The 115,343-nt window shown below is 63.6% G+C and carries 95 protein-coding genes, 1 tRNA gene and 2 pseudogenes (2 of these 98 running past the window's edge); 55 read left to right on the forward strand and 43 right to left on the reverse strand.

Annotated elements, in window-relative coordinates:
- From HUK72_RS08080 to HUK72_RS08105, 6 genes are all read left to right on the forward strand, one after another.
- Positions 1-43 carry the end of a PAS domain-containing sensor histidine kinase gene (locus HUK72_RS08080; RefSeq protein WP_176596326.1) on the forward strand. 2,006 nt of this gene lie to the left of the window's left edge, so the window shows 43 of its 2,049 coding nt (coding positions 2,007-2,049); the start codon falls outside the window, past its left edge; the stop codon is at positions 41-43.
- Positions 44-446: 403 nt separating this feature from the next.
- Positions 447-2,249 carry an IlvD/Edd family dehydratase gene (locus tag HUK72_RS08085; protein ID WP_176596327.1) on the forward strand — a complete coding sequence of 601 codons (1,803 nt, stop codon included), beginning with the start codon at positions 447-449 and terminating at the stop codon, positions 2,247-2,249.
- Positions 2,250-2,275: 26 nt separating this feature from the next.
- The gene (locus HUK72_RS08090) at positions 2,276-3,853 is read left to right on the forward strand and encodes an aldehyde dehydrogenase (NADP(+)) (protein WP_176596328.1); all 1,578 of its coding nucleotides are present in this window, start codon (positions 2,276-2,278) and stop codon (positions 3,851-3,853) included.
- On the forward strand, positions 3,850-4,773 hold the full coding sequence (locus HUK72_RS08095; RefSeq protein ID WP_176596329.1) for a Gfo/Idh/MocA family protein: 924 nt from the start codon (positions 3,850-3,852) through the stop codon (positions 4,771-4,773). Before HUK72_RS08090 ends, HUK72_RS08095 begins: the two co-directional genes overlap by 4 nt.
- Positions 4,774-4,790: 17 nt before the next feature.
- Positions 4,791-5,546 carry a FadR/GntR family transcriptional regulator gene (locus tag HUK72_RS08100; RefSeq protein ID WP_176596330.1) on the forward strand — a complete coding sequence of 252 codons (756 nt, stop codon included), beginning with the start codon at positions 4,791-4,793 and terminating at the stop codon, positions 5,544-5,546.
- Positions 5,547-5,955: 409 nt separating this feature from the next.
- Positions 5,956-14,484 carry an Ig-like domain-containing protein gene (locus tag HUK72_RS08105; RefSeq protein WP_176596331.1) on the forward strand — a complete coding sequence of 2,843 codons (8,529 nt, stop codon included), beginning with the start codon at positions 5,956-5,958 and terminating at the stop codon, positions 14,482-14,484.
- Between the two features lie 45 nt (positions 14,485-14,529).
- On the opposite strand, the gene HUK72_RS08110 is transcribed toward HUK72_RS08105, so the two are convergent.
- On the reverse strand, positions 14,530-14,940 hold the full coding sequence (locus tag HUK72_RS08110) for a VOC family protein (protein ID WP_176596332.1): 411 nt from the start codon (positions 14,938-14,940) through the stop codon (positions 14,530-14,532).
- Entirely contained in the window at positions 14,937-15,545 is a 609-nt protein-coding gene (locus HUK72_RS08115) for a pyridoxamine 5'-phosphate oxidase family protein (protein ID WP_176596333.1), read from the reverse strand. The genes HUK72_RS08110 and HUK72_RS08115 overlap by 4 nt, the downstream gene beginning before the upstream one ends.
- Before the next feature lie 76 nt (positions 15,546-15,621).
- On the opposite strand from HUK72_RS08115, the gene HUK72_RS08120 reads away from it, so the two are divergent.
- The gene (locus HUK72_RS08120) at positions 15,622-16,515 is read left to right on the forward strand and encodes a LysR substrate-binding domain-containing protein (RefSeq protein WP_176596334.1); all 894 of its coding nucleotides are present in this window, start codon (positions 15,622-15,624) and stop codon (positions 16,513-16,515) included.
- Positions 16,516-16,545: 30 nt separating this feature from the next.
- Here HUK72_RS08120 and HUK72_RS08125 read toward each other — a convergent pair whose 3' ends face one another.
- The 3 genes from HUK72_RS08125 to HUK72_RS08135 all read right to left on the reverse strand — a co-directional run bounded on the left by HUK72_RS08125 (position 16,546) and on the right by HUK72_RS08135 (position 21,242).
- On the reverse strand, positions 16,546-17,997 hold the full coding sequence (locus HUK72_RS08125; RefSeq protein ID WP_176596335.1) for an NAD-dependent succinate-semialdehyde dehydrogenase: 1,452 nt from the start codon (positions 17,995-17,997) through the stop codon (positions 16,546-16,548).
- A 23-nt stretch (positions 17,998-18,020) separates the two neighbouring features.
- Positions 18,021-19,433, reverse strand: a complete 1,413-nt coding sequence (locus tag HUK72_RS08130; protein WP_218035927.1) for an aldehyde dehydrogenase family protein — start codon at positions 19,431-19,433, stop codon at positions 18,021-18,023.
- Positions 19,434-19,496: 63 nt separating this feature from the next.
- A complete protein-coding gene (locus HUK72_RS08135) occupies positions 19,497-21,242 on the reverse strand; it encodes an acetolactate synthase catalytic subunit (RefSeq protein WP_255325782.1) in 1,746 nt (581 codons plus the stop codon).
- A 302-nt stretch (positions 21,243-21,544) separates the two neighbouring features.
- Here HUK72_RS08135 and HUK72_RS08140 point away from each other — a divergent pair, with 302 nt between their 5' ends.
- From HUK72_RS08140 to HUK72_RS08155, 4 genes are all read left to right on the forward strand, one after another.
- Entirely contained in the window at positions 21,545-23,653 is a 2,109-nt protein-coding gene (locus HUK72_RS08140) for a TonB-dependent receptor (protein ID WP_176596338.1), read from the forward strand.
- A gap of 69 nt (positions 23,654-23,722) precedes the next feature.
- Complete coding sequence (locus HUK72_RS08145; RefSeq protein ID WP_176596339.1) at positions 23,723-24,298, forward strand: VOC family protein; 576 nt, start codon at positions 23,723-23,725, stop codon at positions 24,296-24,298.
- Between the two features lie 72 nt (positions 24,299-24,370).
- Positions 24,371-25,171 (forward strand): SDR family NAD(P)-dependent oxidoreductase, encoded by an 801-nt coding sequence (locus HUK72_RS08150; RefSeq protein ID WP_176596340.1) that lies wholly within the window; start codon positions 24,371-24,373, stop codon positions 25,169-25,171.
- Positions 25,172-25,175: 4 nt separating this feature from the next.
- Positions 25,176-26,441, forward strand: a complete 1,266-nt coding sequence (locus tag HUK72_RS08155; RefSeq protein WP_176596341.1) for an MFS transporter — start codon at positions 25,176-25,178, stop codon at positions 26,439-26,441.
- A 7-nt stretch (positions 26,442-26,448) separates the two neighbouring features.
- On the opposite strand, the gene HUK72_RS08160 is transcribed toward HUK72_RS08155, so the two are convergent.
- Positions 26,449-27,435, reverse strand: coding sequence for a phosphotriesterase (locus tag HUK72_RS08160; protein WP_176596342.1), 987 nt, complete (start codon positions 27,433-27,435; stop codon positions 26,449-26,451).
- A 407-nt stretch (positions 27,436-27,842) separates the two neighbouring features.
- Here HUK72_RS08160 and HUK72_RS08165 point away from each other — a divergent pair, with 407 nt between their 5' ends.
- On the forward strand, positions 27,843-30,221 hold the full coding sequence (locus HUK72_RS08165) for a TonB-dependent receptor (protein WP_176596343.1): 2,379 nt from the start codon (positions 27,843-27,845) through the stop codon (positions 30,219-30,221).
- 59 nt (positions 30,222-30,280) lie between these two features.
- Here HUK72_RS08165 and HUK72_RS08170 read toward each other — a convergent pair whose 3' ends face one another.
- Genes HUK72_RS08170 through HUK72_RS08180 form a run of 3 tightly spaced genes read right to left on the reverse strand, consistent with a single transcriptional unit; the run spans position 30,281 to position 33,018 of the window.
- Positions 30,281-31,120, reverse strand: coding sequence for an alpha/beta fold hydrolase (locus HUK72_RS08170; protein ID WP_176596344.1), 840 nt, complete (start codon positions 31,118-31,120; stop codon positions 30,281-30,283).
- A 2-nt stretch (positions 31,121-31,122) separates the two neighbouring features.
- Positions 31,123-32,025: an alpha/beta hydrolase gene (locus tag HUK72_RS08175; RefSeq protein WP_176596345.1), complete on the reverse strand. Its 903-nt coding sequence runs from the start codon at positions 32,023-32,025 to the stop codon at positions 31,123-31,125.
- Positions 32,026-32,043: 18 nt separating this feature from the next.
- The gene (locus HUK72_RS08180) at positions 32,044-33,018 is read right to left on the reverse strand and encodes an NAD(P)H-quinone oxidoreductase (protein ID WP_176596346.1); all 975 of its coding nucleotides are present in this window, start codon (positions 33,016-33,018) and stop codon (positions 32,044-32,046) included.
- 281 nt (positions 33,019-33,299) lie between these two features.
- On the opposite strand from HUK72_RS08180, the gene HUK72_RS08185 reads away from it, so the two are divergent.
- The 6 genes from HUK72_RS08185 (at position 33,300) to HUK72_RS08210 (ending at position 41,409) form a co-directional block, all read left to right on the forward strand.
- On the forward strand, positions 33,300-34,526 hold the full coding sequence (locus tag HUK72_RS08185; RefSeq protein ID WP_218035928.1) for a serine hydrolase: 1,227 nt from the start codon (positions 33,300-33,302) through the stop codon (positions 34,524-34,526).
- Positions 34,527-34,657: 131 nt separating this feature from the next.
- Positions 34,658-35,854, forward strand: coding sequence for a serine hydrolase (locus HUK72_RS08190; RefSeq protein ID WP_176596348.1), 1,197 nt, complete (start codon positions 34,658-34,660; stop codon positions 35,852-35,854).
- A gap of 10 nt (positions 35,855-35,864) precedes the next feature.
- Positions 35,865-36,452 (forward strand): PAS and helix-turn-helix domain-containing protein, encoded by a 588-nt coding sequence (locus tag HUK72_RS08195; protein ID WP_218035929.1) that lies wholly within the window; start codon positions 35,865-35,867, stop codon positions 36,450-36,452.
- Positions 36,453-36,586: 134 nt separating this feature from the next.
- A complete protein-coding gene (locus HUK72_RS08200) occupies positions 36,587-38,680 on the forward strand; it encodes a TonB-dependent receptor (protein WP_176596349.1) in 2,094 nt (697 codons plus the stop codon).
- Positions 38,681-38,692: 12 nt separating this feature from the next.
- Positions 38,693-39,865 (forward strand): acetyl-CoA acetyltransferase, encoded by a 1,173-nt coding sequence (locus tag HUK72_RS08205; protein WP_176596350.1) that lies wholly within the window; start codon positions 38,693-38,695, stop codon positions 39,863-39,865.
- A 2-nt stretch (positions 39,866-39,867) separates the two neighbouring features.
- Entirely contained in the window at positions 39,868-41,409 is a 1,542-nt protein-coding gene (locus HUK72_RS08210; protein WP_176596351.1) for a class I adenylate-forming enzyme family protein, read from the forward strand.
- A 23-nt stretch (positions 41,410-41,432) separates the two neighbouring features.
- Here the strand turns inward: HUK72_RS08210 and HUK72_RS08215 are convergent, their stop codons facing one another.
- Positions 41,433-41,900: an Lrp/AsnC family transcriptional regulator gene (locus tag HUK72_RS08215; protein ID WP_336950532.1), complete on the reverse strand. Its 468-nt coding sequence runs from the start codon at positions 41,898-41,900 to the stop codon at positions 41,433-41,435.
- 127 nt (positions 41,901-42,027) lie between these two features.
- On the opposite strand from HUK72_RS08215, the gene HUK72_RS08220 reads away from it, so the two are divergent.
- From HUK72_RS08220 to HUK72_RS08235, 4 genes are all read left to right on the forward strand, one after another.
- The gene (locus HUK72_RS08220; protein WP_176596353.1) at positions 42,028-44,370 is read left to right on the forward strand and encodes a transketolase; all 2,343 of its coding nucleotides are present in this window, start codon (positions 42,028-42,030) and stop codon (positions 44,368-44,370) included.
- A gap of 1 nt (position 44,371) precedes the next feature.
- Positions 44,372-45,631, forward strand: coding sequence for a pyruvate dehydrogenase complex dihydrolipoamide acetyltransferase (locus HUK72_RS08225; protein ID WP_176596354.1), 1,260 nt, complete (start codon positions 44,372-44,374; stop codon positions 45,629-45,631).
- Between the two features lie 30 nt (positions 45,632-45,661).
- On the forward strand, positions 45,662-47,413 hold the full coding sequence (gene ilvB, locus HUK72_RS08230) for a biosynthetic-type acetolactate synthase large subunit (RefSeq protein WP_176596355.1): 1,752 nt from the start codon (positions 45,662-45,664) through the stop codon (positions 47,411-47,413).
- A gap of 235 nt (positions 47,414-47,648) precedes the next feature.
- Positions 47,649-49,172: an amino acid permease gene (locus tag HUK72_RS08235; RefSeq protein WP_176596356.1), complete on the forward strand. Its 1,524-nt coding sequence runs from the start codon at positions 47,649-47,651 to the stop codon at positions 49,170-49,172.
- A gap of 4 nt (positions 49,173-49,176) precedes the next feature.
- On the opposite strand, the gene HUK72_RS08240 is transcribed toward HUK72_RS08235, so the two are convergent.
- From HUK72_RS08240 to HUK72_RS08255, 4 genes are all read right to left on the reverse strand, one after another.
- A complete protein-coding gene (locus HUK72_RS08240; protein WP_176596357.1) occupies positions 49,177-50,316 on the reverse strand; it encodes a carbohydrate porin in 1,140 nt (379 codons plus the stop codon).
- Entirely contained in the window at positions 50,313-50,909 is a 597-nt protein-coding gene (locus HUK72_RS08245) for an FMN-binding negative transcriptional regulator (protein ID WP_176596358.1), read from the reverse strand. Before HUK72_RS08245 ends, HUK72_RS08240 begins: the two co-directional genes overlap by 4 nt.
- Complete coding sequence (locus HUK72_RS08250) at positions 50,906-51,841, reverse strand: alpha/beta hydrolase (RefSeq protein WP_176596359.1); 936 nt, start codon at positions 51,839-51,841, stop codon at positions 50,906-50,908. Before HUK72_RS08250 ends, HUK72_RS08245 begins: the two co-directional genes overlap by 4 nt.
- 106 nt (positions 51,842-51,947) lie before the next feature.
- Positions 51,948-53,180: a PepSY domain-containing protein gene (locus HUK72_RS08255; RefSeq protein WP_218035930.1), complete on the reverse strand. Its 1,233-nt coding sequence runs from the start codon at positions 53,178-53,180 to the stop codon at positions 51,948-51,950.
- Positions 53,181-53,461: 281 nt separating this feature from the next.
- Between HUK72_RS08255 and HUK72_RS08260 the strand changes: the two genes are divergently transcribed.
- Positions 53,462-55,699: a TonB-dependent siderophore receptor gene (locus tag HUK72_RS08260; protein ID WP_176596361.1), complete on the forward strand. Its 2,238-nt coding sequence runs from the start codon at positions 53,462-53,464 to the stop codon at positions 55,697-55,699.
- Between the two features lie 200 nt (positions 55,700-55,899).
- Positions 55,900-59,256 carry an amidohydrolase family protein gene (locus HUK72_RS08265; RefSeq protein WP_218035931.1) on the forward strand — a complete coding sequence of 1,119 codons (3,357 nt, stop codon included), beginning with the start codon at positions 55,900-55,902 and terminating at the stop codon, positions 59,254-59,256.
- A 142-nt stretch (positions 59,257-59,398) separates the two neighbouring features.
- Here the strand turns inward: HUK72_RS08265 and HUK72_RS08270 are convergent, their stop codons facing one another.
- Positions 59,399-60,223 carry a helix-turn-helix domain-containing protein gene (locus tag HUK72_RS08270; RefSeq protein WP_176596363.1) on the reverse strand — a complete coding sequence of 275 codons (825 nt, stop codon included), beginning with the start codon at positions 60,221-60,223 and terminating at the stop codon, positions 59,399-59,401.
- A gap of 346 nt (positions 60,224-60,569) precedes the next feature.
- Here HUK72_RS08270 and HUK72_RS08275 point away from each other — a divergent pair, with 346 nt between their 5' ends.
- From HUK72_RS08275 to HUK72_RS08280, 3 genes and pseudogenes are all read left to right on the forward strand, one after another.
- Entirely contained in the window at positions 60,570-63,008 is a 2,439-nt protein-coding gene (locus HUK72_RS08275) for a TonB-dependent receptor (RefSeq protein WP_176596364.1), read from the forward strand.
- A gap of 180 nt (positions 63,009-63,188) precedes the next feature.
- Positions 63,189-63,449, forward strand: a pseudogene (locus HUK72_RS27615) (alcohol dehydrogenase catalytic domain-containing protein); the annotation flags it as partial.
- Between the two features lie 75 nt (positions 63,450-63,524).
- Positions 63,525-64,238, forward strand: a complete 714-nt coding sequence (locus tag HUK72_RS08280; RefSeq protein WP_369805984.1) for a zinc-binding dehydrogenase — start codon at positions 63,525-63,527, stop codon at positions 64,236-64,238.
- A gap of 149 nt (positions 64,239-64,387) precedes the next feature.
- On the opposite strand, the gene HUK72_RS08285 is transcribed toward HUK72_RS08280, so the two are convergent.
- The 3 genes from HUK72_RS08285 to HUK72_RS08295 form a co-directional block, all read right to left on the reverse strand.
- Positions 64,388-65,884, reverse strand: coding sequence for an aldehyde dehydrogenase (locus HUK72_RS08285; RefSeq protein ID WP_176596366.1), 1,497 nt, complete (start codon positions 65,882-65,884; stop codon positions 64,388-64,390).
- A 49-nt stretch (positions 65,885-65,933) separates the two neighbouring features.
- Positions 65,934-66,980: an amidohydrolase family protein gene (locus HUK72_RS08290; protein WP_218035932.1), complete on the reverse strand. Its 1,047-nt coding sequence runs from the start codon at positions 66,978-66,980 to the stop codon at positions 65,934-65,936.
- Positions 66,981-67,239: 259 nt separating this feature from the next.
- Complete coding sequence (locus HUK72_RS08295; protein ID WP_176596367.1) at positions 67,240-68,385, reverse strand: amidohydrolase family protein; 1,146 nt, start codon at positions 68,383-68,385, stop codon at positions 67,240-67,242.
- Positions 68,386-68,634: 249 nt separating this feature from the next.
- Between HUK72_RS08295 and HUK72_RS08300 the strand changes: the two genes are divergently transcribed.
- From HUK72_RS08300 to HUK72_RS08320, 5 genes are all read left to right on the forward strand, one after another.
- Positions 68,635-69,282, forward strand: coding sequence for an alpha/beta fold hydrolase (locus tag HUK72_RS08300; protein ID WP_176596368.1), 648 nt, complete (start codon positions 68,635-68,637; stop codon positions 69,280-69,282).
- A 61-nt stretch (positions 69,283-69,343) separates the two neighbouring features.
- On the forward strand, positions 69,344-70,975 hold the full coding sequence (locus tag HUK72_RS08305) for a transposase (RefSeq protein WP_176596369.1): 1,632 nt from the start codon (positions 69,344-69,346) through the stop codon (positions 70,973-70,975).
- Positions 70,976-71,160: 185 nt separating this feature from the next.
- The gene (locus tag HUK72_RS08310; protein ID WP_176596370.1) at positions 71,161-71,496 is read left to right on the forward strand and encodes an alpha/beta fold hydrolase; all 336 of its coding nucleotides are present in this window, start codon (positions 71,161-71,163) and stop codon (positions 71,494-71,496) included.
- A gap of 162 nt (positions 71,497-71,658) precedes the next feature.
- Positions 71,659-72,159, forward strand: a complete 501-nt coding sequence (locus tag HUK72_RS08315) for a flavin reductase family protein (RefSeq protein WP_176596371.1) — start codon at positions 71,659-71,661, stop codon at positions 72,157-72,159.
- 17 nt (positions 72,160-72,176) lie between these two features.
- Positions 72,177-73,088: a LysR substrate-binding domain-containing protein gene (locus tag HUK72_RS08320; RefSeq protein WP_176596372.1), complete on the forward strand. Its 912-nt coding sequence runs from the start codon at positions 72,177-72,179 to the stop codon at positions 73,086-73,088.
- Positions 73,089-73,111: 23 nt separating this feature from the next.
- Here the strand turns inward: HUK72_RS08320 and HUK72_RS08325 are convergent, their stop codons facing one another.
- Genes HUK72_RS08325 through HUK72_RS08340 form a run of 4 tightly spaced genes read right to left on the reverse strand, consistent with a single transcriptional unit; the run spans position 73,112 to position 75,977 of the window.
- Positions 73,112-74,044, reverse strand: a complete 933-nt coding sequence (locus tag HUK72_RS08325; RefSeq protein WP_176596373.1) for a 3-keto-5-aminohexanoate cleavage protein — start codon at positions 74,042-74,044, stop codon at positions 73,112-73,114.
- Between the two features lie 45 nt (positions 74,045-74,089).
- Entirely contained in the window at positions 74,090-74,959 is an 870-nt protein-coding gene (locus tag HUK72_RS08330; RefSeq protein WP_176596374.1) for a fumarylacetoacetate hydrolase family protein, read from the reverse strand.
- Between the two features lie 28 nt (positions 74,960-74,987).
- Positions 74,988-75,371, reverse strand: a complete 384-nt coding sequence (locus HUK72_RS08335; protein ID WP_255325784.1) for a nuclear transport factor 2 family protein — start codon at positions 75,369-75,371, stop codon at positions 74,988-74,990.
- Positions 75,372-75,389: 18 nt separating this feature from the next.
- Positions 75,390-75,977 (reverse strand): VOC family protein, encoded by a 588-nt coding sequence (locus HUK72_RS08340; RefSeq protein ID WP_218035933.1) that lies wholly within the window; start codon positions 75,975-75,977, stop codon positions 75,390-75,392.
- 257 nt (positions 75,978-76,234) lie between these two features.
- On the opposite strand from HUK72_RS08340, the gene HUK72_RS08345 reads away from it, so the two are divergent.
- The 10 genes and pseudogenes from HUK72_RS08345 to HUK72_RS08390 all read left to right on the forward strand — a co-directional run bounded on the left by HUK72_RS08345 (position 76,235) and on the right by HUK72_RS08390 (position 87,351).
- Complete coding sequence (locus HUK72_RS08345; protein ID WP_176596376.1) at positions 76,235-77,443, forward strand: MFS transporter; 1,209 nt, start codon at positions 76,235-76,237, stop codon at positions 77,441-77,443.
- 169 nt (positions 77,444-77,612) lie between these two features.
- On the forward strand, positions 77,613-78,035 hold the full coding sequence (locus tag HUK72_RS08350; RefSeq protein ID WP_176596377.1) for a hypothetical protein: 423 nt from the start codon (positions 77,613-77,615) through the stop codon (positions 78,033-78,035).
- A gap of 84 nt (positions 78,036-78,119) precedes the next feature.
- On the forward strand, positions 78,120-78,599 hold the full coding sequence (locus HUK72_RS08355; protein ID WP_255325785.1) for a nuclear transport factor 2 family protein: 480 nt from the start codon (positions 78,120-78,122) through the stop codon (positions 78,597-78,599).
- Positions 78,600-78,722: 123 nt separating this feature from the next.
- Positions 78,723-79,667, forward strand: coding sequence for an AraC family transcriptional regulator (locus HUK72_RS08360; RefSeq protein WP_176596379.1), 945 nt, complete (start codon positions 78,723-78,725; stop codon positions 79,665-79,667).
- 175 nt (positions 79,668-79,842) lie between these two features.
- Complete coding sequence (locus HUK72_RS08365; RefSeq protein ID WP_176596380.1) at positions 79,843-80,817, forward strand: AraC family transcriptional regulator; 975 nt, start codon at positions 79,843-79,845, stop codon at positions 80,815-80,817.
- A 145-nt stretch (positions 80,818-80,962) separates the two neighbouring features.
- The gene (locus tag HUK72_RS08370) at positions 80,963-81,871 is read left to right on the forward strand and encodes an SDR family oxidoreductase (RefSeq protein ID WP_176596381.1); all 909 of its coding nucleotides are present in this window, start codon (positions 80,963-80,965) and stop codon (positions 81,869-81,871) included.
- Positions 81,872-82,105: 234 nt separating this feature from the next.
- Positions 82,106-84,298 (forward strand): TonB-dependent receptor, encoded by a 2,193-nt coding sequence (locus tag HUK72_RS08375; RefSeq protein ID WP_176596382.1) that lies wholly within the window; start codon positions 82,106-82,108, stop codon positions 84,296-84,298.
- A gap of 186 nt (positions 84,299-84,484) precedes the next feature.
- Complete coding sequence (locus HUK72_RS08380; protein WP_176596383.1) at positions 84,485-85,873, forward strand: MFS transporter; 1,389 nt, start codon at positions 84,485-84,487, stop codon at positions 85,871-85,873.
- Between the two features lie 113 nt (positions 85,874-85,986).
- Positions 85,987-86,385, forward strand: a pseudogene (locus HUK72_RS08385) (efflux RND transporter permease subunit); the annotation flags it as partial.
- A gap of 96 nt (positions 86,386-86,481) precedes the next feature.
- A complete protein-coding gene (locus tag HUK72_RS08390) occupies positions 86,482-87,351 on the forward strand; it encodes a cyclopropane-fatty-acyl-phospholipid synthase family protein (protein WP_176597793.1) in 870 nt (289 codons plus the stop codon).
- Here HUK72_RS08390 and HUK72_RS08395 read toward each other — a convergent pair.
- From HUK72_RS08395 to HUK72_RS08415, 5 genes are all read right to left on the reverse strand, one after another.
- Positions 87,314-87,505, reverse strand: a complete 192-nt coding sequence (locus HUK72_RS08395; protein ID WP_176596384.1) for a DUF2147 domain-containing protein — start codon at positions 87,503-87,505, stop codon at positions 87,314-87,316. The two genes, HUK72_RS08390 and HUK72_RS08395, sit on opposite strands and share 38 nt — an antisense overlap.
- On the reverse strand, positions 87,502-87,921 hold the full coding sequence (gene tnpA / locus HUK72_RS08400) for an IS200/IS605 family transposase (RefSeq protein WP_176596385.1): 420 nt from the start codon (positions 87,919-87,921) through the stop codon (positions 87,502-87,504). Before tnpA ends, HUK72_RS08395 begins: the two co-directional genes overlap by 4 nt.
- A gap of 68 nt (positions 87,922-87,989) precedes the next feature.
- The gene (locus HUK72_RS08405; RefSeq protein ID WP_176596386.1) at positions 87,990-88,307 is read right to left on the reverse strand and encodes a DUF2147 domain-containing protein; all 318 of its coding nucleotides are present in this window, start codon (positions 88,305-88,307) and stop codon (positions 87,990-87,992) included.
- Positions 88,298-89,608, reverse strand: coding sequence for a hypothetical protein (locus tag HUK72_RS08410; RefSeq protein WP_218035934.1), 1,311 nt, complete (start codon positions 89,606-89,608; stop codon positions 88,298-88,300). The genes HUK72_RS08405 and HUK72_RS08410 overlap by 10 nt, the downstream gene beginning before the upstream one ends.
- 67 nt (positions 89,609-89,675) lie before the next feature.
- Positions 89,676-90,455: a TorF family putative porin gene (locus HUK72_RS08415; RefSeq protein ID WP_369805935.1), complete on the reverse strand. Its 780-nt coding sequence runs from the start codon at positions 90,453-90,455 to the stop codon at positions 89,676-89,678.
- A 238-nt stretch (positions 90,456-90,693) separates the two neighbouring features.
- On the opposite strand from HUK72_RS08415, the gene HUK72_RS08420 reads away from it, so the two are divergent.
- The 7 genes from HUK72_RS08420 to HUK72_RS08450 all read left to right on the forward strand — a co-directional run bounded on the left by HUK72_RS08420 (position 90,694) and on the right by HUK72_RS08450 (position 95,806).
- The gene (locus tag HUK72_RS08420; protein ID WP_176596389.1) at positions 90,694-91,098 is read left to right on the forward strand and encodes a cupredoxin domain-containing protein; all 405 of its coding nucleotides are present in this window, start codon (positions 90,694-90,696) and stop codon (positions 91,096-91,098) included.
- Positions 91,095-91,838 (forward strand): ferritin-like domain-containing protein, encoded by a 744-nt coding sequence (locus HUK72_RS08425; RefSeq protein WP_218035935.1) that lies wholly within the window; start codon positions 91,095-91,097, stop codon positions 91,836-91,838. Before HUK72_RS08420 ends, HUK72_RS08425 begins: the two co-directional genes overlap by 4 nt.
- On the forward strand, positions 91,838-93,598 hold the full coding sequence (locus HUK72_RS08430; RefSeq protein WP_176597795.1) for a carbamoyltransferase N-terminal domain-containing protein: 1,761 nt from the start codon (positions 91,838-91,840) through the stop codon (positions 93,596-93,598). The genes HUK72_RS08425 and HUK72_RS08430 overlap by 1 nt, the downstream gene beginning before the upstream one ends.
- Positions 93,595-93,807 (forward strand): DUF5989 family protein, encoded by a 213-nt coding sequence (locus HUK72_RS08435; RefSeq protein WP_176596390.1) that lies wholly within the window; start codon positions 93,595-93,597, stop codon positions 93,805-93,807. Before HUK72_RS08430 ends, HUK72_RS08435 begins: the two co-directional genes overlap by 4 nt.
- 1 nt (position 93,808) lies before the next feature.
- Positions 93,809-94,858, forward strand: a complete 1,050-nt coding sequence (locus HUK72_RS08440; RefSeq protein ID WP_176596391.1) for a class I SAM-dependent methyltransferase — start codon at positions 93,809-93,811, stop codon at positions 94,856-94,858.
- A 295-nt stretch (positions 94,859-95,153) separates the two neighbouring features.
- Positions 95,154-95,363 (forward strand): hypothetical protein, encoded by a 210-nt coding sequence (locus HUK72_RS08445; protein ID WP_176596392.1) that lies wholly within the window; start codon positions 95,154-95,156, stop codon positions 95,361-95,363.
- Positions 95,364-95,431: 68 nt separating this feature from the next.
- A complete protein-coding gene (locus HUK72_RS08450; RefSeq protein WP_176596393.1) occupies positions 95,432-95,806 on the forward strand; it encodes a hypothetical protein in 375 nt (124 codons plus the stop codon).
- A 690-nt stretch (positions 95,807-96,496) separates the two neighbouring features.
- Here HUK72_RS08450 and istB read toward each other — a convergent pair.
- Both istB and istA read right to left on the reverse strand, forming a co-directional pair.
- A complete protein-coding gene (gene istB / locus HUK72_RS08455) occupies positions 96,497-97,225 on the reverse strand; it encodes an IS21-like element helper ATPase IstB (RefSeq protein WP_176595381.1) in 729 nt (242 codons plus the stop codon).
- Complete coding sequence (gene istA, locus HUK72_RS08460) at positions 97,212-98,726, reverse strand: IS21 family transposase (protein WP_176597709.1); 1,515 nt, start codon at positions 98,724-98,726, stop codon at positions 97,212-97,214. Before istA ends, istB begins: the two co-directional genes overlap by 14 nt.
- A 341-nt stretch (positions 98,727-99,067) precedes the next feature.
- On the opposite strand from istA, the gene HUK72_RS08465 reads away from it, so the two are divergent.
- A complete protein-coding gene (locus HUK72_RS08465) occupies positions 99,068-99,463 on the forward strand; it encodes a hypothetical protein (protein WP_176596394.1) in 396 nt (131 codons plus the stop codon).
- Between the two features lie 399 nt (positions 99,464-99,862).
- Here HUK72_RS08465 and HUK72_RS08470 read toward each other — a convergent pair.
- From HUK72_RS08470 to HUK72_RS08490, 5 genes are all read right to left on the reverse strand, one after another.
- Positions 99,863-99,939: transfer RNA gene (locus HUK72_RS08470), tRNA-Arg, on the reverse strand.
- A gap of 34 nt (positions 99,940-99,973) precedes the next feature.
- On the reverse strand, positions 99,974-100,456 hold the full coding sequence (locus HUK72_RS08475; protein WP_176596395.1) for a DUF1178 family protein: 483 nt from the start codon (positions 100,454-100,456) through the stop codon (positions 99,974-99,976).
- Positions 100,453-101,283: a carbon-nitrogen hydrolase family protein gene (locus HUK72_RS08480; protein WP_176596396.1), complete on the reverse strand. Its 831-nt coding sequence runs from the start codon at positions 101,281-101,283 to the stop codon at positions 100,453-100,455. Before HUK72_RS08480 ends, HUK72_RS08475 begins: the two co-directional genes overlap by 4 nt.
- A 5-nt stretch (positions 101,284-101,288) precedes the next feature.
- The gene (grxC, locus tag HUK72_RS08485; protein ID WP_176596397.1) at positions 101,289-101,546 is read right to left on the reverse strand and encodes a glutaredoxin 3; all 258 of its coding nucleotides are present in this window, start codon (positions 101,544-101,546) and stop codon (positions 101,289-101,291) included.
- Positions 101,547-101,590: 44 nt separating this feature from the next.
- Positions 101,591-102,349 (reverse strand): ComF family protein, encoded by a 759-nt coding sequence (locus tag HUK72_RS08490; protein WP_176596398.1) that lies wholly within the window; start codon positions 102,347-102,349, stop codon positions 101,591-101,593.
- A gap of 41 nt (positions 102,350-102,390) precedes the next feature.
- Between HUK72_RS08490 and HUK72_RS08495 the strand changes: the two genes are divergently transcribed.
- Positions 102,391-103,239: a class I SAM-dependent methyltransferase gene (locus HUK72_RS08495; RefSeq protein ID WP_176596399.1), complete on the forward strand. Its 849-nt coding sequence runs from the start codon at positions 102,391-102,393 to the stop codon at positions 103,237-103,239.
- Between the two features lie 456 nt (positions 103,240-103,695).
- On the opposite strand, the gene HUK72_RS08500 is transcribed toward HUK72_RS08495, so the two are convergent.
- On the reverse strand, positions 103,696-104,664 hold the full coding sequence (locus HUK72_RS08500) for an acylglycerol kinase family protein (RefSeq protein ID WP_176596400.1): 969 nt from the start codon (positions 104,662-104,664) through the stop codon (positions 103,696-103,698).
- Positions 104,665-104,674: 10 nt separating this feature from the next.
- A complete protein-coding gene (locus HUK72_RS08505) occupies positions 104,675-105,169 on the reverse strand; it encodes a DUF2141 domain-containing protein (RefSeq protein WP_176596401.1) in 495 nt (164 codons plus the stop codon).
- A gap of 130 nt (positions 105,170-105,299) precedes the next feature.
- Between HUK72_RS08505 and lptF the strand changes: the two genes are divergently transcribed.
- Positions 105,300-106,520, forward strand: a complete 1,221-nt coding sequence (gene lptF / locus HUK72_RS08510) for an LPS export ABC transporter permease LptF (RefSeq protein ID WP_176596402.1) — start codon at positions 105,300-105,302, stop codon at positions 106,518-106,520.
- Between the two features lie 3 nt (positions 106,521-106,523).
- A complete protein-coding gene (gene lptG / locus HUK72_RS08515; protein WP_176596403.1) occupies positions 106,524-107,627 on the forward strand; it encodes an LPS export ABC transporter permease LptG in 1,104 nt (367 codons plus the stop codon).
- A gap of 138 nt (positions 107,628-107,765) precedes the next feature.
- On the opposite strand, the gene HUK72_RS08520 is transcribed toward lptG, so the two are convergent.
- A complete protein-coding gene (locus tag HUK72_RS08520) occupies positions 107,766-108,830 on the reverse strand; it encodes a fatty acid desaturase (RefSeq protein ID WP_176596404.1) in 1,065 nt (354 codons plus the stop codon).
- Positions 108,831-108,987: 157 nt separating this feature from the next.
- On the opposite strand from HUK72_RS08520, the gene HUK72_RS08525 reads away from it, so the two are divergent.
- Entirely contained in the window at positions 108,988-110,145 is a 1,158-nt protein-coding gene (locus HUK72_RS08525) for an N-acetyltransferase (protein ID WP_176596405.1), read from the forward strand.
- A 118-nt stretch (positions 110,146-110,263) separates the two neighbouring features.
- Here the strand turns inward: HUK72_RS08525 and HUK72_RS08530 are convergent, their stop codons facing one another.
- Positions 110,264-111,181 (reverse strand): diacylglycerol kinase family protein, encoded by a 918-nt coding sequence (locus HUK72_RS08530; RefSeq protein ID WP_176596406.1) that lies wholly within the window; start codon positions 111,179-111,181, stop codon positions 110,264-110,266.
- A gap of 67 nt (positions 111,182-111,248) precedes the next feature.
- Between HUK72_RS08530 and HUK72_RS08535 the strand changes: the two genes are divergently transcribed.
- Positions 111,249-112,130 (forward strand): metallophosphoesterase, encoded by an 882-nt coding sequence (locus tag HUK72_RS08535; RefSeq protein WP_176596407.1) that lies wholly within the window; start codon positions 111,249-111,251, stop codon positions 112,128-112,130.
- Between the two features lie 217 nt (positions 112,131-112,347).
- Here HUK72_RS08535 and xth read toward each other — a convergent pair whose 3' ends face one another.
- The 5 genes from xth to bcp all read right to left on the reverse strand — a co-directional run.
- Positions 112,348-113,118: an exodeoxyribonuclease III gene (xth, locus tag HUK72_RS08540; RefSeq protein ID WP_176596408.1), complete on the reverse strand. Its 771-nt coding sequence runs from the start codon at positions 113,116-113,118 to the stop codon at positions 112,348-112,350.
- 133 nt (positions 113,119-113,251) lie between these two features.
- Complete coding sequence (gene erpA / locus HUK72_RS08545) at positions 113,252-113,578, reverse strand: iron-sulfur cluster insertion protein ErpA (RefSeq protein ID WP_176596409.1); 327 nt, start codon at positions 113,576-113,578, stop codon at positions 113,252-113,254.
- Between the two features lie 79 nt (positions 113,579-113,657).
- A complete protein-coding gene (locus tag HUK72_RS08550) occupies positions 113,658-114,380 on the reverse strand; it encodes a M23 family metallopeptidase (protein WP_369805936.1) in 723 nt (240 codons plus the stop codon).
- Positions 114,381-114,489: 109 nt separating this feature from the next.
- The gene (locus HUK72_RS08555; protein ID WP_176596411.1) at positions 114,490-115,299 is read right to left on the reverse strand and encodes a ferritin-like domain-containing protein; all 810 of its coding nucleotides are present in this window, start codon (positions 115,297-115,299) and stop codon (positions 114,490-114,492) included.
- Positions 115,296-115,343 carry the 3' portion of a thioredoxin-dependent thiol peroxidase gene (gene bcp / locus HUK72_RS08560; protein WP_176596412.1) on the reverse strand. The gene runs 414 nt beyond the window's last position, so only the last 48 of its 462 coding nucleotides appear in the window; its start codon lies off the right edge, out of view; the stop codon is at positions 115,296-115,298. The genes HUK72_RS08555 and bcp overlap by 4 nt, the downstream gene beginning before the upstream one ends.

A 115,343-nucleotide genomic window follows, 5' to 3' on the forward strand; every position in this document is an offset into this window, starting at 1 on the left:
GCGGGACATGCTGGATCGCGCCAAGACGCGGCGGGTGGGGTGACAGACCGCTGGAGTTCAAGGTAGCCGCCAGTCGGGGGATGCCGCACGGCGGCGGCGATGGCACGGTGGGCAGGGCGGTATTTTGGCGCTAAGTTGCCATTAATTCTCCGTCACCCCGGGCTTGACCCGGGGTCCCGCTGCCTTTTCAGGCGCGCACTCAAGCAGAAAAGCGGGACCCCGGGTCAAGCCCGGGGTGACGGATTGGGGAATGTGGGGGAACCACGCAGCCCTGCTCGATGCGCAGAGCCGCACGCAGCAGTCGCTTCGATCACCGATGGCCATCAAATTCGTCGCCAACCACCAAGCCTCCTTGAATTTCTATTTGTCTGAGTATATCGGAGAGGCAAGCGCATCAATGTGCCCCCAATAGGATCAGCCCTTTTCTTCGACAGGATGCCCTTTCCATGAGCGATTCGCCCAAACCTGCTCCCAAGTTGCGCAGCCGCGCCTGGTTCGACAACCCCGACAATATCGACATGACCGCGCTCTATCTGGAGCGTTATCTGAATTTCGGACTGTCGCTGGAGGAATTGCGCAGCGGCAGGCCGATCATCGGCATCGCCCAGACCGGCAGCGACCTGTCGCCCTGCAACCGCCACCATATGGTGCTGGCGGAGCGCGTTCGCGAGGGCATTCGCGAAATGGGCGGGATCGCGCTGGAATTTCCGGTACATCCGATCCAGGAAACCGGCAAGCGGCCGACAGCGGGGCTGGACCGGAACCTCGCCTATCTGGGGCTGGTCGAGGCGATCTACGGCTATCCGCTGGACGGGGTGGTGCTGACCACGGGGTGCGACAAGACGACGCCCGCGCTGCTGATGGCGGCGGCTACCGTCAACATCCCGGCCATCGCTTTGTCGGTGGGGCCGATGCTGAACGGCTGGCACAAGGGCGAGCGCACCGGGTCGGGCACCATCGTATGGCATGCGCGGCAGTTGCTGGCGGCGGGCAAGATCGACGATGAGGGCTTCATCAAGCTGGTGGCGTCCTCCGCGCCGTCGACCGGCTATTGCAACACCATGGGCACGGCGACGACGATGAACTCGCTGGCCGAGGCGCTGGGCATGATGCTGCCCGGATCGGCGGCGATTCCGGCGCCCTATCGCGACCGGCAGGAGGTCGCCTATCGGACCGGCAGGCGGATCGTCGAGATGGTGGCGGAGGATCTGAAGCCCTCCGACATATTGACGCTGGATGCTTTCCATAATGCGATCGTGGTGAACTCCGCCATTGGCGGGTCGACCAATGCGCCGATCCATCTGGCGGCGATTGCGCGTCATGTCGGGGTCGAGCTGCCGCTCAAGGACTGGGAGACGGTGGGGCACAAGGTTCCCTTGCTGGTGAACCTCCAGCCTGCGGGCGAATATCTGGGCGAGGATTATTATCGCGCCGGGGGCGTGCCCGCCGTGGTGAGCCAGCTCATCGGGCAGGGGCTGATCCGCGAAGGCGCGATGACCGTCAACGGCAGGACGATAAGCGAGAATTGCCGGGGCGTGGAGATTGAGGATGAGAAGGTCATCCGTCCCTTCGGCCAGCCACTGAAGGAAGAAGCCGGATTCCTCGTCCTGTCGGGCAATCTGTTCGATGCGGCGGTGATGAAAACCAGCGTGATCTCCGAGGAGTTCCACCAGCGTTATCTGTCCAACCCCGACGATCCCAATGCTTTTGAAGGCCCTGCGGTCGTGTTCGACGGGCCGGAGGATTATCATGCGCGGATCGACGATCCGGCGGTCGGCATCACCCCCGACACGTTGATGTTCATGCGCGGCGCGGGGCCGATCGGCTATCCGGGCGCGGCGGAGGTAGTGAACATGCGGCCGCCCGCTTACCTCATCACCGAGGGCGTGTCCGCTCTGCCCTGCATTGGGGATGGGCGGCAGTCGGGAACTTCGGGCAGCCCCTCCATCCTCAACGCCTCGCCCGAGGCAGCGGCGATGGGCGGGCTGGCGCTGCTCCAGACCGGCGACCGGGTGCGGATGGACCTGAACAAAGGCGTGGTGAACGTGCTCATCTCCGACGAGGAACTGGAAGCGCGGCGGGCGAAGCTGGTGGCGGAGGGCGGGTTCCCATATCCCGCCTCGCAGACGCCGTGGCAGGAAATCCAGCGCTCCGTCGTCGGCCAGATGAATACAGGCGCGATCCTGGAGGGCGCGGAGAAATATCAGCGCATCGCCCAGACCATGGGCCTGCCCCGCGACAATCATTAAATTCCCCCTATCCCCGGAGATAAATCATGTTCAACGGAGCCATCCTTGTCGGCGCAAGCGAGCGCCAGGGCGGCGAGCCCTTCTTTGCCATCGACCCGTCGACCGGCGCGAAGGGCGAGGTCGCCTTCCACAACGCGTCGGCCGCCGATGTCGCGGACGCCTGCGCGCTGGCCGACGCGGCGTTCGAGAGCTTCTCGACGCTGACGCCCGACGCCCGCGCCACCTTTCTGGAGGCGGTGGCCGACCGGATCATGGCGATTGGCGACCTGCTGATCGCCACCGCCATGGCCGAGACCGGGTTGCCCCGTGGCCGTCTGGAGGGCGAGAGGGGCCGCACCGTCGGTCAGCTCCGCCTGTTCGCAGGCTATGTGCGGCAGGGCGACTGGCTGGACGCCACCATCGATCCCGCCCTGCCCGAACGCCAGCCCCTGCCGCGCAGCGACCTGCGCCGCGTCAACCAGGCGGTCGGTCCGGTCGCGGTGTTCGGCGCGTCCAACTTCCCCCTCGCCTTCTCGGTCGCGGGCGGCGACACGGCATCGGCCTTCGCCGCCGGTTGCCCTGTCGTCGTCAAGGGCCACCCCGCCCACCCCGGCACCGGCGAGCTGGTCGCCCGCGCCATCGCCGCCGCCGTCAAGGCATGCGACCTGCATGAAGGCGTGTTTTCCTACCTGCCCGGCACCACCAACGAACTGGGCAGCGCGCTGGTGGCCGATCCGCGCATCAAGGCGGTGGGCTTCACCGGATCGCGGGGCGGCGGGCTGGCGCTCATGAAGATCGCCGTGAACCGCGGCGAGCCGATCCCGGTCTATGCTGAAATGTCGAGCATCAATCCGGTCGTGCTGCTGCCGGGCGCGCTCGCGACCCGCGCCGAAGCGCTGGGCGCGGCGTTCGTCGGATCGCTGACGCTTTTCTCCGGCCAGTTCTGCACCAATCCCGGCATGGTGATCGCGCTGGACGGTTCCGATCTCGATCGTTTCGTGGCCTCCGCCGCCGAAGCCCTGTCGGCCAACGGCGCGCAGGTCATGCTGACGCCCGGCATCCACGCCGCCTATGAAAAGGGCGTCACGGCGCTGGCCGGCGCGGAGGGCGTCACCACCCTCGCCCGCGGCGCCGAAGCGGAAGGCGTGAACCGTGGCCAGCACGCCCTGTTCGCCGCCAGCGGCGAGCAGTTCCGGGCCAATCCAGCGCTGGCGCATGAGGTGTTCGGCTCCTCCTCCATCCTCGTCAAATGCGCGACCATCGAGGAAGTGGTCGCCACCATCGCCCAGATGGAGGGCCAGTTGACCGCCACGCTCCAGATGGACGAGAGCGACAATGGCAACGCCGCGAAGCTGCTGCCCACCCTGTCGCGCAAGGTCGGCCGCGTGCTCGCCAACGGTTGGCCGACCGGGGTCGAAGTGACCCATGCCATGGTCCATGGCGGCCCCTTCCCTTCAACCTCCGATGGGCGCACCACCTCGGTCGGGACGCTGGCGATGATGCGTTTCCTGCGGCCGGTCTGCTATCAGGATGTGGCCGACGCCGTGCTGCCGCCCGCGCTACAGGCCGCCAATCCCTGGAAGCTGACCCGCCGCGTCGAAGGCAGGCTGGAAGTCGCGGCATGACCATCAAGGCTGGCCTAGTCGGCCTGGGCAAGATCGCTCGCGACCAGCATCTGCCCGCGATCGCGAAGACCGAGGGTATAGAACTGGTCGCGGTCGCCAGCCGCAATGCGCAGGGCGAAGGGGTCAGCAATTATCCCGACCTGGGCGCCATGCTGGCGGGCGAGCCCGATCTGGACGCCGTGATCCTCTGCCAGCCGCCGCAGGTCCGCTATCAGGCGGCGCGGCAGGCGATATTGGCGGGCAAGCATGTCTTTCTGGAAAAGCCGCCGGGCGCCACCGTGTCGGAGGTGGAGGCGCTGATCGCGCTGGCGAAGGCGCGGAACCTCACCCTCTATGCAAGCTGGCACAGCCGCTATGCCGCCGCCGTCGCGCAGGCGAAGGACTGGATGGCGTCGCGCAGCATCGAGCGCATCTCGATCCAATGGCGGGAGGATGTCCGCCACTGGCATCCCGGCCAGCCGTGGATTTGGGAAGCGGGCGGTTTCGGCGTGTTCGACCCCGGCATCAACGCCCTGTCGATCCTGACGGAGATCGTGCCGGAGCCGGTGACTTTGCTGTCCGCCAGCCTGGAGGTGCCGCAGAACAAGGACGCGCCCATCGGCGCCGACCTCAAGATGGCGACCGCTTCGGGCGCGCCGGTGGAGGCCGTGTTCGACTGGCGCCAAACCGGGCCGCAGACCTGGGACATCGCGGTCGAGACCGCCAGCGGCAGCCTGCTGCTGTCGGAGGGCGGCAACATGCTGCGGCTGGACGGCGAAGTGCAGGTGAAGGCGCCGGACGAGGAATATCCGGCCATGTACCGGCGTTTCGTCGGGCTGGTGGCGGAAAGGGCCATCGACGCCGATGTCGCGCCGCTGCGATTGGTGGCGGACGCCTTCCTTTGTGGGCGGCATTGCCCTACGACGGCGTTCGAGGACTGATACGGGGAGCCGGGATTTTGGGGAGCGAGCGCAAGGACGGGACGGAACGCAAGTTCGTGGCGGAAGAAAGCTCGCTCCGCATCCATCAAGCCATTGCCCGGCAATTGGGCACCGCGATCCTGATGGGCACCCACAAGCCCGGCGACCTGTTCGAAGGGGAGATCGAGGCGTCGGAACGGCTCCACGTCTCCCGCACCGCCTATCGCGAGGCAGTGCGCATCCTGATCGCCAAGGGCATGCTGGAAAGCCGCCCCAAGGCCGGAACCCGCGTGCTGCCGCGCGCGCGCTGGAACGTGCTGGACCCGGAAATGCTCGCCTGGATGTTCGCGGGCGAGCCGGACCGGGATTTCATCCGCGACCTGTTCGAACTGCGCGGGGTGATCGAGCCGGCGGCGGCGGAGTTCGCGGCGCGACGGCGGACCGACGAGCAACTAGCCGTCATGACGCTGGCGCTGGAGGAGATGGAGAGCCATGGCCTCTCCACGCCGGAGGGGCGGGCGGCGGACCAGCGTTTCCACCATGCGGTGCTGGCCGCGACCCATAATGACGCGCTCGCCGCGCTGGCAAGCTCGGTCGGCGCGGCGGTGGGTTGGACCACGACCTTCAAGCATCGCAAGAAACTGCTGCCGCGCGACCCCTTGCCCGATCACAAGGCGGTCTATCAGGCGATCGCCAGCCGCGACACCGCGGCGGCGCGCAACAGCATGGTGGAACTGCTGCGGCTGGCGATGGCCGATATGGATATTGCGCTGGCGGAACCCGGCAGGAATTGAGGGTTCGCCCAATGGCTGCGCCAGGATCTGCCGCCAGCGGATAATCCGGCTTGCCAGCCTTTGCCGGGAACAGGGCGGCGGCATGCCTCTCGCCCCATTCCCTGGCTGCGCGAGCAAGTGGGCCATGCACCGCATCACACAAGTCCTGAGCGGCGATCCGCGCCACGTTTAAACTGGATCAACTTCCCTATATGGATAGAAATATTATGATATGCGTATAGCTATATATCTAATGATATAAAATGCCCCGTTTTGATACTGATGCTTTACTCCAACTGCATTGAAAATGACAAATTTCTACTTCATCTTCCCCTATGGCTTACCAAAGAAATATGTCGATTCGGGCATATTCTTAACGCGTTGGGTATGTGTCGGGCGCTGAGCCGCCCATATTCGGGGGGGCATTGTCATGGCAGGTGCAAGCGGTACGACCATTTTGAACGGCGGGACCGGCAGCGACAATCTCGTCGGCGGATCAGGCGACGACTTCCTGGATGGCGGCGCGGGGAACGACACGCTGAACGGCGGGTCCGGTAGCGACACGCTCGATGGCGGCGCCGGCATCGATCGCGTCCTGGGCGGATCGGGGGCCGACACCCTAATCTACAAGGCATTCGAAAATCAGTGGCTCAGCGGGTCCAGCTATTCCAGCGGCGCCGTTTCCGGCGGCACCTATATGGGCACCCCGAGCGGCACGAGCTATTCGGGCTACGACTATTATGACGGCGGATCGGGCTCGTCCAAGCTGGGCACGCAAAATGTCGCTGATGTGGACAAGCTGCAAATCTGGCTGAGCCCGACGCAACTTGCCGACGCGGCGATCCGCGCAGAGATCGACTATGTCCAGAATATCTGGATTCCCGCGCAGAAGAACGCCAATACCGGCCAGACCGGGCCTGCCATTTATCAGTTCAAGACGCTCAACCTGCAGATTTCCCAGGTCGAAACCATCGATATTCGGAACTTCAACGGAAGCACCGATATAATCGGCCCTAAGCTTATCTCCGTGACGATGAGCGACACGGCGCTGAAGATCGGGGACACGTCGACGGTGACGGTCACCTTCTCCGAAGCGGTGACCGGCTTCAACAATAGCGATGTGACGGCGGACAACGGAACGCTTTCGACCTTCACCAGCAGCCCGGACGGCAAGGTCTGGACGGCGACCTTCACGCCGACCGCGAATATCGAGGACAGCTCGAATGTCGTGACGGTGGGGTCGGGCTATACCGATCTTGCAGGCAACGCAGGCACCGGCGGGACGAGCGCCAATTATGCGATCGACACCAAGGCGCCGACCCTGTCGATCACCGATGACGAAGCGGCCGCCGTCGCCAACAATGCTGGCGGCGCAGTGGTGTTCACCTTCACCTTCAGCGAGGATGTAACCGGCTTTACCGCCGATGACATCACCATCAGCGGTGGCACCGCCGGAACGTTCACGGCGATCAATGGCCATAGCTATACGCTGTCGGTCATGCCGCACGCGAACAGCCAGGCGGGCACGATCGGCGTCTCCGTGGCCGACGGCGCCGCCACCGATCTTGCCGGCAACGCGGTCACCGGCGCCAGCGCCAGCCAGAATTACGACACGCTCAACCCCACCGTCGCGATCAGCTTTGCCGAGACGGCGCTGAGCGACGGCAATGGCGACACGCAGGTGAGCTTCGTCTTCAGCGAGGCGCCGCTCGGCTTCGTCCTGGGCGACATCAGCGCCAGCCATGGCAGCGTCAGCAATCTGGTGATGGACGACGCCACCCATTATCACGCCACCTTCACCGCCGATGACGGGTTCAGCGGCACCGGATCGGTGACGGTCGACGCCGCCAGGTTCACCGACGCCGCGCTCAACGCCAACGAAGCCGCGACCCCCGCCACCCTCGCCATCGACACGCTCAACCCGACCGTCACCAACGTGACGGTCAGCGACGCGCTGATCTCCGACAGCGACGCCGGGTCGAGCTTCACGGTGACGGTGACCTTCAGCGAGGCGATGGACCAGAGCATCGATCCGACGCTCAGCTTCTCGCCCGCCATGAGCGGCACGCTCACGCCCGGCTCCGGCACCTGGGTGGACGCGACCACCTATCAGGCGAGCTACACCGCCGCCGACGGCAATGTCGATCATGACAGCGTCACCATCGACGTCAGCGGCGCCAAGGACCTGGCCGGCAATCTGCAGGACGACTATGCCCCGCAGAGCGAGTTTGCGGTCGACACGCTCAACCCCACCGTCGCGATCAGCTTTGCCGAGACGGCGCTGAGCGACGGCAATGGCGACACGCAGGTGAGCTTCGTCTTCAGCGAGGCGCCGCTCGGCTTCGTCCTGGGCGACATCAGCGCCAGCCATGGCAGCGTCAGCAATCTGGTGATGGACGACGCCACCCATTATCACGCCACCTTCACCGCCGATGACGGGTTCAGCGGCACCGGATCGGTGACGGTCGACGCCGCCAGGTTCACCGACGCCGCGCTCAACGCCAACGAAGCGGCGACCCCCGCCACCCTCGCCATCGACACGCTCAACCCGACCGTCACCAACGTGACCGTCAGCGACGCGCTGATCTCCGACAGCGACGCCGGGTCGACCTTCACGGTGACGGTGACCTTCAGCGAGGCGATGGACCAGAGCATCGATCCGACGCTCAGCTTCTCGCCCGCCATGAGCGGCACGCTCACGCCCGGCTCCGGCACCTGGGTCGATGCGACCACCTATCAGGCGAGCTACACCGCCGCCGACGGCAATGTCGATCATGACAGCGTCACCATCGACGTCAGCGGCGCTAAGGACCTGGCCGGCAATCTGCAGGACGACTATGCCCCGCAGAGCGAGTTTGCGGTCGACACGCTCAACCCCACCGTCGCGATCAGCTTTGCCGAGACGGCGCTGAGCGACGGCAATGGCGACACGCAGGTCAGCTTCGTCTTCAGCGAGGCGCCGCTCGGCTTCGTCCTGGGCGACATCAGCGCCAGCCATGGCAGCGTCAGCAATCTGGTGATGGACGACGCCACCCATTATCACGCCACCTTCACCGCCGACGACGGGTTCAGCGGCACCGGATCGGTGACGGTCGACGCCGCCAAGTTCACCGACGCCGCGCTCAACGCCAACGAAGCCGCGACCCCCGCCACCCTCGCCATCGACACGCTCAACCCGACCGTCACCAACGTGACCGTCAGCGACGCGCTGATCTCCGACAGCGACGCCGGGTCGACCTTCACGGTGACGGTGACCTTCAGCGAGGCGATGGACCAGAGCATCGATCCGACGCTCAGCTTCTCGCCCGCCATGAGCGGCACGCTCACGCCCGGCTCCGGCACCTGGGTCGATGCGACCACCTATCAGGCGAGCTACACCGCCGCCGACGGCAATGTCGATCATGACAGCGTCACCATCGACGTCAGCGGCGCTAAGGACCTGGCCGGCAATCTGCAGGACGACTATGCCCCGCAGAGCGAGTTCGCGGTCGACACGCTCAACCCCACCGTCGCGATCAGCTTTGCCGAGACGGCGCTGAGCGACGGCAATGGCGACACGCAGGTGAGCTTCGTCTTCAGCGAGGCGCCGCTGGGCTTTGTCCTGGGCGACATCAGCGCCAGCCATGGCAGCGTCAGCAATCTGGTGATGGACGACGCCACCCATTATCACGCCACCTTCACCGCCGACGACGGGTTCAGCGGCACCGGATCGGTGACGGTCGACGCCGCCAAGTTCACCGACGCCGCGCTCAACGCCAACGAAGCCGCGACCCCCGCCACCCTCGCCATCGACACGCTCAACCCGACCGTCACCAACGTGACCGTCAGCGACGCGCTGATCTCCGACAGCGACGCCGGGTCGAGCTTCACGGTGACGGTGACCTTCAGCGAGGCGATGGACCAGAGCATCGATCCGACGCTCAGCTTCTCGCCCGCCATGAGCGGCACGCTCACGCCCGGCTCCGGCCTCTGGGTCGATGCCACTACCTATCAGGCGAGCTACACCGCCGCCGACGGCAATGTCGATCATGACAGCGTCACCATCGACGTCAGCGGCGCTAAGGACCTGGCCGGCAATCTGCAGGACGACTATGCCCCGCAGAGCGAGTTCGCGGTCGACACGCTCAACCCCACCGTCGCGATCAGCTTTGCCGAGACGGCGCTGAGCGACGGCAATGGCGACACGCAGGTGAGCTTCGTCTTCAGCGAGGCGCCGCTGGGCTTTGTCCTGGGCGACATCAGCGCCAGCCATGGCAGCGTCAGCAATCTGGTGATGGACGACGCCACCCATTATCACGCCACCTTCACCGCCGATGACGGGTTCAGCGGCACCGGATCGGTGACGGTCGACGCCGCCAGGTTCACCGACGCCGCGCTCAACGCCAACGAAGCCGCGACCCCCGCCACCCTCGCCATCGACACGCTCAACCCGACCGTCACCAACGTGACGGTCAGCGACGCGCTGATCTCCGACAGCGACGCCGGGTCGAGCTTCACGGTGACGGTGACCTTCAGCGAGGCGATGGACCAGAGCATCGATCCGACGCTCAGCTTCTCGCCCGCCATGAGCGGCACGCTCACGCCCGGCTCCGGCACCTGGGTCGATGCGACCACCTATCAGGCGAGCTACACCGCCGCCGACGGCAATGTCGATCATGACAGCGTCACCATCGACGTCAGCGGCGCTAAGGACCTGGCCGGCAATCTGCAGGACGACTATGCCCCGCAGAGCGAGTTCGCGGTCGACACGCTCAACCCCACCGTCGCGATCAGCTTTGCCGAGACGGCGCTGAGCGACGGCAATGGCGACACGCAGGTGAGCTTCGTCTTCAGCGAGGCGCCGCTGGGCTTTGTCCTGGGCGACATCAGCGCCAGCCATGGCAGCGTCAGCAATCTGGTGATGGACGACGCCACCCATTATCACGCCACCTTCACCGCCGATGACGGGTTCAGCGGCACCGGATCGGTGACGGTCGACGCCGCCAAGTTCACCGACGCCGCGCTCAACGCCAACGAAGCCGCGACCCCCGCCACCCTCGCCATCGACACGCTCAATCCGACCGTCACCAACGTGACCGTCAGCGACGCGCTGATCTCCGACAGCGACGCCGGGTCGACCTTCACGGTGACGGTGACCTTCAGCGAGGCGATGGACCAGAGCATCGATCCGACGCTCAGCTTCTCGCCCGCCATGAGCGGCACGCTCACGCCCGGCTCCGGCACCTGGGTCGATGCGACCACCTATCAGGCGAGCTACACCGCCGCCGACGGCAATGTCGATCATGACAGCGTCACCATCGACGTCAGCGGCGCTAAGGACCTGGCCGGCAATCTGCAGGACGACTATGCCCCGCAGAGCGAGTTTGCGGTCGACACGCTCAACCCCACCGTCGCGATCAGCTTTGCCGAGACGGCGCTGAGCGACGGCAATGGCGACACGCAGGTCAGCTTCGTCTTCAGCGAGGCGCCGCTCGGCTTCGTCCTGGGCGACATCAGCGCCAGCCATGGCAGCGTCAGCAATCTGGTGATGGACGACGCCACCCATTATCACGCCACCTTCACCGCCGATGACGGGTTCAGCGGCACCGGATCGGTGACGGTCGACGCCGCCAGGTTCACCGACGCCGCGCTCAACGCCAACGAAGCGGCGACCCCCGCCACCCTCGCCATCGACACGCTCAACCCGACCGTCACCAACGTGACCGTCAGCGACGCGCTGATCTCCGACAGCGACGCCGGGTCGACCTTCACGGTGACGGTGACCTTCAGCGAGGCGATGGACCAGAGCATCGATCCGACGCTCAGCTTCTCGCCCGCCATGAGCGGCACGCTCACGCCCGGCTCCGGCACCTGGGTCGATGCGACCACCTATCAGGCGAGCTACACCGCCGCCGACGGCAATGTCGATCATGACAGCGTCACCATCGACGTCAGCGGCGCTAAGGACCTGGCCGGCAATCTGCAGGACGACTATGCCCCGCAGAGCGAGTTTGCGGTCGACACGCTCAACCCCACCGTCGCGATCAGCTTTGCCGAGACGGCGCTGAGCGACGGCAATGGCGACACGCAGGTCAGCTTCGTCTTCAGCGAGGCGCCGCTCGGCTTCGTCCTGGGCGACATCAGCGCCAGCCATGGCAGCGTCAGCAATCTGGTGATGGACGACGCCACCCATTATCACGCCACCTTCACCGCCGACGACGGGTTCAGCGGCACCGGATCGGTGACGGTCGACGCCGCCAAGTTCACCGACGCCGCGCTCAACGCCAACGAAGCCGCGACCCCCGCCACCCTCGCCATCGACACGCTCAACCCGACCGTGGTGTCGGTAACGATGAGCGACGCGGCGCTGAAGATCGGGGACACGTCAACGGTGACGGTCACCTTCTCCGAAGCGGTGACCGGCTTCAACAATAGCGACGTGACGGCGGACAACGGAACGCTTTCGACCTTCACCAGCAGCCCGGACGGCAAGGTCTGGACGGCGACCTTCACGCCCACCGCGAATATCGAGGACAGCTCGAATGTCGTGACGGTAGGGTCGGGCTATACCGATCTGGCAGGCAACGCAGGCACCGGCGGGACGAGCGCCAATTATGCGATCGACACCAAGGCGCCGACCCTGTCGATCACCGATGACGAGGCGGCCGCCGTCGCCAACAATGCAGGCGGCGCGGTGGTGTTCACCTTCACCTTCAGCGAGAATGTGACGGGGTTCGCAGCCGGCGACATCACCGTCAGCGGTGGCACCGCCGGAACGTTCACGGCGATCAATGGGCAGAGCTATACGCTGTCGGTGACGCCGGACGCCAATGTTCAGGCAGGCACGATCACCGTCTCTGTGGCGAACGGCGTTGCGCTGGACAATGCGGGCAACCCGATCACCGGGTCGAGCGCCACGCAGAACTACGATACCAAGAACCCGACGGTAGCGGTCAACATCGTCGACGCGTCGCTGGACAATAACGATCCCACTTCTCAGGTGACCTTCACCTTCTCCGAAGCGCCCGTCGGATTTGGAGCCGGCGATATAAGCGCGGTCGGCGGGACGATCAGCAACTTCCAGTCGACGGCCGATCCGCTGGTCTATACCGCGACATACACCAAAAATGCGGGCTTCAACGGCACCGGCAGCGTGTCGGTGGGATCGGCGCTCTATACGGATGCGGCGCTCAATCCGGGCGCGACGGGATCGGACACGGTAGCGGTCAGCAGTGGAGACACGACTTCGCCAGGCATCGTTTCCATTACGGGCGTTCAGGGCAATGCCGGTCAAAACAGCAAATTGACCATCACCTTCAACGAAGCGATGAACACGTCCTTCTTCGACGCGTCGAAAATTCACCTGACGGCAGCCACCGGAACCGCCTCGCTCGTGACGGGAACCGGGGTCTGGTCCTCCGGCAACACGGTATTCACCGTAGACGTCGCCAAGACCAACGGGGCCAATAACGGCACATCCTATACGGCGACCATCGACGCAGGCGCGTTCAAGGACGTCGCGGGCAATCTGAGCAATGCGGGAGGGCCGCAGGGCGGCCTGAAACCGGCGGGCGTAGCGGGAGAGCCCATCAACCTTGGCCTATCCCTTCCGGCCGGACAGGCGGGCGAGGTTCTGGTCACCGTGACCAACATGCCCGACGATTGGAAGCTGGACGGCGGCACCCATAATGCCGACGGTAGCTGGACGGTGCTGACCGCCGATCCGCGCGCGCTTTCCGTCACCACGCCTGCCACCTTCGCGGGCGCCATAGTGCTGGATGTCGCGATGAGCTGGACGCAAGCGGACGGGTCTGTCGCGATCATGCACATCGCTGACAATATAGAGGCCTATGCCCCCGGCAACCCGATCTTCGCCTGGTCGGGCGACGACACGCTGACGGGATCGGCGCAAGCGGACATTTTCGTGTTCGCCCAGCCGATCGGCGCGGATCAGGTGCATGATTTCGACATCGGGGCCGACCGGGTCGATCTGATCGGCTATGCCGGGATCAGCGATTTTGCCGGCGTGCTCGCCCATCTGACCCAGGACGCGTCGGGCAATGCGCTGCTCACCCTGGCGGAAGGGCAGACGATCACGCTTCAGGGCGTGGCGGCGGACTCGCTGACGGCGGCGAACTTCCTGTTCGACGAAACGCCCGTGGTCCACAATCCGGGCGTCATGACGATCGGCAACGGGGCGATGCTTCCGCTGAGCGGCACAGTCGTCAACAGCGGCCTGATCAGCCTGGAATCGACGGGCGACGCCACATTGCTGCAGCTCATCCAATATGGCACGACGCTTCAGGGCGGCGGCCATGTGGTGCTGAGCGACGATGGCGGCAACATCATCAGCGGAACCGTGCCTTCCGTCACGCTGAACAATGTGGACAATATCCTGTCGGGCGCGGGCGCGATCGGCGCGGGCACGCTGACGCTCATCAACGGCGGGTCGATCATCGCGGACGGCGTCAATGCGCTCGTCATCGACACGGGCGCCAATGTCGTCAGCAATAGCGGCATCATCGCCGCTACGGGCAGCGGTGGCCTGATGGTGGCCAGCGCGATCGACAATGAAGGCGTGATCCAGCTCAGCTCCAGCCATGCGGTGCTGGCCGGGAACGTGACCGGCAGCGGCGACGTGCTGCTGTCGGGCACCGCGACCGTCGAATTTGGCGGCCATGTGTCTTCCGACATCGTGGTCGATGCGGGAGCGACCGGGCTGATCCTGTTCGACGACAGCATATCCTTCAGCGGCACCATCGCGGGGCTGGACAGCGACGATCGCATCGACCTGTCCGACCTGGCCTTCGACGCGGGGACCATGCTGAGCTATGCCGCCAACGAGGCCGGGACCGGCGGGGTGCTGACGGTCACCAACGGGACCGACGTCGCGCATCTGACGCTGATCGGCAGCTATCATGCCGAAGATTTCGGCCTGTGGTCCGACGGCCATTCGGGGACGCTGATCGGCTTCGGCTGATCAGGCCCCCACTCCCCGGCGGCGCTCAGGAGATGGTGCCGCCGTTCACGCAAAGGGCGTGGCGAACTCGATGCGGATTCCGCCCGGGATGAACACCAGGAAATGCCGCGTTGCCGAGCCGGGCCGGATCGGGCCGGGCGCGGCATCGACCACAACCTCCGGATGCGCGGTCACCCTTTGCCATGCGGCATCCAGCGCCGCGTCGTCGGCCACCGCCAGGGACAGATGGTGCAGGCCGACATTGGCGCGCCGATCGAAGGCCCGCGCCGTCAGCGGATCGGCGGCGCGCCACAAGGTCAGCAGGATGGTGCCGTCAGACACGAATATAGACGGATAATCCGGCACGCCGCCAACCTCATCAAAGCCCAGCACGCCGCAAAAGAAGGCCCGCGCCTGGTCAATGTCGGGGACGGTGAGGCCGATATGATGGACGCCGCGCGTCAGCTTGTCGGTCATGATGCAATTCCTTCCAGTTCGGTGACGCGGGCGCGCAGCAGGGCAAGCTCGTCCAGCAGGGGCTGGATGCCCTGCCTGAGTTCCGCTTCGGTGAAGCGCGGAGTGATATGTTGCGGGCAGTTCCAGTCGAACCCGATCACGTCGATCAGAAAGGCGCGCTCCGGTTCGGCGGCATAGCCCGGCACCATCAGCGCGGCGATGTCGGCGGGATCGTCGCTGCCATGGGCGCGACCGATCAGTTTGAGCCGCCGCCGGTTGGGATAGTCCATCAGGAACAGGGAAACGCGATCGTCGGCGGCCAGGTTCGCGGTCGACAGATATTGGCGATTGCCCCGATAATCGGCAAATCCGATCCGGTTTCCCGCGATCCGCCGCAAAAAGCCCTGGGGGCCGCCGCGATGCTGGACATAGGGCCAGCCGCCTTCGCTGACGCTGGCCATGTAGAAACTGTCGCGGGCGGCGATGAACGCGGTCTCCCGTTCGGTGAGGCTGTCCATCGGACCGGCGTCCGCCTCCATCCGCGCATAGGCGGCACGCGATCCGGCCGCCTGCTGCAAGGCGCGGGCGCCCGGCCCGAACAGGGTGTGAAGATAGGTTTGCACCATACGTTTGGAGGTAGCGCGTTTCGGTAGACATGATAATGAGGAGTCATTGATGTTCACTATTTCATTTTGGAGAATAATGGATCGGTTCGAGTCTCTGACCGCCTTCGTCGCGGTGGCCGACCGGCGCGGTTTCGCGGCGGCGGCACGCGCGTTGAAGGCGTCGCCGCCCGCCATCACGCGCGCGGTGGCGGCGCTGGAGCGGCATCTGGGCGTGACGCTGTTCCATCGATCCACCCGCGCGGTGTCGCTCACGGACGAAGGCGCCGCCTTTCTCGACCGGGCGCGGCGCATCCTGGCCGACCTGCGCGAAGCCGAGCAGATCGTGACGGGCGGGCGATCGGTGCCGCGCGGGCAGCTCTATGTGACGGCGCCCGTAATGTTCGGGCGATTGCATGTGCTGCCGGCGATCAACGCGCTGCTGGCCCAGCATGACGGGCTGAGCGCCCGCATGATGCTGGTGGATCGCAATGTCCGGATCGTGGAGGAAGGGATAGACGTGGCGGTGCGGATCGGCGCGCTTGCCGACAGCGCGCTGCGCGTGGTGGCGATCGGGTCGGTGCGGCAGACGATCGTGGCGAGCCCCGCCTATCTTGCGGCAAATGGCATCCCGTCCGCGCCCGCTGATCTGAAGGGTTTTCGCTGCATCGTCGGCAGCGGCGCGCGCGGCGGCAATATATGGACCTTCGGCATGAAGGGCGAGGAAACCGTCCAGGTCGTTCCCCGTATCGCCGTCAACACGACCGACGCAATGATCGCGGCGGCCGAGGCCGGGCAGGGCCTGGCCAATGTCCTGAGCTATCAGGTCGCGGAAGCGATCGTGGCGGGCCGGCTGACGCGGGTGCTGACGGAACATGCGCCGCCGCCGGTGCCGGTGAATCTGCTCTACGATGCCGGTCGCGCGGCGATGCCCGCAGTGCGGGCCTTCATCGAAGCGATGCGCGAGGGATCCCGCGCCGGGAAGTGGGATTGAGGATGCGCGGCGGATGCTGCGCGGCTTGCCCTAGCGCCCGATCCCGTCCAGGCCGAGACAGACATATTTCAGTTCCTGATAGTCCTCCAGCCCATGGCGCGACCCTTCGCGCCCCAGCCCGGACATCTTCACGCCGCCAAAGGGCGCGACTTCGGTCGAGATCAGGCCGGTGTTGACGCCGACCATGCCAGCCTCGATCGCCTCGGCCACGCGCCATGTCCGCGCCATGTCGCGCGCATAGAAATAGGCGGCAAGGCCGTATTCGCTTTCGTTGGCGAGGGCGACGACCTCCTCTTCGCTCGAAAAGCGGATGACCGGAGCGACCGGGCCAAAAGTTTCCTCCCGCGTGATCCGCATCGCCGGCGTGACGTCGCGCAGGACGGTGGGCGCGAAGAAGCGGCCACCCAGAGCATGCCGCGCACCCCCCGCGACGAGCGTGGCGCCATGCGCCAATGCGTCAGCGATATGCGCCTCCACCTTGACCAGCGCCCTTTCGTCGATCAGCGGCCCGATCGACACGCCTTCCTGCGTTCCCGGTCCGACCCGAAGTCCAGCGACCGCCCGCATCAGCCGGTCGACGAAATCCTCATAGATGCCGTCCTGCACATAGATGCGGTTGGCGCAGACGCATGTCTGCCCCGCATTGCGGAATTTGGAGAGGATGGCCCCCGCGACCGCCGCATCGACATCAGCGTCGTCAAACACGATGAAGGGTGCATTGCCGCCCAGTTCCAGGCTCAGTTTCTTGATGGTGGCCGCCGACTGGGCATAGAGCAGCGCCCCGATATGCGTCGATCCGGTGAAGCTGATCTTCCTGACGAGTGGATGTTCGGTCAGCGCGCCGCCAATCTCCGCCGCATCGCCCGTCACGACATTCAGGATTCCCGGCGGAAGCCCCGCCTCCTCGCCCAGCCGCGCCAAGGCCAGAGCTGTGAAGGGCGTCTGCGGGGCGGGCTTGAGCACAACGCCGCAACCCGCCGCCAGCGCCGGCGCGATCTTGCGAGTGACCATCGCCGCCGGGAAGTTCCATGGCGTAATCGCCGCGACGACGCCGACTGGTTGCCGCATGACCAGGATACGTTTGTCCGGCATGTGCGGCGGCACGATCTCCCCATAGCTTCGCCGCCCTTCCTCAGCGAACCAGCGCAGGAAAGAAGCGGCATAACCGATCTCGCCCAGCGCCTCCGCGCGCGGCTTGCCCTGCTCCGCGACCAATATGTCGGCCAGTTCCACGCTATTGGCTTGAACGAGATCGTGGAACCGGCCCAATATATCGGCCCGCGCCTGCGCCGTTAGGGCCGCCCAGTCCCGCATGGCGCGCTGCGCCGCCGCGACGGCTTGTCCGGTCTCCGCCCTCCCCATCATCGGGACGCGCCCGATGATCTTCGCCGTGGCTGGGTCGTCCACGTCCATCCACAGGCCATTGGTCCGCCATTCGCCGCCGATGAAGCAGGCCTCGCGTTTCAGGTCCAAAATCCGCATCCTGTTTCTCTTGGAGCCTGCCGTCAGGCGGCCTTGTTGATCGCGATCGCCTGGGGCGCGGTAAATTCCAGCAGTCCGGCAAGGCCATGTTCCGCGCCAAGGCCCGACTGCTTCCTGCCCGCGAACACGCGATCGGGCGACATGGTCTGGATTTCGTTGATCCAGACGGTGCCCGCCTCCAGACGCGGCGCCATTTTCCGCGCAAGGTCGATGTCCTTGGTCCAGACGGAAGCGGCAAGACCGAACGCGCCCGCATTGGCGCGGTCGATCACTTCATCGACATACTGGAATTTCAGCACCGGTACGACCGGGCCGAAAGGCTCCTCCACAACGATCCGGGCGTCGTCCGGCGGATTGTCGATGACCGTGACGGGTATGAAGAAGCCGGGACCATCCCACTCTCCCCCGCCCAGGGCAAAGCGATGTCCCCGGTCGTGCGAGTCCGCGATCAGCGCCTTGATCCTGTCATATTGCATGCGGTTCTGGACCGGCCCCAATTGCGTTGCGGGATCGCTTCCGCTGCCCATCCGGACGGTCCCGGCATAGCGGACGAACGTCGCCAGGAAGGCGTCATATATGTCCGCATGCACATAGATGCGCTTGGCCGCGACGCACAATTGGCCGCTATTCTGGAAAGCGCCCCAGAACAGCGCCTGCGCCGTCGTCTCCACATCCACATCGCACAGCACGATCGCCGCATCATTGCCGCCCAGTTCCAGCGTCAGCCGCTTGAGCGTGTCGGCCGCGCTGACCATGATCTTCTTGCCGGTCCCGGTCGACCCGGTGAAGGATATTTTCGCGACATCGGGATGGCTGGTGAGCGCCGGTCCAATGTCGTCCGCGCCGGATATGACATTCACCACGCCGGGCGGCAGGACGGACTGCAGCAACTCGCCCAGGCGCAGCGTCGTGAGCGGCGTGAAGGGCGACGGTTTGACCACGATCGTATTGCCGGCCAGCAGGGCGGGCAGGATCTTGAACGCAACGATCATCAACGGATAATTCCAGGCGGTGATCGCCGCGACGACGCCCAAAGGTACATGATGCACCTCGACCGTGCGTTCGGCCGTGTCCTCGATGATGTCGACGGGAATATCCATCCGCGCAAAGGCCGTGCACCAGTAAATCGAGCCGTCCAGTTCGCCCTCCGCATTGGCGCGCGGCTTGCCCTGCTCATGGATGAGAAGGCCGATCAGCTCCTCGCGATGCGCGGTCATGCAATCGGCTATCGCCCGGATGTGATCCTGCCGTTCGGTGAGGGAGAGCGCCACCCATGCCGGGAAAGCCGCCTTCGCCGCCGCCACCGCTTCGTCCACCTGATCGAGCGTCGCCCGCGGCGCCTGCGCGAACACGTCACCCGTTGCGGGGTTTGTGACGGGCAGCATGGCTGCGGCGGACACCGAGCGGCCACCGATCGTCATTGGAAATTGGCGCATATTGCCGAACATCCCTCTCTCATCCGCGCTTGTTATGGCTGGCCAGGCGCCAGCCCGGCGCGCTTATTTCAGGTTCATCTTCGCCTCATTGCCGTCCCACAGCTTGGACGGCGCATAGGCGTCGGGATCGACGATCACGTCGAGCACGGTGGTGACGTCCGCGTGGAGGGCAGCCTCCAGCGCGGGCTTGAGATCGGCGGGATCGACGATCACCACGCCCAGCGCGCCCGCAGCGCGCGAGACGGCGGCATGATCGACCGGGCAAAATGCGATCGCTGACGACGTCTTGCCGTAGAAGAGATTCTCCGCATGCCGCTGATAGCCGAGCAGGCCGTTGTTGAGGACGATGACGACCACGGGTATCTTCTCCCGCACGCTCGTCTCGATTTCCGACCAGACATGGGCGAACCCGCCGTCACCGACGATCGCCACGACGCGCGCACCGGGCGAGGCGAGCTTTGCCCCCATTCCGAGTGGCATGCCCCAGCCCAGCCCCGCCATGCCGCGCGGCAGCAGGAAGCGCTGCCCCGTGCGCTTGGCCGTCAGATAGCTGGAGACCCAGATCGAGGCGTAGCTGGCATCGGCCACCACGATGTCGTCGGGCGTCAGCAGCGCATCGAGTTCCGCGAGCATGCGCTGCGGCAGGATGGGCGTCTGATCGGACGCGAATATCGGGGCCATCACGGCCCTGTGCCGGGCGCGTCCCTCGGCAATCTGGCGCTTAAGCGCATCGGCGCCTTCGATCCGCAGCGAAAGATCGACCTCGCCCAGCGCTTCGGTCAGATCGTCCAGCGCGAGCCGGGCGTCACCGACAAGGCGGGTCGCCTCATAGGTGCGCCCGACCTCCATGCTGTCCACATCGATATGGATGTAGCTCGCGTCGGGCGCCGTCAGGCTCCATCCGTCGGTGCCATTCTCGTTGGTCCGCGACCCCACCAGCAGCACGACATCGGCGCCGGATATGATCGGCAGATGGAAATGCGCTGGCCCTTTCTCCCCCGTGACGTTCGCCGCGACGCCCAGCGACAGGGGATGATTCTCGTCGATCGCGCCCTTGCCCATGTTGGTCGTAGCCACCGGCAACTGGCCGCGCTCCGCCAGCCTCACCAGCGCCTGCGCAGCGCCGGAGAGATGCACGCCGCCCCCCGCAATGATCAACGGCGAGCGCGCTTCCGCCAGCAGCCTGGCCGCCTGGCGCACATTGCCCCGGTCGGGGCGTGCCCGGTCGAGCGGAAACAGGCCATTGTCACGTCGCCGGGCGAACCGCGACGGCTGCGCCGGCATGTCGAGCACGTCACGCGGCAACAGCAGCACAACCGGACCAGGACGGCCGGAATTGGCGGCCGTTATCGCCAGATCGACATAGTCTTCGGCCCGGGCGGGATCGTCGATCCGTCTCGTCCATTTGGAGACGCCCGCGAACAGGGCGAAATGGTCTATCTCCTGAAAGGCGTTGCGATCCCGCAGCGACGCCGGCACCTCCTGCACCAGCACCAGCATGGGAACGGACGCCGTCATCGCTTCCGACATGGGGGCGATCGCCAGCGTCGCGGCGGGGCCATTTTGCGCGACAAGGACGCTGATCCGGTTGGTGATCCGCGAAAAGCCGTCGGCCATCACGCCGCCGGCATTTTCCGTCCGGTAGAATATCTGGCGCATGCCGGCCTCCTCGGCCGAAATGCTGAAGGAAATGGGATTGCTCTGGCCGAAAAACATTGTGATGCCGTGCCGCTTGAGCGACGCGGCTATGACGTCGGAAACCTTCATGTGGACCCTCTCTCCAGTGCGCGAGCAGGCAGTCCCCGGCAGGCGGCGGGCGCATGCGGCGAAATGATGGTCGCCGCTCGATGCGCGTCATTCCCGTACCGGGTCAGACCCCCAAGAAATCGCTTGATGTCCGCTCCCTATTCGGTGCGGGCGCTGGCTGCGTCCAATTCCTTTTGGCCAAGGGGCATCCCTGCGGGTCATGCCCCTCGCAAGGACGCCGCCTTCCCGCCAAGAGTCATTCCTGTCAGGAATAGCCCTACAGGAAGAGCGATTTGCCGTGGGATATGGAGGGGAGCAGTAAGGAAGCCACACAATGAAAACGGATTAGGACGAGGGGAAAGATGATGGCGAAGCGCAAAGCTGCGATCGGGCTGCTTTCGACGACATTCATGGCGGTGCTAACCGTGCCGGCCTATGGCCAGGAGGGCGATGCTGGCGCTCCCGCGCTTGGAGAGATCATCGTCACCGCGCAGAAACGCTCGGAATCCCTTCAGAATGTTCCGCTATCCGTGTCCGCCCTGGGCGGCCAGGCGCTCGAATCCAGCTCCGTCACCAGCGTCAACGACGCCCTTCGCTCGGTCCCCGGCGTGACCAGCTACAACTCCTTCCAGGGCGGCATGACGAAATTCGCGGTGCGCGGCGTCGCGTCCAATCCGTCGCTCTTCAACGGCAGCAGCGTCGTTGGCTATTATCTCGATGAGATTCCGTTCGCCTTCGCCCGCTTCCCGGTATCGCCCGACGCCAACGCCTATGACATGGAACGGGTGGAGGTCCTGCGCGGGCCCCAGGGCACTCTTTACGGCGCCAATGCGCTCAACGGCGTCGTGCGCGTGCTGACCCATGACGCCGACCTGGACGATGTCCAGATCAAGGCCCGCGCCACGGGATCGACGACCCGAAACGGCGGCGAGAGCTTCCGCGGCGACGCGGCCGTGAACATCCCGCTGATACCCGGCAAGCTCGCGCTGCGCGCCGTCCTGGGTTATGCCGACACGGCCGGCTGGATCGACCTGCCCGTTGCCGGCATCCAGGATGTAAACGACGGCAAGACCAAGAATCTGCGTTTGAAACTGAACGCCGAACCGACCGACAATCTCAAGGTGGAGGGTCTTGTCTGGCTCAACCGCAACGAGATCGGCTCTTCGAACAATTCACGCGACGACCGGACCTGGCTCGCCCGCTTCCGGCAGCCCGCCAATACCAATTTCGACGCCTATGGCCTCACGCTTTCCTATGATTTTCCGACCTTTTCGATCCTGAGCGCAACGAGCCACATCAAGTTCCACAATGCGAGCCTGATCGATGCCCCCGTCGGCGGCGCAAGGCACTGGACCGAGCTGGGCGCGAGATTGTGGTCGCAGGAGCTGCGCGCTGTCTCGACGGGTGAAGGCCCATGGGGATGGTCGGTCGGCGCCATTTATCGCGACGCGCAGGACAATCAGCGGCAGCGTTTCGACACGCTGAATTCCGGTCTCTGGCTCGATTTCGACTATGGCTCCAAATCTTATGCGCTGTTCGGTGAGATCAGCCGGAAGTTCCTGGACGACCGGCTGACCGTCACGGGCGGTCTGCGCTATTACAAGGACAAGACCAGCTATCACGAAAATGCCTATTGGAACACCAATCCGCTGCTGCCCGATCGTCGTGAAGCCTTCGATGCCGTCACCCCACGGGCCGTCATTTCCTTCCGCCCGAACACGAACCTTTCGCTCTATACCAGCTATTCTCAAGGGTTCCGAAGCGGCTTCAGCCAGAACGGCCTTGTGCTCAGGATCACCGACGCGGCGCAATCCGTTCGCCCCGACCGCCTGCACAATTACGAAGTCGGCGCCAAGGGCAAGCTGCTCGATGGTCTGCTGGAATTCGACGCCTCGCTCTATTATATCGACTGGAAGGACACGGTTCAGGTCCTCAATGTCATCGTCAACACCCCGGTCGGCGTGTTCGGGGTCAATCAGGCGATCAATTCCAGCTCCGCCAGCGGCCTGGGCGCCGATCTGGCGGTGACCCTGCGCCCGGCGCGCGGCTTCAACATCGGCGGCACCGTCAGTTGGAACAATCTGGAGTTCGACCGGGACGTCTATTCGGGGACGGCCGTCCTCTTCCGCAAGGGAACGCGGCTGCCCGAGTCCGCGAAGCTGACAGCCACCGGCCAGATCGGCTATAATTTCGACATATCGGACGATTACAACGCCAGCTTCTCGGCGGCGGTGACGCATAGCTCCAGCATCTACAATACGGCCGGCTTCACCCTGTTGCAGGGCGACAACATCACCAAGCTCGACCTGGAGATGAAGCTGAAGTCCAAAAACGGCTGGAGCGTCTCCCTGTTCGCGGACAATATCACCGACGAAGATGGGCGCATCCGCCGCGTCGGCCCGCAGCCGGTCAATGACTATGCGGACAGGCTCCGCCCGAGGACCGTCGGCCTGCAGTTCGAATTCGAGATGTGACCGGACCGGATGAGGGCGCCGCGCCATGGCGCCTGCGTCCGGTCCCGTCCTCCCCAAGGAAGGAATAGCATGCCCCCAGCGCCGATGGGCCATCCCCAGATCAATTCCGACTTCATCCAGATATGCTTCGTCGTGGAGGATCTGGAGGCCGCCATGGCCGATTACTCCCGGATCTTCGGCGCCGGACCATGGTTCCTCTATGAGGAGCCCTCCCCCGAACTGGATCGTACCCTGTATCGCGGCAAGCCGACGGTGATGGGCACCAGGGTTGCGCTGGGCTATGCCGGCGACATGATGTTCGAACTTGCCTGCCCGCGCCCAGGCATGCCATCCATCTTCCAGGAGGTCGCGCAACGGGACGGCTATGGCCTGCATCATTTCGGCCTGGCTGTCGGAGACTTTGACGATGTCGCGGCCACTCTTGAGGCTGCGGGCCTTGAAAGCCTGCATTTCGGCGTGACCGCGCGCGGCGCGCGATGCGTGATGGTGAGGCGGGACGGCGCGCCGCATGCGATCGAGGAATTTATCGAGATGATCCCGGCCAGTCGCGCCTTCTACGCCTTCATGAAGAAATGCGCGGCGGAGTGGGACGGCGTCTCGCTGGTCTATGACGGACCGGCGCCAAGCGACGTCATCCTCAAATGAGCAGCCCCATGCGGCGCGCATGATCGACAGATACCGGGCGAGCGCCCGACGCGGAGAAGGACGAGAATGACAATGACCTCTCACCCATTGGCGGGGCAGAACGCGATCGTGACGGGCGCGGCGCGTGGCCTTGGTCGTGCCTATGCGCTTCGCCTGGCCCGGCTTGGCGCCGATGTCGCGATCCTCGACGCGAACCTGCGCTCGTTCGAGGATTTCGAGCAGGAACGATCGGCCATGACCGCCGAGTCCACCATGGCGGAAGTCGAGGCGCTGGGTCGCAGAAGCATCGGCATAGAGGTCGATGTCACGCGATCCGAGGACGTCACGGCGGCGATCGACAAGGTCGCGGCGACCCTTGGCAGCGTGGACATCATCGTCTGCAATGCTGGCGGCGGCATGGGCAGCCTTGCGGAAACGGGCGGCAGCGTCCTTCAGGACGATGTGCTGGACGCGGTGATCAAGCGCAATCTCTATGGCACCATGTATTGCTGCCGCGCCGCCGCGACCCACATGAAGAAACAGGGTTCCGGCCGGATCGTCACCAAATCCAGCCTAGGGGCGAAGCGCCCCGAACTTGATGGCGGCTATGCCCATTATGGCGCGGCGAAGGGCGGGATCGAAGCCTATACACGCTATCTGGCGCAGGAGCTTGGCCCCTACGGCATCACGGTCAACTGCATCGCGCCCGGTGTCATCCGGACTGGCAGGACAGCCCCCATCCACGACTCGCTCGGCAGCGAAGCGGTCAACAAAATCTCGCTGCGCCGCTTCGGCACGCCGGAGGATTGCGCCGGTGTCGTCGAATTCCTCGTGACGGACCTGGGCGCCTATGTGTCCGGGGCGACCATTCCGGTCGATGGCGGCTTCTTCTAGGCCGATGGCGGGACGCGCACGCGAGATGATGGCCGGCGACGGCGTCAAGGCCACCGGCCCCACATCGCTGGAGGAGATGCGCGCCCATTGGCGCATCATCGTCGGCGTCATCCTGGGATTGAGCGCGGGCGTCACCTCCACCCTCGGATATAGCCATGGCCCATTGATCGCGCCGTTGGAGGCTGAATTCGGATGGTCGCGCGCCCATCTGTCGCTGGGCATCACGGCATTCGGCTTTGCCCTGCTGTTCACCGGTTCGCGATGGGGGGCGTTGGCCGATAGATTTGGCGCGCGCAAAGTCACGGTCATCTCGCTTCTGCTGTACGCCATCTGCCTGTTCGCCACGCCCTTCCTGATCCGCGTCCTGCCCTTCTGGTTGGTCTATTTCATGAGCAGCATCCTGGGCGGCGGCGCATCCGCCGTCACATTGACCAAGCCGATCAATGACCATTTTTCGCGTGCGCGTGGCCTGGCGATCGGCATGGCTTTCGCCGGCATCGGCCTCGGGGCCTTCTGGGTGCCGCTGGCCACGATGTGGCTTATCGACACTGGCGGGTGGAGGTTGGCGTATAACGGCATGGCGGCGATGGCGCTGCTCGCAGCGCCGATCCTCTGGTATCTGCTCGCCCAAAGAGCGCCCGCCGCTGCATCGACGACGCGGAAAGACATCGACGCCGTCACGCCGGGCCTTACTCTTCATCAAGCCGTCCGGACGGCGGACTTCTGGGTCTTGATCGCGCTCGGCACGGCACTGACGCTGGGCATCGTCGGGATGACGACGCATCTCGTGCCCCTGATGCGCGGAGCCGGCGCCTCTCCCCAATATGCGGTTGGCATCGCGTCGATCCTGGGGCTTTCCTCCATGGCGGCGCGGCTTCTGGTCGGCGCCGCGCTCGACAGGATTCATGGTCCCGCCATCGCCATCATCGTCCCGCTGGTCGCATCCGCGGGCGTCCTGCTGCTCATGACCGGCACGGCAATGGCGCCCTTGGCCGTACTGCTGATCGGACTCGCCTTCGGATCGGAGGTCGACATGGTCGCATACTTCACTTCGCGCTATTTCGGTCGCAGGGAGTTTGGCGCGATTTACGGCTGGATGTTCGGCACCTTCGCGATTGCTGGCGGCTGCGCGGCCTATATCTCCGGCGCGCTTTACGATCATTTTGGCGATTACAGGATCGCGATGATCGTCTGCGTGGCGCTGACGGCCATCGCGGCTCTGCTGGCCACCCGGCTTGGGCCTTATCGCTATGCGGCGGGCAATCACTGACACCTGCCTATACGCGGCGTCCAGCGGCCGTCCAGGCATCCTCGAAATAGCGGCGCGGGTTGCCGATGACGACCTCGTCCAACTGTTCGGGCGACACGCCCTGGCTGCGCAGCACCGGGAAAATATTCTCGAACAGGTGCGTGATCTTCCAATCCGGCATGGCTGCGCTCAGCTCCGCCGGGGTCATGGCGCCCACGCCGCCCTTCCAGCAATTGACCGTGTCGTGCGACACCATCACGCGCTCCCCATGGCCATGATCGAGCATCGCCTTGAGGTTGCGAATACGGATTTCGTCCGCAATCTCCAGCACGGCGCCGAAGCGATCGAAGCCGACATAGGCCCCGCGTTCGGCAAGCGATCGCTGGTAGGGCGGATCGTCCGTGCCGCAGCTATGACCGACGAGCAGGCTTGATGGCGCGACTCCTTCCCCGGTCACGATGTCGATCTGGTCGTGGCCGCATGTGCACCGTTCGGTATGGGACAGGATCGGCACGCCGGTGATCCGCGCAGCTCTGGCGGCGGCAGTGATGACCTTACGCTCATAGTCGGTGACGACGCCCTCGCCGGTCGCGATCTTGATGATGCCGCACCGGATGCCCGTTTCCCCGACGCCATCCTCTATCTCCTTCACATAGGCTTCGACGATCTGATCGACCGACAGGGCAGCGAAGGTGAAGGAAATGCCCATCGTCTCGGCATAGGCGCCCGTCGCGCAGATCAGGTTGATGCCGCTCCTCTGCGACACTTCGGCCATGAACTCGACGTCCCGCCCCAGGTCCATCGGACAGGGATCGACGACCGTCTTCACCCCATGCTGGTGCAGCCCCTGAAATGCATCGACGACACGCTCGATCGCTTCCTTGCGCTTGAAGGGCGGCTGCCGCGCATCCATGAACCAGCCGGGAAAGCCGACCAGCACATGCTCGTGGATCAATGTCTTGCCGAGTGCCTCCGTCGTGCTTCGGCCAGTCACCATGTTGATCGGGACGGACATGCGGTTCCTCCTTGCCTGGCGCCAAACCAACGACGCCGCCTTTCGCGACGAGTACGGGACCATAGCGGCGACCGTCGGGTCCAATTCCTTTTAGGGTGGAGGCTTGCCCCTCCATCATGGTCGTCCGCCCCCTCACGCGGCCATGACCCGCGGAAATATCCTGCAATGAAAAGTGATTGGACGGCGCGAGGCCGGCGGCGCATCTGCCGCATTCAAGAATAGAAACTGACCAGGCCAGTCAGACAAGGGAGGGGAAGGATCACCGACGTGATCCGGCCAATGGTCCGTGCTGCGCCATGTGATTTGACGGCACCGCGTTCCTTGCGGGCCGGACCCTGCACGGGACCGAACACCCCCTCCCCCACTGCCGATCACGCAACGCCAGTTCTGAACATGGGGAGGAAAATATGCCTGAAGCTACCGAATATCGACCTGCGAAGACCCGCCGGAGATCGGCGCGCCTTCATGCGACGCTGCTGACAGGCGCCGCGATGGCGCTGCCGACCGCCGCCATCGCACAGGGCCACGCCGCAAGTCCGGACGGGTTTGACGAGATCATCGTGACGGCCAACAAGCGCGAACAGTCGGCCAGCTCCGTCGGCATGAGCATCAACGCGGTGTCCGGCGAGGAACTGCGTGCCCTGAACGTCAACAGCGTCCAGGATCTGGTGAAGATCGAACCCAGCTTCGTCGTCGGGCAGAGCCTGCTCGGCACGCCGGTCTACACGATCCGCGGCGTGGGCTATAATGCTTCGACCACGGCCTCGCCGGATGCGGTCAGCGTCTATGTCGATGAGGTGCCGGTCGCCTTCAATGCCATGGCGAAAGGCGCGACGCTGGACCTGGAGCGGGCCGAAATACTCAAGGGGCCCCAAGGCACGCTCTTCGGACAGAATGCGACGGCGGGCGCGATCAACTATATCGCCGCGAAGCCGACGGACGCCTTGTCCTACGGGATCGAAGGCAGCTATGGCCGGTTCGGGGCGGCGAATTTCAACGCTTTCGTCAGCGGGCCATTAAGCGGCACGGTCAAGGCCCGGCTTTCGGCCACGACCAGCCAGGGCGGCGGCTGGCAATATTCGACGACTCGCGATGACAAGCTGGGCGACAAGGACTTCGCCGCGGTACGTCTCCTGCTCGACTGGCAACCGTCGGACAGCCTCAAGATCGCGCTCAACCTCAATGGCTGGTGGGACAATTCCGAAAATCAGGAACCCGCCTTCTACGCGCTCGCGCCCTCGGTTCCCGCCTTCCTCGATCGCATTCCCAACCTGCTGACCGAGCAGCCCTCCTCGCGCGATCCCCGCGCAGCCAACTGGCAGGCGGGGACGCATCCGGCCAATAATCAGGATTATTATCAGGCGGCGCTCCGCGCTGATTATTCCGTGTCGGACGCGACGACGATCACCTATCTCGCGACCTATCAGCATTTCACCCAGGATGACGTCCATGACCAGACCGGCGCGGATGTCATTTTCAACGCCCGCACCAATGCGCGAATCGAAGCGACGGCGCAGGAATTGCGCGCCACTGGCACGCTGTTCGACAAAAGGCTGCAATGGCTGGTGGGCGGCACCTATTCGACCGTGCGCGATCGCGAGGACCAGTTCGACCTCGTCACGCAATCCACCAACGCCTTCGTGCTCACCGGCCTCGTCCCCGAACCACTGAACCTGGTTTCGGAATCGATGACGCAGGACATCGATACCAGGGCGATCTTCGGCAATCTGGAATATCATGTCTCCGACAGGCTCAGCATCCATGGCGGCATCCGCTGGACCCGCTCGGAAAACGACCATAGCGGCTGCTCGCGGGCGCAGGACGACGTCTATGGGGCCGCTTTCACCGCCCTTCAGTCGGGCTTGAAGGGCGGGGTCGGCGTCGTCCCGATCAACAAGGGCGATTGCTTCACATTCGACAACAGCTTCACGCCCACGCTGGTCCGCGATGCGCTGAACGAGAGCAACATGTCCTGGCGGGCCGGGATCGACTTCACGCCGGTCGAGCGGACGCTGCTCTACCTGACCGTCAGCAAGGGCTATAAGGCGGGCAGCTTCCCCAATATCGGTGCGGCTACCATCACCACGCTGGCGCCTGCCGTCCAGGAATCAGTGCTGGCCTATGAAGCGGGCATCAAATCGCGCCTCTTCGACAACAGGGTCGATATTGAAGGCGCCCTGTTCCGCTACGACTATCGCGACAAGCAGCAGCAGTTGCGCGCGCCCGATCCACTCGGCGTCTTCGGCTTCCTGAACGCGACGCTCAACGTGCCCAAGGCCCGCATCACCGGCGCGGAGCTGTCGATCAAGGTTCGGCCCGCCGCCGGCCTCACCCTGAGCGGCGCGGCAACTTACATCGATTCCAAGGTGTCCGGGGATTTTCTGAGCGTCAACCAGTTCGAGAATATCCTGATCAACTTCAAGGGAGAGCCGCTCCCCAACACCCCCAGATGGTCGGCATCGCTTGGTGCCCGCTATGATTGGGACATCAGCGACCGCTGGCATGGCTTTATCGGCGCGGATGGCCGCTACCAATCGCGGACCCAATCCTATTTCGGCACCGCCAATGCGATCGCGCACGGCTATCCGTCGCAATATAATGCCAGCTACGCGCTGCTCAATCTGCGGGCGGGTGTGGAGACCGGGGACGGCCGTTGGCGGATCCAGCTCTTTGGCGACAATGTGACCAACAGCTATTACACGACGCAGGCTGTCCGCACCGATACGGTCGCGCGATTCACCGGCATGCCCGCGATCTGGGGCGTGAGCGTCGGCTATCGCTATTGAAAGACAGGAGGGGGGCCGGCATCCCGGCTCCCCTCCCTCCATGGTAACCGATCAAGGGATCAGGCGTTCGCCCCGGCGGCCTCGGCATGATCGACATGCGCGAAGAGAAGCGTGATCACCTGGTCGGGGACTTCCAATATGGGGCTATGCCCGCAAGCGCCCAGGCGAACGAGGGTCGCGTTCGGCATATGCGCGACGACCTCTTCCGACCAGCTTGGCGGACGCACGCGGTCCTCCATCCCGGACAGCACCAATGTCGGCGCGTCGATCGACGGCAGGGCGTGGAGCACGCCCGGCCGTTCCACCACGCCGATCATCGGCGCAAGCCCCGACACGCCTACCCGCTCCATAAATGCGCGCCAGTGCCGCAGCATGGGCTGTTTCGAGGGATCGGCAAGGGTCGTCCTGCCGAACAGCGCCTCCATCAGAAAGCCCGTCCGTTCGCCCGCAATGCCCAGCGTCCGGCTTTCCGCGATCCATTTTTCGGCCCAAAGCCGCTGATCTTCAGGCTCCGCCCGCGCCGATGAGCCCATCAGCGTCAGGCTGCGCGCCAGTTCGGGCCTGCGGAGCATGAGCTGGAAAGCCACGTCTCCGCCCATGGACTGCCCGATGAGATGGATGTCGCGCAGCGCCAGCGTGTCGCACACCGCCGCCACATCCCCCGCGCATGTCTCGATGGCGATCGCCCGTCCGGCCGGACGGCCGCTGCGCCCCTGCCCCCGGAAATCCGGCCGGACGACGCGGTAGCAGCCCTTGGCCTCGACCATCAAGCGATCGAACATGCTGTGATCGAACCAGAGCGAATGCAGGCACAGCAGGACCGGCAGCGACGGTTCGCCGCTGTCGGCCACGAAGATGGTCGTTCCGTTCAGGTCCATGATCGTCCCAAGACCGGCCATCGTCACACCCCTCCCTTCAACTGGCGCCGCATCCAGGCGCCTGCGCGGGCATTGGCGGCTGCGCCATCTTCTATCTCTTTGGCGAACCAGGGAAAGATATGGATCAGCCCTTGCCAGACATGCAGTTCCACTTCGCCGCCTGCCATGGCGAGACGATCCGCCAGCCGCGTGGCGTCGCTCAGCAACACCTCGTTGGCGCCAGCGTCGATCATGGTCGGGGGGAAGGCGTCGAAGGAGCCGAACAGCGGCGATGCGCGCGGGTCGGCCGGATCATGCGCGCCAAGATAGATGCGGGCCAGGTCCGAGAGCGCGGCACGGCTGAGCAGCGGATCGCTGGCCGCGCGGCTGTCATAGGATGCGCCCGATTGGGTCAGGTCGGCCCAGGGGCTCATGGCATAGATGCAGCCGGGACCGGCCTGGCCCCGCGCAAGGGCATCCTGCGCCACGGCAAAGACGATGCCCCCGCCAGCGGAATCCCCCGCCAGCGCGATCCTGCCAGGATCAAATCCCTGTTCGATCAGCGCCTGATAGGCGGCGCAGCTATCCTCGATCGCCGCCGGGAAGGGATGCTCGGGCGCCAGCCGGTAATCGGGCAGGAAGCCGATGATGCCAGCCGCTTCGCAAAGGGCGGCGGCATAGGCCGCATGGCCGATCAGACTGCCGCTGGAATAGCCCCCGGCATGGTAGAAGATGATGGCCGCATCCTCATCCGCATCGGCCGGTACGATCCGCAGGCTGGGCACACCGCCCAGATCGACGGGGCTGGTCACGCATCCCGACGGCAACGGCACGGAGCTTCCATAGTCGCGCTCGATAGTCCGGGTCTGCTCGACCGGCATGTTCACATTGGGATCGAACAGATCCAGCACCGGCCGCAACGCGGCCAGCTTGTCTCGTTTTTCCATGATATACTCGCTTTCCAGCTATCGGGTCGACAGGACCACTTTTCCGAACTGTTGCCCCTGCTCCAGCCAGAGATGCGCCTTGGACGCCTCTTCGAGAGCGAAGGTCCGGTCGATGGGGATGGCGACGCGCCCCTCCTCCACCCACGGCCAGACATGCTGCCGGATGGCCGCCGTCAGGCGCGCCTTCTCCTCAGCGGGCCGTGCGCGCAGGGTCGATGCGGTGATCGTCAGGCGCTTGAAGATGATGTCGAAAAGATCGACGGTCACGGTGCCGCCGCCAAGCGCCGCGATCTGCACCAGCCGGCCGTCCGGATTGAGCGCCGCGACGTTCCCGACGAAATAGTCGCCCCCGACCATGTCGAGCACGATGGCCACGCCGCCCTCGGCGCGGCAGCGTTCGGCAAAATCCTCCCGCGCGACGTCGATCGCGACGTCGGCCCCAATCGCGATGGCGCGCCGCGCCTTTTCGGCGCCGCGCACCGTCGTCAGCACGCGCGCGCCGGCGGCTTTCGCCATCTGAATGGCGGTCACGCCGATCCCGCTATTGCCGCCATGGATCAGCACCGCTTCGCCAGCGGCAAGCCGCCCGCGTTCGAACAAATTGGCATAGACCGTGAAGACTGTCTCCGGGAGGCCGGCGGCCGCCTCCAGCGCGAGGTGATCGGGGACCGGCAAGGCGTGCCGCGCATCGACCACGGCATATTCGGCATAGCCGCCGCCCGACAGCAATGCACAGACCCGGTCGCCCACACGCCATTGATCGACCCCGCCCCCCGGCGCCTCGACGACGCCGGCGACCTCCAGCCCCAGGATCGGGGATGCGCCGGGCGGCGGCGGATAATATCCCTCCCGCTGCGCGATGTCCGGCCGGTTCACCCCGGCTGCGGCCACCTTGATCAGCAATTCGCCGGATTTCGGCTCCGGCTTTTCGGCGTCCACGACCTGCAATGCCGATGCCGGCCCCTTCCCATCGGCTATATCGATCGCGCGCATGGTCCTGATCCGTCCTCTCCAAATCCCCTTCTCACGCTGCCTTCCCGCTCATCCTTGCGCATGACCGCGCAGACCGGGACAGGATGGGGAAAGGACCGGGGAATCCACGCCGCGAAGCTGAAGTCCCCCCTCCGCCAAGTCCAATCGCTTTTCAGGGCTGGGCATGAAGGCGGGGCATGGCGCATGGGACGATGACTTCCTCTCATCGAGCGTCCGGCAAAGGAATTGGACTGCCGATGGCGGGGCAGGCACCTCATTCATCACGTCCGCAAGGATGGACCATGGACAAAAGGTTCAACGTCGGCGTCGGAGAGAAGATGCGTCCCATGAATGACAGTCCCCCGGCCAAAGGCGGTTTCACGCTCGATTCCGACTGCCGTCTGGCTCCCGGCTTCGAAGCGGTGGGGGACGCGTTCACCGCGAATTTCGAGGATGGTCTCGATATTGGCGCCGCCTTTGTCGTGACGCTCGACGGAGCCGTCGTGATCGACCTGTGGGGCGGGCATATCGACCAGGCGCGGTCAGCGCCGGTCCGAAGCGATACGCTGTTCGCCATCTGGTCGGCCACCAAGGGCGCGACGGCCACCTGCATCGCCCTGCTCGTCGAGCGGGGCGCGCTGGACTATGAGGAACCTGTGGCAACCTATTGGCCAGCGTTCGCGGCGAACGGGAAGGGCCGGATCACGCTCGCCCAACTGCTGTCGCATCAGGCGGGTCTGTGCGGCGTCCGAACGCCGATCACGATGCAGCATTATTACCGCCATGACGGCCTCGCAGACTTGCTGGCCCAGGAAACGCCCTTTTTCGAACCCGGCACGGCCTGGGGTTATCACGCATTGTCGCTTGGCATATTGGCCGACGAACTCATCCGCAGGGTGGATGGCCGGACCGCTTCGCGCTTCTTCGCGGAGGAATTCGCGCAGCCGTTCGGCCTCGACATGTTCATGGGGCTGCCCGATGCCGCAAGGGCAAGGTTGGCGCAAACGATCGTCCCGGACGGCGATCGACAAATGTCCCTGCCATCCATCCCCAACGCCGCCGCCTTCGCCGCAGCGTTCCAGAACCCGTCCATCGACGCTGGCTATGCCAATGACCCCGCATGGCAGGCGGCCGGCATTCCGGCCGGCGGCATGACGGCCAATGCGCGCGGCCTCGCCCGGCTCTACGCCATTCTGGCCAATGACGGAAAACTGGACGGATCAGCGCCGCTTTCCCGCGCCACCATCGCCGCCGCGTCCCGTCAACGCATAGAGGGCGTGGATCAGGTCACGGGCAACAACCGCCGCCATGCCGCTGGCTTTCACCTCAACGAACAAGGCTGGATGGGACCAAATGACGACGCCTTCGGCCATGCCGGATGGGGCGGATCGATCGGTTTCGCAGACCCACGATCGCGGCTCAGCGTCGGCTACACCGTCAATCGCATGCGCGTCGCGGGGCCGGGCCGGATCGACGAGAGGATCGAGAGGCTCGTCGCCGCCGTCTATGCGGCGATAGCCCGGATGTAGCGGCGCCAGGTCATGACCACGGCTCATGCCCATTCCGCAAAAATCATTCGACGCAGGACATTTCCGTCATCATCGTTCCGCCGACAGCCAGCTTTACCGTCAGGCGGGCAAAGAGCAGAGAGATTTCATCCATGACTGACGATATTGCCTTGGCATCCCCAACGGGCATTTTTCTTGATCCGCACGTCTATATCGCACCGGGATTCGAACCCGTCGCGGACGCCTTCGCCGCCAATTTCGAAGCCGGGCTGGAAGTCGGCGCGGCGTTCGTTGTGACGTTGGAAGGCGAGATCGTGGTCAATCTGCGGGGCGGCCATGCCGACAAAGCCCGGACCGCGCCTGTTGGCGAGGATGCGCTTTTTGCGATATGGTCCGCCACGAAGGGGGCCACGGCCACTTGCATCGCCCTGCTCGTCGAACGCGGACAGCTTGACTATGAACAGCCGGTTGCGACCTGGTGGCCCGAATTTGCCCAGAATGGAAAGGCCGCGATCACGCTGGGCCAGATGATGGCGCATCAGGCGGGGATCTGCGGCGTCCGGACGCCGGTCACGATCGAGGATTATTATGGGCATGATCGCGTCGCCCAGTTGCTGGCGGCGGAGACGCCCTTCTTCGAGCCGGCAACCGCGCTGGGCTATCATGCACTGACGATCGGCGTGCTCGTCGACGAATTGATCCGCCGGGTCGATGGCCGTTCCGCATCCGACTATTTCCGCGAGGAGATCGCCCTTCCCCTGCGCCTCGACATGTTCATGGGATTGCCCGCCACGGAGCGGTCCAGGCTGGTCGAAACCATTCCGCCCAGCGGCGAAACGCAATATTCGCTGACCGTCATTCCCAATCAGGCGGCGTTCGACGCCGCCGTCCTCAACCCGCAACTGGTCGCATCTTGGGCCAATGATCCCGACTGGCAGACCGCCGGCATTCCCGCCGGTGGCATGATGGCGAGCGCGCCGGGCCTTGCGCGCCATTATGCCCTGCTCGCCAATGACGGGCGACTGGGGGATGTGGCGTTGCTTTCGCCCGCGACGATCAAAGCTGCCTCGCGGCAGCGCGCCGAGGGGATCGATCAGGTGACCGGACTCCAGCGCCGCCTGTCGGCCGGTTATCAGCTCAATATCAAGGGCCGGATGGGGCCGGACAAGGGCGCGTTCGGCCATGCCGGATGGGCGGGGCCGCTTGGCTTTGCCGATCCCGCGAACCGCGTCAGCATCGCCTATATGGCGAACAACATGCTGATCGACGATCCGGAGGGCATGGACCTTCGGCTCGCCCGGCTCATCCCCGCCACTTATGCTGCGCCGGCCCTCAACCGGCCGGCATGAACAGGCCGTCATGCACGCCTCCCCGGTCGATATGCGTGACGGCATCGATCCCGCTTTCGTGGCGTTCGAGTTCGCGCAGGACGGGCTCATCTATACCGAGCGGCGGATCATAAGGCGCGCCAATGCGGCGTTCGCCGCCATGTTCTCGCTCACGCCCGCAGCGGTGGAGGGACTGTCCCTTGACGCGATCTACCCCTCGCCCGAACGGGCAAGAGAGCGGGTCGCGGTCTGGCAATCGACCTTGCGGATCGGCCCCTATGGCGACGAGCGGCTGATGATGCGGCATGGCGGACAGCCATTCTGGTGCTGCGTCAGAGGCCGTTCCCTGACACCCGACGATCCTTTCGCACGGGGCGTTTTTTCCTTTTCCGACCTGTCCGCCCGATGGATGCTGCCCGATCTGTCGCCCCGCTCGCGGCAGGTCGCGCTGCTCCTGTGCGAAGGTCTGACGGCCAAGGAGATAGCCCGCGACCTCGGCCTGTCCTTCCGCACGGTTGAGGCGTGTCTGGCGCGATTGAAGAAGCAGCTCCGCGCCCGCAACGTGGTGCAACTGGTCAGCAAACTCTATGCTTCGGGCGTGGTTCTCCACGCCCATTGACCGCCCCCGCGCGGCAGGCGCAGCGTATTTCTACGGCATTGGCATCCCGCCTGCAGATCGTCATGACTGCATGATCGCAGCCGACCGGAAATGGGTCGCGCGGCGAAGATCATAAAATCGGCGGGAGGATGACTATGTCGCTCAAACAAGGGCTTCTTGCCTGTTCGGCTGTGATTGCAATCACTTCGGGCGGGTCAGTGCAGGCACAGGATAGCACTTCCTCGCCGCCGGAGATCATCGTGACGGCCCAGAAGCGATCGGAATCACTGCAGAATGTGCCCATCTCGATCACGGCGGTCGGTACGGCGTCGCTGGAGTCCGGCAGCGTCGACAGCGTGAACGACGCGCTACGTTCGGTTCCCGGCGTCGCCAGCTTCAACACCTTCCAGGGCGGCATGACGAAGTTCACCGTACGGGGCGTCACGTCCAACCCATCTCCCTTCAACGGCGCCGCCGTCGTCGGCTATTATCTGGATGAAATCCCCTTCGCCTTCGTGCGCTTCCCCTATTCGCCCGACACCAGCGCCTACGACCTGGAACGGGTAGAGGTACTGCGCGGCCCGCAAGGCACGCTCTATGGCGCCAGTGCGCTGAACGGCGTCGTCCGGGTCCTGACCAAGGATGCGGATCTGGACGACGTGCAGGTCAAGGCCAGGGTCAGCGCTTTCACGACCCGTGCCGGCGACGAGAGCTTCAAGGGCGATGCCGCGATCAACCTGCCAATCATTCCCGGCAAGCTCGCGCTGCGCGCCGTGCTGGGCTATGCCGACCTGGGCGGCTGGATCGATCTGCCCAATGGCGGCATCCGCGACGTCAACGACAGCAAGACCAAGACCCTGCGCCTCAAGCTCAATGCGGAGCCGGTCGACGGGCTGAAGATCGAGACGCTGGCCTGGTTCAGCCGCAACGAAAGCGGATCGTCCAACTCGTCCCGCGACGATCGCACCTGGCTGGCGCGCTTTCGCCAGCCCGCGACCGCCGATTTCGACGCCTATGGCCTCACGCTGTCCTACGACTTTCCGACCATGTCGGTGCTGAGCGCGACCAGCTATATCGACTTTTCCAACAGCCTGCTGCTGGACGCCCCAGTCGGCGGCGACCGTTTCTACCAGACGCTCGGGTCGAAATTATGGTCGGAGGAGCTGCGGCTGGTCTCGACAGGCGAGGGACCATGGCAATGGTCTTTGGGTGGCATCTATCGCGATGCGAAGGACATACGCGACCAGAGGTTCGACAAGACCTTCCCCCTGCCCCTCGATTTCCGCTTCGGCTCGCGGTCCTATGCCCTGTTTGGCGAGCTGTCGTGGCGGCTGCTGGACGACCGGCTGACGATCACCGGCGGCCTGCGCTACTTCAAGGACCGCCAGACCTATCACGAAAACGGCTTCTTCACGCCCGGCCCGCTATTGCCCGACCGTGTCGACACATTCGATGCCATCACGCCCCGCGCCGTGATCTCCTTCCGGCCCAACCGCGACATCTCGGTCTATGCAAGCTATTCGCAGGGTTTCCGCAGCGGCTTCAGCAATGACGGCTTCCCACTGCGCCAGTTCGCCGCCACGCCCGCGGTAAAGCCGGACCGCCTGCATAATTTCGAAGCAGGCGCCAAGGGCAGGTTGCTGAACGGGCTTCTGGACATCGACAGCGCCATCTATTTCATCAAATGGAAAGACACGATCCAGATACTGAACAATATCGTCGTCGGTCCGACCGGCACCTTCGGCGTGCAATCCGCCCTCAATGCCGGATCAGCGAGCGGCATGGGCATCGATCTTGGCGCAACGCTCCGACCCGTTGCAGGGTTGGACATCGGCGGCACGATCAGTTGGAACGACCTGAAGTTCGATCAATCCATCCCGTCCGGAACGGTGATCCTGTTCGACAAGGGCGACCGGATGCCGGAATCGCCCAAACTGACGGCAACGGCCCAGATCGGCTACGGCTTCGACGTCAGCGATGCCTATAGCGCCCGCTTTTCCGCCAATCTCAGCTATTTGTCGAAAAGCTACAGCCTGGGCAGCATCGACAAACATTATGGCGATGCGATCACCCAGCTCGACCTGAACCTGAAGCTGTCATCCCGCAACGGATGGAGCCTCTCCCTGTTCGCCAACAACCTGTTCGACGAGGACGGCCGTGTCCGCGTGAACACCCTGCAACCCGTGTCCGACTATGCCGACCGGCTGCGCCCGCGCAGCGTCGGCGCGCAGTTTGAAATCGAAATCTAGGAGTTGTCCCGCATGACCGCCGCCACCAGCGCCACGATCGTGGGATGGAGCCATACGCCCTTTGGCCGTTTCGACGCTCTCTCGATCGAGGATCTGATCCTCGACGCATCGCGCCGGGCGCTGGCCGATGCCGGGATCGGCGGGAAGGATGTCGATGCCGTCTGGCTCGGCCACTTCAATGCGGGCCTTGTCGATGACGGCTTCTGCGCCTCCATGGTGCTGGGGGCGGATGCCGATCTTCGCTTCAAGCCGGCAGTCCGATGCGAAAATGCCTGCGCGTCAGGATCGGCAGCCCTCTATGCTGCAATGGACGCGATCGACGCTGGACGCGTGCGCGTCGCATTGGTGGTCGGCGTCGAGAAGATGAGTGGACTGGACCGCGATGGCGTGACCGCCGCCCTTGGCCGGGCCGGCTATCGCCCTGAGGAAGCAAGCCTGTCCTTCCCCGGCATTTTCGCTGGCTTCGCCCGCGCCTATGGGGATCGCCACACCGATCCGGTCGAGGCCATGGCCCGGATCGCGGTCAAGAATCATGGCAATGCGATCGACAATCCGCTGGCCCAGATGCGCAAAGCGCTCAACCTCGATTTCTGCCTGCATCCATCGGATCGCAATCCCATGATAGCCGATCCGCTGAAGATGACGGATTGCTCGCTCGTTTCGGACGGCGCCGCAGCGATCGTGCTCGTGCATCGAGACCTTGCGCGGCAGTTCCGACGGGCTGTGGGGTTCCGGGGCTTCGCGCAGGTGAATGATTTGCTGCCCCTGTCGGCAAAGGACCCGATCGCCTTCGAGGGGCCCCGCAAGGCCTTCGACAAAGCCTATGCGCAGGCGGGCGTGACCGTCCGCGACCTCGACTTCGCAGAGGTGCATGACTGCTTCACGATCGCGGAACTGCTCACGGTCGAGGCGATGGGCCTGTGCGCGCCCGGCGAGGCGCCCGCCCTGATCCGGGATGGCATCACGGAAAAGGATGGCAGCTTGCCGATCAATCGGTCGGGCGGTCTCAAGGCCAAGGGGCATCCCATCGGCGCGACCGGCGTGTCGATGCACGTCATCGCCGCGCGCCAACTGACTGGCGAAGCGGGCGCGATGCAGATCGCCGGAAGCGAGTTGGGCGCCTGCTTCAACATGGGCGGCGCTGCCGTCGCGAACTATGTCTCGATCCTCGAACGAGTAATCTGACGATGAATGTAGCACTCTGGCTCCAACGCACGGCTCTTGCCACGCCCAAGGCTCCTGCCTTGTTTCGCGGCAAGGAGCAGGTTGCGGACTACAAGCAGTTGGCGGCGCGGTCCGCCGCCATCGCGCAGGGCCTTCGCGCGACCTATGGCATAGAGCCGGGCGACCGCGTGGGCATATTCATGGCCAACACTGTCGAATATCTGCCGCAACTCTTCGGCATTTGGTGGGCCGGTGCGGTCGCGGTGCCGATCAACGCCAAGCTGCATGCGGTCGAGGCCGCCTGGATCCTATCGAACGCCGGCGTGAAAGCCGCCTTCGTGGGTCATGACGGCATGATGGACGGATCATCGGCCAGCCCTGATGAGGCTGGCTTCCCACAAGTGGTTGCAGGCAGCGCGGAATATCGGGCGCTGCTCGATCATCCGGCGCTGGCCGATCCGGCCGATCGTTCCGACACGGATATGGCATGGCTCTTCTATACCTCCGGCACCACCGGGCGGCCCAAGGGCGTGATGCTGTCCCACGGCAACCTCATCGCGATGACACAGGCCTTCCTGCTTGATGTCGATCTGCCCAGGCGCGGATCGTTCAACTATTATGCCGCGCCGATGTCGCACGGCGCCGGCCTCTACTGTCTTGCCCATGTGCTGCGCGGAAACGGCCATGTTGTGCCGACATCCAAGGGCTTCAGTCCCGCCGAACTGCTGGCGCTGGCCGAGCATTTCGGGGACCTCTCCCTTTTCGCCGTGCCGACCATGGTCAAGCGGCTCACGGATCATGCCCGGCAATGCGGGGCAAATGGTGCGGGCCTCGGGACGATCGTCTATGGCGGCGGCCCGATGTACACGGCGGACATAGAGGCGGCGACGACGATTTTCGGACCCCGCTTCGTCCAGATCTACGGTCAGGGCGAAACACCGATGACGATCACGACATTGTCGCGGGCCACAATCGCGGATCGGACGCATGCCGACTGGCGCGACCGGCTCGCCTCGGTCGGCATGCCCTTCACCGCGACGGAAGTGCGCGTCACCGACCAGTCCGGCCAACCACTGCCCCCTGGCGAGACGGGCGAGATATTGGTGAGGGGCGCCACGGTCATGCAGGGCTATTGGGATATTCCCGAAGCCACGGACGCCGCGCTGCGCGACGGCTGGCTGTGGACCGGCGATATGGGAGCATTGTCGCAAGACGGCTATCTGACGCTCAAGGACCGATCGAAGGACGTGATCATATCGGGCGGCTCCAACATCTACCCGCGCGAGGTCGAGGAAGCCCTGCTGACGCATCCCGATGTGGAGGAAGCCTGCGTCATAGGTTATCCCGATCCGGAATGGGGAGAGGAAGTCCTTGCCTTCGTCGTGCCGCGGGCTGGAGCGGTTCTCGATGAAGCTATATTGGACGCGCATTGCCTCACGCGGATCGCGCGTTTCAAGCGCCCCAAACAGTATCGATTTGTCGCTGACTTGCCGAAAAGCGATTATGGCAAGATCCTGAAAACAGTGCTTCGCTCCCGATTGGAAACAGAAACGCCAAGCCGTTAGACTTGGATATGCCAAGTCTGGCGTCAGATCGGCAGCGCGGTCTTGTAGACCACGGGCCGCAGCGCGAAACTGGTTGTCAATTGCGAGACTCCTTCGATCCGGGTGAGCTTGTAGCGCAGGAAATTTTCGAAAGCCTTCAAATCCTCGACCACCAGCCGAAGCTGATAATCGGAATCTCCGCTCATCAGATAGCATTCCATGACTTCGGGAAATTGGGCGACCGCTTCTTCGAAGATGGTGAGATGGCGGTCATCCTGCTGGTCCAGTCGGATGCGCACGAACGCGGTCACGCCCAGTCCCAACTGGTCGGGGTCCACCAACGCCACATAGCGGGTGATGACGCCCTGCGCCTCCAACTGCTTCAATCGCCGCAGGCAGGGACTGGGCGACAGGCCGACCTTTTCGGACAGCTCCAAATTGGTCATCCGCCCGTCCGCCTGCAACTCCGCCAGCATCCGTCGGTCCAAATCGTCCAGCAGGGCATTTGGCACAATATACTCCATATCATCAAAGAACAGAAATTATATGCCAAGTTCATAGTGTCATGCGCATAAATTCGCAAGGACTCTCCCTGCCCCCTTGGCTTAGATTGGACTGACAGACCCTTTAGGAAGCCCCATGGCAGACATATTCTCTCAAGACCGGCAGTCCCTCGTCAACTCGCTGGAGCAACTCGACACGCGCTTGCGCTGGCTGTCGTCCTGGATGATCCACAACGCCAATCATATTCGTCCCAAAACCGATGCCATGAAAGTGGGCGGGCATCAGGCGAGTTGCGCGTCGATGACGGCGATCATGTCCGCCCTCTACTTCCACGCGCTGCGCCCGCAGGACAAGGTCGCCGTGAAGCCGCATGCCGGCCCGGTCCTGCACGCGATCCATTATCTGCTGGGGCAACAGTCGCTCGACAAGATGCAACGATTTCGTGGGCTTGGCGGCGTGCAGAGCTATCCCAGCCGTACGAAGGACGCGATCCCCGTCGACTTCTCCACCGGATCGGTCGGCCTGGGCGTCGCCGTCACCGCCTTCACCAGCCTGGTCCAAGACTATCTGATCGCCCATGGCCAGGTGAAGGAGGAAGATGCCGGCCGCATGATCGCGTTGATGGGCGACGCGGAACTGGATGAGGGCAATATCTACGAATGTCTGATCGAGGGATATAAGCATGATCTGCGCAATTGCTGGTGGATCGTCGACTATAACCGGCAGTCGCTGGACGCGACGACCGCCGATCGCATGTTCCGCCGTTTCGACGACATATTCGAAACCTGCGGCTGGCGCGTCGTCACGCTGAAATTCGGCAAGCTGCAACAGGCCGCGTTCAAGCGTCCGGGCGGCCAATCGATCGAACAGTGGATCGACAATTGTCCGAACGCGGACTATGCGGCGCTGACCTATCAGGGCGGCGCGGCCTGGCGCGACCGGCTGATGGCCGACATCGGGGACAAGCCCCATGTGAAGAAGCTGCTCGACAGCTATGACGACCCGGCGCTGGCCGCGCTGATGACCAATCTGGGCGGCCATTGCATCGAGTCGCTGGTCGAGGCGTTCGACGGCGCGAACGACAACAGGCCCACCCTGTTCATAGCCTATACCGTCAAGGGCTTCGGCCTGCCGCTGGCCGGCCACAAGGACAATCATTCCGGCATGATGAACCCGGCCCAGATGGAGCAGTTCCGCGCCAGCCTGGGCGTACCCGAGGGGCAGGAATGGGAGCGCTGGGGCGGTCTTGGCGACAATGCCGCGACGCAGTTGCAGGCGTTCGTGGACGCCAGCCCGATCGCGCGCAAGCTGGCCGAGCCGGTTGCCGAACCGGTTCCGGTGCCGGCCAGCCTGCGCGCGCCCGACGGCGCCGAGCAATCGACGCAAGCCGCCTTCGGCCGCATCCTGCTGGACCTCGCCAAATCGGGCGAGCCGCTGGCCGACCGCATCGTCACCACCGCGCCCGACGTCACCCAGACGACCAACCTGGGCGCCTTCGTCAACCAGCGCGGCCTGTTCCGCCGGCAGGAGCTGGCCGACGTCTTCCACAAGGCGAAGATTCCTTCGGCGCAGAAATGGTCGCAGCATGCGGCGGGCCAGCATATCGAGCTGGGCATTGCGGAGAACAACTTCTTCATCATGCTGACCTCGCTGGGTCTGGCCGCCCCGCATTTCGGCACGCGGCTGCTGCCTGTCGGCACGGTCTATGACCCGTTCATTTCGCGCGGGCTCGATGCGCTCAACTATGGCTGCTACCAGGACGCCCGCTTCCTGCTGGTCGGCACGCCGTCCGGCCTCACCCTGGCGGCGGAGGGCGGCGCGCACCAGTCGATCAACACGCCGCTGATCGCCATGGGCCAACCCAACCTCACCTATTTCGAACCGGCCTATGCCGACGAGGTGACGGCGATGATGGCCTTCGCCTTCGATCATATGCAGCAGCCCGACGGCAGCTCGGTCTATCTGCGCCTGTCGACTCGTTCCATCCCGCAAATCAAGCGCGAGGATGACGGCTGGAAGGCGGACGCGATCAAGGGCGGCTACTGGCTGCGCAAGCCGGCGCAGGGCGCGGAAGCGGCGATCGTCTTCACCGGCGTCGTCGCGCCCGAGGCGCTGGCGGCATGGGAAGAATTGTCGGAGGATATTCCGGGCCTGGGCCTGCTGAACGTCACCTCCCCCGACTTGCTGCATCGCGACTGGTCGGCGCGGCGCGCGGCGCGCTGGACCGATGATTCCCCCCAGCCCTGCCATGCCGAAACGCTGCTGTCCGCGCTGGCGCCGGGCGCGGGCCTGGTGACCGTGCTCGACGGCTCGCCCGGCGCCCTGTCCTGGCTGGGCGGGGTCAAGGGCATGCGGGTCAGCCCGCTCGGCACCGACCGTTTCGGCCAGACCGGCAACCTGCCCGACCTCTATCGCACCTATCGCCTGGACAGCGACGCCATCGTCGAAGCCGCTGCCGAACTTTTCATGGGAAACTGACATGACAATCGAACTGAAGATGCCGGCGCTCTCCCCGACGATGGAAAAGGGCACGCTGGCCAAGTGGCTGGTGGCCGAAGGGGACATGGTGAAGCCCGGCGACATGATCGCGGAGATCGAGACCGACAAGGCCACCATGGAATTCGAAGCGATCGACGGGGGCCGGGTCGCCAGTCTGGTGATAGCCGAGGGCACGGTCGACGTTCCGGTCGGCACCGTGATCGCCATGCTGGCCGAAGATGGCGAGGCAGCGTCCGAACCGGCCGTCGCAGCAGCGGCGCCCGTCGCCGTCCCTGCCGCCGCGCCGGCCGCTCCCGTCGCACCACAGCATGCGCCGGAGGTGACGGCGCCCCGCGCGCGCCTGTCCCCGGCCGACAAGGTCCGCGTCAGCCCGCTGGCCCAGCGCATCGCGGAAGCCAAGGGAATCGGCCTGACCGGCATCATCGGCACCGGACCCAATGGCCGGATCGTCCGCGCGGACCTGGGCATTGGCCCGCTCGTCGCGCCGCCCCCGGCCCCTGCAACGGCCCCTGCTGCTCCCATCGCCGTCATCGCCCCGCCGCCCGCCGGCGTGCCGGTCGTGACCGAAAAGCTCAGCTCCATGCGCAGGACGATCGCCCGGCGCCTGACCGAGAGCAAGCAAACGGTGCCACACTTCTACCTGACCGCGCGCTGCAATCTGGACCCGCTGCTCAAGCTGCGCGGCGAGCTGAATGCGGGCCTTGCGGCACGGGGCATCAAGCTCAGCGTCAACGACCTCCTCATCAAGGCGATGGCGATGGCGCTGATCGAGGTGCCCGACGCCAACGTCCAGTTCGGCGGCGAGGAACTGCACCGCTTTTCCCGCGTGGACATTTCCATGGCCGTCGCCATCGACGGCGGGCTCATCACGCCCATCATCAAGGACGCGGGCGCGCTGTCCGTGTCGGCCATCGCCACCGCCAGCAAGGCGCTGGCGGCAAAGGCCCGCGACGGCAAGCTGGCGCCGGAGGATTATCAGGGCGGCACCGCGTCCATCTCCAACCTCGGCATGTTCGGCATCGACGAGATGTTCCCGGTCATCAACCCGCCCCAGGCGCTGATCCTGGGCATCGGCGCGGGCGTCGAGCAGCCGTGGAAGGTCGACGGCCAGATCGGCCTGGCCACCATCATGGCGGCCACGGCCAGCTTCGACCATCGCGCCATCGACGGCGCGGTCGCGGCGCAATTCATGGCCGCGTTCCGCACCTTGGTCGAACAGCCGATGCTGATCGTCGGCTGATATACCATAGCGGCGGGATCGGGGACTATCATGAACGAGTTGACCGGCGCGCAGATCATCCTGCGGACATTGGCCGATCTGGGCGTCGATGTGATCTTCGGCTATCCGGGCGGCGCGGTGCTCCCCATCTATGACGAGCTGCTGCACCAACATGCCATCCGCCATGTGCTGGTCCGGCACGAAGCGGGCGCGGCGCATGCGGCCGAAGGATATGCCCGCGCAACGGGCAAGCCCGGCGTCGTGCTGGTGACGTCGGGGCCCGGCGTCACCAACATCGTGACGGGCCTTGCAGACGCGTTCATGGATTCGATCCCGCTGATCGCCATCAGCGGCCAGGTGCCGACCCATCTGATCGGTACCGACGCCTTCCAGGAGTGCGACACGGTCGGCATCACCCGCCACTGCACCAAGCATAATTATCTGGTGAAGACGACGGACCGGGTGGAGGCCGTGCTGCACGAGGCGCATGCGATCGCATCGACCGGACGCCCCGGCCCCGTCCTGATCGACATACCACGCGACGTACAGGTCCGCAGGGCGCCCTATCCTTCGCCGCAACCGCGTGTCGCGATACCTCCGTCCCGTCGGCCCGCAGTCGAAGGCGCCGCCGATGCCATCGCGCATGCCCTCGCGATGATTGCGGATGCGCAGCGGCCGATCCTCTACACCGGCGGCGGCGTCATCAATGCGGGACCGCAGGCAGCCGACGCGCTGCGCATCCTTGCCGAACGAACCGGCGCGCCGGTCACATCGACCTTGATGGGCCTTGGCGCCTTTCCCGCATCCTCCCCGCAATGGCTGGGCATGCTCGGCATGCACGGCACCTATGAAGCCAATTGGGCGATGCACGACGCGGATCTGATCGTCGCTATCGGGGCGCGTTTCGACGATCGCGTCACTGGCCGGATCGACGCGTTCGCGCCCCATGCGCGCAAGATCCACATCGACATCGACCGCAGTTCCATCGGCAAGAATGTGAAGGTGGACCTTGGCATCGTCGCAGATGCCGGGGCCGCACTGTCGGCTATCAACGACCTCTGGATGGCATCGGGCCGGCGCGGCCGAAACCTGGCGCCCTGGTGGCAGCAGATCGCGCAATGGCGTGCCGTCGATTGCCTGGCTTATGAGAATGCCTCCCCCGACATGGCGCCGCAGCTCGCCTTGTCCACGCTCTGGAGCGCCATCCGCGAGCGGTCCCCCATCATCACCACCGATGTCGGACAGCATCAGATGTGGGCGGCCCAGCATCTGGGGTTCGATCAGCCCAATAAATGGCTGACGAGCGGCGGCCTTGGCACCATGGGCTATGGCCTGCCCGCCGCCATCGGTGCGCAGGTCGGCTATCCCGATGCCCTTGTCGTCGGCATAACCGGCGACGCATCCTTCCAGATGAACATGCAAGAGATGGCGACGGCCGTTCAATATCGGCTACCGATCAAGATGTTCATGCTGAACAACCGCCATCTCGGCATGGTCCGGCAATTGCAGGATGTCGGCTATGGCGGTCGCTATGCGGAATCCTATTCGGAATCGCTGCCGGACTTTGCAATCATGGCAGAAGCCTATGGCTGGACCGGCTGGACCATCGATCGGGCGGAAGAACTTGGCGAAGGCATCGCAGCCATGCTGGCGACCCCAGGACCGGTGCTGGTGGATTGCAGGGTCGCAAAGCTCGACAATTGCTATCCCATGATCCCCGGCGGAGCGGCGCATACCGACATGCTGCTCGGCCGGCGCACCGACACATCGCAGGATTTCGTAATTGATGAGACCGCCGTGTGATGCCGTATCCGGGGCCTGACACCGGCCAATTCCGACCCCGATTCAATTCTGGCCCCGGATTGCCGTCCGCTATAGTGTCGGAAAATATGGTTCGTCCCCCTTCCCATAGCGCAACGCAGAGGCCTGCTTCAGCGCAAGAGGCCCGATCCCGACAGAATCATGTCCGTTTCCTCGGGCAGCGGTTAGACAAGCTTCTAGGCTGGCTGCGGCAACAGGTCAGGAAGGGACTTTTCGCATGATCGCCAAGCAGAGTGCCTATCTTGTTCGAAAGTCGCTGGATTCGGTTCGCGCGGATGCCGCCAATACGGGACTGCGCCGGACTTTGGGGCCTGTGCAACTGGTCCTGATCGGCATCGGGTGCATCATCGGAGCCGGGGTCTATGTGATGACCGGGACGGCGGCGGCCAATTATGCCGGCCCGGCGGTGGTCCTGTCCTTCGCCATTGCAGGCATGGCCTGCGCGCTGACGGGCCTATGCTATGCCGAGCTGAGTTCGGTCCTGCCGGTATCGGGCGCCTCCTATACCTATGCCTATACCGCGCTGGGGGAAGTCTTCGCCTGGGCGCTCGGATGGATGCTGATGCTGGAGTTCGGGCTTGCGGGCTCCGCATTGGCGGTCGGCTTTTCGGGCTATCTGCAAAGCCTGCTGGGCGATTTCGGCGTCCATCTGCCGGCGGCGATCGCAACGCCGTTCATTCGCGGCACGGTGACGCCGGGGGGCATGGATTTCACTTTCGGACCGTCGCTCAACCTGGTCGCGCTGGCGAGCCTGGTGGTCGTCTGCCTCATCCTCATCCGCGGCGTCGCGCATTCGGCGGCGGTCAACACGCTGCTCGTCATCATCAAGATGAGCGTGCTGATCGGCTTCGTGGCCGTGGGCCTCAGCCATGTCGATACGCATAACTGGACGCCGTTCATCCCCGCGAACGAGGGCGGGTTCCGCTATGGCGTGCCGGGCGTCATCCGCGCCGCGTCGATCCTGTTCTTCGCCTATCTGGGCTTCGAGTCCGTCGCCACCGCCGCGTCGGAGGCGCGCACGCCGCAGCTCGACATTCCGGTCGGCATATTGGGCGCGCTGATCGTCAGCACGCTGATCTACGCCGCCGTCGCGCTGGTGATGACCGGCCTCATCCCCTTCCGCGAACTGAACGTGCCCGATCCGATCGCGGTGGCCGTGTCGGCCATCGGCATCCCGGTGGTGGCGCTGATCATCAAGGTAGGGGCGCTGACCGGCCTGGGATCGGTGCTGCTGGTCAACAGCTATGGCCAATCGCGCATCTGCTTCGCCATGGCATGCGACGGCCTGCTGCCCAGGGGGTTCGCCGCCATCCATCCGCGCTTCGCGACGCCCGTGTTCGGGACGATCGCGGTCACGGGCATTTCCGGCATTGCCGCCGCGCTGCTGCCGATCACGCTGCTCGCTGATCTGGTCAGCATCGGCACCGCCTTCGTCTTCATCGTCGTCGCCATCAGCGTGATGTGGCTGCGCTCCAGCCATCCCGACCTGAACCGCCCCTTCCGCGTGCCGTTGGGAGGCATTTGGGTGAAGGGTTTCTGGATCGGCGTGATCCCGGCATTGGCGCTGCTCTTCTGCCTGCTGATGATGGGGCCGGTGCTGCTCGACATATTCGGCAAGGCGATTGACGGCGAATGGATTCCGATGGCGATCCTGGTCGGCTATATTCTGGTCGGCATCGCCATCTATTTGGGGTTCGGCCGCCACCATAGCCGCGCCCGCGCCGCATTGGCCGCCGCCTGACCGTTCAGAACAGCGTGAGGTGAACGCGCATCCCGGCGACGATCGCATCGCGCCGGGATGGATTCCAGCCGGGATGGACGACATATTGCACATCCGGCTGAAGCGATATGCGCGGATGGACGCGATGCGCATAGCTGAGTTCGATGGCGGTTTCGGCGCGGCGCAGACCCTCCGCCTGCCGCGCTGGATCGCCCAGCCGGGCATGCGCGAAGGCAAGGCCAATGCGGCGATCCTCCGTCCCGAAGGTCGCGCCACCGCCCAGATAAAGGCCAATCGGATTCACCGCATCCGACGCGACACCGATGCGCAACCAGCCGCCCAGTTCCGCCGCGCCCCGCCGCGCCAACGGGCCTTCGACGAGCGCATAGACGCCCTGACTTTTGCCGGTCCTGCCGGTCGCATCGATGCGGGGGAAGCGTGGCGTATAGCGCCAGGCCCCGATCTGCAATTCGCTGTCCCCGCCGATCGCGATGTCGACTTCACTTACCATGAGCAGGCCAGTCGTGCCGGGAAAACGCACAACCGTGCGTCCCGGATGATCGGGATCGCCCGCCACCGCGTCGAACAGGCCCAGGCGCCCGGTCCATCCCCGCCCTTGCCACTGCGCGGTCACGGCGCTGGCGCTGGTGGGGAAGATCGAAGGACCATTTAAACCGCTCTGCGAGACATCGGGCGCGATGCCATGCGAACTGTTGAGGAAGAAGGCCCCATAGCGCTGAACGTCGAAATCGACGTTGAGGTCGATCAGGCCAAGCTTAAGCGCCCCCTGCCCCGCATCACCGAAGGGCAAGGCGAGATAGGCCTCCATCGGCCGCAGCGCGGACACCGCGTCGATATTGCTGACGACCTGCGCGTCCCCGACCAGATCGTTGGAAAGCGAATGGCCATGGACATATTGCAGGTCAACATGCAGCCGGGCGCCAGCGACGCCAACGGCCGACGCATCGGCGTCGAAGATGACGCCCAGCTTCCCCATGACCCGCGCGCCGGTCTTGATCCCCCCGCGCAGATTGGCGAAAGCGTCGCTGAGATAATAGCCGTCCAGCTCGACCGGCGCTGGGCCATCCTCCTGAGCCGCTGCCGGCATCGGCGCAGCGCCGGCCATGACGCCCGCGCACAGCCCGGAGAGCAGGCCCCTCATCATGCGCGGTCCACGGCATCCTTCATCCAGGCGGCGATCGGATGATCGCCAAGGCCGGTCAGTATTTCACCGAACACCGCCGGTTTTTCGTCCTGCCCCAATTTGAAACGGGCAGAGACGCCGGTGATCGTGGCGCGGAAGCCGATGACCCGCCGCTTCAGGCTTTCATAGCGTGCGCCCATTTGCGCCACCGTCCAGGGATCGGCTTGGTCCCGCTCCATATGCGCGACGGTGCAGCGCAGCGCTTCATCGGTCAGCCCTTCATCCAGGGCCACGTCCGCCGTCAGCTTGGCGACCGCGAAATTCCAGGTCGGCGCCCAATCCTTGTCGGTCAGCCAGGCGGGGCTGATATAAGCATGCGGTCCATGGAACAGGAACAGCGCACTAGAATCGGCGCGCAAGGCCGCGACGGCAGGATGCGCCAGCGGCAGATGCCCCAGCAGCGAACGCAGCGTCCCGTCCGTATCCGATTCCAGCAGCACCGGCATGGGCGTCGCCAGTGCGGGATCGGCCAGCGGCATCACCCAGGCCAGTGGATAGCCGTCGATCAACCGCGCAAGATCGTCCGGATGGACCTGATCGAATGGACCGCTCATGCCAAACGCTCCTTCAGCCAGCCTGCGGCATCGTCCAGCGCCCGGCGCGCCAGCGGGGAAATGCGCATCGCCTCCAGGAAGCTGTGCGTCGCCCCGGCATAGGTTTCGGCCCGCACGGCGTTGCCCGCTTCGGCCAGACGGCGGGCCATCTCATGATTTTCATCCGCCAATATGTCGCACTCCGCGATGCACAGAAATGCCGGCGGCAGGCCGTGCAGATCGGCCAGCAACGGCCGGGCCAGCGGATCAGCCGTGTCGATCGGGCCGCCGAGATAATCGGACCAGAAATCCATCATCTCCGCCGTGGTCAGCATATAGGCGTCGCCGTCATAAAGCTCATGCGAGGCGCGCAACTGATTGTCGAAAGCGCCGTAATTAAGCAGCAGGGCCTTCACATCGTCCCGTCCCGCGTCCCGCAACCGCAGCGCGGTCGCGAGGCTGAGATTGGCACCCGCCGAATCGCCGCCGATCGCCACCCTTCCGGCGTCGAGCCCATGGGCCATGCCCTCCGCGCGCAGCCAGTCCAGCACCTGGCCGATGTCGTCGAGCGGCCGGGGAAAGTGGGTTTCGGGCGCCAGGCTATAATCGATGCCGACCACCGCGCAGCCGGCGCGCGCCGCATATTCGCGCATCAGCCGGTCATGCGTGTCGAGGCTGAACAGCACCCAGCCGCCGCCGTGCAGATAGACCAGCACGGGCAGGCGCTCATCGCCGGTCGGACGGTGGATGCGGATGGGAACCTCATCCCGGCCCACGCGCAAATCCTGCGTGCGCGCCATCAGCGGTCCGCCGGTCCGCCACGGCAGACGCACCTTTTCGGCTACGGCGCGGCGCATCGCGACATCGGCATAGCCGGAGGCCGACAGCGCGGCATAGGCCGCCGAGGTTTCGCGGTGGAAGGTCCGAATGTCGGGATCGACGTCGTCGACCATGTCCGTCTCCCTCTGGAATGTCACCTTGGCGCTCCCGCCCGGTTGGGTTGAACTGTCCATGCGGCATGGCCCAGGCCGGGGCGGCGCGCCTGCGCATGCGGGTCAATCACTGTTCGATCCGGGCACGCGCAGCTTGCGCCTGTGCTGCCCGGGCCTGGGCTTTCGCCATCGCGACGCGGGATGCGCGCTTCTTCCACCAGACATAGAAGCCAGTGACGCACATCTCCAATGTCGCCAGGCCCAGCAGGAATATGATGGCGATCGTCACATTGCCGGCCACCTTGCCACTGTGCACGGGATAGAGGATGCGCAGCATCACCAGACCGGCGCTGTCGTCATAGGGATTGACCTCATGCGCGAGCGCGCCGGTCCGGGCGTCGAAATAATAATAGACGGGGCCCAGCCGATGATAATTGGTGATGCCGTTATCGGTGAAGGTTACGCCGTAGAAATTCCAGTCCGGCCGATAGAGCGCGGTCGCCGGTCGCCAATCGAGCCCATCCTTCGCCGCCTGCACGCGGGCGAGGCGCAGCGCGTCCGTATAATGGAGCGTGGGCCGGGCGCCGTCGGGAAAGGGCGCGGGCTGATCGAAAAGCGGGCGTTTGAGCGGCGCGATCTTCGTCGCCATCGGCGCATAGGCTTCGTCGTAGAAGTTGAACGCCACGGAGGTCAGCGCCAGCAGCGTGATGCCGATCAACAGCCAGAGGCCGCTCGCCCGATGCAGATCGAGCATCAGCCGCCCAAACATGCTGCGGAAGCTGAAGCGCCACATGCGCTTCCAGTTGGCGAAGAAGGGCCGCTTGCGCGGAAAGGTAAGGTAGAAGCCGACGAAATTGCTGATGAGCCAGGCAAGCGCGACCACCCCCATCAGCCAGCGGCCCCAGTCGCCCGCCAGCAGCCGGTAATGGAGGTCGAGCAGACCGGCGGTGAATTGCCGCCGGTCCCATCCCGGCGCGGTCGACCGGCCGCCGATCGGGTCGCCGCTTTCCCGGTCCAGAAAAAGCTGATCCTGCTCCGGAGCCGGTTTGCCGGGCGCGGCGGCGACCGAGACCGGGATGTTCCGATCGGCTGGCACAATGACCGGCACGGATGTCAGTTGGAGCGCCGGATGGGTACGGGCGAAACGGTCGGCGGCGATCAGCGGATCGACCGGACGGGCCGCTGGAGCTGCACGCGCGAACAAGTCGGCGTTCAGCATCTCGTCGAGCGGCTGGTTGAAGCACAGCAGACAACCGGTCAGCGCGGCAAGGCCCAGGAAGAAAAGGGACGCCAGACCCAGATAGCGATGGATCTGGACCCACAATTGTCCCGCGACGGCCGGATTCTGCTTTGCCTTCATCACCATCGGAACCCCGGTTTGTGTCTGCCGGCATCTAAGCATGTGGAGCGGGCAATAACCTTGTGCGCCGGATCGCTTGCTGTCGCAAACGGGTCACAGTCACCGAAGCATTTATTTTCCCGACCGAAAATCAATCGAAAGAGGCGCAGAAACATTTTATGAAACACGTGTTGGCCGGAACGCAACATTATGTGGCCCAAATACCAAAGCGGCGAAACGCTTTGGGCGTACCGTAACAGAAACAAAAAAGTCAGGGACCAGCAACTTTAGGGGGATCAGAGATGAAATTCGGCACCCATGCATCTGGCAAGGCTCAGCGGACCGTTCGGAAGGCGCTGCTATGCGGCGCAGCCGTGGCGCTGCTCCCGGCCGTGGCCCTCGCCCAACAGCAAGCGGACAATGGCGCGACGCTCGGCACCAGCCGCACGACCATCGACGGGCAGGACGTCATCATCGTGACCGCCCGCAACTATGTGCCCGAAGGCAGCCAGACCGCGTCGAAGGCGGACATCCCACTGATCGAGACGCCGCAGTCCATCTCCGTCATCACCCGCGACCAGATCGACCTATTGAACTTCGTCGATGCGCAGCAGGCGGTGCGCTATACGTCCGGCGTATTCGGTGAAAGCTATGGCCCCGACCTGCGCTTCGACTTCCTGACCGTGCGTGGCTTCACGCCGAAGGAATATATGGACGGGCTGGCGACGCCCAACTCCACCTCCATCTCCAGCGTAGGCGTCGATCTCTACGCCTTCCAGTCGCTCGACGTGCTGAAGGGGCCAGCGTCGGTGCTGTACGGCTCCTCGCCTCCGGGCGGTCTCACCAACGAGACCAGCCGCCGCGCCAGCAACGAGTTCGGCGGTGAATTGGGCGTCAAATATGGCACGGACGATTATGCCCAGGTCGCGGGCACCGTCACCGGGCCGGTCAACGACATGCTCGATGTCCGCTTCACTGGCCTGTATCGCAATCGCGATGCAGAGCGTGATCTGGTGCATGCCGAGCGTGTGCTCGTCGCGCCGACCGCGACGCTGAAACTGGGATCGTCCACGAAGCTGACGCTGCTCGGTTACTATCAATATGATACGGTGCGGGGCGACACGAACGGCTTCCTGCCGGTCTATGGCACGCTGCTCGACAATCCGGTCGGCAAGGTGTCGCGCCACGTCAATCTGGGCGATCCGCATAATCTCTACAAGCGCCGCCAATGGGGCGCGGGCTGGGACTTCAGCCATGAATTCGGCAACGTCACCTTCCGGTCCAACACCAAATGGACCCGCTATCACGAGGATACGCCGACTGGCATCTATGGCAGCATCGGCGTCGTCGACAATAATTTCGACGGCACGCCTGACGATTATCGCACCGTGGGACAGTCGAACTTCACCTATAAGGAGAATGTACGCAGCTTCGCCACCGACAACCGGATCGACGCAAAGCTGACGACTGGCCCGATCGAACATAATCTGATTGCGGGCGTCGACTATCGCAACACCTTCAACGACTCCGCCTACACGTTCAACTACGGTATCGGCACGGTCGATCTGTTCGATCCGGTCTATACCGCCTACAGCGCCGCGACGCTGCGGCCCGGTTACGGCACGCGCTTCAATACGCAATGGCGCAAACAGACCGCCGTCTACGCGCAGGACCATGCCGCCATCGGCAATCTCTATCTGACGGTCAGCGGCCGGTACGACTGGGTGAAGATGAGCTATATGACGCCATTCTTACCGGCGGGCGTCGATACACCGATCACCAGGGAGAAACAGCATAAGTTCACCTGGCGCGCGGGCGCCAACTATGTAACCGACAGCGGCTTCGCGCCTTATGTAAGCTATGCCACCTCCTTCGAGCCGATCGTGGGTACGGACGTGTCCGGCGCAGCCTATAAACCGAGTGCGGGCAAGCAATGGGAAGGCGGTGTCAAATATGATGCGCGAGGTCTGGGTGAAGGCATCAAGCTGCTGATCACGGCGGCCGCGTTTAAGATCAACCAAACCAATGTCGTCAACTCCCAGGTGACGGTTTCGCCCGTAGCGGGCACCCAGTCCGGCGAGGTCGAGGTGAAAGGCGCAGAACTGGAGTTCGTGGCCCGTTTGCACGATCAGCTTTCGATCAACGGCGCCTATAGCTATACTGACAGCGAGGTGAAGAAGAGCAACACCGCGCTCGAGATCGGCGAGCCGTTGCCCGTCACCCCCAAGCACAAGGCTTCGCTGTTCGTCGATTACACGATCCAGAAGGGCGCGCTGGGCGGCCTGGGCTTCGGCTTTGGCGGTCGTTACACCAGCCGCAGCGCGGGCAGTTTGCCAGTGTCCTACGCTCCGATCGTCTATTATGGCGAGGCATCGACACTGTTCGACGCGATCATCCATTATGACCGGCCGGGCTGGCGCTTCGCCGTCAACGGCTCCAACATCTTCGACAAGGTGTATGTAGCGCGTTGTGCCAGCGCGGCGGGCTGTACCTATGGCGCCGGCCGTCAAGTGATCGGCACCGTGACCAAGACCTTCTAAAATGTGTGGGGGTTTGGCTTGGGGACGCGAATTGGGTGGTTCCCGGTCATCGCCTTACTGCGTCACCCCGGACTTGATCCGGGGTCTCGCTCTCTTTCTTCCGTCCGCGCTTGGCCAAAGGCAGCGGGACTCCGGGTCAAGCCCTGGGTGACGGCGAAGAGATGTCAGTTATTAGTCAAATCTCACAAGCCCTTAGGAAGATGGCAGGCATGCGCGGCAGGATCGTTGGAAACCGTCCTGCCGCGCAGGCTTTTGCCATAGCGCTCGTGCTGAGCGCCGCGCCCTTGGCGGCGCATGGCCCCGATGAGTTGGGTGAACCGCCCCTGCCCTTCCTATCCCCGACGCAAGGGCCGTCGGGCACCGGCCCTTCCGGCACAATGGCGCGTCCGCCAGCCAGGCCCGGCCAGACGCTGCCGCTCAAGGGCACGCGCAAGATCCGCTTCGACACGAAAGAACTGACCGCCGCGTCGATCGACCTGTCGCCGGACGGGCGGACGATCGTGCTGGACATGCTGGGCGACATCTATCTGCTCGACGCGCAGGGCGGGCAGGCGCGGCCGATCAGCCGGGGCATGGCCTATGACAGCCAGCCCGTCTTTTCGCCGGACGGGAAGCAGATATTGTTCCTGTCGGACCGGTCGGGCGCGGAAAATCTGTGGGTCATGGATGCCGATGGCGGGTATCCCCGGCAATTGAGCTTCTACGACGAAGATCCGATCTTCGTCTCGCCGGTCTGGGCGCCCGATGGCAGGACCGCCTATGTCAGCCGCTTCTGGCCCGACCGCAACGCCTATGAAAGCTGGCGCTTCACCACTGACGGGACGGACCGGTTCGGCACGGTGCTGCTGCCCAACTGGGCCGATCCGGCGCAGACCGGCGACAAGGTGAGCAGCCTGGGCCTGGCGCCGACCGCCGATGGCCATGCGCTCTATCATGCGACGCTCAAGGGTTCGCCCGATTTCGACACGCTGACAGAATGGCAGATCGCGCGCCGCGATCTGGCCACCGGCAAGGACGAGATCGTGGTGAAGGCGATCGGTGACATCCGCCTCGGCCCCGTACAGTCGAGCGCTTTCCGTCCCATCCTGTCCCATGACGGCCGCACGCTCGCCTACGCGCTGCGCCGGGTGGGCAAGACCTTCCTCCACATCCGCGACATCGACAGCGGCGTGGATCGCGAACTGATCGAAATCGACCATGACCAGCTTCAGGCCTCAGCCTGGAGCGACATGGTGCCGCGTTTCGCCTTCACGCCCGATGACAAGGCGCTGATCATGAATCTGGCCGGGGGGATCAGCCGGATCGACATCTCGACCGGCGCGGCACAGGCCATTCCCTTCTCCGCCTATGTCGACATCGACCTTGCACCGCTCACGCGCCGCCCGATCCGGCAGGAGAGCGGGCCGGTCCGGGCGCGGCTGATCCAGACGCCCGCCCTCTCCCCCGACGGCCATACGGTGGCCTTCTCCGCGCTCGGCCATGTCTATACTGCTCCGGTCGAGGGCAATGCCACACCGCAGCGGATCGACGCCGACGACACGCCGCAATTTCATCCAAGCTGGTCGCCAGACGGCAAGCGCCTGCTCTATGTGACATGGACGGCGCGGGACGGCGGCTTCGTCTGGGAAAAGCCGGTGGACGGCGGCCCGGCGCGGCGGCTGACCGATCGCCCGGCCTTCTATACCCATCCCGTCTTCACTCCGGACGGCGGATCAGTGCTGGTCGTCCGTTCGCCGCAGGCCGACCGGTTGAACAGCTATGTCGAATTCGGCCAGTTGCGCGCTGCCGATCTGGTCAAATTGTCAGCCAGCGCATCGCCGCAAGTCCTGCTGAGCGGCCGGATCGGCGGAACGCCGCATTTCGGGCCCAGGCCGGGCATCGTCCATGTCAATGAAGGCGACGGCGTGCATGCCATCGCGTGGAACGGCCCGGCCAGCGACAGCCTAATGGTGCAGGCAGTCGGGCCGAACTGGTATTTCGCGCAGGGGCCGGCGGCGGCCGACGATATGCGGGTCAGCCCGGACGGCCATTGGGCGCTCGCCCAGATCGCGCAGCAACTGCACCTCTTCGCCATGCCGGACAAGGCGGGGGAGAGCGTGAATCTGTCCGCGCCCGCCGTCCGCCATAGCCGCATGACCGATGTCGGCGCGGACTTTTTCGGCTGGTCTCAGGACGGACGCACCATCTGGTGGTCGGTCGGATCGACGCTGCACCGCCGGGCGCTGGCCGATGTGAGGCTGGAGCCCGCGGGCGCGCCGCCCGGCCCGGCAGATGTCGGAGGACAGGCCCGGCCGCTGGCCGTCGCGGTGCCGCGCGACACGCCTCGCGGCACGCTGCTGCTGCGGGGCGCGCGGGCGATCACCATGAAGGGGGATGAGGTCATCCCCGACGCCGACATATTGATCGTGGACGACCATATCCGCGCCATCGGCAGCCGGGGCAGCTTTCCCGTACCGGCCGATGCGACGATCCGGATGCTGGACGGCGCGACGGTCGTGCCCGGCTTCATCGACATTCACGATCATGTCGCGGACATCCGCCGCGACATATTGGACATGCATAATTGGGGACCGGCGGCGAACCTCGCCTATGGCGTGACGTTGAGCTTCGACCCCTCCTCGCTCAGCATCGACATGCTGGCCTATCAGGATCTGCTCGAGAGCGGGCAGATGATCGGCTCGCGGATCATGACGACGGGACCGGCGCTCTTCTCCTTCAACGATTTCCGTTCCAAGGCGGAGGTGAAGGCGGTGCTGTCGCGCTATCGCGACGATTATCGCCTCGGCAATATCAAGCAATATCGCACCGGCAATCGCCGCACCCGGCAATGGGTGGTGGAGGCGGCGCGGGAGCTGGGCCTCAACCCGACGACAGAGGGCGCGCTGTCGCACAAGCTGGACCTCACCCATATCATCGACGGCTATTCAGGCAATGAACACAGCATTCCGCCGGTCGAACTGCATGAGGATGTGCTGAAGCTCTTCGCGCAGAGCGGCACCAGCTACACGCTGACCTTGCAGATCACCCATGGCGGGACGCCGGCGCAAAATTATTTCATCGCCCGCGACGCGCCGCATGGCGACGCCAAATATGCCCGCTTCGCGCCGAACTGGTTCCGCGACCAGAAATTCTGGCAGCGCGAATGGCGCGATCCGGGCGAATATGTCTTCGCGGACGTTGCGAAGAGCGCCGCCCGCTTCGTCCGGTCGGGCGGGCTGCTGGGCGTCGGCGCCCATGGCGAGGTGCCGGGCCTTGGCACCCATTGGGAGATGCAGGCCTATGCGATGGGCGGCATGACGCCGATGGAGGTGCTGCGCGCCGCGACCATCGGCGGGGCGAAGGCGATCGGCCGGGACGCGGATTTCGGCAGTATCGAGCCGGGCAAATATGCCGACCTCGTGATCCTGGACCTCAACCCGCTGGACGACATCGCCAACACGCTGTCGATCCGGCAAGTGATGAAGAACGGGCGTCTCTACGACGGCAGTAATCTGGACGAAATCTGGCCACGCCAGCAGCCAATGGCGCCCTTCTGGTTCAGCAAACCCGCGCCTTAGAGCGCACCGTGCTCCCGCGAAGGCGGGAGCCCAGTTCAGACGATGCGGTGATCCACTAAGGGCGGGACTGGGCTCCTGCCTTCGCAGGAGCACGGTGCACTTAATGGCAACTAATGGCCATTCAACCAAATCTCCGCAAATCTTAGTCATCGATGACCGGCGGAAAGGCGATGCGCCCTCCGGCGCCCACCTCCCGCGCATGCCCCTGCGACTGGGCGAGATAAGCGCTGGGCGGCATGCCGAAGACGCGGTGGAACATCGCAGTGAAAGCGCTAGGGCTTTCATAGCCGACGTCGAAGGCCACCGTGGTGATCGGCTGGCCCGACGCAAGCCGCGACAGCGCCGCCATCAGGCGCACCTGCTGCCGCCAGACGGCCAGGCCAGCGCCCGTTTCCTGCCGGAACAGCCGGGTGAAGGTGCGCCGCCCCATCCCCGCCACGCTGGCCCAATCGTCAATATCCCGCTGGTCGGCCGGATCGTCCAGCAGCGCGCGGCAGACCCGGAGCAACCGCCGGTCCGCCGGCATCGACAATTCGCTCGGCGTGCTGGGCATGCGCTCTATCTCTTCCAGCAGCAGGCGGGCGATGCGCCCTTCCCGCCCCTCCAGATCATAGCCGGGCGGAAAATGGCCAACCTCAAAGATCAGTGCCTTCACCAGTTCGGACACTTCGAACACGCGGCAATGCTGCGGCTGCCGGTCGAGCAGCGGATCGATATAGAGTGTGTAGGAGGACACCGGCGCCCGGCAGAACACTTCATGCATCATGCCGGCGGGAATCCAGATGGCGCGATAGGGCGGCAGCATGAAGCTGGACGTTTCCGTCGTGACCGACATGACCCCGGCGGCCGAATAGGAGAGCTGGGACCGCGGGTGACTGTGCAACGGATCGATGAATCCCGAAGGATATTCGTCCGCAAAGCCCATGATGGGCCGCGTTTCGAGCGGATAATCCGCCGATTTCTTCATGACCGAACCATAGCCCGAATGCAGGTCAATCTCCCGCCACTGTCAAGCCGTAAACTGACGCCCTGCGCCTTGTGACGGATCGTTTATGGAACCGCGCTGTCGCTGGAGCCTGACGAAACGGCGCAGCGTGAACCCGATATGGCCGGAGCCGCCAGCCGGTTGGCCAGCCTGATCGATGCCGTCCTGGCATCGACAAAAGACGCTTGCTATCTTGCAACCAACGCGGCGTCCGCTAACCGGAAAATACGGGGTTCGACCGCCAAGATCATGGCGTGTCCACATGGACTGCGATCATTATCGTGTGAGATGATCCACGACAAAACAACAAGATTTGGGAGGGGATTATATGTCCGGATTTTCAAACGACCATATCGTGGCGAAGCTTCTGACTTCTTGCGCTCTGATCTGGACGCCGCAAATTGCCTGCGCTCAGGCGGCGGGCGACAACGAGACCACGGCAGTGGGCAATAGCAGCGGCCAAGCGATCAAGGCGCAGTCCGATGCGCGATCTGACATGATGAGCGATATTGTCGTCACCGCGAACAAGCGGAGCGAGAACATCAACCGCGTCGGATTGTCAGTCACCGCCCTGCCCGCCGAGGCGCTGGCGGAGCGCAAGATCGTATCGCTGGCCGACATCGCCCAAGCGGTTCCCGGCCTTACCTTCGCCCAGACCGCATTCGATACGCCGATACTGACGCTGCGCGGCGTCGGCTATAACAGTTCAGCGGTGGGCGCCTATCCTGCGGTGAGCGCCTATATCGACCAGGCGCCCCTGCCCTTTCCGGTACTGGCGAGCCACGCCGCCTATGATCTTGAGCGGGTGGAGGTGCTCAAGGGCCCGCAGGGCACCCTGTTTGGGGCAAATTCCACCGGCGGCGCGATCAACTTCATCGCGGCCAAGCCGACCTCGGCCTTCCAGGCTGGCGGCGATGTCAGCTACGGCAGGTTCAACCGCATCGACGGCAACGCCTTCATCTCCGGCCCGCTGGCTGAGGGGCTTTCCGCGCGCCTTGCGGTCACCGGCGCAACCAGTGACGGATGGCAGGTCAGCACCAGCCGGCCTGGCGATCACAATGCACGTTCCCGCTACATCGCCGCGCGCCTTTTAACGGACTGGACCGTTTCCGACCGCATCCGGATGACGCTGAACCTCAACGGCTGGATCGACTCCTCACAGCCGCTGGCTCCGCAATTCATCGGGCTTCAGCCCCAGGCGCCAGCCTTCACCAAACCCGTGGAGCTGGCTTATCCATTTTCGCTCCAGCGGTCCCGCGCCGCTGACTGGTCCACCGGCGCCTTCACGCCCCGCGGCAAGCGCGAAATGTTCCAGGCGGCGCTCAACGCCACGGTTGATCTGACGGACGCAGTGACTTTGACGGCGATCAGTTCATTCGCCACCTTCGATCAAAGGCTGCAAGTCGACAATGACGGCACGGCGCTGAGCCTGAGCGACTTCAATGAACGCGCTTCGGTAAATTCCTTCACCCAGGAACTGCGCCTGGCCAATGACGCCTCATCCTCATTCCGCTGGGTTGCGGGCGGCAACTATGAACACAGCCGCACATCTGACCTTTACACGGCGACCTTCTCCAATCAGTCGAACAGCAATCCCACGCTGAACGACATCTTCTCCTCAACCAACACCACCAGCCAGCGGATCAACAATTACGCGGTCTTCGGAAACGCGGAATATGATCTGAATCGGCTCGTGACGATCAAGGCGGGGGCGCGGTACACGAAGTCGGTCAATAAAGGCGTCCTTTGCAGCATCGACGCCGGCGATGGCCGGACAGCGGAGTTGTTCAACATCGTCGGTTCTGCGCTTGGCACAGTGGCATTCACGCCGATCGGATCGAGCGGCCCGGCCAAAGGGCGATGCTATTCGCTGACCAGCAATCTTGTACCAAAGGGCGCGCCGACGCTGAGCACCCTTTCCGAAGACAATATCTCCTGGCGCGTGGGCATTGACGTCAAGCCGTCATCCACCACGCTGATCTATGCCAATGTCTCGCGCGGCTACAAAGCCGGCAGTTTCCCCGTCACGCCGGCGACGTCCGACGTTCAAAATCGTCCCGTGACGCAGGAGTCCGTCCTGGCTTTCGAAGCGGGTTTGAAAGCGGATTTCCTTGACCGCGTCGCGCATGTGAACGCCGCCGCCTTCTACTACAACTACAAGAGCAAACAGCTTCTGGGCAAAGTGAACGACGCCATTTTCGGGCCGATCGACTCGCTGGTGAATGTCCCGAAGTCGCGGATTTATGGCGCCGAAGCGGACCTCATGATCCGGATCGGAGGGGGCCTGACCCTAAGCGGCTCCGTCACCTATCTGAATTCGCGGGTTCTCCAGTATAGCGGCCCCAGCGTATTCGGCGTCGCGACCGATTTCAAAGGCAACCCCCTGCCCTTCACGCCCACCTGGACCTATGGAGCCAATATCGATTACCGGCCGATGCTTTCCAACGGCGGCACGCCCTTCATCGGGATAAGCGTCCAGGGCCGTTCAGGACAAGATACCGCAATCGGCGGCAGCCAGCTTGCAGTGCCTCAAACCGTGGGGACTCGCCTCCTGCCGGGTCTCGTCCACCCCTTCACGATCAATCCCTATGCCACTGTCGATGCCAGAATGGGATATGAAGCGCCGAATGGTCGATGGAAAGTGACCTTGTTCGGGAAGAATATATTGAACAAATATTATTGGAATAACGTGCTGTATAATGAAGCCATCACGCGCTACCCCGGAGCGCCCGCCACCTACGGGATAACGCTGGGGTTCAAGATCTGACGATCGCGCCGGGGTCCGACATCAGGCGGCTGTTCCAGTTGAAGACACGACGTCAGACCAGGACGGACCCTATATTTCAACGATGATGCGTTATTTGCAGCATCCAGCGAGAGAATAAAGACTATGCCGGATTCCGCCAGACATGTCTGCGCCGCGGTCACCCGTTCCCTGGGTGGCCGCATGTCGTTCGAAGACTTCGAACTGGGTGAGACGCGTGGCGATGAGGTCTTGGTCAAGATAAGCTCTGCCGGAATCTGTCATACCGATATAAATTTCCATAGCGGACATTATGGGATCGATCTGCCGGTCGTGCTCGGACATGAGGGCGCGGGCATCGTCGAAGAGGTCGGCTCCCTGGTTCGCAATATCTCGGTCGGTGATCGGGTCATCCTCACCTTTGGAACCTGCGGCGATTGTTCTCCCTGCAGAACCGGTCACCAGGCCTATTGCACCAGTGTTCCCGAGCTGAACCTTGTCGGCAATCGGCTCGATGGAAGTTCCGCGTTCGGCAATGACGTGCGCAGTCACTTCTTCGGACAATCATCCTTTGCGACACGCGCCATCGTCCCCGCCGCGAACATCGTCAAGGTGCCGGATGATGCGCCGCTCGACCTGCTGGGGCCTTTGGGCTGCGGAGTTCAGACGGGCGCCGGCGCCATATTCAATTCGCTCAAGGTGTCCGCCGGCCAATCGCTGGCGATCTGGGGTGCTGGCGCGGTGGGGCTCAGCGCCCTCATGGCGGCCGTTGTCGTTGGCGCCTATCCGATTTTCATGGTGGACCGGAACAGCGAGCGGCTGAAGCTCGCGTCGGAACTGGGCGCCACCTTCACCTGCGATGCGACCAGCGAGGATGCCGTGGCGCAGATCAGAGCCGAGTGCGGCCTTGGCGCAAACTTTTCCATCGAGGCGGCCGGGTCGCCCGCAGCGCTGAAGCAGGCAGTCGCGGCGCTCGGCCCGCTTGGCGTCTGCGGCATGGTAGGCGGCGTCGGAGCCGGAACTGAAGCCAGCTTCGATTGGCAGCATGTCCAACTGCATGGCATAGCGCTGCGCGGCATCATCGAGGGCGACTCCACGCCTTCGGAAATGATCCCGATGCTCATCGAGCTGCATCGGCGCGGCCGCTTCCCGTTAGAGAAGATCGTCCGCTATTATGATTTCGTCGATATAGACACGGCATTTGCCGACGCGGCATCGGGCGCGGTCATCAAGCCCATTTTGCGGATGCCCTGATCCCGGATTCCCTCATGAGCGGGCGACGCCCGTTGCGAACGCCGACACAACCATATCAGGGCGAGATGTCCCGATAGGATCGTGCCGGCGGTGGTCCTTATCGGCTCGAACCGAAGCCGGGAGGGATGTATCCCCCCGGGCCGGGCGTTTTACCTGTAGGCCAATGGCGCGTCGTCCAGGAGCATGGTCTTCGTTTCGAGATAAGGGTGAAGCCCCTGGACACCGCCCTCACGACCAAGACCGGACTGCTTATATCCGCCAAAGCCGATGCTGAGGTCCATGCGCAGATTGTTATGGCCGACATTGCCGGCTCTCAGCCTGCCTCCCATATCGCGGGCCCGGTTGGCATCGGCGGTGAATATGGAGGCGTTGAGGCCGTAAATGCTGTCGTTGGCGATGTCGATCGCCTGCTCCTCGCTGTCCGCAGGAATAACGCTCAGCACCGGCCCGAAAATCTCCTCCTGCGCGATGGTTTGCCGGTTGTCGACATTCGAAAAGACCGTCGGTTCGATGAAATATCCGCGATCGAGATGCGCCGGACGGCCGCCGCCAGTCACCAGCGTGGCGCCCTCTTCCTTGCCCTTCGCGATATAGCGCTCCACCTGATCGCGCTGGCGCTCCATGGCGAGCGGTCCCATCTGCGTGGCGGGGTCGAAAGGATCACCCACGCGCACGGCGGAAAATGCCGCCGCCAGCGCATCCGCAAACTCGTCGTGCCGGCCACGCGGCACGACAATGCGCGTGAGGGAGGCGCAAACCTGCCCGGTCAGAAGGCATTCGGCATTGGCCAGTGTGCTCGCCGCCTGATCGAAATCCGCATCGTCGAGAATGATGGCGGCCGACTTGCCGCCAAGCTCCAGCGTCAGCCGAGCGATCCGCTCGCCGCAGATAGCGCCGATCTTGCGGCCTGCCGCGGTCGACCCGGTGAAGGCGATCTTGTCGATCCGCGGATCGCGCACGAGGCGTTCGGACACCTCCCGGTCGGCCGTGACGACGTTGATGACGCCCGCTGGCAGTCCAACCTGTTCCGCGATCTCTGCCATCAGATAGCCGGCGCCCGGCGCCTCGGGCGAAACCTTGATGACCATTGTGCAGCCAGCCAGCAAAGCTGGGGCAACCTTGAGGGAAATGAGGTCCAGCGGCGCGTTCCAGGGGATGATCGCGCCGACCACGCCCACGGGTTCATGGACCAGCAGGCCGAACCGGCCGCCCGGCGTGGGCGAAGGTTGGGGCGGGATCACCTGCTCGAAGGGAAACGTCTCCGCAAGATCGGCATAGAAGCGATAGAGCATCGCATTGGTCGGTATCCTGGCTTGAGCGACCCCATGGACCACCCCCGATTCACGCGGCCAGATCTGCGCATAATCGGCCGCCCGCGCTTCCAGCGCATCCGCGATGGCATAGAGATAGGCGGCGCGTTCGCGATGAGTCATGCGTTGCCAGGGGCCGCGGTCCAACGCTGTCCGCGCCGCATGGATCGCGAGCTCCATGTCTGCCGCCTGCGCTTCAGGCACGGAGAAATAGCGTTGCTCGGTGATCGAGTCGTAAACCGCAATGGTCGATCCGGAGCTGGGCTTGACCCAGTCACCGCCAATGAAGAAACAGTCATGTTTGTGAAGAGGAACGGCGGGAATTGTCAGGGACATTGAAAAGGATCCTTGGTTGGAGGCTGATGATTTCGTTCTGGAGTCGCCATCAGGCGCGCAGGCGCAGCAGCTTTTCGGCGTTGCCGTGAGCGATCGCTTCGCGTTCGGCCTCGGTTATCGGCAAGCCTTCAAGCCAGGCGCGCGCGCCAGTCAGCGTCATCCACGGATAATCCATCGAGAAGATGATCCGGTCGGCACCGACCACTTCCCGCAGGAACATCATATGCGCCGTGTTCAACATGCCGCTGGGCGTCACGAAGACCTGATCGCGATATGTCTGGAGAATGCTGCGGCTTAGGCCTGTCAGGGCGATGGGCAATGTCTCATCGAGGCGGTGGAGATAATAAGGCACCATCTCGCCCAGATGCCCGCTGATGATCTTCAGGCCGGGGAAGCGGTCGAGCACGCCGGAAACGATGAGGCGCACGACTTGCAGGCCAGCCTCATGGTGGAAGCCCCAGCTAAACATGGATAGCCGGTTCGTCACCTCATTCTCAAAGCCCGAAAAATAAAGCCTTTGCACGTCCCGCATCGGCGGGCCGGGATGCAGGTAGAGGGGAACCTGCAACGCCTCCAGCTTCTCCAGAATTGGCGCAAATCGCGGATGGTCGAGAAATGTGTCTACTGCCGGAAGCCCCGCAAGCATCGTCCCTGTCAGGCCGAGTTCGCCCGCACTGCGTTCGATCTCCGCGATGGCGTGCTCCGGCGATTGCCACGGGAGGAGCGAGAAACCCGCGAAGCGATCGGGATGCTGCGCGACGGCGGACGCCATACGATCATTTGCCGCGCGAATACCGGCAACCGCCGCCTCCACTGGAGCATATTGGCAGTAGATGGGGTAGGACAGAACCTGCATGTCGATGCCGAACTCGTCCATTTCCGGAATGCGCGCGGCCATGGGAGCAGCTTCGATCTCCTCGGCCCGCCGGGGCGCTTCGCATTGCGGCATGCCGTTCGCATGGGCTTCCGGATCGTCCTGGAACGTAATGCCGTAATCGGCCAGATAGGACGCTTGCCGGGCAAGCTCCGGCCATGCAGCCTCCTTCAAACCTTTGTCGGTTGCGTGCTCTTCGATGCAGATGATCTTCAAAGGCATGGGTGCGCCACTCCTGCTTGACGGCGCGGCCGTTCATCTCTGCGGACTTTCAATGTCCCAGCCAGACCGTCGCCGCTTGTTGTCATGATGAATTTGCTGTCGCCAGAAGGCCATGCTTCTAAGCATGTTATATTTTGGCCAGCGTCCAAAGCTTGCCCCCGGCCCGCCACGCCACGTTAAAAGGGCGCGCCTGTAAAGACAGGCGCGCCCCCACCTGGCAAGCGATATGCCGGCTTATAAACGCGAGGGACGTCAGCTATCAGAAGTTGAACAGCTTCTGCGCCGTCCGACCCAGCACCTTCGCGGCATTTTCTTCGCCCAAGGCGTCGATCACGTCCTGGATCGCCTTCCAGCCGTAACCGAGCGTACCCTCAGGATGAGGATAATCCGGCGTCCACATGACGCGGTCGACTCCGACACTGTCGATAATCTTCAACCCCAGCGGATCAGACATGAACGACACATAGCAGTGGTTCTGCCAATAGTGGCGCGGCGGATGCGCAAGCTTCCAATCCGAAATCCTAGCTTGGCTCGCATAGGCGATCTCAGCGTCATGCAGACAGGACGCGGCCCAGAGAATGCCCGCCTCCTGGAATGCCACCTGAAGACTGGGATGACGGTCGAATATGCCGCCGAAGATCAACTGCGACAGCGGCTTGCGAAGACCGGCGAAGTTCAGCATCGTGCTGATCGGATAACCGCCGCGGCCATCCGCGAAACTCTCACCGATGTGGAAGTTCACCGGCAGCCCAGCTTCCTCGATCGCCGCCCAGCATGGCTGCATATCGTCGTCCTGATACACAATCTCCTTGCCCTGAGGATTCTTCCCGGGGTTGTTGGGAAGCACGATCGACTTCAGTCCCAGTTGCTTAATATGCTGCACCGATTCGACGAATTTACCGACATCCCAGAAGGCCGGGAAACCAACACCAAAGAAACGGCCATTGGATTTAGCCTGAAGCTCGGCAACATATTCGTTATAAATCCTCAGCATCCACTCCCGGACCTCGAAGTCCGGGTAGAAAACCGCTGCGAAAAATCCGTTTGGAAACACCATCTCCTTCTCGATACCTTCGATATTGAGGTCGTGAAGGCGTGCATTCATGTCGAAACAGCCGGGAACAACATCGAAGGTAGCGAATATTTTCTCGTAGAATTCGGGCAGAAGCGATTTCCCGTTGAACCCGACATGCCAGGTTCCGTTGCTCTGCCACACGTGGGGCGCTCGATCCTTAAGATGCTCGGGGAACCGATCGATGAAGATGTCTTCCGACAGCGACCAGTGATTGTCGGGAGCGACAATGGTCATGCCCGCAGGCAGGCGCCGCGACTTGCGATCTTCGGGAGTCCGATCGCACGGAAACCCTATATCGATCACGTGCTTATAATCATATGCTTCAAGCATGGGAGTACCTCTCGCAGTTTATGCATAGCCATGACGCCGCGTCGACCCGCCGGGCGGAAAGCGACAACAAGGACATCTGCATCAAATTTATGAGCTGGACTGGTGGTGCGACAATGCGTGATCGTCCGTTTGTTTTCTTCGATCGTTCAAGGATCTCGACTTCTTGATGCCCAGCAGGCATCGATGCGAGATGGATGCGATCTTGGAAGAAATGATTGCGAAATTCATCAGTCATGCTGTCGGTGACATGTGACGGAAATCACCCCTCACCTGACGCCGCCGGGTCAGTGCAGGCGCGAAGGCCAGGCGTTGCCCCATATCAGGCGGCATCTGGCGCGTGAAACATTCGCCCTCTCAAGAGAAGCGACGGGTTCGCGATTTGGGAGTGCAAACATCCCTAAGGAAGTTCTTACGATGAGAAACGAGACACTTCGGATAGCATCCGGCGAGTATTTCATCTCCACTCAAGTGGTTGGAAATGGTCCGCTGATTGTCCTGATGCACGGATTTCCTGAACTCGCGCTTTCCTGGCGGCACCAGATAGGACCGTTGGCGAATGCGGGCTTCACTGTCGCCGTTCCGGACATGCGCGGCTATGGAGCATCCTCCAAACCGACGCACGTGAGCGCCTATGGTTTCGACTCGATCGCGGACGACATAGCGGCGATTGCCGACGCCTTGGGTCATGACCGCTGGGTTTCGATCGGCCACGACTGGGGGTCCATCATCTCCTGGCGGACGGCGCTGCGCTTTCCCGAACGCACGGCGGGTGTATTCGCATTGAGCGTCCCCTATCGGCCCGCACCCGATGAGCCGATGACGGATTTCACGTCGTCAGCGTCGGACTCATTCAGCTACATCCGCTATTTTCAAGAAGTTGGCGTCGCGGAGGCGTAAGCGGGGCAAATTTCCGTGCAGGGGTCTTTTCAAGCTTCACGGTTTGTGATTCACACTTTGGATGACTCCCGGTGGATCTGGCCCTGACGACGATGGCGGTTTTGCCGATTTACGCCGTGTGGTTGGTGCGCTGGCGGCGCAGGTGAAGTCGCTTCAGGATTCTCAGGACGAGCATGCTGCGGTAGTAGCACTGAAAGATGCCGAGATTGCGGCCCTGAAGGACGAGATCGCGCGGCTGAAAGGGCTGCCGCCGCGACCGAAGTTCAAGACGAAGCCATCGGGGATGGAGCAGGCAACATCGAAGCCGAAGAGCAAGAAAGGCCGTAAACGCGGCCGGGGATCGGTGCGTGACAAGCTGGCTGTAACGTCAGAAGTGAAGCTGAAGGCGGATGCGCCTGCCGGATCGAGGTTTCGCGGCTACGAAGACGTGCTGGTGCAGGATCTGAAGATCAGCGTCGAGGTGGTCCGCTATCGCCGGGAACGCTGGGAGGCGGCGACGGGCGAGCGGATATTGGCGCCTCTGCCGCCGGGCATCCTGGGTGGCTTTGGCTCCGAGCTTCGCCGCTTCATTGCCGCAGGTCACTTCCAGGGGCAGATGACGAGTGAACGGCTGACAGCCATCTTGAACGGAATGGGCCTGCAAATCTCCAAGCGGCAAGTTGTCCGTCTTCTGAGCAGGGGACTTGAAGCCCTGGTGGCTGAAGATCAGGCCGTTTTGCGCACAGGACTGGAGACCGCCCGGTGGATCAGCGTCGATGACACCAGCGCTCCCCATGCCCGGCGCAATGGCTATGTCACGCAACTGGGTGACCAGCGCTTTGCGGTGTTCCGGAGTGGCGTGTCCAAGTCCCGTGCCGCCTTTCTGGGTCTGCTCCAGGCCGGGCGCAGCGAGCATGTCGTCAATGACGTGGCAGTGGCCCGGATGCGCGAGATGAACATGGCGGCGGCCCAGATCGATGCCCTTGCAAGCCATGGTGACAAGCGCTTCGCTTGTGCCGAGGCCTGGGCTGCCCACCTTGCGGCGCTGGACTTCGACAAGCTCAACGTCCAGCCCGATCCGGTCAAGGTCGCTACCGAAAGTGCCCTGTGGGGTGCCATCAGCGAACAAGGCTTGCTGGGCGACACGGCGATCGTCTCCGATGGTGCCGGCCAGTTCCGGGTCGGAGACAATCATGCTCTGTGCTGGGTCCATTGCGAGCGGCTGGTGCACAAGCTCCAGCCCAGCTCGAAGAAAGATCGTGACGCCGTCGAGCTCAAACGCACCCTGATCTGGTGGCTTTATGCCGACCTCAAGGCATGGCAGCGCTATCCCGATCCCAAACGGGCCAGAGCCCTGCGGGTCCGCTTCGACCGTATCTTCACCAGGCGCACCGGTTACGTGATGCTCGACCGGCTGCTCACGCGCCTCCATCGCCAGAAGGCACAGTTGCTTCGCGTCCTCGAGCGCCCGGAAATCCCCCTGCACACCAATGGTTCGGAAAACGATATCCGCGCCTTCGTCACCAAGCGCAAAATCTCCGGCGGCACCGTCAGCCAGGCCGGAAGGATCGCCCGCGACACCATGATTGGCCTGCTCAAGACATGCGCCAAGCTGCGCATCTCTTTCTACCAATTCCTCGGCGACCGCTTCGCTGTCCCCGGCGCACCACACGTCCAATGGCTACCAGACCTCGTCCGGCACGCCCCAGCCTGAACGCCCGGGAATCTGCCCCGGTTACCGCGGAGGCCGAACTCGGACGCGATCCGCGCGCCGCGCTCAAACAGATGTTCTTCGTCGGTTCGGGCGATGCGCCGCAGGACGAATGGATCAAGCCGCGGCCAGCAGGGAGCGGTCTTTTGGAAGGTTGGGCTACGCCCCCAGAGGGTCCGCTCTCCTTCATGAGCGACGAGGTTCTTGATGAATATGGCCGCACGTTCAAGGAGGGCGGGTTCTTTGGGCCGGTGTCCTGGTATCGCAACATCGGCTCCGACTATTACGAGATGCACGCCTATCCCGATCAGCGGATTCATGTGCCATCGGCCTTCCTTTGCGGCGACAAGGAAGTGGCCCTCTCCATGTTTCCCGAAGGACTTGAAGTGCAGCGCCAGTTCGTGCCGGGACTTCGCGTCGAGAAAATCCTTCCGGGCGCCGGCCACTGGATTCAGCAGGAGCGGCCGTCAGAGGTCAACGAGGCGATCATCGCATTCCTGTCCGACATCCGGTCGCAGATATGATTGCAGCCGCCTCGGCTCGGTCGCCTAAGACGTGCTGCAAAGCTTAGCAAGCTGACGGCCGCACAACCTGCTCTCGCAGAAACGGCTAATGGCAAAGATTTGTTTCCGGCATGGGGCTGACGCCCTTTCCTCGGGCCATGAATATGATTTGGAGAAGCGCATATGCGAGCAGCCTTCGACGGAGCCGAGTTTCGACGGATTCTCGGCCACTATCCTACAGGCGTGTGCGCCATAACGGCCATGCTGGACGGCGAACCAGTCGGCATGACTGTGGGATCATTCACCTCCGTGTCGCTCGATCCGCCGCTTGTAGCGTTCTTTCCCGATCGCCAATCGGCCAGTTGGGCGCGGATCGAGCAGGTGGGCCATTTCTGCGTCAATATTCTCGGCGCAAATCAGCATGATATATGCCGCACGCTCGCGTCCCGGGCAGAAGACAAGTTCGAACGCATCGACTTCAGACTGTCCGATGCCGGCTTGCCTATCGTCGCGGGAGTGGTTGCCTGGATCGACTGCCAATTGGAAGCAGTCCACGGAGCCGGCGACCACTTCATTGCCGTCGGCAGGGTGCTGTCGCTGGACATTGAGAACGGGCTGGAACCGCTGCTCTTCTACAAGGGCGGCTATGGACAATTCACCCCCCTCTCGATCGCGGGACTTTAGGCAAGGAGCGGATAGCGATGAAACTGAGCAATATCAGGGACATTCTTGCAGTCGCGGAGGCAGGCAGCCTACGCGGCGGGAGCCGCAAGCTGGGCATCACCCAGCCGTCCATGAGCCGCAGCATTCGCGACACCGAGCACGAGCTGGGCGTGTCGCTCTTTCATCGGCATGGCCATGGCGTGACGCTCACGCGCATGGGACAGGTCTTCGTCCAGCACGCGACAGCCATCCAATCCGAAATCCGTCACATTTTCGAGGCGATTGAACAGGAAAAGGGCAGGGCCAATGGCGAGATAGCAGTCGCGATGTCGACTGCCGCGACAATCGCCCTGATGCCAACCATGCTGCGGGTCTTCCAAACGGAATATCCTAAGGTTCTGCTCAAATTCACCGAAAGCCTGCTCTTCGAACATGTCGAACAGAATCTGCTTTCCGGTGAAGTGGACTTCTTCGTCGGCCCTGTCCACAACTTCCCCGTGAAGACGCCGCTGGTGTTCGAAAAATTGTTCGACAACCGGTTCGACGTCATCGGTCGCCGCGGACATCCGCTCGCGGGCGCCCGTACGCTGCAGGAACTGCAGGGCGCCCGATGGATTCGCCCGCTATTTGCCGACCATCAACGGCGCCCCGAATTCGAAGCGCTTTTCAGCCAGGCGGGACTCCCGCTTCCGGAAGTTTCCGTCCACATGCATTCGGTGATGATGACCCTTCTTGCGGTGACCAGTTCCGATCTTCTCGCCCTCCTCCCGGTTCAATGGCTGGAATCGGCCTTTTGCCGCGATCAGGTCGTCGCATTCCCGCTCGCGGAAACCTTGAGAGCAGGGCCTGTATATATCGTCCGGCGCGGCGACCTGCCGCTGACGCCGCTGGCGGAACGATTATGCGATGTGACGCTCAAGGCGGGCTTGAACTACGCTCTTAAACATTGACCTGGGCCGTTTCCGTCCGTCGGTCAGATGGCAACATGTTCCCGCCCCTTCAATCCGAGCAGGTGGCGCGCTTCTGCTGGACTTGCGACTTCGAGACCCATTTCCGACACTATGCGGGTTGCCTTCTCGACCTGTTCGGCGTTCGATGCGGCGAGCTTGCCATGCTCGATGAACAGGCTGTCCTCCAAGCCCACGCGGACATTGCCGCCAAGCAAGGCGGCCTGCGTTATGAAGGGCATCTGTTTGCGGCCGGCGGCAAGGACGGACCACTGATAATTGCCGGCGCCAAACAACCGGTCGGAGGTCTGCTTCATGAACATGAGGTTCTCCAGATCAGCGCCGATCCCGCCCATGATGCCAAAGATATGCTGGATGAAGAATGGTGGCTTGACCAAGCCAATATCCACGAAATAGGCGAGATTGTAGAGATGCCCTACGTCATAGCATTCATGCTCGAATTTCGTCCCATGATCTTGGAGACTTTCGAGAATATAGCGGATATCACGAAACGTGTTCCGAAAGATGTAATCGTCAGAATTCCGGACGTACGACTCCTCCCAAGGATGCTTCCATTCGGAAATGCGCTTGGCTGCATTGAAAAAGGCGAAATTTATGCTGCCCATGTTGAGCGAGCACATCTCCGGCTTGAACCGCATTGCAGCCGCCAGCCGGTCTTCCACCGTCATCCTGCTGCTGCCGCCCGTCGTTATGTTGATGACGGCGTCTGTCTCCCCCTGGATTTGCTGGAGGAAGCGGGCGTAGAGCTCCGGATCGCCGGTCGGCTCGCCCGTCTCAGGAACGCGAGCATGGAGATGTATGACGGCTGCTCCAGCTCTCGCCGCAGCCACGGATTGCTCCGCGATGTCCTGCGGCGTGATTGGCAATGCATCGGACATTGTCGGCGTGTGCGCCGAACCGGTCACGGCACATGAAATGATAACTTTCTGTTTGCTCATCTTGCAATCAACTTCACTGAAAAGAACGGAGACTGACCGGCTTCGCTAGAGCGCTTCGTCGATGACGGGGTTTTCTATATGGCCTATCCCCGCGATTTCGACCCGCATGACGTCTCCCGCATTGAGAAATATCGGGGGCGTCAGCGCGGCGCCAACGCCGCTTGGCGTGCCCGTCGCCAATATGTCTCCCGGCTTGAGCGTCATGACGGTCGAAAGATAGGCGATCTGCTCATAGATGTTGTGGATCATGCTTCCGGTGTTGCCGGCCTGGCGCTGCACGCCGTTGACATACATTCGGATGTCGAGATCATGCGGATCGGCTATTTCATGATCCAGGACGAGCCAGGGGCCGATTGGCCCATGCGTATCGAAGGACTTGCCCAGCGTGTGCGTCGGGGTGCGCAATTGCCAGTCGCGCGCGGACACGTCATTGCAGACCATATAGCCTCCGATGACGGAACGCGCTTTCTCCACGGGCACATGCCGGCAGGTCCGGCCGATCACCACGGCAAGCTCGGCTTCATAGTCCATCTTCTCAGTGACCGCCGGCTTCACGACGTCGTCGAACGGGCCCGCGATGCAGGAGACCTGCTTGTTGAACCATAGCTGGAAGGGAGGCGTTTCCAGGCCAGCCTTCGACGCTTCCGCAGCGTGATCGCGATAGTTCATCCCGATGCCAAGAAACTTTTCCGGACGGGGAACCGGCGGCAGGAGGCGGACGTCCTTCAGAGGAAGCGATGCCAGCCGATCATCATCGACCGCCTTGAAAGCCGCGACCGCCGCATCACCCGCCTCGAGAAACTCGATGATCGCAGCCGGAAGATCCGGCGCCGCGATCGAAAGGTCGACTATGCGATCTCCAAAAAGCTTGCCAAGCCGCGCGCGGCCGTCCTGTACGAAGTTGACTAGAGGCACAGACTTTTCCTTTGATTATCATTTTGCATCACGCGATCGACAGGAATCCCATGTGGCAGGTATTCTGTTTCCAGCCATCGGCACCGCGCACCCAGCTTTGCGTGACGATTGCCGAGATTTCATTGATCTTGTCGATGCCCTTGACGGAGACTGACTGGCTGAGCGGGCCTGTCACGATGGCGACATCGCCGTAGACGCGGATGTCAATCTCACCGCGTTCGATCCGGTGAAATATATATTTGCTTCGCAGCCCTGCGATATAGGCGGCTTTTCCGTCTATTTGCCCGGTTCCGTGGATATGAACCAGGTCATCGGCCACGAGGCTTTCCACCATGTCCGCATCGCCCGCCACCAATGCCGATATACGCCTGTCTTCAAGGCGCGCGATTTCCTGCCGGACAGCATATTGCATCACCTTCCATTCTCCCGATCAGCTTCCGAAAATATAGTCCGTGCCCGGCGCGCGCGGGGCGATGCCCTGACGCTTCAACTCCACCTCCGGAACCCCATCGCGATAAAGTTGGACAAGACGGTCCGGATCGAACTGTATGCCCAGCGGGTTCTCGCGAAACGCATCGGTCTGGAAGAATCCGACAAGCTCTTCATGCGTGTCGAAATTGTCGGTTTGCGTCTCGATCTGATTGCCGTCCCTATCTCGATAATAGAGGGATGTCGTCGATCCGTGGTTGATGCACCAATAAGGCAGGATGCCGAGATTTTTGAGCCGGAGATAATTTGCAAGAAGGTCGCCTATCGAACCGAATGCAAATGCGACATGCTCAATTCCGGCCGCCTTTCGATCGAGATCGGCAATGCCATCGAATTGGGCGATGGCAACGCGATGATGCTCCTGATCATAAGTGAGGAATGTCACTCCGTCCGATCCAAATACTTCCCAAGAATTCAGGAACTGGAGATAGAAATTCTTCTGCTCTTCAAAGCGGGCAGTCTTCAGCACGAAGTGAACGAACGCGCTGGGCCGGACGTCCATATTATTAAGCGTAGTTTCGCGGGACATGCCTCGCCTCTCCCATCCAACGATATGCCATGCGCTTCTTGCGACTGGACAGACCAATCGGACAAGATGCGAACTTCGCCGGATCGATGCCTGCTGCGCATCGCTGAGACACTTTAGCCAACTACCGCCCGGCCGCGCGCGCCCTTAGCTTTGCTGACGGTTTCGGGGCCAAGCCCGACCAGATCAGCAGCGCTTCGCAAAGGCCCCTCGCCTGCGGCGGCAGCACCCTCATTCCACCTCATAGCGGATGCTCCCCGATGCCAGAAGAACAAGCCGTGGCGGGCGATCGGACAGCAAGACGCTGGACCCTGGTCGCGCTCGCCGCAGCCATCTTTGCAGGGGCCGCTTCCATGCGGATTCTGGACGCGCTGCTTCCCAACATCGCCTCATTCTATGGGGTCAGCGTCGGTTCGGCGGGTCTTGCGGTCACGGCCTATTCGGGCAGCTACAGCCTCTGCCAGATCATTTACGGCCCGCTGGGCGATCGGGCAGGTCCGTACAAGGTCGTTTTGCTGGCGGCATTGCTTTCCAGCATGGCGGCCGCGGGCTGCGCCATCGCGCCATCGATAAACTGGCTGGTGGCCCTGCGCCTCCTGGCCGGAGGCGTCGCGGCCGCGATCGGACCGTTGGCGCTCACCTGGGTCAGTCTTGCGACGCGGATCGAGCAGCGCCCCGTGGTTGTTGCGAACGTCACGGGCGCATCGATAATCGGCGCCACTACAGGGCAAGTCGCTGGCGGAGTCATTGGAGAGCTATTCTCCTGGCAAGCGAGTTTCCTGTTCATCGCGATGCTTTTTGCGGTCACCGCGCTTGCCCTGTGCTGGGCCATCGTCAATCGGCCGCACTTCGCCACGCTCGGCAGAAGGCGGTTCGCGGACGGCGGGGCCGACAGGCTGGCCTTCAAGCAATTGCTGGCACGCCGCGCGGTTCGCGTTACCCTTGCCGGCGTGGGCGTCGAAGGACTGGCCACTTACATGACCTTCACCTACGCATCCGCATTGCTGCATCAGCGATTCACGACGAGCGCGGCAATCGTCGGCCTGCTCATAGCCCTGTTCGGCATCGGCGGGGTGATTTTCGTCCTGGCCGCGCGTCCACTGACCGCGAAACTGTCCGAGGCAAATCGCGCCAGGCTGGGCGGATCGCTGATGGCAGGCGGCTTTCTGTTCTTCGGCATGGCCCGCTCGCCGCTTGCCGCAGGGGCAGCGCTGCTCATCTTGGGTTTCGGCTTCTTCATGTTCCACAACATCCTGCAGGTCATGGCCACGAAGATGGCGCCGGATGCCATGGGATCGGCCATCTCGCTCTTTGCAGCGACCTTCTTCCTGTCGCAAGCGGCAGGCGCCTTGATCGGCGGCTGGTTCTTCGATCGTCTTGGCGCCTGGGCGAGCTGCGGCATCTCGGCATGCGTGCTAACGGGTCTCGGCTTCGCCATGGCGCGACACAGCGGGGGCAATGCGGCATGACTTCGCGCTATGGATGGCGCCGGAGGCGATGGCACGATGCCAACCAGGCATCGATGCGCGAATTTGGCAGTCTTTTCGTTCTATCCCCCCGTCTTTATCCTCATGCCCATAACGCGGGAATCCGCATGCTCACCCCTTTGGGTGGCGACGGTCGGAGTGGAGAGCCATAATGGCAGATATGCGCAGATATGAGTTGCTGTCCGACGACTGGGTGGCCATGCAGGAACGAGAGGTCGTGGCGGCATTTGCACGGTCGGATTGGCCGGACGCGATCAGATTCTCCCTGGTTGAGCGTTTCGTTGGGGCCGCCCCGCTTCCGAACGGGCTCGTCGCGGGCTTTCGCGTCGATGTGGCGGGGTCCAAGGCCATCTATCGCCGGGGCGCGGCCGCTGACGAAACGGGCGACGTCACCGTCGACATGACGATCGACGCGCTCAACGAACTGGTTCATATGTCGAGCAACGACCCCGGTCACGCAGCCGCCGTCGAACGCTTCATCCAGTCGGGCGACATCATGCGCAAGGGGGAGTTTGAGCCTTTGGCGGCCGTTTCGAAGGACGTCCACCATCGGATTCATTTGCAGACCTTGTGAGCGCCCTAGCCGCAGGTTCGGCAGGGCGGGATCACCAGAGCAGCCGACCTCCCTGCCCGCGCAGCTATCAGGAGAACAAGAGTGATGCACGAAGACCTGCTTGATTTCGAAGCGATCCGTCTTCTCAAAGCGCAATATTGCCGCTTGTGCGACACGCGGCAGTGGGACGCATTATTCGAACTGTTTGCCGAGGATGCGATCTTCGGCACGCCGGAGAGCGCTCCCCGCGCCGAGAATGATGTCAGCAGAGCCTATAAGGTGGGCTATAGCTGCGGGCGCCAGGCGATCAGGGATATATTTGTCGGCATGGCGGACTCGATTGACGCGATGGTTCATATCGCGCACACCCCCGAATTGAAGATCACCTCCGCCGATACGGCCACCGGCATATGGCAGCTTGAGGATTTGTTCTGGTATAATTCGGGGCCGATCAAGCGCTTCCACGGCTATGGCCATTATCATGACGGCTATATCCGGGAGGGGGGCGTCTGGCGCTTCAAGGAAGTCAGCGTCACCAGGCTTCACATAGAGTCGGTTCCCTTCGACGCCTCGCCCCCGGAATGAAGGCGCAAGGCGGTCGCGGGAAGCCTCGCTCTGGGGGGCGACCAAAGGGCGGCACGTCATCATCGATGATTTTACTGCCCAACCGAAATGCTCCTGCGTTTCGCGTTGCGCTCGTGAGGTAGCGTGGACCCTTTGTCGGATGTCCTTGGCTTGCTGCGGCCGCGCAAGGAGATGCACGTTTCCGGGTTCGAAGCAGGCGGCGATTGGGCGCTGTCCTTCAAAGCGCACGACGGGATCAAATGCTACGCACTGTCCAAAGGGTCCTGCTGGCTTTCGGTGGACCACGAACCAGAGCCCATCCATCTTGAACAAGGTCAATGCTTTTTCACGACCCGGGGCTATCCGTTCGTCATGGCATCCAATCTGGACGTCCAGCCGACCGATGCGGCGGCCCTGTTCATCCAGGCGGAGCCCGACGGGCAAGTCTCCCTCTGCAACCGGCCTGATTTTTCGGCTGTCGGAGGGCATTTCGCCGTCGAGGCGGATCATGCCAAAGCCCTTCTCGAATGCCTGCCCCCGGTCGTCTGCATTCGCGACAGGTGCGGTTCTGCCGTTCTGACATGGTGCCTTGAACAGATGACGGTCGAATTAAGCACCAGTCGCCCGGGTTCGGGCCTTGTCGTCCAACATCTTGCACAGATGTTGCTGGTGCAGGCCTTTCGCCCCTTCATTTCCAAGAACGCAGCCGGCGGGCCAAGCTGGATAGCGGCATTGGCCGACCGCCAGGTCAGTGCGGCGATGCAGTTCATGCATGAGCGGCCAGCCTATCGCTGGTCCCTTGAGGAGCTGGCGGCGGCCGTGGGCATGTCGCGTACCAGCTTCGCGATCCGCTTCAAGGATAAGGCCGGGCTGTCGCCCATGGAATATCTCACGCGCTGGCGCATGCTTGTCGCCAGCAGCAAGATGCGGACGACCAATTTGCCGATCTCCGTCATCGCCCACGCGGTTGGCTATGAATCCGAAAGCGCGTTCAGCACGGCCTTCAAGCGCGAAATGGGCCGTTCCCCAAGGGAGTATGCGCGGGCTGGCGGCCCAGGCTCCTCCTGGCCTCTGTCCCGTTCCCCTTGAAGGCGATCGGACGCCCTTCGGACCCAGGTCTTTTTCATTCGTATGAAATTTCTTCGCCAGCGTCCAACAAGGGCGGCAAGGGCTGCTTTATGTCACTCATATGCAGAATTGGCGTTGCCGCCGGACTTTCAACGAATATACTCCTGTGGTAATTTGCTGAGCGTACGAGGTTGATATGGATCCGCTTTCGGATGTGCTGAGCCTTTTGAAGCCAAGGCGGGAACTGCATGCTTCGGGATTCGAGGCAGGCCCCGAATGGGCGCTGGCGTTCCCGGCTCACGAAGGGATCAAATGTTATGCGATCGCTTCTGGCCGGTGCTGGCTTACAGTCCAGGAGGAGAGCCAGCCGATCCTGTTGGAAGCGGGAGATTGTTTTTTCACGACGAGGGGATTGCCCTTCATCCTGGCGAGCGACCTGGCCCTTGTTCCCGAACAGGCGCTCGAGGTGTTCGCGGGCGCCAAGCAAGGCGGCTTCGTATCCTATCGCGGACGCGGAGCCTTTTCGCTGGCAGGTGGGCATTTCCGTCTGGAAAGCGATCATGCCGGCCTGCTGCTGGGCCTCTTGCCGTCGGTTGTTCGTGTCCGCGACGAGTCCGGCCGGGCGGTCCTGCGGTGGTGCCTCGATCAACTGATCGAGGAGATCCGGAGCCGCAGACCCGGAGTTGATCTGGTCGCGCAGCATCTTGCGCATATGATGCTGGTGCAGGCGCTGCGCCTGTTCGTGGCGGATGATCTGCGGGAAGGCGCCGGTTGGCTGTTCGCGCTCGCTGACCGGCAGATCGGTTTGGCGATTGAACTGATGCACGAACAACCGGCGCGGCGCTGGTCCCTGGAGGATCTGGCGGCGGCCGTCGGCATGTCGCGTTCCAGCTTTGCCGTCCGTTTCAAGGATAAGGTCAGGCTGTCACCGATGGACTATCTGACACGTTGGCGGATGCTGAAGGCCGGGGACGAACTGCGCACGACGGATCAGCTTGTCGCAACGATCGGCAGATCGCTTGGGTATGAATCGGAAAGTTCGTTCAGCACCGCGTTCAAGCGCGTCATGGGGTGCACCCCGCGCGACTATGCCCGCCGCGATGCCGACGCAAGCGTTCATCCTCAAGATCGCCTTGCCGGGGCGAACCATCTCCGGCTGGCGGCAGGCTGACAAGGTTTCGCAAACGCCTTGCTGGCGATCATTTCAAGGATCGCGGCGCTTGTTGAACTTTGGCGAAAGTAATTCGGACCGTGTAAGCTGTTGAAGGATCAGCGACGCCCCTACTCTCCCGGATGAATTGTTCAGGAGATCAGATATGCGCGTCTTTCTTACCGGAGCGACAGGCTTCATCGGCACAGCGATCACGCGCGAATTGCAGAGCGCAGGCCATCAGATTCTCGGCCTGGCGCGCAGCGAGGCTGCCGCCGCAACGCTGCGGCAGGCTGGCGTCGAACCGCATTTTAGCGATCTGCTGGACCATGACGCCCTGGCGTCCGGGGCTCGTGGAGCCGATGGCGTGATCCATACCGCTTATATCCATGACTTCTCGAACATCGCGGCACCCAGCGACATCGATGCAGCGGCGGTCTCTGTGATGGCGCAGGCGCTGAAGGGTTCAGGAAAGCCGCTCATCATCACCTCCGGCGTGACGGTCCTGCCACAAGGACGGCTGGGTTCGGAGGCAGATGCGCCCGATCCGGCTTCGGTGGCGAAGCACCGGCTGCCATCGGAGCGGCTGTGCCTGGAAGCCGTGGCGAACGGAGTAGGCGCCATGATCGTTCGCCCCGCGCCGTCCGTTCATGGATCAGGCGATCACGGCTTCATTCCCTTTCTGTACAGCATAGCGAAGCAACGAAGCTTCGCCGCCTATGTCGAAGATGGCGCAAACCGCTGGCCCGCGGTTCATGTCCTGGACGCCGCCAGACTCTATCGGCTAGCGCTGGAGAAAGGCGCCGCCGGGGCGATATATCATGCTGTAGCCGATCGAGCCGTGCCATTCCGCCACATTGCCGAGGTGATTGCGCGCCACCTCGGAGTCCAACTTGTCGCGTTGCGCCGCCAGGAAGCGGCAAGCTATTTTGGGGGCTTCGAAGGTTTCGCCGCGCTTGACCTGCCGACAAGCAGCGAGTGGACAAAGAAGGAGCTGGGTTGGACGCCAAGCCAGATCGACCTTCTCACCGACATCGGCAATCCCGGCTATTTCCGCCAGAGCGCGCTGCGTTAAATCGAAAGCGGGTCGCGCCCGCCAGTTCTTTGTTGGCGCATCAGTTTTTGCGATGGTTATCAATGACATCATATCCGATGCCGATTGGGCATCGATCTTACATGTTTGCTGTCTTGGGCCGCGCCTCAATCAAGCTAGCCTGGAGCAAATTCGTGAGGGGAGGAAATGATGTTTGAAACATCCAGCAGCAATATTTGCGTTCATTCGATGCGGAGCGCTTCGCCGCGACAGCTAATGTCCGGTGGAACGCTCGCAAAAATCATCGCGATCGCCTTGTTCGCGCCTTTTTCCGGTGCAGAAGCCTATGCGCAGACCGATGCGTCAGCCTCGATGCTGCAGGAGAGCGGAACCGCTTCCGCATCAGTAGGCGACATTGTCGTCACCGCGCAAAGACGCTCCGAGCGACTGCAGGACGTTCCCATCGCCGTCAACGCGGTGAGCGGCGACCGACTTGCGGCGGCAGGCATCAATGATCTTCAGGCGCTCAACACTTTGGTGCCTGGATTCAACTCCGTCAATTCGGTCGGGTCGTTCCGTCCTTCCATCCGCGGCATCGCGACGGGCAGCGATGTCGTCGAAAATGCCGTCTCCCTCTATATCGACGGCGTTTACATGCCAAATCAGCGCGAAGGTCTGCGCGAATTGGCTGATATTGAGCAGATCACGGTTCTCAAGGGACCGCAGGGCACTTTGTTTGGCCGAAACGCCACGGCGGGCGTGGTTCAGATCACCACGCAACGACCGCGCTTCAACATCGCGGGCCGGGCCAGCGCCGGTTACGACAATTACGGCACGTTCAGAGGAAAATTCTACGTGACCGGCCCGCTCTCCGACAAGGTCGCGGCGAGCGTCTCCACCAGCTATATTTCCCAGGGCGAAGGCTATGGCCGCAGCGTCACCGCCGGCTTTGACACCTATAAGCTGAAGCATGACCTGGCCCTTCGCGGCAAGCTTCTGTTTGCGCCGAGCGATCGCACCGACATCACATTGATCGGTGATTACCAATATCGGGAAGATTCCGGCACCAATTATCAGCCATATCCGGGCACCAGATTCTCCGTTCCCGGCTTTGGACCGACCAGCAGCCGCTATGACACCTATTCCAGCACCCCCGGATTCAACAAGTTCGATGGCGGCGGCGCCAGCATTGAAGTCGACCATGATCTGGACTTCGCCAAATTCATCTCCATCTCATCCTACAGGCACGGCATCAGCCGTTTCCGGTTCGATCTTCTGAACATCGAGTCCCCCGACATCCTCAGCAATGCCAGGGTGGTCAGCGAGAGCTACTCGCAAGAGGTTCAGCTCATCTCACCCAGTCGAGGGGACTTCCGCTGGGTCGCGGGCGTGTTCTATTTCCATAACAAGCTGGGATATGACCGCTTCATCAACAATTTCTCGGGCGCGTTCGCCGCGACGCCGACATCGACATCGGTTCAGAATACCTACGGCTACGAGACCGCAGAGTCGATCGCGCCCTTCGCGCAGGCGGACTATGAAATCCTGCCGTCCACCACCATTACACTTGGCGCCCGCTGGACTTACGAAAAGCGCTCGATCCGCGGAAATGACACGATCACGCGCGTCAACGGGGCCGTCGCGGTCAGCCCGGTCACCACGCCGGACACTCTTACGGTGAAGGAGCCGACATGGCGCGCCGCCATCAATTACAAGCCTTCCGACGATATGATGCTCTATGCATCCTACAGCCGCGGCTTTAAAAGCGGGGGCTTCAATATCGGGCGCCCGTTCGAGCCGGGGTATCTGCCCGAAAAGCTGGACGCGGGGGAAATTGGCCTGAAAACCGAACTGCTCGACCGGCGGCTGACCCTCAATCTTTCAGGTTTCTACTATGATTACAAGAATCTGCAGGTCGTCACCTTCGTCGGCCTGACGGCCCGGACGACGAACGGTGCGCAGTCGGAAATATATGGCCTGGACATGGATTTCCAGGCGAAGGTTTCCGATGCCCTCTCATTGAGCGGCGGCTTCGAACTCATGCACGCCAAGTTTACCGATTATAAAAATGCTTCCATCAGTTCCGCCCGCCCGACAGGTGGAAACTTGATTGTTCCCGGCGACGCCACCGGAAACCGCTTGCCGTTGGCCCAGAAATTTGTCGGAACTTTGGCGATTGACTATGATCAGCCGATCGGAAGCATCAACAGTCATTTCAATCTAACCGGTACCTACAATGGCGACTATTATTTCGAAGCCGACAATGTGCTCCGGCAGCCCTCTTATGTCATGCTGAATTCATCGCTCAGGCTGTCTGACAGTTCCGACAGGTTAAGCCTGACATTTGCGGTTTCGAACATTCTGAATGAGAAGATCATAGCTCGCGTGGCAACAAACTCGATTGGGTATCGCGCGAACTGGGGGAACCCGCCGCGCCTCTATTCGATCACGGCTGGCTTGAAGTTCTAGCATCCCGTGGGCGCCGGAATGCGCTGAGCATGGCTCATTCGCATTCCGGCACATCCGCCATTGCCCGGCGGTGACTGACGATCCATCAACACGATTTCAGTTGCTGAAGGATGCGGCATATCGAAAACATAGCCGCAAGCACCAAGGTCTTTTCCCCGCAACAGTTCAGACGTCTCCATGGATCATATGGCAGTCTTTAACCAGCCGGATTCCTATCCAATGCTCACCCAGGACATCGAAACGCTCACCGACACAGATCGGATGGTGCCATTGCAGTGGAAAATTCTGACGATCTGCCTGTTTGCATTGATGGTCGACGGGTTCGACGTGTATGTCATGGGCATTCTGACGCCCAGCATCGCAGCCGACCTGAATGTGCAGCCCAGTTCCCTGACATGGGCCTTTTTCGCTCAGCAAGCCGGATTAGCGGTCGGCGCATTCGCAATAGGTCCCCTGGCGGATCGGTACGGCCGGCGGAATTGCCTGGCATTATCGACGCTCGGCGTAGGAGCGTTCACCATCGCCGCCGGCTTTTCGGAAAGCGTCTTTGAATTGGCCGCCCTCCGATGCGTTGGCGGCTTGTTCATGAGCGGCCTCCTGCCCTCCGCCATAACACTCGCCACGGAATATGCGCCCAAACGACGACAGGCGGGCGTTGCATCCACCATGCTGGTCGGCTACACGCTGGGAATGACGTTGACGGCCGGGGCCGCATCGCTCCTCGTCAGTGGGTCCGACTGGCGGATGCTGTTCTGGCTTGGCGGTGGATTGGGGCTGGCGGCCAGCCTGCTGGTCACGATTTTCGCTCCTGAATCCCTCCAGTTCATGGTCCGCAAAAATCCACGCAATCCGGCAATTGGGCAAATAGTGAGCCAATTTCAGCGAACCTCGCCTTGTTCGCTCAAGGACATCCAGTGGACATTCGGATCATGTGCAGAGAGCCATGTGGCCAGCGCAGGCGACCTATTGATGACGGGGTATCGTAGACCCACTGTGATGCTTTGGTCGGCGCAATTTTCCACGATTGGGCTTTCAGCATTGTTCGCGTCCTGGGCATCGACATTCTTTCTCAACGGTCAGGGCGTAAGCGTGGCCAATTACGCGCGCGTTCAGGCTCTGGTCGCCCTGACCGCTATCGCTGGAACGCTTTTCATCGGCCCACTCATACAGAGGTTCGGGCCCGGGCGTGTCATGGTCCCGATTTTTCTCGGTTATGCCGCCTCGATCATTGCGGCCGGATTATTTCCATTCGGAAACTGGGCGAGCATGATAGCCTTGGCATTTCAGTACGGCTTCGCGGCCGCGGGGAGCGCGGGTCTCATCGTGATTGCCGTTCAACTATACCCGCCAGCGATGAGGGCAATGGGCATAGGATGGTGCTTCGGAATCGGGAGGGTCGGCGCGATCGTCGGGCCGGTACTCGGCGGCAGCCTTGTCGCATCCGATCTTTCCCTGCCGCAGATTTTCGCATTCATCGCCATCCTGCCTTTTCTTACCGCAATCATCTTGCTGGCGTTATCGCGGTCGCTTTCCATAGCCTCCCGCCAAAGCCGAAATATAGTCGGAGCAGCATGATGCTGCCCCCGGGTCTTGTGAGACATGCCGCCATGCCGTTGGACTGGAACGATCAGCGCAAGGTGTTTGGCTTCCGATGGGCGGTCGACCAAATCATGTGCTCGTGAGACGCGGGAGGTGCCTTGGCTGGCTCCCTATCTCGGAGCATTACCGGCTTCCTAGGCTTCGTGGACAAAGCGCAGCCTAGCAAGAAACGTCTAGAGGAATACCAAGCGCTTCCTCTCGCGGCAAGGACAGGCGCTCTTCTCCGCCTGCGGCCGGTGGTGATGACCGCGCTGGTCGCAAGCCTTGGCTTTGTCCTCATGGCCCTGGGAACCGGCGCAGGCGCGGAGGTGCAAAAGCCGCTCGCGACCGTGGTGATCGGCGGCCTAATCTCCGCGACGCTGCTGACCCTGTTCGTCCTTCCCACCTTCTACGCCCGCTACGGCCGGGAGACGATGATCGAAGAGGATGACGAAACCGCCGATCGGGAAGGCGCTGCGCAGGACGCGCAACCTCTGCCGCAACATTGACGGTTCGGGGGAGGCCGCCAGGGCGGCAGCCGGCGGATGACCAACCCGTTGCACCAACCTCTTGCGGAGCACGGCCCCCGCACCGAAATTAACGGCATGATCGTCGCGAGCATTCCATCGAACGCGGCCAGCGTCGCGCGTCATTATGACGAACTCGACCCCGCCTACCGGCGCATCTGGGGCGAGCATGTCCATCATGGCTATTGGCGGGAGGGTCATGAGAGTCCGGAGGAGGCGAGCGTCGCGCTGGTGGAACTGGTGGAGCAGCGACTTGCGCTAAAGCCGGGTCAACGCGTCTGCGACATTGGATGCGGATATGGCGCGACCGCGGCGGAACTGCTGAAACGCCATGATGTGGCCATCGTCGGGTTTACGCTGTCGGCGCGACAGCAGCGCATCGGCCAGGCCCGGGCGCCGGGCTTTGCCTGCCTGCGCCGCGACTGGCTGGACAATGGCCTGGCGACAGCCTCGTTCGAGCGCGCCTATGCGATCGAAAGCTCCGAACATATGGTCGACAAGGCGCTGTTCTTTGCCGAGGCGCGGCGCATCTTGCGCGACGATGGCCGGCTGGTTGTCTGCGCCTGGCTGGAAGGCGAGCATGTCCGGCCATGGGCGGTCAGGCATTTGCTGGAACCGATTTGTCGGGAGGGGCGCCTGCCCAGCATGGGCAGCCGGGAAGATTATGTCCGGCTGGCCCGCGACGCCGGATTTGTCCTGACCCACTATCAGGACATCAGCCGGCAGGTCCAGCGCACCTGGACCATCTGCCTTGTCCGTCTGGTCAAGGCCCTGATCCGCGATCCCGCCATCCGGCGGCTCGCGTTCGGCCGAGGGGTCGAGAGCCGCGATTTCCTGTTCAGCTTGCCGCGCCTCATCCTGGCGTTCCGCACCGGCGCCATGCGCTACGGCGTCTTCCAGTGGGACGCGGTCAGCCCACCCGCGTCCAACGCCGCGACTGACAGATGAAGAGGACGCAGCCAGTGACTTTGAGCGACCCGTCCGCATCGAGCTGAAGCGTCGAGCGATAGCTTTTGCCCGTCTGCGGGTCATAGGCGCGGCCGCCCCGCCAGACCTGGCCCGCGCGGCTGAATAACTGACCGGCTGACGCCGGTAGGATCATGCGGAGGGGCTGAAGCCATTTTTGTGGCCATGCTTGTCGAGATAACGCAGGATGGTGTCATCGGTGATGTTGCCGGATGTCGTCGAGAAGTAGCCCCGCTGCCAGAAGCGTTGGCCCCAGTAGCGCTTGCGGATATGCTCGAACTCCTGCTGGATCTTGCGCGATGACCTGCCCTTGGCGCGCCGCACGAAGTCGCTGACCGAGACGTGGGGCGGTATCTCGACGAACATGTGGACGTGGTCGCGAGACAATACGCCATGGACAATGGTCACGCCCATCTCGGCGCAGACCTGTCGGATGATCTCGCGCACCCGCAGGCGTACCTCACCATGGAGCACCTTGAACCGATATTTCGGCGCCCAGACCAGATGGTAGCGATGATGAAATGTTGTGTGACAACCGCTGCTGTAGCCCATAGCCTGTACCCTCGGAGAAAAATGAACTCTCGCCCTTCGGGCTGTTCATTTTTCTCCGAGGGTACAGGCTACTGGCCGAGTCTGTGGCTGAAGCCAGTATCCGACTGAAGTCGGAGGGGTTTCTCCCGATGGAGGACTCTAAAGCCCCAGAGCGTCGTCAGGCCTAAGATGGGGCGGTTCCTCAGGCGGCTGTCGGGATTGTTGACGTCGGTGCGCGGCACCGCCGGGTCGCGGTCCAATATCCTGGCGACGCGCCCGCACAGATACGGGCCGCAAGGCTCGATGCGGACCACCCCCTTATGATCGTCGGTCAGCCACAGGCCGGCAATGTCCGGCGAAGCGGCTGCGCCGGCCAGCAGGAGCAAGGATATGGGGATCAATCCCATGATAGCGCGCCAGGATGATGATAGGATGCGGAGCCGCCATGATAAAATAGCGGGCCGGAGGTGGAAAGGGCGTCATGGTCGACCCCGCCACCCGATTCCGGATAATAGCCGCGGCGCTGCTTCAGCCGCATCCAGATGGCGCGCGCCATGGCCGCATGAGCCCGCGCATCGGGATGGGCGTCCGGGAAAAGGCGCCAGGCGGGATCGAGCCGGACCGGAATATTGGGAATGCCCCCCTTATCGAGAACCGCGGCGCGCAGCGCACGTTGCTGGGGCGGTTCTGGCTGGAAGATGGGAACCAGCACCAGCGGCTCCGCACCGCGAGCGCGGGCCAACGCGACGCCTGCCCTAAGCAGTTGCCGGTCCGCGATCACCGCTTCTTCGATGGCGGCGGCGCTGTGATAGGGAAACAGGACGCGCTGCAGCCGCTTGAGATGCCATGTCCCTCGTCCCGGATGCCACTGTCCGGCGTGATCGATCCATGGGCGGTTTCTGTCCAGATCGCGGATCATCAGGCTCGGCCCAAAAAGGATGACGACAGCGACAGGGCGGCGGAATTTCGGCAGTTCGCGCTTCAGTTGAAGATAGGTCTGACTGGTCGAATATGCGGCGACGGCAAGATTGGCGCTCTGGATGCCGCTCCATGCCTCCACCTGCCCCGCCATGCTGCGGGACCAGTTCAGGCCCTTGCCGAACATGATCGATTCCCCCACGAAGAGGATCGACGGCGCGGCCCTGTCGACCGCTTGCCGTTGCGAGGGGACGCGATAGCCGTGGGCATCCAGGTCATAGACCGGCCGGGATGCAAAATCCCGATCGACAGCGTGTCGCATGGGGATATTGGTCCAGCCAAGCAGGGGGTCGTCCCGACGCAACGGCTCCCTCACCGGGCTCCATATCTGTCCCGTCGGCCGTCCGCCGACCAGGCGCAGCACCCCCTCGCTCGCCGGGAGGGCAAGCAAGATCCCTCCGCCTATGCAGCCCCATCGCCGGGCCATATCCGCCCACCCGGCCCTGTTGGCGATCCGGCCAATGCGGGGCAGCCGCAGCAAGAGCAGCCCGGCGAAGATGATCATCAACAGCCGTTCGACCTGCAGGATGGTCCGCATCCAACCGCGCGCGACAAGGATGTCGTCGAGCATGTGCCAGTCGGCCCATCGCTGGTCCATGATCGCCGCGCCATAAAGCAGCGCGATCGCGATCGCGGCGACGGCAACCTGCGCCACGTGAGCGCTCAGCCGCGCCGCTCGACCGGGAGCGATCCTTTCGGGACGAGCCGCCGGGGTTGCGGCATCGCTCATGTCACGGGGCAGCGGGGATGATTGGGATGCATGGCATGGCGTTGGTGCAGCATCGCGCCGCTTCGGTTCAAAGAGCGAGCAGGAGAGCAATCACCAGCGCGTCGCCGGTCCGGCGATAAGAGCCGTAGCGCCGCATATCCTGGGCATATCCATGCCAGGCGGCTTCCAAAGTGACGGCGCCGATGCGACGGCGCAGGCCCAGGCGCCAGTCCGTGGCGCTTCCCTGACCTTCCATCGCACCGCCTTCGCGCAAATAGATGAGGCGGCCTGCATGGACGAAGACCAGCGAGTTGCGGGTCAGGTCCAGATGGCCGTCCATCTCCATGTAGAGCGTCGGATGCCCCTTGCGGAAATAAGCGGGAGAGAGAAAGAGCCGGCCCGACAGGTTGCGGCCGATGATCCCGACATAGGCTTCCGTATAGCTGCCGCCGCCGGGAACGTCCGAATATTCGGTATAACCATTGTGGACCAGGCCAAGGTCGATCATCGTGCCTGACGACAGGCGGCGGGCGAAGCCGGCATATTGTTTGAACGCGAAAGGTCGAAGACCCGCGTCAGGGCTGGCCACGAGCGCGGCGGAGCCACCCAGATAGAAGCCGCCGGCGCCGTCATGCACCAGTTCCAGTTCCGCGACCGGGCGGTGGTCGCTGACTGGCCGTCCGCGCAGCCGCGCCTCGCTCGCAAGGCTGAGATTGCCGGCCAACTGAGCGGGCGCTGGTGACGTTGCGGCGATCAAGGCAAACAAGAGGGCAGCTTGGCAAAGACCCATCGCCGCCCTTCCTCGCCGGCGACGCGGGGCAGGAACCGTCGCGTCCCGCCGTCTTGCCCCGCATGCTGGCAAGCCCATCGTCTCCTCCTCCTGACATCACCAGCGCCGGTCGTCCCTGCCTATGACGATGCAGTGGCTCGATCAAGGCAATGAGGGTGTCCCCTGGGGGGCGGCGAGGCGAAGATCGTCCTCGGCACGCCAGCGCTCTTGCGCGGACAGGGTGTCAGCGAGTTCGACTTTTTTTTCGCTCGACCCATGAACCAAAGGGACGGAGAGCGTCACTCATCTCCATCCATCATGACGGAGGCGGCGGTACATGTCTCATCGACGATCGCTTGCGGTATTGGCCGCGCTCATCCTCTCCTCCTCGGCGGCGGCGCAAGGCGATCCGTGGAGCGCCGCGCGCCCGCTGACGATCAGCCTGTCGAGCTTCAAGTTCGAACCCTCTGGAATCATGCTGGAGCATGACGTCCCCTATCGCCTGCATCTCGTGAACAGTTCATCGGGCGGGCATGATTTCGCCGCTGCCGCCTTCTTCGCCGCCGCGCGCATCCGGCCGGAGGATGCGGCCAAGGTCAGGAACGGCCGCATCGGGCTGGCCGGCGGGGAAAGCGTCGACATCCAATTGATAGCGCCTTCATCGCCCGGAACCTACAAGCTGCGCTGCACCCATTTCATGCACGGCGCCTTCGGGATGACGGGGAGGATCGTCGTGCGGTGAGCGTGCTGAACAGCCATGGTTGGCGGATGCCGATCGACCGGATGGTCTGGGCAGACCCACGCCGTCGCGCGCGCAAGCTGCTGCAATTCGCGGAGGTCGAGGCGCAGGGCGCGCGCGACCTGTTCCGTGCCGCCGAGGTCACGGAAGATCCGATGCTGCGCCGCCGTTTCTTCGCCCATGCGAAGGACGAAGTGCGGCATGCCGGGCTGTTCCGCGCGCGCGGACTTGCCCTACGCCGGACTTTGGCTGATCCGGGGCCCGATCATGTTCTGGGCGATGGGCTTACTCCCGGCGAGCGCGGGTTCGACCGGCTGGAGGTGGAGAAGGAGGATGCGGCCGCGCTGCTCGCCTTCATCCACCTGTCGGAAAGGGCCGCCGCCCGCGTCTTTCACGGCTATGGCGCCGTGCTGGATCATGACCCGGAAACCCGCGCCGTGATCCAGCAGATCGCCCAGGATGAGGAAGGGCATATGCGCTATTCGCTTGGCGAACTCGCCCGCATGGCGCCCGATCGCGCTCGCCGGGCGCTGTGGGCGGCGCGATTGCGGCGGTTATGGCGGGCCTATCTCCGCTTCGCGATGATCCTCGCCGCCATGATGTCGCGCCTGATCCTGACCTTGCTCTATTTCCTGCTGCTCGCGCCCTTCGCCTGGGTCGCCAAGCGTGCTGAGCGGAAGGAGGCGCTCGGCTGGCATATTTGCGCGACACGGCGGGACGATGGCGGCGGAGGGCAATATTGATGAAGATCCTGGGCATCTCCGCTTTCTACCATGATGCCGCCGCCGCGTTGGTGATCGACGGCCTGCCGGTCGCCGCCGTGCAGCAGGAACGGCTGTCACGACGCAAGAATGACGCGGAATTTCCCCTGCAGGCGATCGAATGGTGTCTGGATCAGGCGGGTCTGGAGCCTGAGGCGTTGGACGCCGTCATCTTCTACGAGCGCCCGGCCCTCAAGTTCGACCGCGTGCTGATGACCCTGCTGCGCGGCTTCCCGCATAGCTGGCGCGCCTTTCCCAAGGCGATGAACAATATGCTGGGCGAGAAATTATGGGTTCGCGGCGTCATCGCGGCGCAACTCGGCATCAGTGCACGGCGCATCCATTTCACCGATCATCATCGCTCGCATGCCGCCGCCGCTTTCCTGACCGCGCCGACCGAGCGCGCCGCCATCCTGACTGCCGATGGCGTCGGGGAATGGGCGACGCTGACGGTCGGTCAGGGGAGCAAGAGCGCTGGCGGCGCGACCCGGATCGACCTGCTGCGCGAAGTGCGCTTTCCCCATTCGCTCGGCCTCTTCTATTCGGCCTTCACCGCCTATCTCGGCTTCCAGGTCAATGAGGGCGAATATAAGGTCATGGGCCTCGCCGCCTATGGCAGCTCGCGTCATGCCGACGACGTGCGGCGGATTTTGCGGCGGACGCCGGACGGCGCCTTCGCCCTCGATCTGGCGTTCTTCGACTATCATAGGGCGGTCGATTCCGCTTATTCGCGGGCCTTCATCGACCTGTTCGGCCCGCCGCGCGACCGGTTCGAGCCGATCGACCTTCAGACACCGCAAGGCCAGCATTATGCCGACGTCGCGGCAAGCGCCCAGCAGGTGCTGGAGGAGGTGATGGTGGAGATCGCCACGGCCCTGCGCAAAGAGACGGGCCTTGCCGACCTGTGCCTGGGCGGCGGGGTCGCGCTCAACGGCGTCGCCAATGCGCGCATCTTGCGCGAGGCGGGTTTCGAGCGGCTGTTCGTGCCCTCCGCGCCCGGTGACGCGGGCTGCGCGCTGGGCGCCGCGCTCTATGCCGATCGCGTGATCTTCGCCCAGCCGCATCGCAATTGCCCCGATCATCCCTTCTGGGGGCCAGCGGTCGATCCCGACGCTCTGGAGCGGATCGCGGCGGAGGATGACTTGCCCGTCACGCGTTCCGATGATGCAGAGCTGATCGGTGAGGTCATTGACGCCATAGCCCATGGCGCGATCGTCGGCTGGATGGAAGGGATGGCGGAATTCGGACCGCGCGCGCTGGGCCATCGCAGCATATTGGCCGATCCGGGCAGCGCCGCGATGCGCGACCGCCTGAACCGCGACATCAAGTTCCGCGAATCCTTCCGTCCCTTTGCCCCGGTTGTGCCGGCCGAACATGCCGACGCCTATTTCGCCCTCCCGCACGGCGGCATCCGGCTTGGCCGTTTCATGTCCGGGGTTTTTCCGGTTCGACCCGAATGGCGCGAACGGCTGCGCGCGGTCACTCATGTCGATGGCACCGCCCGCGTCCAGGTGCTGGAGCAGGCCATGGCGCCGCGCCTTCATGCGCTGCTGACCGCCTATGGCCGGCGGACGGGCATTCCGATCTTGCTCAACACATCGTTCAACCTGGCCGGCGACCCGATCGTCACCAGTGTGGCGGAAGGTTATTCGACCTTCCGCCGGGCAGGCATCGACCTTCTGGTGGCCGACAATCTTCTGGTCCGCCGACAGCGGGCGCAACGGGCGGAGAAGGTGGCATGATCCGGCGCAAGGGACGCCTGCGGCGTCAGTTCATCATCGTCGGCAATGCGGGCAGCACGATCGTCGATCTGATACGCGGTATGTGGCGGTCGCCCGGCGGCAGGCGCTGGATGATCCCGCTGGTGGTGTTCCTCTGTTCGGTGGGCGTGATCCTGACGCTGGCGTCCGGGGTGCAAGCGCTGGCGCCGTTCATCTATTCGATCTTCTAGGATGGACGCGCATTTCCTGACGCTGCTCGCCTGTCCCCGCTGCGGCGGCGATCTGGACGAGGGGCTGCAATGCGGGAATTGCGCAGCAGCCTATCGGGAGGCCGATGGGATAGCGCATCTGCGCCTGCCCGGCGACGCGCGCACGGAACGGGTGCGCAGCTTCTACGCGGAGGCTCCCTTCCCCGGCTATCCGCCGCGCGACAGCATCGACTGGCTGCGCGCGCGCGCCGAGCGCAGCCGGTTCGCGCAAATGCTCGATGCGGCGATCCCCTATGATGCGCGGATCGTGGAGATAGGGTGCGGCACAGGGCAGATGAGCCTCTATCTTGCCCGTGGCGAGCGAACCGTGATCGCGGCGGACCTGTGCCGCGCCTCGCTCGAACTGGGCGCGGCGGCGGCGCGGCGGTTGGGCATTGGGTCGGTCCGGTTCGTCGAAACCGATGTGCATCGTCCCGGCCTGCGCGCGGGGGCCTTCGACATCGTCTATTGTTCGGGCGTGCTGCATCACACGCCCGATCCGAAGGCCGCCTTTGCCCCTGTGGCGCGGCTGGCGCGGCCCGGCGGGCTGGTGATCCTTGGCCTCTACAATCGCTATGCGCGCCTGCCCCACCGAATAGGTCGGCTGGTCGCGCGGCTTTCCGGCGGGCGCTGGACGCCGGGCGACCGGGTGCTGGCGGAGCGTCGGACGCAAGCCGACCGCGAGCAGGCATGGCTGCGCGATCAATATCGTCATCCCGAGGAGCATCGGCATGGGCTAAGGGAGGTGCGGCGCTGGTTCACGGCGAACGGCATCGACTATATCCGCGCGGTGCCGAGCGCCCTGCTCGGGCAAGGCGAGGAGGACCAGGCGCTCACCGCCGTGGAAGAAGGCGGTTGGTGGCTCGAAGATATGTTCGCCCAATGGGGCTGGATGAATGTCCTGGCGGCGGAGGGCGGACTGTTCATTGCGGTCGGCCGCGCCAGGAAGCCGGACGTCAAGCGCACGACCGCGCCTTGTCCCGGAAGAGAGGCGCATCCCGTCCCGCCGTTGGTCAGCATAGGCATCCGATGAAAGGCCGCCGACACCGCTACAGAGTCAGAAGAGCGAGGGATAGCCGCTCAGGCCGACACTTTATGACGATGGCGGCTTCTCCGGCGGCAGCCTGGCGCGTCCCGCCCTCGCCCGCCTGCTGGCCCATGTGCGGAGCGGCAAGATCGCGCAATCTAAGAGCCAGGGACTTCTGGGTGGGCGGTCCCGTCCCTCTGGGCTATGATGTCATCAGCCGAAAGCTGGTGCCCAACGCAACCGAAGCAACGACCGCCGAGCTTATCTTCGCTATCTTGTTCTGCCCTCGGTCACTGCATTGATGGATGAGCTGAAGGCGGAAGGCATCATGCCGCCAACGAAAGAACGGCGCAGGGTGGCATTCCATAAAATCCGGCAAGAACTGCTTACTCCAAAATTTCTCGGCCTTGGGCGGCCGGTGGCACATCCGCATATCCTGCCGACACCCTTGGCATATCGTCTGGAAACACCATTGAAACGAGGTCGGCCGAAGAAAAAACGCACGCCCTGATTTTTCGCTTTAAACGTACATTTTTTTAGTACCACTGAACTGTCCTCCATCGAATCAAGGGGGACAATATGAGTTTGCGCCGTGGTGAACTGAACGAGATTCCGGGGCTGGGAGACAATCTGTCCGCCGTAGTCGACGTCCGGGTGGATGACCTTCAGGCACATCCCCGTCATCCATGGAAGATCGGCAAAGCGGACATCGACCGCGCAAAGCCAATAGTTGCGCGATACGACGACAGGGTGCTTCCGGTCCTGATCGATGACGAAAATCGCGTGATTTCCGGCGAGATATTCGTCGAAGCGGCTCGCCTTCAGAGACGCAAGATGATCCGGGCGATCAGACAGTCAGGCCTTTCCGGTGCCGAATCGCTGATGATGGGGACGGCTATCACCAAACTCCAGACGCTGGGTGGCTGGGACGCGCGGCGATGGAAGCAGCGCTGAGCGAATGGATGGCTCCCGCGTTGCAAGTACAAATTGATGCTTTGACGCTCGGTTGGTTGCAGTCATCTGTCCGGCTTGTTTTTACAGTCGGTAGAGACTGCTGGCCCTGATGGGGTTCGCGAGTTGGGTCCAATCAGCTTTGCAGGCTATTATGCCTTCGCCAGTCCTCGGGGTGTCCCAGCTCCCGGTCTAACCGGTATCGCCATCACATCGCATCGCGCTTACAACATCGTGAAGCTGATCTGCGTCAGCTAAGTCCTTTTGCCCGCTAATGCTGAGGCATGATGCGCTTGGTAGGTCTGACCGCGTGTCATGAGTGCCCATACGATGCGCGCCATCTTATTGGCCATAGCCACTGTCGCCACTCTGGCCGGCTTCCTCGCTAATAGCGCAAGAAGATGTGGATCTGCGGTCTGCGGCTTCGATTTGGCATATCGGACCAGTGCGGTCGCGCCGATCACAAGCAGCTTACGCTGTCAACCGGCGCGCAAAGTTGACCCCCTATCGGCGCCCAACATTGACCCCCTTTTTGTGAGTGCCGGCGGTTATCCCGGTAGTCCATAGGAGGGACCCGCGGACGCCGCCGCGCGCCGTCAGGAGCGCTGGCGGCGGCGTCCGCGGGAGGTGCCTGTGGACCCACCGGGGTAACCGCCGGGGATGGGGGTCCGGGGGAAGGGGTTTTTCCTCGTCTCAGCTTCGGTTTTTGAACCGCCAGCTATCGTTGCCGGTCTCGATAATGTCGCAGTGGTGGGTGACGCGGTCCAGCAGCGCCGTTGTCATTTTGGCATCCTGGAAGACGCTCGGCCATTCGCCGAAGGCGAGATTGGTGGTGATGATCACCGAGGTCTTTTCATAGAGTTTGCTGATCAGATGGAACAGCATCTGCCCTCCTGAACGGGCGAACGGCAGATACCCGAGTTCGTCCAGCACCACGACGTCCAGGCGGGCCATCTGGGCGGCCAGGTTGCCAGCCTTGGCCTGCCGGGTTTCCTCCTCCAGACGATTGACCAGGTCGACAGTATTGAAGAACCGTCCTCTCGACCCGGCACGAACCACGGCAGCGGCGATGGCAAGCGCGAGATGTGTCTTGCCGGTGCCGGTGCCACCAACCAGTACGATATTGCGCCTTTCCGGCAGGAATGAACCGGCATGGAGTGAACGCACCAGGCTTTCGTTGATCGGTGTATCGGCGAACACAAAGCCGTCGAGATCCTTGATGGCCGGCAGCCTGGCCGCAGTCATGCGGTATCGGATCGAAGCGGCTTCTCGATGCGCGCCTTCAGCGCGGAGCAGGTCGCCGAGCATCTCCATGGCGGTCCGGTCACGACGGACGCCGTTGGTAACGGCATCGTCGAACGCGGCGATCATGCCCTTTAGGCCCAGCCCCTTCAGGGCTGCCAACATCTCATGCCGCTGCATCGAGGCCTCGCACCATGTCATAACGCGCGCAGTCGGCGATGGGCGGATGCTTGAGCTTCAGATCGACCAGGACGCTGATGGCCTGGGTGGGCTGGGGTTCGCGTCGGCGCGACAGGATGTTGAGGATCACTTCGTCATTGGCCGTACCCGCCATCATAGCTTCGCGGACGGCAGCTTCGACCGCCTCCAGCCCATCTTCGGGCACTGCTGCCAGCACCCGGACGAAGCGCCGATCTGCGTCATCGCTTTTGCCCAGCTTGCGGCGCAGTTGGGCCAGGGCCGGCGGAAGATCCCAGTCCTGGAAGGGAGCGCCGTTGCGCAATGCTCCCGGCTTGCGGATCAGGACCGGCAGATAATGCCAAGGGTTGAACGCCGTCTGGTTGCGGCCGAACACGCGAGCATGCTCGGCAACCGCTTGGCCTGCACAACGGATGACGATCCTGTCGGCATAGGCGCGCAGTTGCACCGCCTCCCGGGCCGCACTCGCCATGACCGAGTATCGGTTGCGATCGAAGCTCACCAGGCAGGTTGCGCTCGCCACATGTTCGCTCTCGAAGAAGCCGTCAAAGGGCGTGGCCAATGACTGCAGCGAGGATCGTTCCATCTCCAGCGCCTGCGCAATGGTCATGTCTTCCAGATCTGGATGGGCATAACGCTCGGCCCACCGTCGGCACTCGGCCTCCAGCCAGGCGTTCAGCTCTTCGAGGCTGGCAAAGCGCAACCGGGGCTTGAACAGCCGCTCCCGGCTGGTCTGGACCTGGTTCTCGACCTGTCCCTTCTCCCAGCCTGCCGCCGGGCTGCAAGCCACAGGCTCGACGCCATAATGATCCGTCATGATCAGGAAGCGCCGGTTGAACACCCGCTCCTTGCCGGTGAACACGCTCGTCACCGCGGTCTTCATGTTGTCGTAAATGCCGCGCGTCGGCACCCCGCCAAAAAAGGCAAAGCCCCGGGCATGCGCGTCAAAGAGCATCTCCTGGGTCTCGCGCGGATAGGCCCGCACATACGGCGCCCGCGACCAGCACAACCGCATATGAGCTACCTTCACCCGCATCGGCTTGCCGGCGATCTCCACGTCCTCGTGGCTCCAGTCGAACTGATAGGCCTCACCCGGCCGGAACATGAGCGGGATGAACACCTTGCTCATATCGCCGCCGTCGGTCCGGCGTTCGCGCTTCCAGCGTGCCGCATAGCGCCGAACCGCATCGTAGGAGCCGGTGAAACCCTCACGCTCCAGAAGATCGTGTATCCGTGTCAGCCGTAGCCGATCACGCCGGGGCCGTTCCTCGTTCTGCACCAACAACTCGTCCAGCCGTTCGCGAAATGGCCCGGTCTGCGGTCGAGGCTGCTCCTTGCGTTCGTAGCTGAAATCCGCCTCCGGCGCACGGATCGCCTTGCGCACCGTGTTGCGCGACAACCGTAAATCACGCGCGATCTCTTTGATCGGCTTACCTTCCCTGTGCTCCCTGCGAATCTTGGCAATAGTCTCCACAATCAACATCCCCATCCTCGCCGCCTGGAAGTCCAAGCCGCGACGCCTCACACTCTGGAATGATGGGGGTCAATTTTAGACGCCGATCACCCCGCTAAGGGGGTCAATTTTGCACGCCGCTCCACATGCATAGGCGGCAGCTTGATTGAAAGCCGCTCGCAAATAGCCAAATAGTCAGAGCAACCGAACATAATCAGAAAGAGGCGCCTGCCACGCTCATGATATTGAGACGTCAGGCCGGCAACGAAGTTCCCGTATTTCTCTCCCCTGTTCCGGCATAAGGCTTAGAAACGGGGCCTATCAATGGCGTTCCCGACGGGCTGCCGCGCCCTTGGTGGCACCCAATAAGTGTGGAAAATCTTCATTCAAGGCTGCACATTCCATTCGACTTCCTTGATGGCATCCCCCTGCCACTCATCATCACCACGGCGCCTGATCAGCGTGGTCGCAATCTCAAGCTCGTGCTGAGGTCCAGCCAAGAGCAGAAGCCCAGCGTCAATCTCAAGTTGGTAGCTCTGCTCCGCAAAGCCGAAGCTGCTCGACAGCGGCTTTTCACCGAGTCATTCGGCATGAACGACCGCGCGGCAGAACGGATTGCACGATTGGCGTTTCTCGCTCCTGACATCATCACCGCCATTCTGGAAGGCCGCCAACCACCATCGCTGACGCCGCGGCGCCTCATGAAGCATGCGGCCATTCCACTGGACTGGAAGGATCAGCGCAAGGCGCTCGGGTTTGGTGAATAGGCCTCTCGCCGAAACCGTGTGCCACTCGAAGGGGCCCCGTAGACGCGGGGCCTTTTTTGTGGCGCTGGGGCCGAAAGGAGCGGCTCTGTGGCACCCGGTTGGTCAACGCCTCGGGATAATGGCGCGGAACTGCGCCATTTTGGAGTCCATGCACAGACCAGGCTCGGAAGACCTCGCAAAGCGAGAATGTGTGGTGCCTCGAACAAGATTCAAACTTTATGACAAAACTGCCCCAATATTCGTCATCCCATTATCAAACCTGATAACTAAAGAACAAAATGCCGGGCCGGACAGGGGCAACGCATGAAGATGGTCGTCACCGCACCCATCGGACGAAATTCAACGATCGATGAGGTGGTATGGAAAATTTCTCTTCTTTTCCAATAACTTAGCAATGTGTGGTGCACCCGACAGGATTCGAACCTGTGGCCCTCAGATTAGGAATCTGATGCTCTATCCTGCTGAGCTACGGGTGCCCGGTGACGGCTCTATTCCGCGAACGGGGCGCGGTCAATTCTTCGCTTCGGGCGGAACCACCGGAAAGGGCAAGGGCGCCACTTCCACGCCCTCCGCGATCAATGCTCGCGCCTCGCTGAGCGCGACTTCGCCGTGGATGCTGGCGCGATCCTGCTCGCCATAATGCATGGCGCGGGCCTGCTCGGCAAAATCCCGCCCGACCCAAGTGGAATCCTCCAGCGCCTTCTGCTGCGCCCTTGCCAGCGCCTGCACCAGCTCGCGCATCTTCGCCTCCTCGCCGGCCCCCATCGCAATCGAGGCGCCGTCGGAGGAAGCGGCGGCAGGCAGCACTTCCACGCGGCTGTTGCCCTTGGGCGCGACCGCCGGGGCCATCACCGCCTTGCCAACATGCGCGTCGCCGCACAGCGGGCAGCTCAGCAGGCCCCGCGCCTTCTGATCCTCATAATCGGCGCTGGAACCGAACCACGCCTCGAACACATGGCCTTGGGATTCGCATTTGAGGTCGAAAACGATCACGACACTGTCACATCCATGGGCAAGGATCGCCGGTTGGCGAGCGCGGGCACCCGCCCGCGCACGTCCTCTATGCGCGACAGGTCGATCTCCGCAAGAGCAAGACCCGCCTGCTCGCCCATCTCCAGGACAATGTCCCCCCATGGGTCAGCTATCAGGCTGTGCCCATAGGTGTCGCGGCCGTCGGCATGATGGCCGGTCTGGGCGGCGGCGATGACGAAGCAGCCCGCCTCGATCGCCCGCGCGCGCAGCAGGACATGCCAATGCGCCTTACCGGTCGGCACGGTGAAGGCGGCGGGCGTCAGCAGCACCGTGGCGCCCGCATTGGTGAGCGCCCGGTAGAGATCGGGAAAGCGCATGTCGTAGCAGACCGACAAGCCCATCCGCGCCCACGGGGTATCGACCGCGACGACCTGTTCGCCCGGCCCATAGACGGACGATTCGCGCCAGCTTTCGCCCGTCGCCAGATCGACGTCGAACAGGTGGATCTTGTCGTACCGGGCGCGGATTGCGCCGTTGCCGTCGATCATGAAGCTGCGATTGGCCCAGCGGCCGTCGGCGCGCTCATCCTTCAGCGGCAGGGAACCAAGATGGACCCACAGCCCCTGTTTCGCCGCGGCGTCGCGCACCGCCGCCAACACCGGATCGTCCGCCTCCGACCGCAGGGTCGCCGCCGCCCGCTGCCGGTCGCGGTCCAGATAGCCGGCCATTTCGGGGGTGAAGAGCATGTCCGCCCCCTCCCCCTTGGCGCGCGCGGCCATCTCCACGATCGCGGCGGCGTTGGCGGCGGGGTCGATCCCGCTGGTCATCTGGAAGATGGCGGCGCGCATCCTGCCTATGCTCCCAGCAATGCGTCGAGCTTGCCCTGGCGGTCCAGCGCCGCCATGTCGTCGCTGCCGCCGATATGCTGGCCGTCGATGAAGATTTGCGGCACCGTCGTCCCGCCATGGGCGCGGTCCAGCATCTCCTGGCGCTTGGGGCCGCCCATGGTAATGTCATATTCCTCGAACGCCACGCCCTTGCCGTCGAGCAGAGCCTTCGCCCGGGCGCAATAGCCGCACCAGGCCTTGGTATAGATTTCGACCTTCGCCATATTTCACTCCTTGATCGTCGAAATTGTGGTTCGGCGGCTATTTGTCAATCGGCGCTGTCCGGCAGCACCCGCGCCCAGCACAGCAGGTGAACGCTCGCCGCGCCGCCGCGTTTCAGCACGCGGGCGCATGCGGCGGCCGTCGCGCCGCTGGTGTGGACATCGTCGATCAGCAGCACGGCGCGGCCTTTGAGGTCATGGCCCGGCGCGAGCGCAAAGGCGCCGCGCACCGCCCTGGCCCGGAACTTCGGGCTCATGCCGCGCAGGGGCTGGGTGCGACGGGTGCGCAGCAGGGCGTGGTTGTCGACCGGCAAGCCCGTCAGCCGCGCCAGATGGCGGGCGATCAGGGCCGACTGGTTGAAGCCGCGCCACCAGAGTCGCCAGCGATGCAGCGGCACCGGCACGATGACCGCATCCTCCAGCGCCGGAACCTGCCGCGCCATCTGCTTCGCGATCAGCCGGGCGAGGCCGATGCGGCGGCCATATTTGAGCCGCAGCGCCACGGCGCGGGCGACATCGCCATAGGCCAGCACCGCCTGCGCGCTGTCGAAGGGCGGCGGATCGGCCAGGCAGGCGCCGCATTCGGCCCCGGCGCCCCGATCATAGTCGAACGGCACGCCGCAGCGGGCGCAGCAGGGCGCGCCCAGGAACCGCATTCCGCTCCAGCAACTGAGGCAGAAGGCGTCGTCCGCCTCCACAATCTCGCCGCAGCCGGGGCAGCGGGGCGGCAGGGCATAGTCGACCAGAGGGCGCAACAGGGTTTTGAGCAAAGGCGCGGTCTTGAGAAGCGGGGAAAGGGACATCATCTCCCTTGTTCCCGCTCCTCCGCCGTTGCACAAGGCCCGCCATGACCCATGCCGACATCTTCGACCGCGCCCTGCGCGCCAAAAGGCGCGACCGGATGATGGCGCGCTTTGCCGACCATGACTTCCTGTATCGGGCGATGTTGGACGAACTGCTCGACCGGCTGGGCGATGTGCAGCGGGATTTTCAGGAGGTCCTCGTCATCGGCTGTCCCGACGGCAGCGCCCGGGCGGCGCTGGAGGCGATGGGCAAGCGCGTCGTCTGCGCCGATCCCGGCTTTGCGGCGGCGAAGGCGCAGGGGGGCGTGCAGGTGGATGAGGACGCCCTGCCCTTTGCCGATGAAAGCTTCGATCTGGTGATCGCTTGCGGCACACTCGACAGCGTCAACGATCTGCCCGGCGCGCTGATCCTGATGCGGCGGCTGTTGCGGCCCGACGGGCTGATGCTGGCGGCCTTTACCGGCGCTGGTTCGCTGCCCCGGTTGCGGGCGGCGCTGATGGCGGGCGAAGGCGACCGGGCCGGGCAGCATGTCCATCCCCAGGTGGATGTGCGCTCGGCGGGCGATCTGCTGGCGCGGGCGGGCTTCACCATGCCGGTCGCGGATGGGGATGTGCTGACGGTGCGCTATGGCGATGTGCTGCGGCTGATGCATGATCTGCGGGGCATGGGCGCGGGCAATGCGCTGGTGTCGCGGGCGCCTGTGTTGCGGCGGGAGGCGCTGGTCGGCGCGGCCGGGCATTTCGCGGCGGCGGCGGATGAGGATGGGCGAACGGCGGAACAGATGGCGATCCTGTATCTGAGCGGGTGGAAGGCCGATCCGAGTCAGGCGGGGCCTGCGCGGCGGGGGAGCGCGACTGTTTCGCTGGCCGAAGCGCTCAAGCCGAAGCATTGATCGGGATGCGCCGGGATTTGCGGGACATAGGTTAGCGAGAAATGGTCGCGAATGGCGGTTTTGCGTCGAAGTTCACAGTGTATGCGCGCGCATGCCCGGGCGCGCGTAGGGGATCGCGGGGTTTATCGGACGTTTCAAAGAGGGATGCGGGATAGAGCGGTGGGTGCGGAATAGGACAGGCTGAAATGGGCGCCTGTTGGAGAAATAGGACGCTTTTTGGGGGGGCCTGTTGCCGTTGGGCTACCTATTGTTCTGGGGCAGGGTCTGGGAATGGCCAGTTGCGGACGTAAGCTGGCCTATCCCTCATTCGTCATGCTGAACTTGTTTCAGCATCCATTTCTCCCCACGAACCAAGGCTCAATCCGGAGAAATGGACCCTGAGCCGCAGGCCAGCGCAGCTAAACAAGTTCAGGGTAACGACTATGGAAGGACAAGAAACCACCCCAAACCGCCAAGTCACGCCGCCAGGCGGAGGAACGGCACTGGTTCGGTGGAGCGTAGGACGATGGGCTTGCCTTCCGAGGCTTCGAACAGTTCGCCGTCCAGGATGACGCTGCTGTGGTCGCCCTCTATGCGGATCACGTCGCCCTGTTCCAGATGAATGCCCTGCATCTGCGCCTTGCCCACGCGGTTGGTGACGCTCGCCCAGACGAGGCGCAGCAGCGCGGGGAGGTTCTGGTCGACGGCCATCAGCTTCATATTGCCGCGCCTGCTGTCGCCCGGCTGCACGCCCAGCAACAGCTTTTCCAGCGTCGTCACGATCAGCACGGCGAAACGCCCCGCCAATTGGCCCTCACGGATCAGCGAAATGCGCACCGGATGGCTGGATTGCGGCAGGAATCGGGCACGAATGCCGAACAGCAGCGACACGACCACGGCCAGCGCCGTCAGGAAATGGCTGATTCCATTGGACAGGCCCAGCGGATAGATCTGGTTGCGGCAATAGAGCATGTAATCGGCCAGCCCCGCCCCGCCCAGGAACATGCCCAGCACCGGCCGGCTTTCCGCCTGCCCGTCCGACAGCGCGATCAGTTCGCGCGCCACGACATGATCGTCGACGCCCGCCTTGGCGATCTGGACGATCCTCTCCAACGCCTTGATCGGATCGCCATGGATGCCGAGGTCGAGCGCGATCAGATTGGTCTTGCCGTTGGGCAGCACTGCGATCGGCGGCACGCGGCCCTGGAAATGCTCGCCCTGATAGAGTTCCGTCAGCGCCGCCTGCACCGTGCCATCGCCGCCGTTGATGACGATGACGACGGGATCGACGCGGGCGATGGTCTGAAGCGCCCGGCCGATCTGGTCGACATGTTCCACCTCATAATGGAAAATGTCGGGATTGCTGGCGCAATAGCTGCGCACGCGCGGAAGCGTCTGCCGGTTGCCCGTGGATTTCGGATTGGACAAAAGGGCGACGCGGACCATGCTCAGGGGATCACATATATTTGAGGTTGATGGTGATCTTCGTCACCCCCGGCCCTGCGTAGAAGGCCGCCTTTTCGACCCCCGGCTTGCCCAGGTTGAAGATGCTGATCGATGGATTGTTGGAAAAGCCGCCGCCGTCGCGGGAAATGTCGGTCTTACCGTTGCCGTCGCGGTCGTGGCGCACGGCGATGCCATATTTGCCGGGCTGCGGCACCGGCATGCAGAAGCGCATCTCGCCACCCACGACCTTCACCGGCACGTCGATGCGGCCCAGCCACTCGCCCTTGGCCAGCCAGGCTCCCTTGGTCGCGGGATAGGATTGCACGCGCACCTTCCCGGTCGGGGCGGCAAAGCCGCGCACGTCGACCAGCACCGCCGGGCCCTTGGCCGTGGCGGAGCAGCGTTCCAGGTCGTTGCCGATCTCCATACCATGGGCGATGGCCGGGGCGGCGGCGAACAAGGCCCCCACCGACATCAGACCCATTGCAACTTTGAACATGACCATCCAACTCCGTGAAGCTATAGCCGCCCAGTGACACCGGACGGCGAGCCCCTGTTCGCCCCGCAACTTACCTGACTCGCATATGGGGGGGGTTTGCGGCCAAATCATGGTGATGGGACGACCACATAGAGAAATGCTGACCGCCACCGACAGATACCTCGCCCGCCTGATCGCCCTGCCCATGTTGGGGACGCTGGTGATCTCGGCCATGCTGCTGGTGCTCGACAAGATGCTGAGCCTGTTCGACTTCGTCGCGGCGGAGGGCGGGCCGGTCAGCGTCGTGTGGCGCATGCTGGCGAACATGATGCCCGAATATCTGTCGCTGGGCATTCCCATCGGCCTGATGCTGGGCATATTGCTGGCCTTCCGCAAGCTGGCCATGTCGTCCGAGCTGGACGTGATGCGGGCCGTCGGCCTGTCCTACGGCCGGTTGCTGCGCGTGCCCTATATGTTTGCGATCGCGTTGGCGCTGCTCAATTTCGGCATTGTCGGCTTCGTCCAGCCGCTGTCCCGCCACGCCTATGAGGCACTGCGGTTCGAACTGCGGTCGGGCGCGCTGGGCGCATCGATCAAGGTGGGCGAGTTCACCAATCTGGGCAAGCGCATGACCCTGCGGATCGAACGCAGCCTGGACGAAGGCCGCAACCTGCAAGGGATTTTCGTCCGCGCCATCGGCAAGGACGGCCAGACCGTGGCGGTGACGGCGGCGCAGGGCGAATTCCTGGCGACCGACGATCCCGACACCATCATCTTCCGCCTGCGCGACGGCGTGCTGGTGAACGACGCGCCCAAATATAAGTCGCCGCGAATCCTGTCCTTTTCCAGCCATGACCTGCCCATCGACCTGCCGCAGATCGAGAAGTTCCGGGGCCGCGACGTCGACCGGGAGAAGACCATTCCCGAACTGGTGGTGATCGGCCATGATCCCGGCACGCCCGACAAGCTGCGCAACGAGATCCGCGCCAATTTCCATTTCCGCATGGTGGAGGTGGCGATGATGCTGCTGTTGCCGCTGGCCGCGCTGGCCTTCGCCATTCCGCCGAAGCGGTCCACATCGGCGCTGGGCGTGTTCCTCTCGATCGTGTTCATCGTGACCTATCACAAGGTCAACGAATATGGGCAGGGCGTGGGATCGCTGGGCAAGATCGATCCGATCATCGCGCTATGGGGGCCGTTCCTGCTGTTCGCGGGGCTGATCCTGTGGATGTACCATGTGATCGCGCATCGGCCGGGCGGCCAGCCGATCGCCGCGCTTGAATATGCCTTCGCCAAGATCGCCAAGCAGGTTTTCCGCCTGCTAGGCCGCATCCGGCGGCGGCCAGGGGCGAAAACCGTGGCGGAAGGAGCCGCCTGACCCATGCTTCAGCTCAATTTCTTCCCGTCGCGCCAGCTTAGCTGGTATATGGCGCGGCTATTCCTGACGCGGACCTTCGCGGTGCTGGCGATGCTGGTCGCGGTGCTGCAGACGCTAGACCTGCTGGGCGAATCGGGCGACATCCTCGCCTATGCCGGCAATGGCGACGCGCAGCTCTGGCATTATGTGGCCTTGCGCGCGCCGCAGATCGTCGCCCGCTTCCTGCCCTTTTCCGTGCTGCTCGGCACGCTGATCATGCTCGCCAGCCTCAACCAGAATAGCGAGATCATCTCAATGAAGGCGGCGGGGCTGTCGGCGCATCAGATATTGGCGCCCCTGCTGGCGGCGGCGCTGGGCGTGGCGCTGATCAGCTATGCCTTCAACGAGCGGATCGTGGCGCGATCCACGGCGCGGCTTTCGGCCTGGCAGGCGGTGGAATATGGTCCGCTGCCCCCTGAAACCGGCATCAAGGCCAGCCCCTGGGTGCGCGACGGCAATAATCTGGTGACCGCCGCCATCGTCGCCGGCCGGGGCACGGGAGTCCAACTCCGCAAGGTGGAGATTTTCAACCGCGTCAACAATACGCTGACCACCATCGTCCAGGCGCCCAAGGGGCATTATGACGCGGCCAACAAAAGCTGGGTGCTGGAGGGAGCGCGGCAGTTCGACGTGGCGCGGGGCACGGAGCGGCAGATCGGCACGGTGCGCTTTGGCCATGACATCCGGCCGGATCAGTTCACTTTGGCCAAGGTCGATCCCGACGCGCTGACCTTCACCCAGTTGCAGGCGGCGATCAGCGATCTGCACGATGCGGGGCGCCCTACGGCGGAGCTGGAGGGGAGCCTTTGGCACAAGCTGTCGGGGCCTTTGTCCGCGCTGTTGATGCCGATATTGGGGTCTGTGGCGGCCTTCGGGTTGGCGCGGTCGGGGCAGTTATTCGTGCGCGCCGTGATGGGGATGGCGCTGGGCTTTGCCTATTTCGTGGCGGATAATTTCTCGCTCGCCATGGGAAATCTGGGGGCTTATCCGCCGTTTCTGGCGGCTTGGGCGCCGTTTCTGCTGTTCCTGTTGGTGGGCGAGACGGTGTTGTTCCGGACGGAGGAGTAGCACACCGACCGTGCTCCTGCGAAGGCACTCGAACGAGACGGGTGGCTCGTGAGAGCCCAGGCCAAGCGTTGCGATGTTTCTGAGAGGGCAGAACTGGGCTCCTGCCTTCGCAGGAGCACGGAGCCTTAGAATCAGGCGTCAGCGCTTCGCCATCGTCGAACGGGCGATCTTGCCGACCAGCGGCCACATGCCGGGGTAGTTGCCCTTATGATAGGGCGAATCGCTCGCCAGCGTCGCCACCAGGCGGCGATGCGCCTCGCCCAGCGCGTGATAGGGCACGCTTGGCAGCAGGTGATGGAGCGCATGGTAGCGCAGGCCCACCGGCGCCCAGATCGCGGCGAAGGGCGATGGCGGCGGCACATTGACCGAGTCCAGATATTGCGCCGTGACGGTCATCGCCTCACCCTCATTTTCCCAGAGATGCGCGACCAGCGTGCGGAGCTGGTTGATGACGGTCATGGCCGAATGCACCGCCATATAGGTGAGCAGCGGCTTCCAGCCGAAGGCGAAGACGCTGACGACCAGCGCCAGCGCGAAGAAGCAGGCGCCCGCTTCCTCCAAGGCCCATTGGCGGGCGAAATCCCCCTCCGGCGCGCGGCGGCGATAGGCGGGATTGATCGAGAGCGCGGAAAATTCCGCCACCACTTTCCGCCGCAGCGGCGGGAACAGCAGGCTGAGCGGCGTCAGCAGGCCGAAGCGCAGGATCAGGCCGACCGGCGCCAGCGCCGCCACCAGGATGAACAAAGGCAGCGACCAGGGCTTCATCAGCGCGAGCGGCAGATATTCCGGATCGTTCGTCGTGCCGTAGCGGGTGCGGGCGTGATGCTGGGTATGCACCTCTTCGTACATGAACGAAGGGATCATCAGCGGAATGCCGACGAGCAGGTTCCAGCCAAGGCGGAAGCCGGGCAGCGCGCCCTTGCGGATATGGGTCAGCTCATGGATGAAGCTCGCCGCGCGGTAGAGCGCCAGCATCGCCACCACGCCCAACGCCAGCATCAGCGCGCCGTCGGTCAGGATCGCCCCGGCCAGCGCGGCATAGCCGATGAAAGCCGACGCCAGCATGTCGGGCCAGTAGAGGGAAGGCTTGGCCGTCGACAGCTCGCGGGTCAGGTCCGCCGCCGCGCGCAGCAGCGCCGCGTCGTCGGGGATCGCGCTTTTGGTGCGTGACGCGGCGGCAATAAGGGGGTCGTGCACAGTCATGCCGTGGTTCCTAAAGGGTAAATGCGCTGCAATTGGGGCAGCAACATGACGATTTGGTCATCATGATCCCATCCGCTCATGTCCCGATTGACATTCGCGAAACAAGCGACGATCCGTCCTGATCCAACAGTCTTGCTCTTGCGAAAGCTCCCCCCGCGTGGCCAATAACGAACTGGTTATCACCCCCGTCATGTCCAAGGCCGATCGCAAGGCTTTCGTCGACCTGCCCTGGCGGCTTTATGCCAATGATCCCAATTGGGTGCCGCCGCTGAAGGATGAGGTCTACAGCCTGATCACGCCGGGCAAGAACCCCTTTTTCGGCCATGCCGAGGCGCAATATTTCCTGGCGCGCCGGGGCGGTAGGGTCGTCGGGCGGGTGTCGGCGCATCTGGATCATCTGGCGCTGGCCCAGCCCGCCGAGCAGGGCATGGGGCCGGGCACGGGCAATTTCGGGCTGTTCGAGGCGGAAGATGCGGAGGTCGGCGCAGCGCTGATCGCGGCAGCGGAGGGCTGGCTGCGGGCCAAGGGGATGACCCGCTCGCTCGGGCCGATCTCCCTGTCCATCTGGGAGGAGCCGGGGCTGCTGATCGAGGGGTTCGACCATAAGCCGACGGTGATGATGGGCCATGCCAGGCCGGAATATCGGGCCATGGTCGAGGGCGCGGGCTATCGGCCGATCAAGCAGCTCAAAACCTATGAGCTGGACATCACCCATCAATTCCCGCCGCTGATCCAGCGCATCGTCCAGTCGGGCGAGAAGAATGAACGCATCCGCATCCGCAAGGTCGACAAGGCGAAATTCGACAGCGAGGCGGCGATCATCCTGGCCATATTGAACGACGCCTGGGGCAATAATTGGGGCTTCGTGCCGATCACCGACGAGGAGGTCGCCCATTTCGGCAAGCAGTTGAAGCCGATCGTGTTCAACGACCTGATCATGATCGCGGAGCTGGAAGGCGAGCCGGTGGCGTTCATGATGACGCTGCCCGATCTCAATGAGGCGATCGCGCCGCTCAACGGTTCGCTTTTCCCCTTCGGCTGGGCGAAGCTGCTGTGGTGGCTGCGCAAGCCCCAGGTGCGGACCATGCGGGTGCCGCTGATGGGCGTGGTGCAGCGGTTGCAATCCTCTCGCATGGCGAGCCAGTTGGCCTTCATGATGATCGAATATATCCGCCGCAACGCGACCGCGAACTATGGCGCGACGCGGGGGGAAATCGGCTGGGTGCTGGACGACAATCAGGGCATGAACGCCATCGCGGATGCCATTGAGAGCCGGGTGAACAAGATTTATCAGGTGTATGAGAAGGCGCTCTGAAGTCCCTCCCCGCAGGCGGGCTTGCTGCGCCAGCGACGACCTTCCCCTGACCGAGAGCGCAGAAGCTCGCTTCGCTCGCGCCCACCCCTAGCCCCTCCCGCCTGCGGGAGGGGAATTATTACGGCACCGCCACATCCACCGCCCCCGCCGCGATCCTGACCGTCGCGGGAGTCCTGGCCAGCACTTCCCCGTCAATGGAGATGCGCTGGGGCGGCACCGTTTCGATGCGGAAGGATTTGCCGCGAAATTCCTCCGTATGGGCGTTCCGGTCGCGCAGCCTGAAGAATTTGGCGTACCAATCCCAGGCGAGCCGCGCATGGCTGCGTCCGACCACCGCCTGGATCACTATCTCGCCCGTGTCCACATCGGCCTGATCGGACAGCGCCACCCCGCCATGATAGGGACCGTTCAGGATGCGCACCTCCGTCGACCACATGCGCCGTTCGCGCGCGCCATCATCCAGCACCAGCCGGAAGGCGCGGAAACCGATGGAACATTTGACCGCCCAGAGCAGATAGCCGATCCGCCCCAGATAGCGTTTGAGCCTGTGCGGCACCGTCTTGCCGATCATCGGGGACAGGCCCAGCGACGCCGCGTTCACGAAATAATCCTGGTCGATCATGCCAAGGTCGATCCGCCGCCGCTGGCCTCCGGCAATGGCCGCCACCGCCCCCTCCAGATCGAGCGGAATGCCCAGGGTCCGGGCGAAGCTGTTCGCGGTGCCGAGCGGCAGCACGCCGAAAACGCAGTCCTTGCCCACCAGCTCGTCCACCGTGCCCGACAGCGATCCGTCGCCGCCGCCGACGATCACCATCGGCGCGCCCTGTGCGACGGCCTGTCGGACCGTTTCCTGCAAGCGGTCCGGGTCGTCCACCGCATGGGCGGCGATCAGGCGCAGGCCCGCCTGTTCCAGCAAGGCCCTGGCGTCCTTGAACAGCGCCTCCCCCCGGCGGGAGTGGACGTTGACGATCAGCGCCGCTTCGCGGGGCAGGTCCTTGTGGAACAGGCTTTTTTGGGAGGGGGATTTCATTTCCATGCCTCAACAACACGCAACTGCGTCCTGAGGTCCGAAACCATTGGCGGCCCACGCTCATTCAGGGGGCATGGCCCGCATCGCTCATCTATCCGACATTCATTTCGGCGCGCATGATCCAAAGATCGTCGCCGCCGCCGAAGCCTGGCTGCAACAGCGCCAGCCCGACCTGGTCGTCATCAGCGGCGATTTCACCCAGCGGGCCCAGCGCGACCAGTTCCGGCAGGCCGCCGCCTGGCTGAACCGGCTGCGCGCGGCGGGGATGAAATTGCTGGTCGTTCCGGGCAATCATGACGTGCCGCTCTATAATCTCGCCCGCCGTTTCGGGGCGCCGCTGCGCCACTACAAACGTTATGTCAGCAACGATCTCTGCCCCTTTTACGAGGATGACGAGGTCGCGATACTGGGCCTCAACACGGCGCGGTCGCTGACGATCAAGGACGGGCGCATCAACCGCGACCAGATGCGCCTGCTAAGGCAACGCTTCGCGCATGTGGCGCCGGAGAAGGCGCGCATCCTCGTCACGCATCATCCGCTGTTCGCCATGCCGATCGGGAAAGGCGGGGAGTTGAGCGAAGCCGTCGGGCGGCATGAGGATGCGGTGCGGGCAACCGCGCAGGCGGGCATCCATATCGCGCTGGCGGGGCATTTCCATCGCACCTATGCGGCGGCGGCGGAGAAGATGGTGGCCGATGCCGGCGGGGCGCTGGTGATCCAGGCAGGGACGGCGACCTCCACCCGGCTGCGCAATGCGGAACCGCAAAGCTTCAACTGGCTGCATGTCCGCCGCCATGACGAGATCGAATTGCAGGTGGTGGTGTGGGACGGCGCCAGCTTCCAGCGCGGACATCATGTGGCTTATTTCCGGCAGGGCGGCGCATGGATCGGTCAGGATATGGGCGATCCGGGGGCCTTGCCGGGGATTCGGGTGGCGGAGGCGGTGAAGGGGTGAATGGTGGAGAGCGGCCTTCTTAATCCTCCCCATCGGGAGATGGGGACTTGAACGGATTCGCATACCTCCGTTCAACAGCGCGAAGCGCTGACGGAGGGGAAAATGCGCAGGTCGTGTCCTTTCCCCTCCACCAGCCTGTGGCTGGTCCCCCTCCCCACGCTTCGCGCAGGGAGGATTTAACCTTTCCCTAATGGTCAAAAACCGCCGTCAAAGGAGGTTACGACAATTCCACCCAGGTCGGGGCATGGTCGCTCGCCTTCTCCCGCCCGCGGAAATCCTTGTCGACCTGGGCGTCGATCAGGCGGTCGGCGGCGGCCGGGCTGAGCAGCAGATGATCGATCCGGAACCCCGCATCACGCGGCCAGGCGTTCATCTGATAGTCCCAATAGGTCCACACCCCGCCCGCCGGATGCCGGGAAGCGATGGCGTCGGTCCAGCCGTCGCCCAGCAGCCGGCGATAGGCGGCGCGGCTTTCCGGTTGCATCAGCGCGTCGTCCGCCATGGCCTTGACCGAATAGACGTCCTTGTCGCGGGGGATGACATTATAATCGCCCGCGAGGATGGCGGGGACTTCCTCCGCCCAGATTTCCGTGGCGCGGTCGCGCAGGCGCTTCATCCAGCGGAGTTTATAGTCGAATTTCGGGCCCGGCTGGGGATTGCCATTGGGCAAATAGATGCTGGCGACGCGCAGGCCCTTCACATCGGCTTCGAGATAGCGGCTATGCTCATCCTCCGGCTCGCCCTCCAGACCGCGGCGTACCTCGACCGGGGTTTCGCCCCGCGCCAGGATGGCGACGCCGTTGAACCCCTTCTGCCCGTGCCAGATCGCGCCATAGCCGACCTCTTCTATGTCCTTGACCGGGAAAGTGTCGTCGGAGGTCTTGATTTCCTGAAGGCAAGCGATGTCAGGGCGGGTCTCGTCCAGCCACTCCAGCAGACGCGGCAGGCGCGCCTTGATTCCGTTGATGTTGAAGGTGGCGATGCGCATGGGGGGCGTGTCTTTCGTTCGGTCGGCCTGAATCGCATCAAACCAGCGCGTGCCCTTTTAAGGAAATGAAGGGCTTCGACAAGCCTGCCCTGAGCCGGTCGAAGGGCTCAGCCCGAACGGGGAGAGAGTGCTATCAGACCGAGAAGCTGGTGCCGCAGCCGCAGCCGGCGGTGGCGTTGGGGTTCGTCACCTTGAACGCCTTGCCGCCCAGATCGGACACGAAATCGACCGCCGATCCGCGCACGAGGTCGATGCTGACGTCATCGACCACCAGCGTCACGCCGTCGCGCTCGACCGCTATGTCGTCCGTCTCCACCGCATCGGCCAGGCCGAAGCGATATTGGAAGCCCGAACAGCCCCCACCCTCCACAGCCAGGCGCAATATGGCGGGCTTGCCCTGCTTGGTGGCGATTTCGGCCACGCGAGCGGCGGCAGAAGAGGTCAGGTCTATATCGGTCATCGCTTTTAGATAGGATCAAGCAAAAGGCCCGGCAAGCTTTCGCGGACCGGGCCTTGGGAAAGGGAGATGAAAGACCCGCTTATTCGGCGGCCTTTTCCTGGGCCTTGGTGGGGCCACCCATGGCGATCGGCGGCTTGGTGTTCATCGCCACCAGATAATCCGGTCCGGCGACGAAGGGGATCGGGTTGATCGCCTGGCCGTCGACGCGCACTTCATAATGCAGATGGCTGCCGGTCGAACGGCCGGTCGAGCCCATCAAGCCGATCAACTGGCCGCGATGCACATAGCTGTTGGCGGCGACGAGCAGCTTCGACATGTGGCCGTAGCGCGTCTCCATGCCGCCGCCATGCGAGATCTGGACGAGATTGCCATAGCCGCTGGCCCAGCCGGCGCGGCTGACGATGCCGTCGGCGGTCGCGTAGATTTTGGTGCCCAGCGGGCCGGGGATGTCGATGCCCTTGTGCATGCGGGCGCCGCCGTTGAAGGGGTCGGAGCGGACGCCGAAATTGGAGGTCAGGGAAAGTTTCTCGACCGGACGTCCCGAAGGGATGTAGTTGGCCGTCTTGGCCTGGCCATCGAGCCGCTGAAGGCTGGAAAAGAGATTGGAAAAGCCGACATCGGCCGGACCGAGCGCGCTGGTGTTGATTTCCGACGCTTCGCCATAGGGATCGTCTTCGTCCGCCTTGGCCTGAGCCGGGACAGCAGCGCAGAGCGCTCCCGCCATGCTCATGGCTCCAGCAATTTTAAGCGCAGAACGGAACCATCGCGCAGCGCGCGCATTATCAGAATGAAGAACCAACATGCCGACCCCGACTCTCGACCGGAGGCTTTGCGCCTCTCGGCCTAATCCCCACGTTTCCAAAATGCGGCTGATGCCGCCACCCGCTGGAACAAAGAGGACATGTCCCGCCTTATTGTGCAAGCGGCGTGTAAAATTCCCGCGCTAAACCGGCTTGTCGGCGCGCCGAGTCGTTGAACGGAGGCTTCAACGCGCCCCTAAAGTGGCGTTTCACAAGGATTTGGTAATGATTGGCCGGGTCCACGCCCAGTCGTTTCGTCGCATGGCCGAACCATGTCGTCCCGGCCGCGACATGCCGAATCTCATCTGTCATAATGCGGCGCAACATGCGCGCCGACGCTTCGTCCCCCGCCCCTTCGAACCGCTCTATGGTGGCGGGCGTGATGTCGAGGGCGCGGGCCTCCAGCACCATCGGCACGATGGCGAGGCGGGCGAGCGCATCATGCGCCGTTTCGCTGGCCGCCTGCCAAAGCCCGTCATGAGCGGGCAAAGCGCCGTAGAAGCTGCCGAACTGGCGCAGTCTGCGGTCGAGCAGCGCGAAATGCATCGCTTCGTCGGCGCCGACGCGCATCCACTCGTCGGTAAATTCCGGCGGAAACTCCCCGCCGAAGCGCCCGATCAGGTCGAAGGCGAGGTCGATCGCGACGAATTCGATATGGGCAAGCGCGTGCAGCATCGCGATCCGCGCCCGCTCCGAGCCGATCTTGCCGCGCTTGGGCATCCGGTTGGGCGGCAGCAGTTCGGGCTTTTCCGGGCGCGCCGGGCGATCCGGCATGGCGACGTCGAAGCGATGCGCCAGCCGCCCCAGCCGCCAGTTCCGCGCCACCGCCCGCGCCGCCATCAGCTTGGCCAGCGGATCGGGCGTCAATAGCACATGGGCGCAGGCCGCGCCCACGCTGTCGAGGGAAACCGGCAGGGTCAAAGGGCTTGTCCGGCCTCCAGCACCTCGGCGGCATGGCCCTTGAC

The sequence above is a fragment of the Sphingobium sp. 15-1 genome (assembly GCF_013375535.1).
GTDB classification, from domain to species: Bacteria; Pseudomonadota; Alphaproteobacteria; order Sphingomonadales; family Sphingomonadaceae; genus Sphingobium; species Sphingobium aromaticivastans.

What these genes read in the sequence shown, in the direction of transcription:
- HUK72_RS08365 (WP_176596380.1), top strand. Translation starts at nt 79,843, where the DNA reads ATGGATCCGCTTTCGGATGTGCTGAGCCTTTTGAAGCCAAGGCGGGAA.
- HUK72_RS08390 (WP_176597793.1), top strand. Translation starts at nt 86,482, where the DNA reads ATGATCGTCGCGAGCATTCCATCGAACGCGGCCAGCGTCGCGCGTCAT.
- HUK72_RS08180 (WP_176596346.1), bottom strand. Translation starts at nt 33,018, where the DNA reads ATGCGCGCGATCGATATAGCCGATGGGAAGGGGCCGGCATCGGCATTG.
- HUK72_RS08550 (WP_369805936.1), bottom strand. Translation starts at nt 114,380, where the DNA reads ATGTTGGTTCTTCATTCTGATAATGCGCGCGCTGCGCGATGGTTCCGT.
- HUK72_RS08340 (WP_218035933.1), bottom strand. Translation starts at nt 75,977, where the DNA reads ATGTCCCGCGAAACTACGCTTAATAATATGGACGTCCGGCCCAGCGCG.
- HUK72_RS08140 (WP_176596338.1), top strand. Translation starts at nt 21,545, where the DNA reads ATGGCGAAGCGCAAAGCTGCGATCGGGCTGCTTTCGACGACATTCATG.
- xth (WP_176596408.1), bottom strand. Translation starts at nt 113,118, where the DNA reads ATGCGCATCGCCACCTTCAACATCAACGGAATCAAGGCGCGCCTGCCG.
- HUK72_RS08535 (WP_176596407.1), top strand. Translation starts at nt 111,249, where the DNA reads ATGGCCCGCATCGCTCATCTATCCGACATTCATTTCGGCGCGCATGAT.
- HUK72_RS08505 (WP_176596401.1), bottom strand. Translation starts at nt 105,169, where the DNA reads ATGGTCATGTTCAAAGTTGCAATGGGTCTGATGTCGGTGGGGGCCTTG.
- HUK72_RS08285 (WP_176596366.1), bottom strand. Translation starts at nt 65,884, where the DNA reads ATGTCCCTGACAATTCCCGCCGTTCCTCTTCACAAACATGACTGTTTC.
- HUK72_RS08495 (WP_176596399.1), top strand. Translation starts at nt 102,391, where the DNA reads ATGACCCATGCCGACATCTTCGACCGCGCCCTGCGCGCCAAAAGGCGC.
- HUK72_RS08350 (WP_176596377.1), top strand. Translation starts at nt 77,613, where the DNA reads ATGGCAGATATGCGCAGATATGAGTTGCTGTCCGACGACTGGGTGGCC.
- HUK72_RS08200 (WP_176596349.1), top strand. Translation starts at nt 36,587, where the DNA reads ATGTCGCTCAAACAAGGGCTTCTTGCCTGTTCGGCTGTGATTGCAATC.
- HUK72_RS08445 (WP_176596392.1), top strand. Translation starts at nt 95,154, where the DNA reads ATGGATGAGCTGAAGGCGGAAGGCATCATGCCGCCAACGAAAGAACGG.
- HUK72_RS08220 (WP_176596353.1), top strand. Translation starts at nt 42,028, where the DNA reads ATGGCAGACATATTCTCTCAAGACCGGCAGTCCCTCGTCAACTCGCTG.
- HUK72_RS08450 (WP_176596393.1), top strand. Translation starts at nt 95,432, where the DNA reads ATGAGTTTGCGCCGTGGTGAACTGAACGAGATTCCGGGGCTGGGAGAC.
- HUK72_RS08155 (WP_176596341.1), top strand. Translation starts at nt 25,176, where the DNA reads ATGGCGGGACGCGCACGCGAGATGATGGCCGGCGACGGCGTCAAGGCC.
- HUK72_RS08305 (WP_176596369.1), top strand. Translation starts at nt 69,344, where the DNA reads ATGACTCCCGGTGGATCTGGCCCTGACGACGATGGCGGTTTTGCCGAT.
- HUK72_RS08355 (WP_255325785.1), top strand. Translation starts at nt 78,120, where the DNA reads ATGCACGAAGACCTGCTTGATTTCGAAGCGATCCGTCTTCTCAAAGCG.
- HUK72_RS08490 (WP_176596398.1), bottom strand. Translation starts at nt 102,349, where the DNA reads ATGATGTCCCTTTCCCCGCTTCTCAAGACCGCGCCTTTGCTCAAAACC.
- HUK72_RS08240 (WP_176596357.1), bottom strand. Translation starts at nt 50,316, where the DNA reads ATGATGAGGGGCCTGCTCTCCGGGCTGTGCGCGGGCGTCATGGCCGGC.
- HUK72_RS08130 (WP_218035927.1), bottom strand. Translation starts at nt 19,433, where the DNA reads ATGCGCCAATTTCCAATGACGATCGGTGGCCGCTCGGTGTCCGCCGCA.
- HUK72_RS08185 (WP_218035928.1), top strand. Translation starts at nt 33,300, where the DNA reads ATGGACAAAAGGTTCAACGTCGGCGTCGGAGAGAAGATGCGTCCCATG.
- HUK72_RS08410 (WP_218035934.1), bottom strand. Translation starts at nt 89,608, where the DNA reads ATGAGCGATGCCGCAACCCCGGCGGCTCGTCCCGAAAGGATCGCTCCC.
- HUK72_RS08395 (WP_176596384.1), bottom strand. Translation starts at nt 87,505, where the DNA reads ATGATCCTACCGGCGTCAGCCGGTCAGTTATTCAGCCGCGCGGGCCAG.
- HUK72_RS08250 (WP_176596359.1), bottom strand. Translation starts at nt 51,841, where the DNA reads ATGGTCGACGACGTCGATCCCGACATTCGGACCTTCCACCGCGAAACC.
- istB (WP_176595381.1), bottom strand. Translation starts at nt 97,225, where the DNA reads ATGCAGCGGCATGAGATGTTGGCAGCCCTGAAGGGGCTGGGCCTAAAG.
- HUK72_RS08380 (WP_176596383.1), top strand. Translation starts at nt 84,485, where the DNA reads ATGGCAGTCTTTAACCAGCCGGATTCCTATCCAATGCTCACCCAGGAC.
- HUK72_RS08125 (WP_176596335.1), bottom strand. Translation starts at nt 17,997, where the DNA reads ATGCGGATTTTGGACCTGAAACGCGAGGCCTGCTTCATCGGCGGCGAA.
- ilvB (WP_176596355.1), top strand. Translation starts at nt 45,662, where the DNA reads ATGAACGAGTTGACCGGCGCGCAGATCATCCTGCGGACATTGGCCGAT.
- HUK72_RS08370 (WP_176596381.1), top strand. Translation starts at nt 80,963, where the DNA reads ATGCGCGTCTTTCTTACCGGAGCGACAGGCTTCATCGGCACAGCGATC.
- HUK72_RS08320 (WP_176596372.1), top strand. Translation starts at nt 72,177, where the DNA reads ATGAAACTGAGCAATATCAGGGACATTCTTGCAGTCGCGGAGGCAGGC.
- HUK72_RS08090 (WP_176596328.1), top strand. Translation starts at nt 2,276, where the DNA reads ATGTTCAACGGAGCCATCCTTGTCGGCGCAAGCGAGCGCCAGGGCGGC.
- HUK72_RS08270 (WP_176596363.1), bottom strand. Translation starts at nt 60,223, where the DNA reads ATGAAGAAATCGGCGGATTATCCGCTCGAAACGCGGCCCATCATGGGC.
- HUK72_RS08440 (WP_176596391.1), top strand. Translation starts at nt 93,809, where the DNA reads ATGGACGCGCATTTCCTGACGCTGCTCGCCTGTCCCCGCTGCGGCGGC.
- HUK72_RS08085 (WP_176596327.1), top strand. Translation starts at nt 447, where the DNA reads ATGAGCGATTCGCCCAAACCTGCTCCCAAGTTGCGCAGCCGCGCCTGG.
- HUK72_RS08290 (WP_218035932.1), bottom strand. Translation starts at nt 66,980, where the DNA reads ATGCCTTTGAAGATCATCTGCATCGAAGAGCACGCAACCGACAAAGGT.
- HUK72_RS08530 (WP_176596406.1), bottom strand. Translation starts at nt 111,181, where the DNA reads ATGGAAATGAAATCCCCCTCCCAAAAAAGCCTGTTCCACAAGGACCTG.
- HUK72_RS08150 (WP_176596340.1), top strand. Translation starts at nt 24,371, where the DNA reads ATGACCTCTCACCCATTGGCGGGGCAGAACGCGATCGTGACGGGCGCG.
- HUK72_RS08335 (WP_255325784.1), bottom strand. Translation starts at nt 75,371, where the DNA reads ATGCAATATGCTGTCCGGCAGGAAATCGCGCGCCTTGAAGACAGGCGT.
- HUK72_RS08375 (WP_176596382.1), top strand. Translation starts at nt 82,106, where the DNA reads ATGTCCGGTGGAACGCTCGCAAAAATCATCGCGATCGCCTTGTTCGCG.
- istA (WP_176597709.1), bottom strand. Translation starts at nt 98,726, where the DNA reads ATGTTGATTGTGGAGACTATTGCCAAGATTCGCAGGGAGCACAGGGAA.
- HUK72_RS08295 (WP_176596367.1), bottom strand. Translation starts at nt 68,385, where the DNA reads ATGCTTGAAGCATATGATTATAAGCACGTGATCGATATAGGGTTTCCG.
- HUK72_RS08165 (WP_176596343.1), top strand. Translation starts at nt 27,843, where the DNA reads ATGCCTGAAGCTACCGAATATCGACCTGCGAAGACCCGCCGGAGATCG.
- tnpA (WP_176596385.1), bottom strand. Translation starts at nt 87,921, where the DNA reads ATGGGCTACAGCAGCGGTTGTCACACAACATTTCATCATCGCTACCAT.
- HUK72_RS08195 (WP_218035929.1), top strand. Translation starts at nt 35,865, where the DNA reads ATGCACGCCTCCCCGGTCGATATGCGTGACGGCATCGATCCCGCTTTC.
- HUK72_RS08325 (WP_176596373.1), bottom strand. Translation starts at nt 74,044, where the DNA reads ATGAGCAAACAGAAAGTTATCATTTCATGTGCCGTGACCGGTTCGGCG.
- HUK72_RS08175 (WP_176596345.1), bottom strand. Translation starts at nt 32,025, where the DNA reads ATGGAAAAACGAGACAAGCTGGCCGCGTTGCGGCCGGTGCTGGATCTG.
- erpA (WP_176596409.1), bottom strand. Translation starts at nt 113,578, where the DNA reads ATGACCGATATAGACCTGACCTCTTCTGCCGCCGCTCGCGTGGCCGAA.
- HUK72_RS08430 (WP_176597795.1), top strand. Translation starts at nt 91,838, where the DNA reads ATGAAGATCCTGGGCATCTCCGCTTTCTACCATGATGCCGCCGCCGCG.
- HUK72_RS08105 (WP_176596331.1), top strand. Translation starts at nt 5,956, where the DNA reads ATGGCAGGTGCAAGCGGTACGACCATTTTGAACGGCGGGACCGGCAGC.
- HUK72_RS08415 (WP_369805935.1), bottom strand. Translation starts at nt 90,455, where the DNA reads ATGGGCTTGCCAGCATGCGGGGCAAGACGGCGGGACGCGACGGTTCCT.
- HUK72_RS08210 (WP_176596351.1), top strand. Translation starts at nt 39,868, where the DNA reads ATGAATGTAGCACTCTGGCTCCAACGCACGGCTCTTGCCACGCCCAAG.
- HUK72_RS08345 (WP_176596376.1), top strand. Translation starts at nt 76,235, where the DNA reads ATGCCAGAAGAACAAGCCGTGGCGGGCGATCGGACAGCAAGACGCTGG.
- HUK72_RS08520 (WP_176596404.1), bottom strand. Translation starts at nt 108,830, where the DNA reads ATGACTGTGCACGACCCCCTTATTGCCGCCGCGTCACGCACCAAAAGC.
- HUK72_RS08145 (WP_176596339.1), top strand. Translation starts at nt 23,723, where the DNA reads ATGCCCCCAGCGCCGATGGGCCATCCCCAGATCAATTCCGACTTCATC.
- lptG (WP_176596403.1), top strand. Translation starts at nt 106,524, where the DNA reads ATGCTTCAGCTCAATTTCTTCCCGTCGCGCCAGCTTAGCTGGTATATG.
- HUK72_RS08500 (WP_176596400.1), bottom strand. Translation starts at nt 104,664, where the DNA reads ATGGTCCGCGTCGCCCTTTTGTCCAATCCGAAATCCACGGGCAACCGG.
- HUK72_RS08260 (WP_176596361.1), top strand. Translation starts at nt 53,462, where the DNA reads ATGAAATTCGGCACCCATGCATCTGGCAAGGCTCAGCGGACCGTTCGG.
- HUK72_RS08420 (WP_176596389.1), top strand. Translation starts at nt 90,694, where the DNA reads ATGTCTCATCGACGATCGCTTGCGGTATTGGCCGCGCTCATCCTCTCC.
- HUK72_RS08120 (WP_176596334.1), top strand. Translation starts at nt 15,622, where the DNA reads ATGGATCGGTTCGAGTCTCTGACCGCCTTCGTCGCGGTGGCCGACCGG.
- HUK72_RS08315 (WP_176596371.1), top strand. Translation starts at nt 71,659, where the DNA reads ATGCGAGCAGCCTTCGACGGAGCCGAGTTTCGACGGATTCTCGGCCAC.
- HUK72_RS08435 (WP_176596390.1), top strand. Translation starts at nt 93,595, where the DNA reads ATGATCCGGCGCAAGGGACGCCTGCGGCGTCAGTTCATCATCGTCGGC.
- HUK72_RS08160 (WP_176596342.1), bottom strand. Translation starts at nt 27,435, where the DNA reads ATGTCCGTCCCGATCAACATGGTGACTGGCCGAAGCACGACGGAGGCA.
- HUK72_RS08205 (WP_176596350.1), top strand. Translation starts at nt 38,693, where the DNA reads ATGACCGCCGCCACCAGCGCCACGATCGTGGGATGGAGCCATACGCCC.
- HUK72_RS08235 (WP_176596356.1), top strand. Translation starts at nt 47,649, where the DNA reads ATGATCGCCAAGCAGAGTGCCTATCTTGTTCGAAAGTCGCTGGATTCG.
- HUK72_RS08245 (WP_176596358.1), bottom strand. Translation starts at nt 50,909, where the DNA reads ATGAGCGGTCCATTCGATCAGGTCCATCCGGACGATCTTGCGCGGTTG.
- HUK72_RS08110 (WP_176596332.1), bottom strand. Translation starts at nt 14,940, where the DNA reads ATGACCGACAAGCTGACGCGCGGCGTCCATCATATCGGCCTCACCGTC.
- HUK72_RS08095 (WP_176596329.1), top strand. Translation starts at nt 3,850, where the DNA reads ATGACCATCAAGGCTGGCCTAGTCGGCCTGGGCAAGATCGCTCGCGAC.
- HUK72_RS08480 (WP_176596396.1), bottom strand. Translation starts at nt 101,283, where the DNA reads ATGCGCGCCGCCATCTTCCAGATGACCAGCGGGATCGACCCCGCCGCC.
- lptF (WP_176596402.1), top strand. Translation starts at nt 105,300, where the DNA reads ATGCTGACCGCCACCGACAGATACCTCGCCCGCCTGATCGCCCTGCCC.
- HUK72_RS08265 (WP_218035931.1), top strand. Translation starts at nt 55,900, where the DNA reads ATGGCAGGCATGCGCGGCAGGATCGTTGGAAACCGTCCTGCCGCGCAG.
- HUK72_RS08170 (WP_176596344.1), bottom strand. Translation starts at nt 31,120, where the DNA reads ATGGCCGGTCTTGGGACGATCATGGACCTGAACGGAACGACCATCTTC.
- grxC (WP_176596397.1), bottom strand. Translation starts at nt 101,546, where the DNA reads ATGGCGAAGGTCGAAATCTATACCAAGGCCTGGTGCGGCTATTGCGCC.
- HUK72_RS08310 (WP_176596370.1), top strand. Translation starts at nt 71,161, where the DNA reads ATGAGCGACGAGGTTCTTGATGAATATGGCCGCACGTTCAAGGAGGGC.
- HUK72_RS08255 (WP_218035930.1), bottom strand. Translation starts at nt 53,180, where the DNA reads ATGAAGGCAAAGCAGAATCCGGCCGTCGCGGGACAATTGTGGGTCCAG.
- HUK72_RS08405 (WP_176596386.1), bottom strand. Translation starts at nt 88,307, where the DNA reads ATGGGATTGATCCCCATATCCTTGCTCCTGCTGGCCGGCGCAGCCGCT.
- HUK72_RS08190 (WP_176596348.1), top strand. Translation starts at nt 34,658, where the DNA reads ATGACTGACGATATTGCCTTGGCATCCCCAACGGGCATTTTTCTTGAT.
- HUK72_RS08115 (WP_176596333.1), bottom strand. Translation starts at nt 15,545, where the DNA reads ATGGTGCAAACCTATCTTCACACCCTGTTCGGGCCGGGCGCCCGCGCC.
- HUK72_RS08275 (WP_176596364.1), top strand. Translation starts at nt 60,570, where the DNA reads ATGTCCGGATTTTCAAACGACCATATCGTGGCGAAGCTTCTGACTTCT.
- HUK72_RS08225 (WP_176596354.1), top strand. Translation starts at nt 44,372, where the DNA reads ATGACAATCGAACTGAAGATGCCGGCGCTCTCCCCGACGATGGAAAAG.